Annotated in this window: 112 protein-coding genes, 1 other RNA gene and 2 pseudogenes (1 of these 115 running past the window's edge); 53 read left to right on the top strand and 62 right to left on the bottom strand. The window is 52.7% G+C overall.

Annotated features, from left to right (window positions below; all coding sequences use genetic code 11):
• Window positions 1-19: the final stretch of an RDD family protein gene (locus MK323_06560; protein ID MCH2481820.1), read on the top strand. Its footprint begins 416 nt before the window's first position; only the last 19 of its 435 coding nucleotides appear in the window; its start codon lies off the left edge, out of view; its stop codon occupies window positions 17-19.
• A gap of 61 nt (window positions 20-80) precedes the next feature.
• Here MK323_06560 and gshB read toward each other — a convergent pair whose 3' ends face one another.
• From gshB to MK323_06535, 5 genes are all read right to left on the bottom strand, one after another.
• On the bottom strand, window positions 81-986 hold the full coding sequence (gene gshB, locus MK323_06555; protein ID MCH2481819.1) for a glutathione synthase: 906 nt from the start codon (window positions 984-986) through the stop codon (window positions 81-83).
• Window positions 987-1037: 51 nt separating this feature from the next.
• Window positions 1038-2069: a betaine--homocysteine S-methyltransferase gene (gene bmt / locus MK323_06550; GenBank protein ID MCH2481818.1), complete on the bottom strand. Its 1032-nt coding sequence runs from the start codon at window positions 2067-2069 to the stop codon at window positions 1038-1040.
• Between the two features lie 188 nt (window positions 2070-2257).
• A complete protein-coding gene (locus MK323_06545; protein ID MCH2481817.1) occupies window positions 2258-3328 on the bottom strand; it encodes a homoserine O-succinyltransferase in 1071 nt (356 codons plus the stop codon).
• 3 nt (window positions 3329-3331) lie between these two features.
• Entirely contained in the window at window positions 3332-4162 is an 831-nt protein-coding gene (locus MK323_06540) for an ATPase (protein ID MCH2481816.1), read from the bottom strand.
• Between the two features lie 139 nt (window positions 4163-4301).
• Window positions 4302-5291, bottom strand: coding sequence for an acryloyl-CoA reductase (locus tag MK323_06535; GenBank protein MCH2481815.1), 990 nt, complete (start codon window positions 5289-5291; stop codon window positions 4302-4304).
• Window positions 5292-5442: 151 nt separating this feature from the next.
• Between MK323_06535 and MK323_06530 the strand changes: the two genes are divergently transcribed.
• Complete coding sequence (locus MK323_06530) at window positions 5443-5811, top strand: HIT domain-containing protein (protein ID MCH2481814.1); 369 nt, start codon at window positions 5443-5445, stop codon at window positions 5809-5811.
• 108 nt (window positions 5812-5919) lie between these two features.
• Here MK323_06530 and MK323_06525 read toward each other — a convergent pair whose 3' ends face one another.
• Together MK323_06525 and MK323_06520 are read right to left on the bottom strand one after the other, a co-directional pair.
• On the bottom strand, window positions 5920-7206 hold the full coding sequence (locus tag MK323_06525) for an O-acetylhomoserine aminocarboxypropyltransferase/cysteine synthase (protein MCH2481813.1): 1287 nt from the start codon (window positions 7204-7206) through the stop codon (window positions 5920-5922).
• Between the two features lie 9 nt (window positions 7207-7215).
• Window positions 7216-7686 (bottom strand): CoA-binding protein, encoded by a 471-nt coding sequence (locus MK323_06520; protein MCH2481812.1) that lies wholly within the window; start codon window positions 7684-7686, stop codon window positions 7216-7218.
• Between the two features lie 427 nt (window positions 7687-8113).
• Between MK323_06520 and MK323_06515 the strand changes: the two genes are divergently transcribed.
• Complete coding sequence (locus MK323_06515; protein ID MCH2481811.1) at window positions 8114-9259, top strand: MFS transporter; 1146 nt, start codon at window positions 8114-8116, stop codon at window positions 9257-9259.
• A gap of 61 nt (window positions 9260-9320) precedes the next feature.
• On the opposite strand, the gene MK323_06510 is transcribed toward MK323_06515, so the two are convergent.
• From MK323_06510 to MK323_06490, 5 genes are all read right to left on the bottom strand, one after another.
• Complete coding sequence (locus MK323_06510; GenBank protein MCH2481810.1) at window positions 9321-9968, bottom strand: CoA pyrophosphatase; 648 nt, start codon at window positions 9966-9968, stop codon at window positions 9321-9323.
• 39 nt (window positions 9969-10007) lie between these two features.
• Window positions 10008-10382, bottom strand: coding sequence for a nitrile hydratase accessory protein (locus MK323_06505; GenBank protein ID MCH2481809.1), 375 nt, complete (start codon window positions 10380-10382; stop codon window positions 10008-10010).
• Window positions 10379-11044, bottom strand: a complete 666-nt coding sequence (nthB, locus tag MK323_06500; GenBank protein MCH2481808.1) for a nitrile hydratase subunit beta — start codon at window positions 11042-11044, stop codon at window positions 10379-10381. Before nthB ends, MK323_06505 begins: the two co-directional genes overlap by 4 nt.
• Window positions 11045-11047: 3 nt before the next feature.
• Window positions 11048-11659, bottom strand: a complete 612-nt coding sequence (gene nthA, locus MK323_06495) for a nitrile hydratase subunit alpha (GenBank protein MCH2481807.1) — start codon at window positions 11657-11659, stop codon at window positions 11048-11050.
• A 248-nt stretch (window positions 11660-11907) separates the two neighbouring features.
• Window positions 11908-12111 (bottom strand): hypothetical protein, encoded by a 204-nt coding sequence (locus tag MK323_06490; GenBank protein MCH2481806.1) that lies wholly within the window; start codon window positions 12109-12111, stop codon window positions 11908-11910.
• A gap of 378 nt (window positions 12112-12489) precedes the next feature.
• On the opposite strand from MK323_06490, the gene MK323_06485 reads away from it, so the two are divergent.
• From MK323_06485 to MK323_06475, 3 genes are all read left to right on the top strand, one after another.
• Window positions 12490-13707: an aminotransferase class V-fold PLP-dependent enzyme gene (locus MK323_06485; protein ID MCH2481805.1), complete on the top strand. Its 1218-nt coding sequence runs from the start codon at window positions 12490-12492 to the stop codon at window positions 13705-13707.
• 73 nt (window positions 13708-13780) lie between these two features.
• Window positions 13781-15169 (top strand): pyridoxal-phosphate dependent enzyme, encoded by a 1389-nt coding sequence (locus tag MK323_06480; GenBank protein ID MCH2481804.1) that lies wholly within the window; start codon window positions 13781-13783, stop codon window positions 15167-15169.
• Between the two features lie 36 nt (window positions 15170-15205).
• On the top strand, window positions 15206-16348 hold the full coding sequence (locus MK323_06475; protein ID MCH2481803.1) for a PLP-dependent aspartate aminotransferase family protein: 1143 nt from the start codon (window positions 15206-15208) through the stop codon (window positions 16346-16348).
• A gap of 55 nt (window positions 16349-16403) precedes the next feature.
• Here MK323_06475 and MK323_06470 read toward each other — a convergent pair whose 3' ends face one another.
• Complete coding sequence (locus tag MK323_06470; GenBank protein MCH2481802.1) at window positions 16404-16940, bottom strand: DUF1285 domain-containing protein; 537 nt, start codon at window positions 16938-16940, stop codon at window positions 16404-16406.
• A 303-nt stretch (window positions 16941-17243) separates the two neighbouring features.
• Between MK323_06470 and MK323_06465 the strand changes: the two genes are divergently transcribed.
• Complete coding sequence (locus MK323_06465) at window positions 17244-18437, top strand: pyridoxal phosphate-dependent aminotransferase (GenBank protein MCH2481801.1); 1194 nt, start codon at window positions 17244-17246, stop codon at window positions 18435-18437.
• A gap of 1 nt (window position 18438) precedes the next feature.
• Here MK323_06465 and MK323_06460 read toward each other — a convergent pair whose 3' ends face one another.
• Window positions 18439-19191 (bottom strand): amino acid racemase, encoded by a 753-nt coding sequence (locus MK323_06460; GenBank protein MCH2481800.1) that lies wholly within the window; start codon window positions 19189-19191, stop codon window positions 18439-18441.
• Window positions 19192-19202: 11 nt separating this feature from the next.
• Window positions 19203-20222, bottom strand: coding sequence for a D-cysteine desulfhydrase (locus MK323_06455; protein ID MCH2481799.1), 1020 nt, complete (start codon window positions 20220-20222; stop codon window positions 19203-19205).
• A gap of 146 nt (window positions 20223-20368) precedes the next feature.
• Here MK323_06455 and MK323_06450 point away from each other — a divergent pair, with 146 nt between their 5' ends.
• Window positions 20369-20611, top strand: coding sequence for a hypothetical protein (locus MK323_06450; protein ID MCH2481798.1), 243 nt, complete (start codon window positions 20369-20371; stop codon window positions 20609-20611).
• Between the two features lie 236 nt (window positions 20612-20847).
• Here the strand turns inward: MK323_06450 and MK323_06445 are convergent, their stop codons facing one another.
• The 9 genes from MK323_06445 to ssb form a co-directional block, all read right to left on the bottom strand.
• The gene (locus MK323_06445) at window positions 20848-21786 is read right to left on the bottom strand and encodes an SDR family NAD(P)-dependent oxidoreductase (GenBank protein ID MCH2481797.1); all 939 of its coding nucleotides are present in this window, start codon (window positions 21784-21786) and stop codon (window positions 20848-20850) included.
• A gap of 56 nt (window positions 21787-21842) precedes the next feature.
• Entirely contained in the window at window positions 21843-23078 is a 1236-nt protein-coding gene (locus MK323_06440; protein MCH2481796.1) for an AMP-binding protein, read from the bottom strand.
• Between the two features lie 139 nt (window positions 23079-23217).
• Complete coding sequence (locus MK323_06435) at window positions 23218-24030, bottom strand: ABC transporter ATP-binding protein (protein MCH2481795.1); 813 nt, start codon at window positions 24028-24030, stop codon at window positions 23218-23220.
• Window positions 24031-24072: 42 nt separating this feature from the next.
• Window positions 24073-25386, bottom strand: coding sequence for an ABC transporter substrate-binding protein (locus tag MK323_06430; GenBank protein ID MCH2481794.1), 1314 nt, complete (start codon window positions 25384-25386; stop codon window positions 24073-24075).
• Window positions 25387-25507: 121 nt separating this feature from the next.
• Window positions 25508-26584, bottom strand: a complete 1077-nt coding sequence (locus MK323_06425) for a branched-chain amino acid ABC transporter permease (GenBank protein ID MCH2481793.1) — start codon at window positions 26582-26584, stop codon at window positions 25508-25510.
• A gap of 3 nt (window positions 26585-26587) precedes the next feature.
• A complete protein-coding gene (locus MK323_06420) occupies window positions 26588-27514 on the bottom strand; it encodes a branched-chain amino acid ABC transporter permease (GenBank protein ID MCH2481792.1) in 927 nt (308 codons plus the stop codon).
• A gap of 78 nt (window positions 27515-27592) precedes the next feature.
• A complete protein-coding gene (locus MK323_06415; GenBank protein MCH2481791.1) occupies window positions 27593-28402 on the bottom strand; it encodes an ABC transporter ATP-binding protein in 810 nt (269 codons plus the stop codon).
• Window positions 28402-30348 (bottom strand): AMP-binding protein, encoded by a 1947-nt coding sequence (locus MK323_06410; protein ID MCH2481790.1) that lies wholly within the window; start codon window positions 30346-30348, stop codon window positions 28402-28404. Before MK323_06410 ends, MK323_06415 begins: the two co-directional genes overlap by 1 nt.
• Before the next feature lie 330 nt (window positions 30349-30678).
• Complete coding sequence (gene ssb / locus MK323_06405; GenBank protein ID MCH2481789.1) at window positions 30679-31131, bottom strand: single-stranded DNA-binding protein; 453 nt, start codon at window positions 31129-31131, stop codon at window positions 30679-30681.
• Between the two features lie 281 nt (window positions 31132-31412).
• Between ssb and MK323_06400 the strand changes: the two are divergent.
• From MK323_06400 to MK323_06390, 3 genes and pseudogenes are all read left to right on the top strand, one after another.
• Window positions 31413-31694 (top strand): annotated as a pseudogene (locus MK323_06400) (ATP-binding cassette domain-containing protein).
• Between the two features lie 41 nt (window positions 31695-31735).
• The gene (locus MK323_06395; protein MCH2481788.1) at window positions 31736-32026 is read left to right on the top strand and encodes a hypothetical protein; all 291 of its coding nucleotides are present in this window, start codon (window positions 31736-31738) and stop codon (window positions 32024-32026) included.
• Between the two features lie 72 nt (window positions 32027-32098).
• Window positions 32099-32275 (top strand): hypothetical protein, encoded by a 177-nt coding sequence (locus MK323_06390; GenBank protein ID MCH2481787.1) that lies wholly within the window; start codon window positions 32099-32101, stop codon window positions 32273-32275.
• A gap of 17 nt (window positions 32276-32292) precedes the next feature.
• On the opposite strand, the gene MK323_06385 is transcribed toward MK323_06390, so the two are convergent.
• Complete coding sequence (locus tag MK323_06385) at window positions 32293-33657, bottom strand: MFS transporter (GenBank protein MCH2481786.1); 1365 nt, start codon at window positions 33655-33657, stop codon at window positions 32293-32295.
• 231 nt (window positions 33658-33888) lie between these two features.
• Here MK323_06385 and uvrA point away from each other — a divergent pair, with 231 nt between their 5' ends.
• The 4 genes from uvrA to lpdA all read left to right on the top strand — a co-directional run bounded on the left by uvrA (window position 33889) and on the right by lpdA (window position 42816).
• Window positions 33889-36744 (top strand): excinuclease ABC subunit UvrA, encoded by a 2856-nt coding sequence (gene uvrA / locus MK323_06380; protein ID MCH2481785.1) that lies wholly within the window; start codon window positions 33889-33891, stop codon window positions 36742-36744.
• A 271-nt stretch (window positions 36745-37015) separates the two neighbouring features.
• On the top strand, window positions 37016-39688 hold the full coding sequence (gene aceE / locus MK323_06375) for a pyruvate dehydrogenase (acetyl-transferring), homodimeric type (protein MCH2481784.1): 2673 nt from the start codon (window positions 37016-37018) through the stop codon (window positions 39686-39688).
• A 28-nt stretch (window positions 39689-39716) separates the two neighbouring features.
• Window positions 39717-41036: a 2-oxo acid dehydrogenase subunit E2 gene (locus MK323_06370; protein ID MCH2481783.1), complete on the top strand. Its 1320-nt coding sequence runs from the start codon at window positions 39717-39719 to the stop codon at window positions 41034-41036.
• Between the two features lie 13 nt (window positions 41037-41049).
• Window positions 41050-42816, top strand: a complete 1767-nt coding sequence (gene lpdA / locus MK323_06365) for a dihydrolipoyl dehydrogenase (GenBank protein MCH2481782.1) — start codon at window positions 41050-41052, stop codon at window positions 42814-42816.
• Between the two features lie 43 nt (window positions 42817-42859).
• On the opposite strand, the gene mce is transcribed toward lpdA, so the two are convergent.
• The 4 genes from mce to mobA form a co-directional block, all read right to left on the bottom strand.
• Window positions 42860-43264 (bottom strand): methylmalonyl-CoA epimerase, encoded by a 405-nt coding sequence (gene mce, locus MK323_06360; GenBank protein MCH2481781.1) that lies wholly within the window; start codon window positions 43262-43264, stop codon window positions 42860-42862.
• A complete protein-coding gene (meaB, locus tag MK323_06355; protein MCH2481780.1) occupies window positions 43261-44262 on the bottom strand; it encodes a methylmalonyl Co-A mutase-associated GTPase MeaB in 1002 nt (333 codons plus the stop codon). The genes mce and meaB overlap by 4 nt, the downstream gene beginning before the upstream one ends.
• Window positions 44259-46244 carry an acetyl/propionyl/methylcrotonyl-CoA carboxylase subunit alpha gene (locus tag MK323_06350; protein ID MCH2481779.1) on the bottom strand — a complete coding sequence of 662 codons (1986 nt, stop codon included), beginning with the start codon at window positions 46242-46244 and terminating at the stop codon, window positions 44259-44261. The genes meaB and MK323_06350 overlap by 4 nt, the downstream gene beginning before the upstream one ends.
• 193 nt (window positions 46245-46437) lie before the next feature.
• Window positions 46438-47037 carry a molybdenum cofactor guanylyltransferase gene (gene mobA, locus MK323_06345; protein MCH2481778.1) on the bottom strand — a complete coding sequence of 200 codons (600 nt, stop codon included), beginning with the start codon at window positions 47035-47037 and terminating at the stop codon, window positions 46438-46440.
• A gap of 63 nt (window positions 47038-47100) precedes the next feature.
• On the opposite strand from mobA, the gene bamC reads away from it, so the two are divergent.
• A complete protein-coding gene (gene bamC / locus MK323_06340; GenBank protein MCH2481777.1) occupies window positions 47101-48288 on the top strand; it encodes an outer membrane protein assembly factor BamC in 1188 nt (395 codons plus the stop codon).
• Window positions 48289-48317: 29 nt separating this feature from the next.
• Here bamC and MK323_06335 read toward each other — a convergent pair whose 3' ends face one another.
• On the bottom strand, window positions 48318-48647 hold the full coding sequence (locus tag MK323_06335) for a hypothetical protein (protein ID MCH2481776.1): 330 nt from the start codon (window positions 48645-48647) through the stop codon (window positions 48318-48320).
• 616 nt (window positions 48648-49263) lie between these two features.
• Here MK323_06335 and MK323_06330 point away from each other — a divergent pair.
• Window positions 49264-50085 carry a porin gene (locus MK323_06330; GenBank protein ID MCH2481775.1) on the top strand — a complete coding sequence of 274 codons (822 nt, stop codon included), beginning with the start codon at window positions 49264-49266 and terminating at the stop codon, window positions 50083-50085.
• Between the two features lie 124 nt (window positions 50086-50209).
• Here MK323_06330 and MK323_06325 read toward each other — a convergent pair whose 3' ends face one another.
• A complete protein-coding gene (locus MK323_06325) occupies window positions 50210-51793 on the bottom strand; it encodes a sulfotransferase (GenBank protein ID MCH2481774.1) in 1584 nt (527 codons plus the stop codon).
• Between the two features lie 240 nt (window positions 51794-52033).
• On the opposite strand from MK323_06325, the gene MK323_06320 reads away from it, so the two are divergent.
• From MK323_06320 to MK323_06270, 11 genes are all read left to right on the top strand, one after another.
• On the top strand, window positions 52034-52828 hold the full coding sequence (locus tag MK323_06320; protein MCH2481773.1) for a hypothetical protein: 795 nt from the start codon (window positions 52034-52036) through the stop codon (window positions 52826-52828).
• A 170-nt stretch (window positions 52829-52998) separates the two neighbouring features.
• Window positions 52999-54330, top strand: coding sequence for an aspartate aminotransferase family protein (locus MK323_06315; GenBank protein ID MCH2481772.1), 1332 nt, complete (start codon window positions 52999-53001; stop codon window positions 54328-54330).
• On the top strand, window positions 54330-55229 hold the full coding sequence (locus MK323_06310; protein ID MCH2481771.1) for a TauD/TfdA family dioxygenase: 900 nt from the start codon (window positions 54330-54332) through the stop codon (window positions 55227-55229). Before MK323_06315 ends, MK323_06310 begins: the two co-directional genes overlap by 1 nt.
• Window positions 55230-55255: 26 nt before the next feature.
• Window positions 55256-55726: an L-2-amino-thiazoline-4-carboxylic acid hydrolase gene (locus tag MK323_06305; protein MCH2481770.1), complete on the top strand. Its 471-nt coding sequence runs from the start codon at window positions 55256-55258 to the stop codon at window positions 55724-55726.
• Between the two features lie 122 nt (window positions 55727-55848).
• On the top strand, window positions 55849-57228 hold the full coding sequence (locus MK323_06300) for a glutamine synthetase family protein (GenBank protein MCH2481769.1): 1380 nt from the start codon (window positions 55849-55851) through the stop codon (window positions 57226-57228).
• 133 nt (window positions 57229-57361) lie between these two features.
• Window positions 57362-58732 carry an aspartate aminotransferase family protein gene (locus tag MK323_06295; protein MCH2481768.1) on the top strand — a complete coding sequence of 457 codons (1371 nt, stop codon included), beginning with the start codon at window positions 57362-57364 and terminating at the stop codon, window positions 58730-58732.
• Between the two features lie 46 nt (window positions 58733-58778).
• Complete coding sequence (locus tag MK323_06290; protein MCH2481767.1) at window positions 58779-59912, top strand: extracellular solute-binding protein; 1134 nt, start codon at window positions 58779-58781, stop codon at window positions 59910-59912.
• A 130-nt stretch (window positions 59913-60042) separates the two neighbouring features.
• Entirely contained in the window at window positions 60043-60960 is a 918-nt protein-coding gene (locus MK323_06285; GenBank protein ID MCH2481766.1) for an ABC transporter permease, read from the top strand.
• Complete coding sequence (locus MK323_06280; protein ID MCH2481765.1) at window positions 60957-61772, top strand: ABC transporter permease; 816 nt, start codon at window positions 60957-60959, stop codon at window positions 61770-61772. Before MK323_06285 ends, MK323_06280 begins: the two co-directional genes overlap by 4 nt.
• A 1-nt stretch (window position 61773) precedes the next feature.
• On the top strand, window positions 61774-62871 hold the full coding sequence (locus tag MK323_06275; GenBank protein MCH2481764.1) for an ABC transporter ATP-binding protein: 1098 nt from the start codon (window positions 61774-61776) through the stop codon (window positions 62869-62871).
• Window positions 62872-63022: 151 nt separating this feature from the next.
• On the top strand, window positions 63023-63553 hold the full coding sequence (locus MK323_06270; protein ID MCH2481763.1) for a thermonuclease family protein: 531 nt from the start codon (window positions 63023-63025) through the stop codon (window positions 63551-63553).
• Between the two features lie 225 nt (window positions 63554-63778).
• Here the strand turns inward: MK323_06270 and MK323_06265 are convergent, their stop codons facing one another.
• Window positions 63779-64243 (bottom strand): rhodanese-like domain-containing protein, encoded by a 465-nt coding sequence (locus tag MK323_06265; protein MCH2481762.1) that lies wholly within the window; start codon window positions 64241-64243, stop codon window positions 63779-63781.
• Window positions 64244-64412: 169 nt separating this feature from the next.
• On the opposite strand from MK323_06265, the gene MK323_06260 reads away from it, so the two are divergent.
• On the top strand, window positions 64413-64868 hold the full coding sequence (locus tag MK323_06260) for an Lrp/AsnC family transcriptional regulator (GenBank protein ID MCH2481761.1): 456 nt from the start codon (window positions 64413-64415) through the stop codon (window positions 64866-64868).
• A 113-nt stretch (window positions 64869-64981) separates the two neighbouring features.
• Here MK323_06260 and MK323_06255 read toward each other — a convergent pair whose 3' ends face one another.
• Window positions 64982-66157 carry an O-succinylhomoserine sulfhydrylase gene (locus MK323_06255; protein ID MCH2481760.1) on the bottom strand — a complete coding sequence of 392 codons (1176 nt, stop codon included), beginning with the start codon at window positions 66155-66157 and terminating at the stop codon, window positions 64982-64984.
• A 175-nt stretch (window positions 66158-66332) separates the two neighbouring features.
• Window positions 66333-66782 (bottom strand): PaaI family thioesterase, encoded by a 450-nt coding sequence (locus tag MK323_06250; GenBank protein ID MCH2481759.1) that lies wholly within the window; start codon window positions 66780-66782, stop codon window positions 66333-66335.
• Between the two features lie 64 nt (window positions 66783-66846).
• Between MK323_06250 and MK323_06245 the strand changes: the two genes are divergently transcribed.
• Window positions 66847-67653 carry an enoyl-CoA hydratase gene (locus MK323_06245; GenBank protein MCH2481758.1) on the top strand — a complete coding sequence of 269 codons (807 nt, stop codon included), beginning with the start codon at window positions 66847-66849 and terminating at the stop codon, window positions 67651-67653.
• 15 nt (window positions 67654-67668) lie between these two features.
• Here the strand turns inward: MK323_06245 and MK323_06240 are convergent, their stop codons facing one another.
• Window positions 67669-68841 (bottom strand): CoA transferase, encoded by a 1173-nt coding sequence (locus MK323_06240; GenBank protein MCH2481757.1) that lies wholly within the window; start codon window positions 68839-68841, stop codon window positions 67669-67671.
• Between the two features lie 57 nt (window positions 68842-68898).
• Window positions 68899-70089 carry an acyl-CoA/acyl-ACP dehydrogenase gene (locus MK323_06235; protein MCH2481756.1) on the bottom strand — a complete coding sequence of 397 codons (1191 nt, stop codon included), beginning with the start codon at window positions 70087-70089 and terminating at the stop codon, window positions 68899-68901.
• Between the two features lie 255 nt (window positions 70090-70344).
• Between MK323_06235 and MK323_06230 the strand changes: the two genes are divergently transcribed.
• The 4 genes from MK323_06230 (at window position 70345) to MK323_06215 (ending at window position 73554) form a co-directional block, all read left to right on the top strand.
• Window positions 70345-70947 (top strand): hypothetical protein, encoded by a 603-nt coding sequence (locus MK323_06230; protein ID MCH2481755.1) that lies wholly within the window; start codon window positions 70345-70347, stop codon window positions 70945-70947.
• Window positions 70948-71065: 118 nt separating this feature from the next.
• On the top strand, window positions 71066-71305 hold the full coding sequence (locus tag MK323_06225) for a hypothetical protein (protein MCH2481754.1): 240 nt from the start codon (window positions 71066-71068) through the stop codon (window positions 71303-71305).
• Between the two features lie 40 nt (window positions 71306-71345).
• A complete protein-coding gene (locus tag MK323_06220; protein ID MCH2481753.1) occupies window positions 71346-73067 on the top strand; it encodes an amidohydrolase family protein in 1722 nt (573 codons plus the stop codon).
• Between the two features lie 58 nt (window positions 73068-73125).
• The gene (locus MK323_06215) at window positions 73126-73554 is read left to right on the top strand and encodes a cupin domain-containing protein (GenBank protein ID MCH2481752.1); all 429 of its coding nucleotides are present in this window, start codon (window positions 73126-73128) and stop codon (window positions 73552-73554) included.
• Window positions 73555-73609: 55 nt separating this feature from the next.
• On the opposite strand, the gene MK323_06210 is transcribed toward MK323_06215, so the two are convergent.
• The 4 genes from MK323_06210 to MK323_06195 all read right to left on the bottom strand — a co-directional run bounded on the left by MK323_06210 (window position 73610) and on the right by MK323_06195 (window position 76763).
• A complete protein-coding gene (locus tag MK323_06210) occupies window positions 73610-74296 on the bottom strand; it encodes an ABC transporter permease (protein MCH2481751.1) in 687 nt (228 codons plus the stop codon).
• 76 nt (window positions 74297-74372) lie between these two features.
• Complete coding sequence (locus MK323_06205) at window positions 74373-75062, bottom strand: ABC transporter permease subunit (GenBank protein ID MCH2481750.1); 690 nt, start codon at window positions 75060-75062, stop codon at window positions 74373-74375.
• 68 nt (window positions 75063-75130) lie between these two features.
• On the bottom strand, window positions 75131-75910 hold the full coding sequence (locus tag MK323_06200) for a transporter substrate-binding domain-containing protein (GenBank protein MCH2481749.1): 780 nt from the start codon (window positions 75908-75910) through the stop codon (window positions 75131-75133).
• A gap of 73 nt (window positions 75911-75983) precedes the next feature.
• Window positions 75984-76763: an ATP-binding cassette domain-containing protein gene (locus MK323_06195; protein MCH2481748.1), complete on the bottom strand. Its 780-nt coding sequence runs from the start codon at window positions 76761-76763 to the stop codon at window positions 75984-75986.
• A gap of 332 nt (window positions 76764-77095) precedes the next feature.
• Here MK323_06195 and MK323_06190 point away from each other — a divergent pair, with 332 nt between their 5' ends.
• The 6 genes from MK323_06190 (at window position 77096) to MK323_06165 (ending at window position 82447) form a co-directional block, all read left to right on the top strand.
• On the top strand, window positions 77096-77950 hold the full coding sequence (locus MK323_06190; protein MCH2481747.1) for a MaoC family dehydratase N-terminal domain-containing protein: 855 nt from the start codon (window positions 77096-77098) through the stop codon (window positions 77948-77950).
• A 16-nt stretch (window positions 77951-77966) separates the two neighbouring features.
• The gene (locus tag MK323_06185; GenBank protein MCH2481746.1) at window positions 77967-78788 is read left to right on the top strand and encodes an SDR family oxidoreductase; all 822 of its coding nucleotides are present in this window, start codon (window positions 77967-77969) and stop codon (window positions 78786-78788) included.
• Between the two features lie 24 nt (window positions 78789-78812).
• On the top strand, window positions 78813-80348 hold the full coding sequence (locus MK323_06180) for an AMP-binding protein (protein MCH2481745.1): 1536 nt from the start codon (window positions 78813-78815) through the stop codon (window positions 80346-80348).
• A gap of 54 nt (window positions 80349-80402) precedes the next feature.
• Complete coding sequence (locus MK323_06175; protein MCH2481744.1) at window positions 80403-81308, top strand: alpha/beta fold hydrolase; 906 nt, start codon at window positions 80403-80405, stop codon at window positions 81306-81308.
• Window positions 81309-81436: 128 nt separating this feature from the next.
• Window positions 81437-81799 carry a nuclear transport factor 2 family protein gene (locus tag MK323_06170; GenBank protein MCH2481743.1) on the top strand — a complete coding sequence of 121 codons (363 nt, stop codon included), beginning with the start codon at window positions 81437-81439 and terminating at the stop codon, window positions 81797-81799.
• Between the two features lie 36 nt (window positions 81800-81835).
• Window positions 81836-82447: a DsbA family protein gene (locus MK323_06165; GenBank protein ID MCH2481742.1), complete on the top strand. Its 612-nt coding sequence runs from the start codon at window positions 81836-81838 to the stop codon at window positions 82445-82447.
• 62 nt (window positions 82448-82509) lie between these two features.
• Here MK323_06165 and MK323_06160 read toward each other — a convergent pair whose 3' ends face one another.
• Window positions 82510-82746, bottom strand: coding sequence for an accessory factor UbiK family protein (locus MK323_06160; protein MCH2481741.1), 237 nt, complete (start codon window positions 82744-82746; stop codon window positions 82510-82512).
• A 291-nt stretch (window positions 82747-83037) separates the two neighbouring features.
• Here MK323_06160 and MK323_06155 point away from each other — a divergent pair, with 291 nt between their 5' ends.
• Together MK323_06155 and MK323_06150 are read left to right on the top strand one after the other, a co-directional pair.
• Window positions 83038-83376, top strand: a complete 339-nt coding sequence (locus tag MK323_06155) for a P-II family nitrogen regulator (GenBank protein ID MCH2481740.1) — start codon at window positions 83038-83040, stop codon at window positions 83374-83376.
• 34 nt (window positions 83377-83410) lie between these two features.
• Window positions 83411-83767: pseudogene (locus tag MK323_06150) on the top strand (ammonium transporter).
• Between the two features lie 57 nt (window positions 83768-83824).
• Here the strand turns inward: MK323_06150 and MK323_06145 are convergent.
• Window positions 83825-85186, bottom strand: coding sequence for a peptidylprolyl isomerase (locus MK323_06145; protein MCH2481739.1), 1362 nt, complete (start codon window positions 85184-85186; stop codon window positions 83825-83827).
• Between the two features lie 6 nt (window positions 85187-85192).
• Complete coding sequence (gene lptD, locus MK323_06140; protein MCH2481738.1) at window positions 85193-87802, bottom strand: LPS assembly protein LptD; 2610 nt, start codon at window positions 87800-87802, stop codon at window positions 85193-85195.
• 147 nt (window positions 87803-87949) lie between these two features.
• Between lptD and MK323_06135 the strand changes: the two genes are divergently transcribed.
• The gene (locus MK323_06135; GenBank protein MCH2481737.1) at window positions 87950-88651 is read left to right on the top strand and encodes a nucleotidyltransferase family protein; all 702 of its coding nucleotides are present in this window, start codon (window positions 87950-87952) and stop codon (window positions 88649-88651) included.
• Between the two features lie 79 nt (window positions 88652-88730).
• Here the strand turns inward: MK323_06135 and lipB are convergent, their stop codons facing one another.
• From lipB to MK323_06085, 10 genes are all read right to left on the bottom strand, one after another.
• The gene (lipB, locus tag MK323_06130; protein MCH2481736.1) at window positions 88731-89378 is read right to left on the bottom strand and encodes a lipoyl(octanoyl) transferase LipB; all 648 of its coding nucleotides are present in this window, start codon (window positions 89376-89378) and stop codon (window positions 88731-88733) included.
• Between the two features lie 35 nt (window positions 89379-89413).
• The gene (locus MK323_06125) at window positions 89414-89704 is read right to left on the bottom strand and encodes a DUF493 domain-containing protein (GenBank protein ID MCH2481735.1); all 291 of its coding nucleotides are present in this window, start codon (window positions 89702-89704) and stop codon (window positions 89414-89416) included.
• Entirely contained in the window at window positions 89705-90880 is a 1176-nt protein-coding gene (locus MK323_06120; protein ID MCH2481734.1) for a D-alanyl-D-alanine carboxypeptidase, read from the bottom strand. It abuts the gene before it with no gap.
• An 11-nt stretch (window positions 90881-90891) separates the two neighbouring features.
• Entirely contained in the window at window positions 90892-91488 is a 597-nt protein-coding gene (locus tag MK323_06115; GenBank protein ID MCH2481733.1) for a septal ring lytic transglycosylase RlpA family protein, read from the bottom strand.
• 228 nt (window positions 91489-91716) lie between these two features.
• Window positions 91717-92751 carry a lytic murein transglycosylase B gene (mltB, locus tag MK323_06110; protein ID MCH2481732.1) on the bottom strand — a complete coding sequence of 345 codons (1035 nt, stop codon included), beginning with the start codon at window positions 92749-92751 and terminating at the stop codon, window positions 91717-91719.
• Entirely contained in the window at window positions 92748-93827 is a 1080-nt protein-coding gene (rodA, locus tag MK323_06105) for a rod shape-determining protein RodA (GenBank protein MCH2481731.1), read from the bottom strand. Before rodA ends, mltB begins: the two co-directional genes overlap by 4 nt.
• Window positions 93814-95694, bottom strand: coding sequence for a penicillin-binding protein 2 (gene mrdA / locus MK323_06100; protein MCH2481730.1), 1881 nt, complete (start codon window positions 95692-95694; stop codon window positions 93814-93816). The genes rodA and mrdA overlap by 14 nt, the downstream gene beginning before the upstream one ends.
• Window positions 95694-96188, bottom strand: a complete 495-nt coding sequence (gene mreD, locus MK323_06095; protein ID MCH2481729.1) for a rod shape-determining protein MreD — start codon at window positions 96186-96188, stop codon at window positions 95694-95696. The genes mrdA and mreD overlap by 1 nt, the downstream gene beginning before the upstream one ends.
• Window positions 96181-97053 carry a rod shape-determining protein MreC gene (gene mreC, locus MK323_06090; GenBank protein ID MCH2481728.1) on the bottom strand — a complete coding sequence of 291 codons (873 nt, stop codon included), beginning with the start codon at window positions 97051-97053 and terminating at the stop codon, window positions 96181-96183. The genes mreD and mreC overlap by 8 nt, the downstream gene beginning before the upstream one ends.
• A gap of 81 nt (window positions 97054-97134) precedes the next feature.
• Window positions 97135-98175 (bottom strand): rod shape-determining protein, encoded by a 1041-nt coding sequence (locus MK323_06085; GenBank protein MCH2481727.1) that lies wholly within the window; start codon window positions 98173-98175, stop codon window positions 97135-97137.
• A 128-nt stretch (window positions 98176-98303) separates the two neighbouring features.
• Here MK323_06085 and gatC point away from each other — a divergent pair, with 128 nt between their 5' ends.
• The 4 genes from gatC (at window position 98304) to MK323_06065 (ending at window position 102182) form a co-directional block, all read left to right on the top strand.
• The gene (gene gatC, locus MK323_06080; protein MCH2481726.1) at window positions 98304-98591 is read left to right on the top strand and encodes an Asp-tRNA(Asn)/Glu-tRNA(Gln) amidotransferase subunit GatC; all 288 of its coding nucleotides are present in this window, start codon (window positions 98304-98306) and stop codon (window positions 98589-98591) included.
• A 65-nt stretch (window positions 98592-98656) separates the two neighbouring features.
• Complete coding sequence (gene gatA / locus MK323_06075; protein MCH2481725.1) at window positions 98657-100114, top strand: Asp-tRNA(Asn)/Glu-tRNA(Gln) amidotransferase subunit GatA; 1458 nt, start codon at window positions 98657-98659, stop codon at window positions 100112-100114.
• The gene (gatB, locus tag MK323_06070; GenBank protein MCH2481724.1) at window positions 100111-101547 is read left to right on the top strand and encodes an Asp-tRNA(Asn)/Glu-tRNA(Gln) amidotransferase subunit GatB; all 1437 of its coding nucleotides are present in this window, start codon (window positions 100111-100113) and stop codon (window positions 101545-101547) included. Before gatA ends, gatB begins: the two co-directional genes overlap by 4 nt.
• A 56-nt stretch (window positions 101548-101603) precedes the next feature.
• A complete protein-coding gene (locus MK323_06065) occupies window positions 101604-102182 on the top strand; it encodes a hypothetical protein (protein ID MCH2481723.1) in 579 nt (192 codons plus the stop codon).
• A 17-nt stretch (window positions 102183-102199) separates the two neighbouring features.
• On the opposite strand, the gene tsaB is transcribed toward MK323_06065, so the two are convergent.
• The 7 genes from tsaB to hrcA form a co-directional block, all read right to left on the bottom strand.
• Window positions 102200-102865: a tRNA (adenosine(37)-N6)-threonylcarbamoyltransferase complex dimerization subunit type 1 TsaB gene (tsaB, locus tag MK323_06060; GenBank protein ID MCH2481722.1), complete on the bottom strand. Its 666-nt coding sequence runs from the start codon at window positions 102863-102865 to the stop codon at window positions 102200-102202.
• Between the two features lie 16 nt (window positions 102866-102881).
• The gene (gene rfbD / locus MK323_06055; protein ID MCH2481721.1) at window positions 102882-103739 is read right to left on the bottom strand and encodes a dTDP-4-dehydrorhamnose reductase; all 858 of its coding nucleotides are present in this window, start codon (window positions 103737-103739) and stop codon (window positions 102882-102884) included.
• 14 nt (window positions 103740-103753) lie between these two features.
• On the bottom strand, window positions 103754-104296 hold the full coding sequence (gene rfbC, locus MK323_06050; protein ID MCH2481720.1) for a dTDP-4-dehydrorhamnose 3,5-epimerase: 543 nt from the start codon (window positions 104294-104296) through the stop codon (window positions 103754-103756).
• Window positions 104297-104411: 115 nt separating this feature from the next.
• Window positions 104412-105536, bottom strand: coding sequence for a molecular chaperone DnaJ (gene dnaJ, locus MK323_06045; GenBank protein MCH2481719.1), 1125 nt, complete (start codon window positions 105534-105536; stop codon window positions 104412-104414).
• Between the two features lie 112 nt (window positions 105537-105648).
• Complete coding sequence (dnaK, locus tag MK323_06040) at window positions 105649-107589, bottom strand: molecular chaperone DnaK (GenBank protein MCH2481718.1); 1941 nt, start codon at window positions 107587-107589, stop codon at window positions 105649-105651.
• A 71-nt stretch (window positions 107590-107660) separates the two neighbouring features.
• Complete coding sequence (gene grpE / locus MK323_06035) at window positions 107661-108386, bottom strand: nucleotide exchange factor GrpE (protein ID MCH2481717.1); 726 nt, start codon at window positions 108384-108386, stop codon at window positions 107661-107663.
• 128 nt (window positions 108387-108514) lie between these two features.
• Window positions 108515-109564: a heat-inducible transcriptional repressor HrcA gene (hrcA, locus tag MK323_06030; GenBank protein ID MCH2481716.1), complete on the bottom strand. Its 1050-nt coding sequence runs from the start codon at window positions 109562-109564 to the stop codon at window positions 108515-108517.
• Between the two features lie 180 nt (window positions 109565-109744).
• Between hrcA and MK323_06025 the strand changes: the two genes are divergently transcribed.
• The 3 genes from MK323_06025 (at window position 109745) to MK323_06015 (ending at window position 112864) form a co-directional block, all read left to right on the top strand.
• On the top strand, window positions 109745-110605 hold the full coding sequence (locus tag MK323_06025) for an NAD(+)/NADH kinase (GenBank protein ID MCH2481715.1): 861 nt from the start codon (window positions 109745-109747) through the stop codon (window positions 110603-110605).
• An 18-nt stretch (window positions 110606-110623) separates the two neighbouring features.
• Window positions 110624-112303 carry a DNA repair protein RecN gene (gene recN, locus MK323_06020; GenBank protein ID MCH2481714.1) on the top strand — a complete coding sequence of 560 codons (1680 nt, stop codon included), beginning with the start codon at window positions 110624-110626 and terminating at the stop codon, window positions 112301-112303.
• A gap of 123 nt (window positions 112304-112426) precedes the next feature.
• Window positions 112427-112864 (top strand): outer membrane protein assembly factor BamE, encoded by a 438-nt coding sequence (locus MK323_06015; protein ID MCH2481713.1) that lies wholly within the window; start codon window positions 112427-112429, stop codon window positions 112862-112864.
• On the opposite strand, the gene MK323_06010 is transcribed toward MK323_06015, so the two are convergent.
• A complete protein-coding gene (locus MK323_06010; GenBank protein MCH2481712.1) occupies window positions 112852-113151 on the bottom strand; it encodes an RnfH family protein in 300 nt (99 codons plus the stop codon). The genes MK323_06015 and MK323_06010 overlap by 13 nt on opposite strands.
• Window positions 113132-113662, bottom strand: coding sequence for a type II toxin-antitoxin system RatA family toxin (locus tag MK323_06005; GenBank protein MCH2481711.1), 531 nt, complete (start codon window positions 113660-113662; stop codon window positions 113132-113134). Before MK323_06005 ends, MK323_06010 begins: the two co-directional genes overlap by 20 nt.
• Here MK323_06005 and smpB point away from each other — a divergent pair.
• From smpB to MK323_05990, 3 genes are all read left to right on the top strand, one after another.
• Window positions 113661-114131 (top strand): SsrA-binding protein SmpB, encoded by a 471-nt coding sequence (smpB, locus tag MK323_06000; protein MCH2481710.1) that lies wholly within the window; start codon window positions 113661-113663, stop codon window positions 114129-114131. The two genes, MK323_06005 and smpB, sit on opposite strands and share 2 nt — an antisense overlap.
• A 56-nt stretch (window positions 114132-114187) precedes the next feature.
• Window positions 114188-114543: a transfer-messenger RNA gene (ssrA, locus tag MK323_05995) on the top strand.
• Window positions 114544-114821: 278 nt separating this feature from the next.
• A partial coding sequence (locus MK323_05990; GenBank protein MCH2481709.1) for an integrase arm-type DNA-binding domain-containing protein occupies window positions 114822-115343 on the top strand: 522 nt, incomplete at its 3' end.

The following is a 115343-nucleotide window of genomic DNA, read 5'->3' as shown; positions in this document are numbered from 1 at the left end:
ACTCCCACGGCGTTCCTGATTGGTACCAGACAGCTGTAACTACCGGCAGTTTTTAAATACGATTCAATCTGACCGCGGGTTTATTCCAGACTTGCCATAATTTCTTTGTGGTAACTTCGATTGTCGTGTCGACTCATCTCCTGAAGTCCGGTCGGACTGGTGATGTTGATTTCGATCAGCATGCCGCCGATCACATCAATTCCTGCAAAAACCACACCCCGCGAAACAAGATCTGCCTTTAACCCGGCACAAATCTCCCGGTCACGGTCAAGGAGTTTGCTGGCCAGTGCCTCGCCACCCTGATCCAGATTATTCAGTTCCACCCCCTCAGCGTGCAGGCGAAGAATTGCACCCAGGGGCTCACCGTTCAGCAGCAGAATTCGCTTATCCCCCTCCTTCGCTGCATCAAGATACTGCTGAACAATCACCCAGTGAGAATCACCATGGGTTACGAGTCTGATCTGAGACTCGAGATCAGCCTGTTCGGCATCCACAAAAATGATGCCCGCACCTCCATGACCATCAATTGGTTTTAAAGTGGTGCGACCGTGCTGGTGTACAAAGTCAATGATCTGCGCCGAGTGCCTGGCAACCATGGTTGCCGGTGTGAACTGCGGATATTGCAGTGCGGCAAGTTTTTCGTTCCAGTCACGTATGGTCGACGGTCGATTGACCACCTTGACATGTGCTGGCAACAGGTCCAGCAGCATTGTCATATAAAAATAGGCGCGGTCTACCGGGGGATCGGTGCGGATCCACACAGCATCCATGTCTGCCAGCAGGACGGGTTCTGCTGATTCAGGTTGGAAAGGAACCTGTGGGTCATCCTGCACATTAACCCGCTGCGCTGTCGCGATAACTGACGAATCTTTTACGTACAAGTCACCGGCATCAAGATAGTAGACCTGATGTCCCCGCTCGCACGCTGCGAGCATCAAGAAGTAACTGGTGTCCTTGTAGGCCTTGACCCTCTCCAGCGGATCCATGATAAAAGCATGCTTCATAAGACAAGCATAACCGCTTTAACTGTCGATCGGCTAGCGGTCCCGGCGGCGTCTTCCCTTACGTACCCGCCCCGTTTCGGGCCTGTCGTGCATATCTAAACAACGCGCCCGTGTGCCCTCGGTTATAGGCCCGAGCTCCCCCACCACAGTATCGATATCCGGCACATCGCTTTTCTGGTGGCTTTCAAGCGCGAGTCGCATGGCCTTCAGGTGATCCGGTGTTGTACCACAACAGCCGCCAATAATTCGCGCGCCTGCGTTCAACGACAGGCGTGCATATTCAGCCATCAACTCGGGAGTTCCACTGTACTGGATTCGACCATCAACGTATGCCGGTATTCCACAGTTTGACTTCGCCACCAGGATGTCTCTTTCATCGAGCTGTTTGACCATTGCCAGTAATGCACCCAATAGATCAGCAGCCCCGATACCGCAGTTTGCGCCAAACGCCACCAGTCGGGGTACCATTTCGCGATAAAGACCAACAAGTTCCATCGGCGAAACCCCCATCATGGTGCTGCCATTGGTATCGAATGTCATGGTTGCTACAACCGGCAGTCCGGTCGTTGCTGCTCCCTGCCCTGCGGCACGCATTTCCTCTTTGGAGGACAGCGTCTCGAGCCAGAGCACATCGACACCTCCAGATGCCAGTGCTTGTGCCTGCTCTGTAAATGCTTCGGTGGCATCTTCGAGTGAAAGATTGCCAACCGGCTGGAGAATTTCGCCGGTGGGTCCGATCGAGCCAGCGACCACAACCGGATGGTCTGCCCGGTCCGCTTCCTCGCGTGCAATCGCTGCAGCGGCATCATTCAGTTCAGTGACACGATCTTGTGCGCCGTGCAACTGGAGACGATAACGAGTAGCGCCAAAACTGTTTGTTAGAACAATGTCAGCCCCGGCGCTGATAAACCTTCGGTGCAGATCTGCAACTCGGTCAACATGATCTGTGTTCCACAACTCCGGTGCATCACCGGACTCAAGTCCCATATCAAAATAATTGGTTCCGGTTGCACCGTCGGCGAGCAACCAGTCTTGCTGCTGAAGAAGCTGTTGGATCTGGGTCACGGATTAATACCTTTGTCGTTAAAGCGCGCAGCAGACATAAAAAAGCCCGCGCCGGCTGTTGCTAGAGCGGGTTTGTGACAACACTCTCGCTTTAGCAAATTTATTGAGCGCCCGCAAGCTGACCATCAAATCGGCGCCTTAGATCAACTAGGCTAACGCCCTCAGCCCGGTGTGTCAATTCCTTCAGGTTATCTGTAGCCGGTCAGGTAAGCCAGCGGATTGGCCGGATCAACGCCATCCATAAAAGGTTTCCTGCGCTCCTGATGAGTGATCTGGTAAACAGTTCCCAGCCAGTTATTGACAACCACCTTCCCCGTGTCTCCCCAAGTGTTATGAACCTGGATATCTGTCTCAGGAAACTGATCTACTAAACTCGGTTTGTCGGAGGACTTCATTGCTTTGTCCTGAAAACGTTGTAGAACTTTTTTTGCGTCTTCCAGAAAATAGCTGTCCGGGTAAGACGGGTAATCTTTGATTTCACCAATCAGATAACGGACGACTTCGCGTTTATACTCCTTGAGCAGGCTGTTATGGTCATATTCTGGATGCCCCTGGAAATAGACAAACCTGAAACCATCTTCGCTGGTTGCCAGATGGACACCGGCCTCGCCACTTTCCATCAGGATTTTGAGGTTGGCCGAGTTCATCTGCTCCGGATAAATTTCGTTCCAGCGCGAGTGGGGTACATCGAAGCGGGTATTGGCCCCCTGTACCAGTGGATGACCAGGTTTTGTCTGGTGACTGAATACACCCCAGCGTTTTGCCGGCAGCGGCTGACGCTCAATGCCATGAAAATGCAATAGTGCTGCATGGGTCGCCAGGCAGGCACACAGTGTGGACGTGACATTTATTCTGGCCCAGTCGAGCAGACTACACAGTGGCTCCCAAAATGCCTCGTCAACCAGCCTGGGATAGACTGGATTTGCACCACTGAGAATCAGCGCATCCAGACCTGACGCTTCGATATCTTCTGTCTGAAAATAGTACTGATCGATGTGTCGTCTGGCCTTGTCTCCACGGGGGATTGTGCGGGCGGTAAACGGATAAATATAAAACTGGGCGATGCGGTTACAGCCGCCTACAAGCCGAAGAAACTGCCGTTCCGTAGGCTCCAGGGCAGCGTCCGGCATCATGTTGAAAAGACCGATATGCAGTTCGCGTATCGACTGTTCCTGAGCTCGACGCGGCGTCAGTACCTCTCCGCCTTCGGCGCGGTACCGACTGAAACTGGGCAGTTGTGTATTCGCAACTAATGGCATTATTCAACCACGGCCATTGGCAACGAGTTCGAGAAAGTCATCCTCACCCTTGATATCATCAACCCGATCCGCCTCGACCACTACGCCGTATTCTTGCGCAATAGCCTCGTACAACGGCAGTCGATGCTCTACTAGCAGTGGGAACATCCAGCGGAAATAATTTCCAGGGTCAATCTGTTCCGGTCCATCGAGACTGTTTTCAGCCAGGTACAACGGCAGGACATGATCCAAAAATCTTTCCTGGTAATACATCGGCTTCGGGGCCATCAGTGACCGCTCAACAATCTGATTGAGTAATGCCACAGAGGGCTTTAGATACAAGATCAACGTCTCTTCAGCCAACTGGCGGATCACATCAGGCTCATCGAGTTCACACAGACTGCCACCGGCATCATTGATGAAATGCGGATAGCCATAGGTCTGAGATGACTTTTGGATGAAGTCACGTACATCGTACATCGCTGCAATTTCGGCTGACCGGTGGAGTACCTGACGTCGCTTAAACTCGGTCACAGACAATCCGCCCAATTCTGGATCACCGATCATACCGAGAAAGCTGGCGACCGGCGTGAGGTTATTGATCGTAATGTTGTGGCAGATATAAATTGAATCCGAACGCAGCAAGTCTGCCAGAAACGGCACTTTCATCGCCTCCCGCTTGATGTTGTCCAAAATAGGCTCATCCAGATAACGGGTGCCGATTCGGTAATCTCCTGAATAATGGAACCAGGTATCTCGAGGCAGCTTACTCGCGAGTGTGGTTTTACCCGACCCCGACATCCCCAACAATGTGATGGCCTTGGAAGGCCATGCCTTAAACGCCGTTGCGCTCATGTGCCGTTTGATCTGTACCACACTCTATCTCCTTACTGAAACCATTTATCCCACGAACCCACAGCCCGATGGGAGCAGGACCGCCTTTGAAGTACTGTCAATGTCCTTGTCTGCCCACGGGTGAACAGTTCAGGACCGTCTAGTCGCTGATTCGCACCACTGTTCTACCCGTAACGCGACCATCGATATAGGGGCTGAACGCCTCTGGCAGCATGTCAAAATCGATAGTCCGGCCCGAGATCATGTCAAGGTGTGCCGGCTTGAGGTCGGTAGCTAACCGACTCCACGCCCGATTGCGCAATTCGTTCGACATTTCGATCGAGTTTATACCCAGTAGGGAAACACCTCGCAATATCATAGGAAGCACAGTTGTCTCCAGTTTGATTCCTCCGACATTACCGATTGAAGCAATGCTCCCCCACGGCTTCACGGTCCGCGTCAGCCAGCCCAGGACTTCTCCTCCAACATTATCTACAGCACCTCCCCACAAAGCTTTTTCCAGAGGTCGGCTCCCCATCTCCAGTGAACCACGGTCAACAAAATCACTGGCACCCAGCTCGCGCAAATAGTCGTGCTGGTCGGATTTACCGGTCAGGGCGACCACGTCATATCCCTTGCTGGCCAGCATTTCAATGGCAATACTGCCCACACCTCCGGTAGCACCGGTCACAATCATGGCCCCATTAGCGGGATCCTGTCCGTTTTCTTCAAGACGAATTATGGCCAGCGCCGCCGTAAAACCCGCTGTCCCCAGGGCCATCGATTCATGGAGTGTCAGCCCGTCTGGAAGCGGGACGATACTGTCTGAGGGTATACGGGCGTACTCTGAATAACCTCCATCGACTGTCTCCGACAACAGGGCACCACACACCAGCACCTGGTCGCCTACGCTGAAGCGATCGCTTTCAGAACTCGTCACGACGCCGGCTAGATCGATGCCCCCGTTGAGAGCGTCTGCCCGCAGTATTCGAGCTGTTCCGGTGGCTGCGAGCGCATCTTTATAATTGATGTCTGAATAGTGAACCTTAATGACCACATTACCTTCAGTCAGGTCATCTATCTCGAGTTGTTCGAACCCGACCCGAACATCTTTCCCCTCCTGGTGTATCCTGAACGCCTTAAAGGACATAGTATTCTCCGCTGTTTGTTGATTTACCTGGATCGAAGTTTAACTGGGATCGAATACGTTTTCGAACATGGGCCGGCCATATAAGTTCAGACCATAAACCAGCATTCATTCTATTTTGACCACATCAACCGCGTCGAGGAATCTACAGAACATGACCAAAGACACTCTTTTCAGCCGAATTGCGAAAGGGGAACTACCTGCTGACATCGTTTTCCAGGATGACCGTGTAACGGCTTTTCGGGACATCCATCCGCAGGCACCCACACACATTCTGATCATTCCAAACAAGATCATACCGACCGTTAACGACGTCACCGAATCTGATGAAGCGACGCTGGGACATATGTTTGTCGTTGCCAGAGATCTCGCCCGGAGCGAAGGTGTCGCCGACGATGGCTACCGCTTGCTGGTGAACTGTGGTGACCATGCCAACCAGGAGGTTCTGCATCTGCACATGCACCTGGTGGGTGGTGCCCCACTGGGTCGCATGCTGTCACAGCGAACCCGCAATCCGACGTAGCCCACAAACAGAATACCCTGCAACTTAAGCTTCAGAACAACCCTAGTTTGCTCGACGGACTGCAATCCCGCAGTCAAACCAAGCGCAGGAACATCTAAGCGAGTGACTTCAGCTCTGGGATTTTATTAAGGCCTGGTCTATATCCCACAGGATATCGTCAAGCGTTTCCAGGCCAACCGACAGGCGAATCATGTCGGAGCTCACACCCGCTGTGATCTGCTCCTCTTCGGTCAGTTGGCGATGGGTGGTGGATGCAGGATGAATCACCAGTGTTTTTGCATCACCCACATTGGCCAGGTGACTCAGAAACTCTACACCCTCGATGAACTTTATCCCGGCCTCCTGTCCCCCGTGGATACCGAAGGCAAGCAGACTGCCGGGCCCTTTAGGCAGATAGGTCTTTGCAAGCTCATGATAGGGGCTCTCTTTCAGGCCGGCATACTTTACCCAGGCAACTGCAGAGTGGCTCTGCAGATACTCGGCTACCGCCAGCGCATTGGCACAATGCCGGTCCATCCGCAAAGGCAGGGTCTCAAGCCCCTGTAGAAACAAGAAAGAATTAAACGGACTCAGAGTTGGCCCCAGGGTGCGCAATGTCTCCATTCTTGCTTTCATGGTAAAGCCAAAATCACCAAAGGTTTCGTAGAAGCGGATGCCATGATAACCCTTGGAAGGTTCTGTCATTCCGGGAAAGTTACCGTTATCCCACGGGAATTTTCCGGATTCGATTAGGGCTCCGCCAATAGACGTACCGTGACCACCGATCCACTTGGTCACGGAGTGCACCACGATATCTGCGCCGTGCTCGAACGGCCGACACAGGTAAGGCGTGGCAAAAGTGCTATCGATGACCAGCGGCAATCCCGCATCGTGTGCGACAGCAGCCACTGCGCTGATATCGAGCACATTGTTCAGCGGATTTCCAATGGTCTCAGCATAAACTGCCTTAGTCTTGGAGGTAATGGCCTTCGCAAAATTCTGCGGATCATCGGGGTCAACAAAATGCGTATTAATGCCCATCCGGCGAAACGTATAGTCAAACTGCGCGTACGTGCCCCCATACAGGGTACTCGAAGACACCAGTTCGTCCCCGGCCTCGAGCAGTGTCAACAGCGCCACCATCTGAGCAGCCATACCGGACCCTACGACCACACCGGCGCGACCACCTTCTAGTGTAGCCAGGCGCTCCTCGAGTACGGCACTGGTCGGATTCATCATCCGAGAATAAACATTGCCGAACGTCTGTAGATTGAACAGGCTCGCAGCATGATCAGTATCGTCAAAAACATACGACGTCGTCTGGTAGATGGGCACCGCCCTTGAACCTGTCGCGCTGTCCGGCAACTGACCCGCATGCAGGCACAACGTCTCGAACCCAAATTCCCGATCAGCCATTGCTTTGCCTCAGTACACCAACCAACGCGGGCGCTTGCTTGAAATAATGCCAGTCGTGATACCAAAAAGATTCAGCCCGCCCATCAGGCGGGCATGCTCTATCTTCATGCACCGATCCATGACCACTTCCAGACCGCTGTCTCTCGCAATAGATGCAGCTTCTTCGTTCACAACACCTAACTGAAGCCAGAAAACCTTGGCGCCAATCGCGACAGCACTTGTGGCCAGTGGTGGGGTAACGTCGGACCGCTGGAAAACGTCGACAACATCGACGGGGTCCGGTATATCCTCGAGTGCTGGGTAGCATTTTTGTCCCAGTATCTCTTTATAGTTCGGATTAACCGGTATGATCCGGTAACCATGATCCTGCAGATACTTGGCAGCAAAAAAACTCGGTCTCCACCAGTTTGCTGACAGACCGACCACGGCAATCGCCGTGTTCTGATTGAGAATTCTTCGAAGATCGCTGATATCCGTCATTATGTTTCACCAGTCACGTTACCGGCACTCCCCGGCCATCAGGGTAGAAGACGGTATTCTTAGTCGAGGATTTTACCCGGAATTATATTCCCCGGTTCGGGCTAATTTTTTGACCATTGGACAAAGCTGCCAGCAAGCCTCAACCCGATTGCTGATCATTGACTGCCATCCTTCAACAGTTCGGTCAGAACAAGTGAACCTAGAGCATTCAGATCGTCACTTTTACTTATCAGAGATAATTACACCATCTGCCATCTATCTCCGATAGAATGCCGGCGCTTTCCTTCTTAAGCGAGTAAATACTCTGAACCAAGCCAGCGCTACCCGATCAATACATCCAGGTTGGCTAATAGTTGTTGTCTGTTGTGCCGTCGGTATCCTGTGCTACGGTGTCCGTCATTCATTTTCAGCGTTTTTTCATTCAATTCTGAATGAGTTTGGCTGGGGGCGCGGCGACACCGCAATGATGCTCTCACTGCATCTGTTCAGTTATGGCGTGTTTGCGCCCATTGTTGGCGCCCTGACAGACCGCTGGAATCCCAAACGGGTTATGCTGGCTGGCGTGATCATTGTGGGTGCCACTGCGGCACTTTGCAGTCTGGGATCCGCACTCTGGCATTTCTACCTACTGTTTGGGGTACTCACCCCGATCGGACTGGCCTGCTGCGGGTCTCCCGTCATGAACCCGACCATCGCTAATTGGTTTTCAGACCACAGAGGTCTGGCATTGGGGCTGGCACAGATGGGTGGCGGCCTGAGCTTTGTTTATGTGATCGCAGTCGAATACACCATAGAGCTATTCAACTGGCGGTTTGCTTATGTACTGATGGGCGCTGCCGTTGTTTGTATTCTGATACCACTCATTGCGGCCTTTTATCATTTCCATCCGTCACAAAAAGGTGTGTCTGCCTTCCGCTCAAGATCCAACCGAGAACGCTCACCGAACCGGCCAAGACATGGTCAAAGCGAAAGACCTGAGTGGAATCTGCGACAAGCCTTAGCCAGCTACCGGCTCTGGCTACTGGTTATCTCGAACATGTGTTTCTGGGGCAGCGGCTGCTACCTGGTGATAGCGCATCAGATTAAATTCGCTCTGGACATGGGCTACACCGGAATTCTTGCGACTTCGGTTTTTGCGATGTTTGGCATTTTTATGGTGGTTGGGCAGGTCAGTTCCGCCGTCTCGGACATTGTGGGACGCGAACTGACCGTGTTGGTTGCAACAATACTCGTGGTCTTGGCGATCTTACTGTTAAGCAGTGTGTCCGACGATGAGAGCGCCTGGAAACTGTACGTTTATGCCATTACTTTTGGATTCGGTGCGGGCCTTTACTCTCCAACAATATTTGTCGGGGCCGCCGATATTTTTCATGGACGCCATTTCGGCACCCTAAACGGAATTATTCTCGCGGGCCTGGGCTTTGGCGGCGCCTTTGGGCCATCACTCGGTGGTTATCTGCATGACATTTTTGGCAGCTATCGCTATGCGTTCTTCTTCGCCATTGCCAGTTTTACGGTCGCTGGTATCTCATTTATCGTGGCCGCCCCCAGACACTACCGGCAGTGCCACTGACTTTTCTGACAACTGTGGATACACCTGCGCAACAAATCCAGCGTAGAACAGGCCGACTTCTTCAACGCCAGGCAAAGATTGGCTGTTCGTAGTGTGATACCCGGGTCGTTCGTCCGCGAAGTGCAACTTCTCCAAACTGAAAGGCAATTGCCGCGGTCGGTGTGAATACTTCATCTCGCAGTGACTTAAACAGGATGGACAGAACCGGGCTTTCACTTTCGGGAATATGATGCAACCGCGGTACACCGGGCTGCAAAAGGTCGCTGGCTGGTACGTAAAAAACCGCTTCGACCTCTTGAGGGTCCGACCTGATCTCTTCTGAGTGCTCGAGCCAGATCACAACAGGCGTGATTCTAAAGCCTGACCGGGTCGCAAAATCATCCAACTGCCCGATAACGTTTTCCTCACGAGCAGTTAACCCCAGTTCCTCTTCGAGTTCTCTGAGTGCAGCAGTCTGGACGTCCTCACCCTCATCCAGCCGACCACCGGGCAGTGCGTACTGACCGCTATGTCGAGCTAAGCCGCTCGCCCGGCGGGTCAACAAGAAACAAGCATCGTCAGTAGATGGATGCTTGACCACGACCACAGCAACAGCTGCTAGGCGCAGCGTCTGGTCATCAACCCCCAGTCGATCGAATGCATTCAGATTCTGCTGACAGTGCTCACGCAGCCGTGCGTCAAATGTGAGATCAATATCATCAGCAGCCACCGTGGAACTCCCGCGAGTACCAGCATCTCTCAATCACGTTCAAATATCTGCTGGCTCTCGACCCGCCGAGAGTTCGATCGGCTGGCCATGTGGCGTATTGAGGTAAGCACGACGCCACTGCTCCACTCGCGACCTTACAGCTTTACTATCCAACACGGATTTCTCAAGCAGTAGCTTCTCGAGTGCAGCGAGCCAGTAGTGATAATAGGTATCTCCCAGATCCTGATCGCCGCTTTCCCTGGCCTGACTGATCTGGGCAGCCAGCGCCGCGGTCCATTCTGACCATTGGAACAAGCCTTGTTCTGACAACCGTAGCACAAGAGCAAACGCCTGCGCTTCCCACGGTTCTGCAAATACCGGCGCCTGATCACCGCCCCTAGGATCTTCTGGCCCCATGGCAACCGAAGTATTCATACTGAGTTGAGGTAAGGTTCCCACAAATCGATGCTCACCCGAAACCCGTTCTTGTCACCTTGACCCCACAACTCTGCTGCCGAAAAACTCACGCTGTAGAGGTGCTGTCCTTCACGCACCCCCAACGCCTGACTATCCGGGTACACATGCGCGCCATGGTGATCGTCCACGACACCCTGCTTACCCCGTGCATATCGCGGTAAACGGGTATGCCCCTCGGGATTAATGTTCAGGACCTGCACGGAATCGCCAATCAGAAACCGTGGTGCCTGGTCGACCTCCATGTTCACCGGTCCCCCTTTAAGCATCGCTGTTTCGACATCGGCAGCCTGTAAAACTGCAGCTGTTGAGAAAGACTCTGAGAGATTTACGGTTCCACTGTCCAACTCCGACTGAGTGACCAGACCTTTTTCCACGAGCAAGGTAATAAGGCCATTGAACCAGTTCTTGTAATAACTGTTCCGCATATAGTCCGCCGGATGCTGACGTTCTCTGGAATGGCGCGACTCATCAAGGTTCCAGTGACGCAGAAACCCGGTAGCCAAGTTCAGGGCAAATACCCGCCGCTCCCACTCACCGTGAAATACGGGTTCACCCTGCTCGGGCTCTGGATCTATGGGTCCGAGTCCGTGCATACCCCCCAGGTCATGTCCGCCGTTCATCGTTCAGGTGTCCTTTGGTGGGTGGACTGTTTCCACACCGATCATGGAATTACGGCTGACCAGAGACATCAGTGCATCCTGGGTCCAGTCGGCCGTTCCGGCAGGCCGTTCCGGCAGGACCATATACCGCATCTCGGATGTCGAATCCCAAACCTTAACCTCGACATCAGGCCCGATCTCGGTACCGAATTCCGCCAATACGCCTCGGGGATCTATCACCGCACGGGCACGGTAAGGCGCCGACTTGTACCAGACCGGTGGGAGTCCCAGCACCGTCCAGGGATAACAGGAGCACAGGGTACACACCACCAGGTTGTGAACCGTGGGTGTGTTCTCAATCACTTTCATGTGCTCCCCCTGCCGACCAGTAAATCCAATAGACCCGATCGCCGCTGTGGCATCCTTAAGCAACCAGTCTCTGAACTCCGGTTCAGTCCAGGCCCGGGCCACGACCTGGGCGCCGTTTTTGGGTCCAACCCGGTTTTCGTAGGTGTCAATTAGAGCATCCAGGGCGGCAGGGTCAACCAAACCTTTCTCTACCAACAGGGATTCAAGGGCTTTGACTTTCAGTTCGAATTCAGATGGCGGTTCGGTATGGTGGTTATGGTCACTCATGGCTTCTCCTTACTGGAACACAGCAACTGCGAGCGCGAATTACCGCAACATACACATTTTTTCGCAAGCTTCGGCACGCAGGTGGCTTGTGGAATCAGAGCGATCATCTTAACTCAGTCTGGCCAATTTGTATCGGCCAGACGCAGTGAAATAGCACCTTCAGGTTGACCTTGCTCCTGACCGTGGTGCTGGGATCTGGGCCAGAACTGCACCCGTGGCGACAAGCACTGCGCCCGTCACTTGGCTCATCAGAAAAGTGCCGCCAGAATCAGGCACAATTCAGCGCCAAACATGGTCAATACAGTGCGGGGATAGGCTGTAATGACCAGTAAGCGATTCGCCGACACTCTCAAATACCACGTCCACAGAATTACCACACCCAACATCGATAGTTCGCCACCCTGAAAACCAACTTGAGTCTGAGTGCTGGGCCAGGCAACAGCGCGACCCACCTGGCGGGTCAGTTCTCCGACTGGGCAACCGTGTTCAGGGCACGTACCCAGCCAGCAAGTGTTACAGCACAAGGCCGTTGAGTGCCGCAGATCCCGAATCTGAATATAGAAATTTATTTCATTTTAGTCGGTAATTTAGAGATTTATTTTCTAGTTTTGGCGCAGCATTTTAGGCAAAATATGTCGCTTCGACGGTCAATAGAAAAATTAAGCTATTTCGTTGCACACACTTAAGACGGCGCGGATTAGGTCCCTCAACACGTCTGGCTGGCAGCTAAAACGGCTAGCGGGTACAGCAGGGGGTCAGTGCTTTAGCGACTTCGGCCGTGAATGCCCCTGGGGGTACAAGCCAACCCAAAAAACACTACGGGTTCACTGATGAAAGACAACTATTATTTTGACAACGCGGCAACAACACTGCCCAAGCCAGAACCTGTTTACCAGTTCATGGACAAGTTTTTCAGAAGCCATGGGGTCAATCCTGGTCGGTCCGGCCATGAACTTGCCATCGAAGCAGAAACCATGATCATTCAGACTCGGCGTATGCTGGGCGAATTCTTCAGCTTTGGTGGTGATTCGAACCGAGTGACTTTTTCTCTCAACGCCACAGACTCAATGAACCTTGCGTTGCTCGGACTCCTCAATCCTGGGGATCACATGATCATCACACGGATCGAGCATAACGCTGTACTGCGACCCGCCAATCACCTCGAACGCGACGGAGGTGTGAGCGTTAGCCGCATCTCTGCCGACGGACAAGGCTATATCGATCCGGAGGACGTCCGCAAGGCAATTACGCCTAAGACCCGCGTCGTGGTCGCTAATCATGCGTCCAACGTCATCGGGTCTTTGCAGAACATCGATGCTATCGGTAAAGCAGTCAAAGACACTCAGGCCATATTCATCGTAGACACCTGCCAGACAGCCGGCGTTGTCGCTATTGACATGGACGCCTGGGAAATCGACATACTGGTTTTTACGGGTCACAAGGGGCTCTTTGGTCCCATGGGCATTGGTGGGATGATCGTACGCGAGGGTGTTGAAATTCGACCCGTCAAAACCGGCGGCACAGGAGTCAATTCCATCTCGGATTTCCATCCGGACGAATACCCCCATCGAGTCGAGGCAGGCACACCCCCGATCCCTGGTATTGCGGGGCTTAATGCAGCACAGAAATGGTTTGCTGAACTGGGCCGAAGCAGTACGGGAAACGGCGCCGACCTGACTTCACACAAAGCAGCCTGCCATGCTGCGCAGGATCATATCCATACGCTGGAGAATCGGATGACCCATCGACTGATTGAGGCCTTCCAAGACACTCCGGGTGTTGTCGTTTACGGACCCACCGGGAAGCAGCCCAGGGTCGCAACACTTTCGATCAATATTGGTGATCTACCGGCAGAACAGGTCGGGACAATGCTAGACGCTGATTATAGACTTTGCGTGCGTGCAGGACTTCATTGTGCCCCTGTGGTTCACCGGGATCAGGGCACACTGGAGCGTAACGGCACTGTGCGTATCGCACCTGGTTATTTCACCGACGATGAGGACATTGAACAGGCGATCAAAGCTGTCTCGGAACTGGCGACACTATAAAATCGACCTAAAGCATGGCAATGGAAACTGCTTACGCCGAAGTATCCTGAAAATACAGGTAAAGGTCAGCCACATGAATTACTGTGATAGCGTTCTCGATCTGGTTGGTGACACACCGCTGGTCAAGCTCAACAATATCGTTGAACCCGGTATGGCAACCGTCCTTGCCAAGATGGAAAACCTGAACCCAACGGGTTCGGTCAAGGATCGAATGGCCATTCATATGGTCGAACGAGCCGAACAGGAAGGTTTGCTGAAACCCGGCGCTACGCTCGTAGAAAGTACATCGGGCAATACTGGCTTAGGTCTTGCGATGGCGGCCGCCGCGAAAGGCTATCGCTGCATTGTTACGATACCGGACAAAATGAGTCAGGAAAAGATCGACATGCTCAAGGCCTATGGCGCAGAAGTCATTGTCACACCCACAGAACTGGACCACCATCATCCTGACAGTTACGTGGAAGTTGCCAAACGAATCGCGGAGCAAACACCGAATGCCCTTTACATAGATCAGTACAACAATATGTCGAACCCGGAAGCCCATTATTTGACCACGGGGCCAGAAATCTGGGAGGCGACAGACGGGCTGATCGATTGTTTCGTCACGGGCCTGGGTACCGGCGGTACGATCTCAGGTGCCGGCAGGTACCTCAAGGAAAAAGCCATGGCAGCCGGACGGGAAGTCCGGGTAGTTGGACCAGATCCCTATGGCAGTATCTACCATGATGCTTTCTACAAAGGGGAATGGGAAGACCCAGGGATGTACCGCGTTGAAGGGATCGGCCACGATTTCATGGTCAGCACACTGGATTTTTCTGTCATCGACGAGGTGGTGAACGTCACTGACCGAGACTCTTTCTTTATGGCACGCAACCTGGCCAGGCACGAAGGTATATTTGCTGGCGGCTCTACAGGCACCGTATTTCATGGTGCGCTTCAGGAAGCACGCAATCTTGGCCCTGGAAAAATTGTCGTTGCTGTTGTCTGCGATTCAGGTGACCGCTACATCAGCAAAACATTTAACGACGAGTGGATGCGGGATATGGGGTATTTTGCGCCACAGAGAAAGCTCGGTACGGTACAAGATATCCTCGAATTCAAAAAGCAGCAGGTGGTTCTGGCTGACCCAAACGATTCCCTCCAGTCAATCATAAGTCAGATGGCTACGCTTGGAATTTCTCAGATGCCCATGACCGTTGGCCAGGGGGGCCTCAGAATGATCGAAGAACTGGACATTCTTCGGGCAGTAGCGGGCGGTGAGCACTCGTTAGAGGATGTTGCACGCGATATCGCCCGACCTCTAGAAGGTCAGGTTGAGCCTTCACAGACCCTGGACCAGATCCAACAGATATTTGAAGAAAACAACGTCGCGATCGTCGTTGAGGATGGCCAGGTCGTCGGTGTGGTCAATAAAATCGACCTGCTTGAATACTATACCCAGAAAAACAGAGAAGCCGCCTGAGGCACACGCAACTCACCACCAACCGGAGATGCACTGTTGAAATTTGATACTAAAGTTGTTCGCGCTGGCATCACACCTGACCCCACAACAGGTTCTATCCTGCCGCCAATATATGAAACCGCCACCTACGTGCTCGAAGAAGTTGGTAGAGACAAAGGCTTCGACTACACCCGCTCTTCAAATCCTACTCGACAGGTACTGGAAGCAAACCTTGCGGCTATAGAAAACGGACAATACGCAATCAGTTTTGCCAGCGGAATGTCTGCCGTGGATGCTGCGTTCAAGCTGCTCAGCTCAGGTGAGCATGTCATCTGTGGGGATGACGTGTACGGTGGTGTAACGCGGCACCTGGACAACGTCCTTAACCGGTACGGCCTGTCAACGACCTATGTCAATTCAGTTGATGCGGATGCCGTCAGCAGTGCTATCCAACCAGCAACCAGGATGATCTGGATTGAAACACCGACGAACCCCCTGTTGCGCATTACTGACCTGGAAGCCATGGTGAGAATTGCAAAGGAACACGAGATTCTCCTGGCTGTTGATTCAACTTTTGCAACGCCGGTGTTTCTGCGCCCTCTTGAGTTCGGCGTCGATATCGTGATGCACAGTACAACCAAGTATCTCTCTGGTCACAACCAGATTATCGGTGGTGTACTGGCTACAAATCGAAAAGATATCTTTGATGAGATGAAATATATTCAGAAGACCATCGGTGCTGTATCGAGTCCTTTCGACTGCTGGTTGAATCTAAGTGGGCTCAAGACACTGCACCTGCGCATGAAGCGCCATGAGGAGTCGGCTATGCGTGTTGCCGGCTTCCTCGAATCTCATAATAAAATCGACTGGGTTTTATATCCCGGGTTGCCGTCCCACCCCCAGCATGATATTGCCAAGGCCCAGATGTCCGGATTCAGTGGGATGATTGCTTTCGAACTCAAGGATGGTGCTGAAGCCGGGCGGCAATTGATGAATACTGTGAAGCTGTGCGGACTCGCTGAAAGTCTGGGCAGTGTAGAAACCATGATCACACACCCGGCGACGATGACCCACGCCGACGTTCCTGCTGAGGATCGACGGAAACGGGGCTTGACTGACGGCCTCGTCCGACTTTCGGTCGGAATCGAAGACGTTGACGACATCATAGAGGACCTCGAGCAGGGACTGGCGCAGACCTGACACCGGGCACTGATCGAGACTCCGCTGTCTCATGGTCCCAGTACCTGCTCTTTAATCAGGTCGCTTCAGCTAGAGCAAAGAAGTGCCCACAGCTCCAGACGCCGAACTCGGTGGAACTGGCGTCGTTCTCCATCAGTGCAAGGTCGGCCATCTGATAAAACACTGGTCGTGAGATCAGTGCCTCGAGCTGATCCCTGACCCGGATGTAAGGCGACGGCTCCTCAGTCAATGGATCAATCACGACCCGTATGGGGTGCCGAGGACCCGCTGCGACCACATCGTCGACATTGGTACGAAACAGCAGACGCTGTGATTCACCTTCGCCTTCCCGATCCATCTCAACTGCTACAAATGGCGCATCATCCACCTGAATTTTGAGTTTTTCGACCGGTGTCACCAGGAAAAACTCATCGCCATCGCGACGCATTACAGACGAGAACAGCTTGACCAAACGCGCTCGATGGATCGGCGAACCCTGGTAGTACCATATACCATCTCGCGAAATTCGCAAATCGATGTCTGCAACGTGTGAAGGATGCCAATCATGAACCCGACGGGCCCCTTGATCTAATTTGTCCGCTAAACTCCGCAGCGATCTCTCTGCCGATTCATCTGTCACTGCATCAACTCCTGATTTTGATCACTGAATGAAAAATAATAATGTGGCGGCCCGGTAACACACGATCCATCACAGAACTGGTATGTTACGACGTCAGTAAACATAGATAAATGCCCAACCTATCTGAAGATTCTGCACCGCACGACGACCAGACCGCACCTGAAGTGATGACGAAAATTCCCTGTCAGGCTGTCTTGCAAGGATGCGGATAACCGAAGTACGATTCCGGTCACTGATCATTCTTTTGACCTAGACCCAATAATTCAGGTATCAACAGTGCCCGTAGATCAAGACCTGCCGTTTTCTTCTCTTATCCACCGGGTTGGTGGCAAAAGTGCTGATGTCTGGGCAATTCATTACGAAGCCAAGACAAGGCAACAGCATGATCATGACGTCATTATCCTCAGCGTAGGTGAAGAATCAGACGAATACACCCCCGGTGAGATCCAGCAAGCTGCTATTGAGTCAATTGAGTCGGGTCGCCACCATTACACCTCGGCGCTGGGTGACGAGCGCCTCAGGCACAGCATTGCAGAAAGACACCAGTTACGCACCGGCCAGCGGGTCAGTGCCGATAATGTCTGCGTATTCTCGGGTGCTCAGAATGCCCTTTTTGCCACGTCTTTATGCCTGCTGGAACACGGCACTGAAGTCATCGTTCCAGAACTGTATTACGCGACCTATCCCGCTTCAGTAAAACTCGGTGGCGCAACAATGATCCCTCTTCCCACAGATGTGTCCAATGGGTTTCAGATTGATATTGATGCCCTGGAAAAAGCCATCACACCGAGAACCCGAGCCATACTCCTCAATTCTCCCAATAATCCAACAGGTGCTGTCTATAGTCGAAAACTGCTTATGCGGATTGTCGAATTGTGCCGAAAAAACAGTATCTGGATCATCAGCGATGAAGTGTACGCTGAGATCGCTCCACAAGATTTCGTCAGTATCAGCAGCCTAGAGGACGCTGACGACATCACAGTGACCATTTCCAGTGTTTCGAAATCGCACCGTATGACAGGCTGGCGATGCGGTTGGACAGTGTCTCCCAAAACCCTGAACGATCAGTTCTACAATCTGAACATCTGTATGGCGTACGGCCTGCCCGCTTTTATTCAGGACGCTGCGGCGTACGCACTGGAACAGGATGAACATACCGCCATCGTCGTTCGCGATAAACTGATGCGGAATCGGGATGTTATCAAAGAAACCTTGTCGCACATTCACGGTACCAGCCTGTATGCGGAAGGTGGCGGAATGTTTGCCGTCCTGGACGTCCGCCCGCTGGGCCAGTCTTCCTCTGACTTTGCCTGGGGCCTGTTGAACGAGCAGAAAGTTAGTCTGCTGCCCTGTGATGGATTCGGCAGCAGCGGTCAGGGTCTACTCCGTATCAGCCTGTGTCTGGATGAAAGCACCCTGCGCACTGCTGCGCAGAAAATTCTTGCTTATGTTGAAACGGTCGCCACCTGATTCACTGAATAACCTGAACTGATTCGCGCGCGGGTGATTGTGCTAACTGTCCTACGCACGCTACGATTGCTTCTGTCAGCACATCCAGTGCATCAACCAGCGGCACGTCGATGATCAGGTGATCCTGGCCCATTACCGAAAGGTCAGTACAGGCCACTGCGATCCCCTGTGCACCGCTTTCAACCAGCCCGTTTGCGATATCGCTGAACCGTTGATGATCTGCCGTTGACACCTGTCCACTTTTTACTTTTTTGATCAAAACCATCACGGCATCCTGGTCTGCCGCCACCGGTAATACAACATCGAGCCCACATGCCTCGAGTGCCTGCCCGTACAACTCCGTTTTCAGTACGGCACTCGATGCGATAACGCCCACTGTTTTTGGTTCTGACGGCAGTTCAGTCAGCCGGTGAGCCGTCATCTGAATCATATCTAAAACCGGTATCGCAACAGCACCTCGAATGTGATCAAGGTAGGCATGGGCCGTGTTACAGGGAATGGCCAGCAGATCTGCGCCAGCGCGTTCTAGATTTTGGGCCATTTGCACGAGCACCGGCGCCGGACTCTCACCATGGCCCTCGACCAGCACAGCAATTCGGGACGGCACCTTGGGGTTATTGTCCACCAGAAGATGGATATGGTCGGCATCATCTTTTGCCGGTGTCGCACAGATAACGCGTTTCATCAGATCGACAGTTGCATCAGGGCCCATGCCGCCGATAACCCCCACAACCGGATGATCGTTAGCTGACATCGGACCCGGCATCAGGCTGCGGCGTCACCTGCAACGGTTTGGAAACGTGTGATGTAGCCGAAAAGGCCAGCTGACCCGCCCGTATGCACAAACACTACATTCTGGCCGCGCCGGTATACACCTTTTCGAACCAGATCGATCAACCCCGCCATGCCCTTCCCGGAATAGACGGGATCCAGGAGGATACCCTCGAGCCGGGCCAGCATCCGGATGGCTTCGATCGTACCCAGCGTCGGTATACCGTAGCCCTCTCCCACATAGTCAGCGTTCGCAACAACATGCTTGCGGGTAACGGCACTCGAACAGCCGGCCAGTTCAGCTGTCGCTGCCGCAAGTCGAAAAACATTCTCTTCCTGGTTCTTTCGGTCAGCACGAACGCTGATACCCAGAACAGGAACACCGCTATTTATTCCAGCCAATCCTGCCACCAGCCCTGCCTGTGTACCCGTACTGCCCGTTGCGTGTATCACCTCGTCAATTCTGAGGTTCTGGTCATTTGCCTGGGTCACCAGTTCAAGCGCAGCATTGACGTAGCCCAGAGCACCTGTTGGATTGGAACCGCCTCCAGGAATGGTATAGGGACGCCTCCCCTGGGCTCGAAAGTTCTCAGCTGAAGCTGCCATGGCCGCTTCCATATCGGTACCACCTGGATGGTGTTCCAGGCTCGCGCCATGAAGCAAATCCAGAAAGACATTGCCGTTGTGCTGATAGTTCGGGTCCTGAATACCGGTTCTATCCTCCAGGAGAATGTGACAGTCGACCCCCATGCGAGCAGCAAATGCAGCAGTTTGCCGGGCGTGATTTGACTGGGTCGCGCCCTGGGTCAGAACGATGTCTGCACCTTCTTCTTGTGCCTGTGCCATCAGAAACTCAAGCTTTCGTGTTTTATTGCCGCCCGTGGACATCCCGGTACAGTCGTCACGCTTGATCCAGATTTCCGGTCCGCCGAGTTCGCGACTTAGGTTTTCCAGCAGTTCAAGCGGTGTCGGCAAATGTCCGAACCGGAGTCGGGGGAAACGTGCAAGATTCATAACTAATGCCCGGAATATCGAAACCCCGGCACCGCCTGCCGTGGGAAAAAAAAGTTTGGCATGTTAGAAGTTTAAGGCGAATTGCCTTCAGGAGACAGTTTTTAGCATGCCGCTCGGCAATTTCTGTCATTAAACTGAGTGCACCAATGAAAAAGGGGGCTCGAAAGCCCCCTTTATCAACAACAATTTATTGGATGTCAGGTTGCCCGTCTACCAAAGGCCCACCAGATTATACCCAAGGCCACAAGACCGACGAGGCCCTGACCACCAAGCTGGTTAACAAATTCAATTACATTGGCCGTTACATCGACGGGAAGGAACGGAATATTGTCAAACAAAATGCCGAGTACCACGCCGAGGGCGATTATGGAAATACCAAGTTCCGCTAATGACGTGACCCAACCGCGAACAGAATTAATCCAATGCATTTACTAAACCCCTCTAGGTAGGAAAGGATGTCCAGAATATACTAATGTACTTAAGCAGTCAAATAAGGTTATTCAAAGCATAAGTATTTCTTATTAACAGCATAAAATACAAAACATGCCTACGGGCCTGGTCAGTGGACGAAATCATCCTAATAGTGACCTAATATCATTAACTTAAACGATTTTTGGGTTCGCAGTTACGGATTCACACACATCTCATCGAGCTGACTGACAATGTCCTCGCTACGCGTCCACAGCGCCGACGCGAGCGCATCATCCTGACCGAAACGGCTGGGGATGGCTTCATTGCTGTCGGCAAAATAACGGCCAGTCATACCTGCGACCGCCGGATGGGTGGCAACATAGCACTGGGTCGCGGCGCCCTGAGCCACGTTCTTCAGACACAACGGGGAGGCCACACGTGCACTAACGCGCAGTAGCGGATTCATATGACGCGTCAACCGTGTCGCAATGACACCCGGATGTACGGCATTTGCGGTCTGCCGCGGCCCAGGTAACCGGGTTGATAGGTGTCGTGCAAATAACAGATTGCACAACTTCGACTGACCATAAGCGTTCCATGGCACGTAGATATTCTCTCCGGAGAGATTGTTGAACTGAATGCCATCGTGGTAAGTCCGTTTATGGGCAACACTGGACAGCATCACAACGCGGCCATGATCCGTCAGCAGAGCAATCAGACCTGTAACCAGAATGAAGTGTCCGACATGATTGGTCAAAAACTGAAGTTCCAGGTCGAATTTCTGCTGCAGTTTCGGCAGTGCCATGATTCCAGCATTGGCGATAATGCCATCGAGCCTGTGATCACTCGACCTGATCTCATCGACTGCACGATTGATGCTACCTGGATCCGACAATTCACAGGCCAGTGGAACGGTGTCTCCCGCCACCTGCGCACAGACCTCGCGGGCATTCTCAAGCGTTCGCGCCAACGCAATCACGCGGGCACCTCTTAAAGTCAACACGCGGAGCGTCTCCCTGCCCAGTCCCGTAGAACACCCCGTCACAAGATAGGTTTTACCGGAGAGATCGAGTCCGTCGGTCACCTCCTCGGCAGTTGAGCGATAGCCGAATCCGGAAGGACCGGCACTCTGATTAAGCGGAAACAGCGACACCGTATGATGGAATGGGTCAGTGAATACTGTAATTCAGCCGACGGACCGAAGATCACTCAGTCCAGAGGCCTGGAGTCCTCAATCACAACACCGTCATTTGGCAACGCCCCAACCGGGCATAACTCGATGTCTGCGCGTAACTTACAGACCTCCCGAACACTCTGTGCGATCGACTGTTCTATCGATTCCGGATCGTTCTCGACTTCACACTTTAGGGTCATCACATCCTGGTTATCGACGCGACCGATTACCAAACGAGCCCGAAGCAATTCGTCATGACGCGAGACCACCGATGCCACCTGAGACGGGTGGACAAACATTCCTCGAACCTTGGCGGTCTGGTCTGCTCGGCCCATCCAGCCCTTAATCCGCCGGTTTGTTCGTCCGCACGGACTGTTGCCCGACATAAAGGCAGACAGGTCGCCCGTGGCAAACCGGATCAGTGGATATTCTGGAGACAGTGTGGTCACGACAATTTCGCCCACTTCACCTTCTGTTACCGGTTCTCCAGTACCCGGCCGTACGATTTCCACAATCACTTTTTCCTCAAGGATCATACCCTCTTTTGCCGAGGATTCGTATGCGACCATCCCAAGATCTGCGGTGCCATAAAACTGGACCACATCGACGCCAGAATCACTGAGTTCAGTGCGTAGGCTGCCCGGCAGTGCCTCCCCACCCACGAGTCCCAACGACAACGTGTCCACCCGGATTTTCATCTCCGCAGCTTTGTCCAGGATGATTTTCAAGAAAGACGGTGTCCCGCAATAAGCCCGGGGTTGTAGTCGTGCCATCACCTGAACCTGCAGTTCAGTCTGACCGATTCCTCCCGGAAACACAGGACAGCCAAGCGCTCGTGCCGCACTGTCGACCATCAGACCCGCCGGGGTAAAGTGATACGAGAATGTGTTGTGAATCAGGTCACCAGTCCGTATGCCGGCAGCGTGTAACCCGCGGGCAAAATTCCAGTAATCGTCTCGGGCAGCACCGGGTTCGAATATTCCACCCGGTGAGGCAAACACATTATAAAAGCTGTCCATCCTGACTGTGGCGTACCCACCCAGCGGCGGCAATTCGCCCTGACGTTCGGCGATGTCTGACTTCCGAGTGAGGGGAATCATCGACAGGGTATCTCTATCATTGATATCCGCAATATCAACGTCAGCCAATATCGCAGCATAGGCCGGCGCATGATCCCGCGCGTTGTGCAACTGCTTTTTCAGCTCATCAAACTGCTGTTTCTCGCGAAGTACCGAATCACGGGTCTCTAGGGCATCGTAAAAATCAGGCATTGAGGTCACCTTACTAGATCGTTGCAATCGTAACACCCGCCGAGATTCGGTCGAGTCAAGCAAGTACAGGCTGGATAGGCACCTTCAATTGGGCCTTTGTGACACATTAGTTATTCAACAAATAATTTGGTATCGCCGATCAACTCAACCAACGCTTGCGCCGGCGATATTGTTTCATGTTTCTGAAATTATGCTGGTCACGACCACTGGCTCCAAGATAGAACTCTTTGATATCCTCATTACCCAACAATGTCTGTGCGTCGCCATCCATCACCACCCGACCGTTCTCCAGAATATAGCCATAGCGGCTGTAGCGCAGAGCCATGTTGGTGTTCTGTTCCGCCAATAGGAATGTGACCTTTTCGTCCTCGTTCAACCGCTTAACGATCTCAAAGATTTCTTCGACCAGTTGCGGCGCCAATCCCATTGACGGCTCATCCAGTAACATCAGTTTAGGTCTTGCCATGAGCGCACGACCAATCGCGACCATCTGTTGTTCGCCGCCGGATATGTAACCGGCAAGTGATTTAAGGCGATCTTTCAAGCGTGGAAAATAATTGTAAACGAGCTCCAAGTCATCTGCCACGCCTTTACGGTCACCACCACGGGTATAAGCGCCGGTCAACAAATTTTCTTCTACGGTCAGATGCTCAAAACAGTGCCGGCCTTCCATCACCTGGATAACGCCGCGTTTCACCAGTTCACTGGGCGTGAGCCCATCTATCCGGGCCCCTTGATAATCAATAGCTCCTTTGGTGACGACACCGCGTTCACTGCCCAGCAGGTTTGAAATGGACTTCAGTGTGGTTGTCTTACCGGCGCCGTTGGCCCCGAGGAGGGCGACAATGCCCTCCTCGGGGACTTCGAGTGAAACACCTTTGAGTACCAGTATGACGTGATCGTAGATCACCTCAACATTGTTGACACTCAAAAAATGTTCATTGCTACTCACAACAGTTACCTTATCTGCAACAAATACCGCTATAAACAGCTATCAACCGCAGTCACGTGGTGTGATGTTGTTTTCCGCTGCGTACTTCGCTGCGTCAGCTTCCATCATCGGCCGGACAACATCCCGCATGACAGGTATCCAGTCACTGATGACCGTCCACGATTTAGCACTTGCATCCCAGCGCTGAAACAAGACCGGATGACCGCCTTCATGGTCTTCACAAGTCACCTTGATCTCAGCAAAACCGGGCAAACCCAAACGCTCCCAATCAGCCGCTGTCACGTGCATGTTTTCAAGTCCCCAGCGGACCTGTTCGCCACTCGGCACTTTCACACCAAAGTGTTTCTGTGCATTACTGACAGCTTCCATGGCAAAAATGTGATTCAGCAATCCGCGGATATAGAGAACCTCGTAAATCCGACCTACATCTCCTGCACCTTTGCCTTTGTCATACACGTACTTCTTGATATCTTCGTGCAGAGGTGTTTCGGCACCGGATGCATGAAACGTCGCTGATCGATAGCCATTTGCTGCGGCGCCAGCCGGCAGTACATCGTTTTCGGAACCCGACCACCAGTTGCCAATAAACCGATCCATGGGATAGTTGATGGCCGCGGCTTCCTTGATCGCGGTCGAATTCATAATGCCCCAACCCGACATAAACACATAATCCGGTTGCTTTTTACGGATCTGCAGCCACGTGGCTTTCTGCTCCTGACCCGGGTGGTCAACCGCCAGCAACATCAACTCATATCCATATTTTTCAGCCAGCACCTTCAACGTCGGATTGGCTTCCTTACCATAGGCCGAGTTATGAAAAACATGGGCGATTGTCTTGCCCTTTAACTTGTCCATCCCACCCATTTCCGCACCAATATAGCTGATCACTGCTGTGGCCTGTGACCAGTAAGTGGTCGGAAAGTTGAAGTACCAGGGAAATACAGTACCCACAGCACCTGAAGTACGCCCGTATCCCATTGACAACAGTGGCAGCTTGTCGACCGCAGTTTTGGGGATCAGCTGGTAGGTCACACCGGTCGAGTTTGGAATCACAACCGCCGGTCGATTGCTTTTTAGTTTCTCGTAGCACTCGACAGCCACCTTGGTGTTGTAGCCCATCTCACACTCTTCGTACACAATCGGTACGCCACCAATCCCGCCATCGCGCTCATTCAGCAATGTGAGATAGTCGGCAAAACCATTGGCGAACGGCACGCCATTCGGTGCATAGGGACCTGTTCGGTACGTCAGTCCCATTTGGTAAATCTGTTCTGCTGCCGACGCCGTATTCACAACAAACGGGCTCGTGATGAGTGCTACTAAGAGCCCACTAACCATCAGATTTTTGATACGCATATCAACCTCCATCATGTTTAACAACTGATAACTTCTACTATTACCCATTAACTCTACTTATACCAATCACTTCTACCTATCACTAATTACTCCAGAACACCATCTCGAAACATCATCGGCCTCAATGTGGAAACGGCCATAAGCGCAGCTTTTCTTTCGCAATCTGCCAAAGCCGCGCTATACCATGAGGCTCAACAATCAAAAAGAAAATAATCAGTCCACCAAAGAATATAAACTCAAAATGCTTGGCGGTCACGGCCTCAAATCCGAGCCCATAGACCATCACGTTGGTCAGGACGATTGGCATCAGCACGATAAATGCTGCGCCGATGAACGACCCTAGCATACTGCCCAAGCCACCAATGATGACCATAAACAGTACCTGAAATGATTGATTAATATCAAATGCTTCGGCGGTTTCAACGCTACCCAGCCATAAGGCCAATGCCAACGCCCCCGCGATGCCCACATAAAACGAACTGACAGAGAACGCGAGCAGTTTGGTCTGGAACGGCCGAAAGCCAATCAGTTCGGCGGCAATATCCATATCCCGAATGGCCATCCAGGCTCGGCCTACCGGGCCACGCACTATGTTCGTTGCCGCAAGCGCCAATATGACAACCACAGCAAGACAGAATAGGTAACGATGATGCGGCTGTGCCGCTGCACTAGTTACCAATACGCCAAAAACCTCTCGCGGCGGCATCGTGAGTGTGCCTGAAGGCGTGTAGTTCTGAAACCAGGCGATCTTGTTGAACAGCCAGTTGAGGAAAAACTGTGCCGCAAGCGTTGCGACCGCCAGATAGAACCCCTTGATACGCAAAGACGGCACACCGAAAATCAGGCCGACACCGGCTGTGACCACACCAGAAAGCAGTAGTACCACAACTAGGTTCATTTCAGGAAAAGCTGTCGAGAACTTATAACAGGCGACGGCACCCACGGCCATAAATCCTCCAGTACCCAGGGACAGCTGACCGCAGTAACCCGTGAGCAGATTCAGACCAATTGCCGCAATCGAATAAATTAACACCGGCACCAAAATCGCCTGGAACAAATACTCGCTACCAAAAAATGGCACCACTATAGCCAGAAACGCCACAAAGGCAATGACAACCCAGCGATCCTGGGCAATCGGAAACACAGCCGAATCTGATTGGTATGTCGGTTTGAACTGTCCTGTTTCTCGATAAATCATGGTCTACACCCGTTCAATGATCTTCTCACCAAATAGCCCCTGTGGTCTGAAGAGCAGGAATACCAACGCAAGCACATAAGCGAACCAGGTTTCGATCGCGCCATTGACGAGCGGCCCCCAATACACTTCAGCAACTTTTTCACCGACGCCAATGATCAATCCACCAACAATTGCACCCGGCACAGATGTGAAGCCACCCAGGATCAATACCGGTAACGCGCGCAAAGCAATCAGAGACAGGCTGAACTGCACACCGGACTTCGATCCCCACATGATTCCCGCCACTAGGGCGACAATGCCGGCAACCGACCAGACAATGACCCAAATCGATTTTAAGGGAATACCCACCGACAGTGCTGCCTGGTGATCATCAGCGACCGCTCTCAGTGCTCGGCCTGTTCTTGTTTTCTGGAAAAACACAGCCAAACTGAGGACCAGCACGCCAGCAATACCAGCGGCCCACAGATCAAATATCTGGATCATCATATCGAGAAAAAAGAAACTTCCTGTCGGTATGCCGATATCCAGCAGCTTGACGTCACTGCCCCACATCAGATCGCCGAACCCTTCCAAAACAAAAGCAATGCCTATGGTCGACATGAACATAATGATGTGATCCTGATTGACCATTGGCCGAAGCACGACCCGCTCAACCAGAAAAGCCAGGCCCACCATGACCACACCCGTTAGGACAATGGCGACGAAGGCCGGCATTCCGGGCAAAGCCTTATCCAGAGCGAAAGGCACTGTCCCTGTCATAAGGCCAACGAGTGTCATTGCAGCAAACAGCGCAAATACGCCTTGTGCAAAATTAAACACCGAAGACGCTTTAAAGATCAGCACAAATCCCAATGCCACGAGGGAATACATGACCCCTGTCATCATCCCGCCAATCACCACTTCAAAAAAGAAAGCGGGAGAGTCTGCCATATCAAGAAACGGCGCAACGAAGACGGCATTCAAAACGTTCATTTCTTTATTCCTTAATCCGCTGCACTTGTATGATACTTAATCAGTCGAAACGCCCAAGTAGGCATCAATGACTGTCTGGTTACTCTTGATCTCATCCGGGGTGCCTTCAGCAATCTTCTTACCGTAGTCCAGTACCACCACCCGGTCGGAGATATCCATAACCACACCCATGTCATGCTCAATCAGCGTTATTGTGGTGCCGAATTCATCGTTCACGTCAAGGACAAAGCGGCACATGTCCTGTTTTTCTTCAAGATTCATCCCGGCCATGGGTTCGTCCAATAACAACAGATCGGGCTCTGCTGCGAGTGCCCGACCCAATTCCACACGCTTTTGAAGCCCATAAGGCAATCTACCCACCGGTGTTTTGCGAATCGACTGGATCTCCAGAAAATCGATGACGTGTTCGGCATGCTCACGATGGGCAATCTCTTCCTTTTGCGTCGGCCCGTAGTAGATCGCCGCCGAGAGGATGTTCGTCGCCCAGCGACTCATCTTGAGATTACGACCCGTCATGATGTTGTCCAGCGTGCTCATACCCTTGAACAAGGCCACATTCTGAAAGGTACGTGCGATACCTTGCGCTGCAGCCACATGGGGTCGCATACGACTCCGGGTTTCGCCCTTAAACGTGATTGAGCCCGAATCCGGGTGGTAAAACCCGTTGACCACGTTGAGCATCGTCGTTTTGCCTGCGCCGTTCGGTCCAATGATAGCCAAGATCTCCCGCTCTTTAACCTCAAAACTGACACCAGTTAACGCCTCCACCGCACCAAAGGTCACGGTGACCTCGTCGGCTTTCAGAACAACATCGCCAACCGTACGTGTTTCCATGACTGCGGCCATCAGGCTGGTGCCTCTGCAGTAGGCATGTCGTAGATTTTTATATCTGCTTCAATCGAGCCTTTTTGGCCATCTTCAAACGTGACTTCGGTTTCGACATGCACATTGTTTCGATTTGAATACAACGCATCGACCAGCGTTGAATATTTTTCAGCCACGAATTTTCGCCGAACCTTTCGAGTTCGGGTCAACTCACCATCATCCGCATCCAGTTCTTTGTGGAGCAAGACAAAACGCTGTATCTGGGAAGTGTTGAATTGATCTTCGTTGGCCAGTTCCTGATTGACCGACGCGACACAATCCTGAATCAAACTAGACACCCGATCATTTGTGGCCAGTTCGTGGTAACTCGCGTAGGTCACATCGTTCTTCTCCGCCCAGTTGCTGATGGCCTCAAGGTCAATATTGATAAAAGCAGACACAAAGTCTTGCTGGTGACCGAAGGTCACTGCTTCTTTTATCTGGGGGAAAAACTTGAGCTTGTTCTCCAGATATTTTGGTGCGTACATAGAACCATCATTGAGCTTACCCACATCCGCAGCTCGATCAATGATCTTCAGATACCCTTCCTTGTCGAAGTAACCAGCATCACCGGTGCGTACCCAACCATCTGCGGTCTTGGTCTCTGCAGTTGCTTCAGGATTCTTGTAGTACTCCAAGAAAACACCCGGGCTACGGTATAAGACTTCCCCACCGTCGCTGATTTCAATCTCGACATCAGGTGCTGGTACACCAACCGAATCTGAACGCACTTCACCATCCGGCTGGATTGTTACGAGGACGGATGCCTCGGTCTGACCGTATAGCTGCTTCAGATTAATACCGAGTGACCGATAGAAATCAAACAACTCTGGGCTGATAGATTCCCCGGCGGTATAAGCCATCCGGATACGGGTAAATCCTAACATGTCCTTCAGTGGACCATAGACCAGCAATCGGCCCAGCATGTAGAGCAATCTATCGCTTGCCGATACGCTTTCACCATCCAGAATTCGTGTGCCTGTACGTTTCGCCACCGCCATAAAGTAGTGGAACATCCTGCGCTTAATAGCACCGGCATCCTCCATCCGAATCATGACGCTGGTGAGCAAGTTCTCAAAGATTCGCGGTGGTGCAAAAAAATAACTCGGGCCGATCTCGCGCATATCGTTCAGCACCGTTTCACCACTTTCAGGACAGTTGACACAATACCCAACAATGTACGACTCACTATAAGAGAAGAGATTGTCACCGACCCAAGCCATTGGCAGATAGGCCAGTACGTTTCCGTCTGCTGTGAGCTGATCCCAGTTCGCAGCATTGGTCGCAGTCTTGATCAGGCTCTCGTGACTCAGAACAACCCCTTTGGGATCTCCCGTTGTACCCGAGGTATAGAGAATGCAGGCAACATCACCGCTCTTGCCTTTGTCTATTTCATCCGAAAAGAACGCCGTATTCTTGCTTTCGAAATCTTTACCCTTTTGCTGAACCGTTTCAAGATCAATCAGAAAATCCTGCGAATAGTTCCGCATACCTCGTGGATTACAGTAAATGATGAACTCCAGTTTCGGGCATCGGTCCATGATTTCGAGCAGCTTGTCGACCTGTTCCTGGTCTTCTACAACTGCAAAACGTACCTCAGCGTGTTCAACCACGAACTGAAGTTCATCCGCTACCGAATCCTGGTACATGGGCACAGGGATGCCACCCAGACACTGGGCTGCGCTCATTGACCAGTAAAGCCGTGGTCGGTTGTCACCGATCAGTGCAAGCTTGTCACCTCGCTTAAAACCCACCGCTGCCAGTCCACACGCGAGTACCCGCACCTGTTCACTGACCTCGCGCCAGGTCCATGTCTGCCAGATGCCAAGGTACTTCTCGCGTATCGCTGGCTTTTCACCATTACGCTGAGCCTGGTCAAGCAGGCAGCGTGGAAACGTCTCGGCAGACGAATAGGTGGTATTAACCATGTCGTTCAATGGGTTTCATGAGGAAGTTTTTAACACAGCGTACAGCGACTGGCTCTATCACAGTCGTCGACTTGATCTCCTCCGGTTTTAACTTTCTTTTCGACAGATTCCAGCGATACAAACTGCTCGACACTTAATCCATCTCGGGGCGAACTATAAACACTGTGCTAAGAATTTTGCAACGCGACCCAGCATTAATCATATGAAAATTTACCAGTGGCACCCTTGACCCTACTGAACTACAAATCAAGTATTCAGATATATCTAGAAATTCTGGAATTTAAATCTCAAAACGCCCAATTAATTTCAGTTTGAAACTGTTTTGGTTCCCTAAAACGGGATATCGTCATCAAATTCCGAGTCACTGAAGCCCGATGAACCGCTGCTGCCAGGCGCCGGCGCAGTACCCGAATCGTCCGGCGGTCCGTCAGACATACTGCCGCCACCGCGTGAACCCAGCATCTGCATCTCGTTCGCCACGATTTCGGTCGTCCAGCGCTCGTTGCCGTCTTTATCCTCCCACTTTCGGGTCTGGATTCGTCCCTCAATGAACACCTGTGAACCCTTTTTAAGATATTCACCGGCAATTTCTGCCAGGCGATTAAAAAACACCACGCGATGCCATTCGGTTCGCTCCTGGCGCTCACCCGACTGCCGGTCTTTCCAGCTGTCGGTTGTTGCAACAGTTACATTGGCGATCGCGCTGCCACTGGCTGAATAACGGACTTCTGGATCCCGTCCCAGATTACCCACGATGATTGCTTTATTTACTCCTCTGGCCATAGCGCTCTCCAGCTTCGTCTTTTTGGTTGATCTCAGTGCTTCCTGGTCATTTTGCCAGCCCAAAACCACTGAACCTATTGCAAACCTCCAAATCTGAGTATAACGCTGATTCCAATCGATTAAAGTGCGTTAACGCACAGATTACAGTCACCATATATTCGAGTACAGTGTTGAGTCCATGGAAATTACGCCCGCTGCCCTAGAATCTGCTCAAACAACTGGATCCTTTTTAAACCGGGCTACTTGAGTCGTGAATGTTGGCACTGAGGAGGACCGTCGAATTGAGTACTGAAGTAGCAGTTGACGTTAGAGCCGTCAAAAAGGTTTTTGGCGCCCAAACCGACCAACCTGTCACAGCATTAGATCAGGTTTCAGTCTCGATCAACCAGAACGAGTTTTTACACTCCTTGGACCATCTGGTTGTGGTAAGACAACGCTATTGCGGCTAGTAGCCGGTTTCGACCACCCCACTGAGGGCCGCAATCCTGCTCGATGGTGATGACATCAGCCCGCTTCCTCCACATCAGCGACCTGTAAATACAGTTTTTAAAAACTATGCGCTGCACTGGCTATCTTCCGCAGCCTGGGTGCAACCATAGAAGAAGTGGATCTCGGCTGGACTCACGATGCACTCGATACCGGTCTCACCTATCTGGAACACCTATTTGGTGCATCACTGTCGGTACTACTAGAGACTCACGGCGATCAGTTAACCACCTATGCTCGGACATTTGCCGAAAAGGGACGAGACTCTGAAGCGGTAGATTTTGTACCCACACTGGAAGTTGCAAACAGTATGTATGCCACCCTGGGACCTATCCTGGAAAAACACAACGTACTTATTTGTCCGACCACTGCCTTGCCTGCAGTACCCGCCGATTTTGACCAGTCATAGGATTCAGTATGCATAAATGGTAAGCAAGTTAACCCCATGCTTGGGTGGGTTATGACTTCACCATTTAACACCATGAGCCGCTGTCCAGTTCTGACCTTGCCGAGCGGTAGAGCCTCAAACGGTATACCCACGAGCATTCAGGTGGTCGGCAGAACCTACTGTGACAAGGACGTGTTCAGGGCTGCTGTGGCATTTGAGGAGGCAGCCGGGCGATGGTTTGAAATTTCAGCCAAACGGCCACCTCTTTAGCTGCGTTAACAGGCTAACTAGTCAACAGCTACTACGCCATCTATTTCTCGTAGGGCATCCTCGTCAACCTCTGCTGGGTCGACCTTCAGATAGACCAGATCTCGTCCCGGAAGGATTACGGCTTCGCGTACCCCTGGCGCCTGACTCAATCGCTGCAGGACATCGCTCTGTTCCTGATCAGCGGTATCTGCCAGACGCAGCGTCAAACTTTCCAGCAACACCGGGGCCGAAGTACTTAAAGCCAACACCAGCCATACGAACACAGCACACGCAGCAAACCCATAGACACCGGCCACACCCCACGTACCATACATAAGTCCACCAACAACGCCGCCTGCAAACACCCCCAAAAACTGGAACGTATTGTAGATACCCAGTGCGGTCCCTTTGCTTGCCGCCGGGGCGAGCCGTGACATCAGCGACGGCAACATGGCCTCGAGTAGGTTAAAACCCACAAAGAACAACCAGACGCCGGCGATGAGAAACGCAACCTGATCCGTCCCGATGATCAGGATCAGTTGTGCAGCGAGCAGCAGTGCTATTGCGAGACGGAACACAGCAAATGTTCTGTGCCGTCGCATCCCATAAATCAGCAACGGCACCATGCCGAACACTGAACACACCAAGACTGGCACATAAAACTGCCAGTGACTCGCTGAAACCAGATCTAGGATGTCACGCAAGCCGACAGGCACAGCAATGAAAAGTGCCATCAGTGTCATGTGCAAAACAAATATCCCCAGATTCAAACCCTGCAACTGGCGGTTAAACAACACAGCACTGATCTGGCTGCGAACGGGTTGGATCTCGACAGATGCCGAAACACGAGTCGCAGTCGGTACCGTCAGCCATACGACTAACACGGCTGCAGCCGCAAGACAGGCGGTGATCCAGAATAATCCGGAAAGACCGTGCCACTGAACCAGCGAGGAACCCAACATCAGCGCAAGTAGAAATGAGAAGCCGATACTCACACCGACCACGGCCATCGCTTTGGTTCGCGTTTGCTCTCTGGTCAGATCCGACAACGTGGCCAACACAACTGCCGATATAGCGCCGGTGCCCTGAATCGCGCGACCCAAAATAATGCCCTCGATACTGCTGGACAGCGCCGCGACGACACTGCCGAATACAAACAGCAACAACCCTATACTCAGCATCCGCTTTCGCCCATAGCGATCCGACAGCATCCCGAATGGCACCTGCAGCACAGCCTGCGTCAGTCCATAGGCGCCCAATGCAATACCCACCGTTAACGGCGTCGCGCCCTCAAGTCCCGGGGCGTAAAGCACAAATACCGGCAGGATCAGGAATAACCCAAACATCCTCAATCCCATAAGCGACGAAAGCGCCACCACCGAGCGCCTTTCCAACGCATTCATCGCGGTACTTTTATCTCGCTTCAGAGATCAATCTCCCAATTTTTTAAGCCGTTTAGGCCCAGGACCACCGTTTAGCTGCCACAAACACTGCACCCATGGCCCAAATTGCCAACCTTTTTTTTCGATTTACTCCGATCAACTGAGTAGAAAACAGAAATACTGGAAAAAGCTTTGAAAGCCAAGGCGTACGAGTCGTAATATTAACAGTTTGGCTTTTCACCGGTCCGAGGCATGCGAGCAATCCAGATTCGGGGTGCCCGAACACACAATCTCAGGAATATCGATCTGGATCTACCGAGAGACCAGCTGATCGTAATCACCGGACTGTCCGGGTCGGGAAAATCCTCTCTTGCATTCGATACGCTGTATGCCGAAGGGCAGCGGCGCTATGTAGAGTCACTGTCGACCTATGCCCGGCAGTTCCTGTCACGGATGGAAAAACCTGATGTCGATCTGATTGAGGGGCTGTCACCGACAATCAGTATTGAACAGAAATCCTCTTCCCACAACCCACGCTCTACGGTAGGTACTGTCACCGAGATCTACGACTATCTACGCCTGCTTTTTGCCCGGGTCGGGATACCTTACTGCCCGGAACATGACACCGTACTCAACGCGAGTACGGTCAGTGAAATGGTTGACCGTGTGATGTCTTTAAAAGCCGGTTCACGACTCCTGCTGATGGCCCCGGTCATACAGGATCGCAAGGGAGAAAACCAGCAACTGTTCAACACGCTCCAGAGTCAGGGATTTGTACGCGTCAGGATTGATGGTGTTGTGTATGAAATGGATGAGATTCCATCACTGGATAAGAAACGGAAACACACCATTGAGGTTGTGGTCGACCGCGTTGTTGTGGGACCGCAGTCGGCACAGCGTCTTGCGGAATCATTCGAAACCGCTCTTGCCCTGACCGATGGGCTGGCTCTGGTACAGGTTCTGCCCGATGACGAATATACCGAGGGGGAGTCGCATTTGTTCTCTGCCCTTTTTGCCTGTCCTCATTGTGGCTACAGTCTGAGTGAACTCGAACCGCGATTATTTTCTTTCAACAATCCAGCCGGTGCCTGTCCCGATTGTGACGGCCTGGGTGTCCGCCAGTTCTTCGACCCTGACCGGGTAGTGCACGACAAGTCCCTCAGTCTTGCGGCAGGAGCAATTGCTGGTTGGGACCGGCGTAATGCGTTTTATTTCAACCTGATCAACTGCCTGGCAGACCACTACGGTTTTAATACTGAAACACCGTATTCAAAGCTACCCAAAAGAACACGCGACGTCCTTTTGTATGGCAGTGGTTCTGAAAAAATTCCATTCACCTATCTTCGTGCTCACGGCCGCCGGCCAAGGCGACGTAATCATGCATTCGAAGGTGTCCTGCCGAACATGGAGCGACGCTACAAAGATTCAGAATCCAGTCTGATTCGGGAAGAACTCAGCCGCTACATCAATACCCAGTCTTGCAAGACCTGCGACGGCAGCAGATTGCGAGAAAGCGCCCGGCATGTTTTCGTTGGCGACCATGCGATTCATCAGATTACAGCTCTAACGGTTGAACAGTCGCTGGAATTGTTTCAACTCCTCAAACTGCCGGGACGCCACGGAGACATCGCGGCACGCATTATCCGAGAGATCTTGGAGCGGCTGCGCTTCCTTTTTAATGTCGGTCTTGAGTATTTAACGCTTGACCGAACAGCTGAAACACTGTCCGGCGGAGAAGCCCAGCGGATTCGGCTAGCGTCTCAGATCGGATCTGGGCTTGTCGGTGTGACCTACATCCTGGATGAACCCTCGATCGGCCTGCATCAGCGCGACAATGCGCGGCTTCTCGAAACCCTTTACCGGCTGCGTGACCTGGGGAACACCATTATTGTTGTCGAGCATGACGAAGAAGCCATTCGCAGTGCGGACTATGTCGTCGACCTGGGCCCCGGTGCCGGCATTCACGGTGGAGAAATTGTCGTTCAAGGAAAACCTGACGAGATCATCGCCAGCACGGCTTCCCTAACCGGACGCTACCTCTCAGGTGACCTGCAGATCGAAATACCGAAAAAGCGTGTTAAAACAGATCCCCAAAAAATACTGGTAATCAATGGGGCCCAAGGAAATAACCTGCAGGCCATTGATGTGGAAATACCCGTTGGCCTTTTCACCTGTGTTACGGGTGTCTCAGGATCCGGGAAATCCACACTGATCAATAACACGCTTTATCCAGCGCTGGCCAGCAAACTTCACCACGGGCGCCATCAGGCAGCACCGCACCGCAGCATCAAAGGTCTTGAAAATTTCGATAAAGTCATCGACATCGACCAGAGCCCTATAGGTAGGACACCACGTTCTAATCCTGCGACCTACACTGGGCTGTTTACGCCAATCCGGGAACTTTATGCTGCGGTGCCAGAGTCACGTGCGCGGGGCTACAAGCCTGGACGCTTCTCGTTCAATGTCCGCGGTGGGCGTTGTGAAGCCTGCCAGGGCGACGGACTGATCAAGGTGGAGATGCATTTTCTACCCGACATCTATGTGTCTTGTGATCTGTGTAAAGGGGGACGGTACAACCGGGAAACACTCGACATTCGATACAAAGGCAAAACCATCAGTGAAGTACTGGCAATGACTGTCGCCGAGGCCTGCGATTTTTTCTCGGCTGTACCCATCATCAAGCGCAAACTCGACACGCTGATGGACGTTGGTCTGAGCTATCTCTCCCTGGGCCAGAGTGCGACCACTCTTTCAGGCGGTGAAGCCCAGCGCATCAAGCTCGCTCGTGAACTCTCAAAACGGGATACCGGTCGCACACTTTATATACTGGATGAGCCCACAACTGGACTCCACTTTCACGATATTCGCCAGTTGCTACAGGTACTGCACCGACTTCGGGATGGCGGGAATACCGTGATCGTAATTGAACACAATCTGGACGTTGTTAAGACGGCCGACTGGATAATTGACCTGGGTCCTGAAGGGGGTCATCGGGGCGGTCAATTGGTGGCCTGTGGCACACCGGAAACAGTGGCCGGGGTAAAGGAGTCCTATACCGGGTGTTTTCTGGCCAAGATTCTGCAACCTGCTGCATCAAAAAAAAGCTGATCGCCTGATCCCCGCGACAGTTTTTTCAAAGGGGCCCACTGGCAAAAGGCCAATTACAGGCCGATTCACCGCGCAGACTGTCACGCATGCCAAAACGATGGGTCATACCAGTTTCAGCGCAGAAAATGATCAGGATTTCGGATGTGCTATGATCTAAATAATTGATGATAAGGAGATTTCCGTGGTGCTTCGACCTACCAAATCCACTTATCACAGGGCCAGGAGAACAACCCTCTGATCTCTTACCACGCCTGACGCACCACCTTTTCTCATGGTAGACAACACGCGCCACGAAGACATCGACGCCGAAGAAACCCAAGAATGGCGTGATGCCCTGACCTCAGTTCTAGAGCGCGAAGGGGATGTCCGTGCGCACTATCTGCTCGAAGAACTGATCGACCTGGCCCGCCGGTCGGGCGTGTACATACCCTATAGATCGACTACAGCCTATCTCAACACGATCTCTGCCGCCCACGAAGAACGCAGCCCTGGAGATGCTTCGATTGAATGGCGGGTTAGATCGCTGATCCGTTGGAATGCGTTGGCCATGGTCGTAAACGCCAATCGTGAAAGTTCTGAACTCGGCGGTCATATCGCAACTTTCGCGTCATCAGCCACGCTATACGATGTGGGCTTCAACCACTTCTGGCGGGCCCCCACTGAACAACATGGCGGGGATCTCATCTTCTTTCAGGGTCATTCGGCACCCGGGATCTATGCGCGGGCATTTCTGGAAGGTCGCATCACCGAGACGCAGATCAAACACTTCCGGCAGGAGGTCGACGGGCAGGGGCTGTCCTCCTATCCGCATCCATGGTTGATGCCCGACTTCTGGCAGTTCCCGACAGTGTCCATGGGCCTGGGACCAATCCAGGCAATCTATCAGGCACGATTCATGCGGTACCTGCAGCACCGCAAAGCCATACCGACACAGGACCGCAAGGTATGGGCATTTATTGGTGATGGCGAGATGGATGAGCCCGAATCAATGGGCGCCATCGGTGTCGCAGGTCGTGACCAACTGGACAACCTAATTTTTGTGGTCAACTGCAACCTGCAAAGACTCGACGGACCGGTGCGGGGCAATTCCAAGATCATCCAGGAACTTGAAGGAGAATTTCGCGGCGCCGGCTGGAATGTCATCAAGCTGATCTGGGGTTCGTACTGGGACCCGCTTTTGATGCGGGATACAAAAGGATTACTGAAACAGCGAATGGAAGAAGCGATTGATGGTGAATATCAGGCATTTAAGTCGAAAGACGGTGCATTTGTGCGCGAACGATTCTTCGGTAAGTACCCCGAACTGGCTGAGATGGTTGCCAACATGACCGACGAAGACATATGGCGACTCAATCGAGGTGGCCACGATCCACACAAGGTATACGCCGCATACGCTGCTGCCGTCGCGCACAAGGGCCAGCCTACTGTGATTCTCGCGAAAACGGTGAAGGGCTATGGCATGGGCGAATCCGGCGAAGGTCAGAATACGACCCACCAGCAAAAGAAAATGGCCGATGCATCGCTGATCGCCTTCCGTGACCGGTTTCGGATACCACTGACGGATGAAGAAGTAATTCAGGCACCTTTCTATCACCCGGGTGATGACAGCCCGGAGATCCAGTATCTGAAAGCACGCCGGGAAGCACTGGGCGGCTACCTACCGGCCCGACAGGACCAGTCGGACCCACTCCCAATTCCGCAATTGACAGCATTCCAGAACCAACTAGACGGTACGGGCGATCGTGAAATTTCGACCACAATGGCATTTGTACGCATCCTGTCGACGCTGGTACGCGATCCTGGCATTGGCGACAAAGTGGTGCCCATCGTGCCTGACGAGTCCCGAACCTTTGGCATGGAGGGTATGTGTCGCCAGCTGGGTATTTATTCAGTCAAAGGTCAACTGTATGAGCCCGAAGACGTCGATCAATTGATGTACTATCGTGAAGACCAGCAAGGCCAGGTACTACAGGAAGGGATCACCGAAGCAGGAGCGATGTCATCATGGATTGCCGCGGCAACAGCTTACGCCAATCACGGCACGGCCCTTATTCCCTTTTATATTTTCTATTCCATGTTCGGAATGCAGCGAATCGGCGATCTGGCCTGGGCTGCAGGAGACATTCAGGCCCGTGGCTTTCTGATTGGTGGCACTGCCGGGCGTACGACCTTGGCCGGCGAAGGTCTACAACACCAGGACGGTCACAGCCTGCTGCACGCCTCTACCATCCCTAACTGTATCGCTTACGATCCGGCATACGCTTATGAACTTGCCGTCATAATTCAGGACGGCCTGCAACGCATGTTCGTCAACCGGGAGAATATCTACTATTACATCACTGTCATGAACGAAAACTACCCCCAACCCGCGCTGCCCAATGAAGCGCAGGCTGGGATATTGAAAGGCATGTACCGCTTACGTAGTGCACGACGCAGCCGTAAGGCAGCGCCTAGAGTTCAGCTGTTGGGCAGTGGTGCCATTCTGGGGGAATCGCTGGCCGCGGCAGATCTTTTGGAGGAGGACTTCGACATACAAGCCGATGTGTGGAGTGTGACCAGTTTCAATGAACTCAGCCGAGAAGGTCGAACCACGGCACGCTGGAACACGCTCCATCCGGAGGAAGAACAGAAAACCAACTACGTAACGCAGTGCCTGAAGGAAGAAAAAGGCCCGGTTATCGCTGCCACAGACTATGTCGCCAACTATGCTGATCAGATCCGAGCATTTGTCCCTCAACACTATGTGGTCCTGGGTACAGATGGTTTTGGTCGAAGCGGCACACGAGCCCAGTTGCGTGAATTTTTTGAAGTCGATCGTTACTACATCGCTGTTGCTGCGATTAAGGCGCTCGCTGATGACAACACAGTCCCCTCTTCCACGGTATCCGACGCCCTGTCACGATATGGCATAAACAGCAACAAACCCAACCCCGTCCATTCATGACACCGCCTCGAAACCGTTACAGCAACACATGACCGATCTAAAAGAAATTGGCCTCCCTGACATCGGCGATTTCGAGTCTGTCGATGTCATAGAAATTCTGGTCGCCCCTGGTGATGAGATCAAAACGGAAGATCCTCTAATCACGCTCGAAAGCGACAAAGCGACCATGGATTTACCCGCCCCGTTCGGTGGCATCATCAGAGAAGTCACAGTCAAGGTCGGCGATAAAATTGCCCAAGGCGCTGTTATCGCACTGGTAGATGCCGAATCCGGTACCGCGGCATCCACACCGGAACAATCGATATCCGCACAAACACCAGGCCCAGATCCGGGCGCCACTGATTCGACGGATCCCCAGACCGCACAAGCTGTCGCTGAACAAGTTGTCCATAGATCCCCAGCGACCCTGCCGCCACCGGTAGAACGCAGCGGCGATGCCTTACCCCACGCAAGTCCTGCTGCCCGTCGATTTGCACGTGAACTGGGTGCAGACCTGCATGCGGTGCGGGGCTCAGGACCCAAGGGTCGAATTCTCAGACAAGATATTCAAAACCATGTTAAAAACGCCCTGTCGGGCGCCCCCGCTCAGACCGCACGTGACGAGTCAACGTCCAGTATCCCGGCCATCCCGCGGATCGACTACAGTCGTTGGGGTGAGATCGATGTGCAACCGTTGTCCAGGATCCAGAAACGCTCCGGTCCGCACCTGCATCGGGCCTGGCTGAATATTCCACATGTCACACACTTTGATGAGGCCGATATCACAGAACTTGAGGCGTTTCGTCAATCACTCAATGCGGACACACAAGAATCGGCGGCATCTATTACTTGGCTGGCGTTTACGCTGAAAGCGCTGGCCGGGGCGGTCCGGCGGTTTCCAAAGTTCAATTCATCACTGGCTGACGATGGTGAGCACCTGGTCTTCCGCAAGTACTGCAATATCGGTATTGCCGTAGACACACCCGACGGTCTGATAGTTCCGGTGATTCGGGACATCCCACTCAAGGGACTGATTCAGCTGGCGACCGAGATGAACGAACTGAGTAGGAAGGCACGGTCGGGCGCATTGAAGCCCGAAGACTTGCAGGCTGGATGTATCACCATTTCAAATCTCGGCGGTATCGGTGGTGTCGCTTTTACCCCCATCATCAATGCACCAGAAGTCGCAATTTTAGGGGTTGCGCGGGCCCGGATGACCCCTGTCTGGGATGGACAGGAATTCAGGCCCCGTCTGATGCTGCCCTTGTCGTTGTCGTATGACCACCGGGTTATCGACGGTGCCGAAGCCGCACGCTTCACAGTGTTTATCCGCGAACTGCTGGAAGACACCCGGCGACTGCTCCTTTAAGCAGACTCCAAGTATGAGTGGCATGCAGCAAGATCAAGTTGTGAAGGTGCCCGATGTCGGAGATATCACCGATATCCAGGTGATCGAAATTCTGGTTGTCCCTGGTGATCAACTGGATATAGAAACACCGCTGCTGACGCTGGAGAGTGACAAAGCAACGATGGATGTTCCCTCTCCAATTGCCGGCACCGTGACCGAAGTGCTGGTTGCCGTGGGAGAGAGCGTCTCTACGGATTCGCCGATCGTGCGTGTACGCGGCCCGGAAAAATCCACACGACCTGCCGACAGCCCACCAACCGCGGCCGTTGACGAGGATCGTTCAGTCGCGCAGGATTCTGAACCCGCTACCGTGCGCGTCTCTTCCAGCGAAGCTGAAATTCGAACACAGTTGGTGGTTCTGGGTGCCGGTCCCGGGGGTTATACCGCCGCATTTCGTGCCGCTGATCTAGGACTCGACACTGTTCTGGTCGACTCCTCACCCACACTCGGAGGCGTTTGCCTCAACGTGGGCTGCATACCATCCAAAGCCCTGCTGCACGCCGCACGCGTGATCGAAGAAACGACAGAGATGGCGACGGCCGGCCTCGATTTCGGTTCACCAACCATTCACCGCGAAAAACTAGTTGCCTGGAAAAACAGCGTTGTAGAAAAACTGACCGATGGCCTCAACACACTTTCTCAGAAACGAAAAGTGACCGTAATAAACGGGCACGGTGGTTTCACAGCAGCCGACCATATCTGTGTTACCTGCGAAAACGGTAAAACCGACATCGCATTCGAACAGGCAATCATCGCCGCCGGCTCCGAACCTATACGACTGCCGGACCTGCCGGACGACCCCCGGATCATCGACTCAACGGGTGCACTGGCACTGGAGAATATACCCAACCGCCTGCTGATCATCGGTGGTGGCATCATTGGGCTGGAGATGGCGACCGTTTATCAGGCATTGGGTAGTCTTGTCACGGTTGCCGAGATGGCGGATCAGTTGATGCCCGGCGTCGATCCTGATCTTGTGCGGCCACTCAACCTGCGACTCAAAAAACGCTGCCAGAATCTGTTTGTGAATACCCGGGTTAGCCATATCAGCGCAGCAGGCGTTGGGCTTGACGTCACTTTTGAACGCGAAGACACCACCCATGCAGAACAGTTCGACCAGGTGCTAGTCGCGGTTGGCCGTCAGCCCAACGGCCACCTAATCGGTGCAGAAAATGCCGGCATAACCGTCGATGACTCGGGTTTCATCGCGGTCGACCGAAGACAGAAAACAAATGTCGATCATATCTTTGCCTGTGGCGATATCGTCGGCCCGCCGATGCTGGCCCATAAGGCAACACATGAAGGCAAAGTAGCAGCAGAAGTGGCCGCCGGCCTGCCCAGTGCGTTCGATGCCAGACTGATTCCTTCTGTTGCCTATACTGATCCCGAAATCGCCTGGGTTGGATTGACCGAAACCGATGCTAACTCTCAAGGAATCGAATACAAGACAAGTATCTTCCCCTGGGCGGCCAGCGGCCGGGCACTCGGATTGGGTCGACCCGAAGGGCTGACCAAACTTCTTTTTGAGCCTCGTACTCGAAGACTTCTGGGCGCCGGTATTGTGGGTGTTAATGCCGGTGACCTGATCGCCGAAGCTTGTCTTGCCATCGAGATGCAGTGTGAAGCACAGGATATCGCTCTGACCATCCACCCACATCCTACTCTGTCTGAGACGCTGGCTTTTGCGGCAGAGGTATTTGAAGGCACCATCACCGATCTCTATCTGCCTCGGAAAAACTGAACAGGCACTTGCATCAGGTGACAGCGCAAGCGGCTGCCACAGTTCAGGCTTGTTCGAGTTCGATCAACGTTCCACAGAAGTCGGCCGGGTGTAAAAACAGTACTGGCTTTCCGTGTGCACCGATGCTCGGTTCACCCTCGCCCAGCACCCGTGCACCACTGCGGCACAGTTGATCCCGGGCAACCGTGATATCCGCAACCTCGTAACAGATATGATGTACGCCCCCTTGGGGATGGCGCTCTAGATATCGGCTTACGGGCGACGCTTCCCCCAACGGATGCAGGAGTTCAATCTTGGTGTTTTCTAGCTCTACAAAAACCGTGGTGACCCCGTGCTCGGGCAATGGCATCGGCTCAGATACTTGGGCGCCGAGCACATCCCGGTAGAGCTCGACTCCTTTTTGAAGATCCGGCACCACGATGGCAACATGATTGAGCTTGCCGATCATGACTGAGTACCTGCCCTGCGCTGGGCAATTTCATCTACGAGTTGTCTGGCGGCGACTGTTGCCACCACTCTGCCGGCTTTCACGTCTTTTTCCAAAATCTTCAATCGGGTCGCTATCACCGGATCCTGGCGACATAGATCGATCAGCCCGTCGCGAAGCTCCTGGCGTAACCAGTCCCCCGACTGCTCGGTACGATGTTCTTCAGTCAACCCGGGTTCCATGTATTGGACCTGAAATTTGTCCAGAATATCCAGTGTCTCGGAAATCCCCTTATCCCTTAATGCAGACACAGCCAGCACGGGCACTTGCCAACCGCTAATACGTGGCTGCATCAGTCGGACCGCGTGAGTGTAACTGCTGACGGTGCGCCGGGCCGCGTTCTGCAGATCATCATCCGCCTTATTGACCAGTATGAGATCCACCAACTCCATCACGCCACGCTTTATACCCTGTAGTTCATCACCGGAAGCCGGCAGGATGAGTAGCAGGAAGAAATCTGTCATCTGAGCAACACGAAGTTCGGACTGACCAACACCCACGGTTTCAACAATGACATAGTCATACCCCGCAGCCTCACACAAATAGATACTCTCTCGAGTACGGCGGGCAACGCCGCCTGGACTGCCGCCGGAGGGCGATGGACGGACAAAAGCCTCGGGGTGACTTGACAGTTTCTCCATTCGAGTTTTATCGCCCAATATGGACCCGCCGCTCACCACTGATGTGGGATCTACGGTCAGAACGGCAACCCGATGCCCCGCTTTAATCGCCTTAAGCCCAAGCGCTTCGATAAATGTCGACTTTCCAACTCCCGGTACGCCGGTGATGCCGATTCGAAACGACATTCCGACATCGGGTAACAGGGCTGTCAGCAGCGATTCAGCCTGGTCGCGGTGGGACGGGCGGGTTGATTCCAGCAGCGTGATCGAACGGGCCAGTGCACGGCGATCACGCGTGCGTATTCCGTCTTTTAATTCATCTAACTCGGCGTCAGTCATCGCGTCTGGGCCTGAAACTCAATAACCGGCTGATCAAGTTCGAGCGTATCACCGACGGCAGCATGGATCGTTTCGATAACACAATCACGTTCCGCCTTCAGGACGTTTTCCATTTTCATCGCCTCGATGACGGCCAGCGTCTGCCCCGCATGCACGGCGTCGCCTGCCTCGACGTCAATCGAAATCAGCAAACCGGGCATGGGTGACAGCAGTAGGTGACTCTGGTCCTTTGGGGTCCTGAGGAGCATGAAGTCATAGAGTTCACTCGTGCGCGGTTCCAGAACCAGTGCCGAAACCAAGGAACCAGCGTGTACTACGCTATAGCCGATGTCAGTAGGCTCAACTTGGGCATAGTAACGCTCACCATCGATACGGAACTCAGTCACCTTTTCCGCGCTTGTCCATGCCGTAGTCAACTTCAGCAAACGACCGTCAACCCTAACCGAATAGCCTTCGTCCTCAGGTTCAACACTGCACCAATACGCAACTCCTGCAGTGCGCACCACGTGGGTGTGTCTGGGGTTCGATGACGGTGGGCTGTCACGCTTCTGGAGTACTAGGCTGCGCTGATGCACAACCGCTATGAGTGCAATGATTCGCGACAATAGGGGTTCTGGGGGCGTCTGGGATACAAATCCCTCGGGATACTCCTCATCAATAAATGCAGTGGTGGTCTCCCCTGTCACAAATCGCTTGTGTCCCAGAAGTGATGCCAGGAATTGCACATTGGTCACCACCCCCCGGATATGGAATTGATCCAGGCTCTCACGCATCAGCGCTATGGCAGCATCCCGATCTGATCCATGACAAACCAGTTTTGCCACCATCGGGTCATAGTGAATACTGATCTCACTACCTTCGCTGACGCCACTATCGACTCGAACGCTGCCACTTTGTGACGGCTGACGATAGTGGATTAACCGCCCCGTAGAGGGCATAAAGCCTCGTGCGGGGTTCTCGGCATAGATCCTTGACTCAATGGCCCAGCCGTTCATCTGAACATCTGACTGGGTGAACGGCAATACTTCACCTGCGGCTATGCGCAACATCAACTCCACCAGGTCCAGGCCGGTGATCATTTCAGTGACCGGATGTTCGACCTGCAGGCGTGTATTCATCTCCAGAAAATAGAAGTTTCGGGACTGATCAACAATAAATTCAACGGTACCCACAGAATAATAATCAACCGCCTTTGCCAGCTCGACTGCCTGTTGGCCCATCGCTGCCCGCGTAGCAGAATCAATGAAGGTCGAGGGCGCTTCTTCTATAACCTTCTGATGCCGACGCTGGATCGAACATTCCCGTTCGTGGAGGTATACACAGTTGCCGTGATGATCTCCTACAACCTGTATTTCGATGTGACGGGGCTTGTCTATAAACTTTTCTATAAAGACACGATCGTCGCCGAAGCTGGACTGTGCCTCGTTCTGTGCGCGTTTGAAGCCCTCGCGGCATTCGGACGAATTGAATGCTACGCGCATCCCTTTACCGCCACCGCCGGCGCTCGCCTTCAGCATAACGGGATAACCAATTGTGTCCGCTTTTTCGAGTACATCGTCAACATCTTCCAGCACTTCGTCATAACCGGGTATGACACTGACGCCCGCCTTTCTGGCGAGAGCCTTCGCAGCAATCTTGTCGCCCATCACCTCGATCGCCCGCTGGCCCGGCCCGATAAATGCGATACCCGCAGCGTCTAGGGCTTTCAAGAAATTGCTGTTTTCGGATAGAAATCCGTATCCCGGGTGCACAGCGTCGGCCCTGGTTTGAAGGCAGGCGTCGACCAGTCGATCAATTGAAAGGTAACTCTGCGCAGATAGCGCTGGACCAATGGCAACTGCCTCGTCGGCATAAGCCGTATGCATCGCATCCCGGTCGGCATCAGAAAACACCGCTACGCTAACGACACCCAGCTGGCGCAGTGACCTGATGATGCGGCAGGCGATTTCACCACGATTGGCGATTAATACTTTCTTAAACAAAACGATCTCGGGTCATTTCGACAGTAGGGTTAAGCGACAGGAACCAGCGCCCGCACATCAGGGGGAACTGGCGCTGTGCTGCGTTGCCGAATCACAGGGTTCAACGCTAGATTCAGCACTACAACCGTGAGGCCATTAAACCGCAAATCTCCGAGCGAGGCAAAATCAGACAGCTTATTCCAGCAATAACAAACTAAAGCTGTAGTCGTTTTTCAAGTTCTGCCAGTTCCTCGGGTGTATTGACATTCAGGAACATGTCCGGGTGGTCTGAGAAATCGACCGGCACCCAGGCATGCCGATCCAGCCAAAGGTCGATCTTCCGACCGCCAGAGTGCAGAAAATCCACCAGGTCTGGGGCCAGATTCCGGTGAATCAGGCTGAACACCGGCTGCAGACGATTGCCGTCATGAGCGACTGCAATACCGCTGTCTTCGACCGGTACTGCGCCAGACAAGCGGACAACCAGATCGTCTGCAAGCAAAGGTGAGTCACACGGTACCGTAACCAGCCAGGGCGTTGCAGTCTGGGTCAAACCTGCGGAGATGCCTGCCAGAGGCCCGAGAAAACCATCATCGGCATCCCGGATTACCTCAAATCCCAGTTCGGCATAGCGCTCGATATTCCGATTAGCACTGATCAGTACCGACGCGGTCTGCTGGACCAGCCGCTCAACCACCCAGTGCGCCATGGGTTGTCCGGCAAGCTCGATCAGGCCCTTGTCTCGGCCCGCCATCCGACGGGCCCGCCCGCCAGCGAGCACCAATCCAGTGACCTTTTCGTTGCGCAGTATCATTGCCAGTGGTAGATGCTACCGATGTTCTGTGGGGTACAATCCCTATTATCGCCGAAAATAATTTTGACCAAGCCCGTTGTGATGATAAGACCCATCAGCCCTCAACAACCCATCGTTCTAACCCAGACCTGGGGAATTCTTAAAAACACCCTGATCTGGTTGTCCTGCGTCGTTGTGGTCACGGGTTGCAGCGTCACTGAGAACATAGTTTCTCGATCAACTCCATCGAGTTCTGTCCAGTCACTGGAGGTGCCGCCGGACCTGACAGCACCGCAACAGACGACTGACACCTCGTTATTTGCAGCCACCCTTCAAAAGGCGAGCAAGGAAGAAAAAGCCCAGTATCAACAGTACCAGCAGTTCCAGCGGATGGCGGAGTATGAGGAGTTTCTGCAATGGCGAAAAGAACACGGAGGCGGTGAAGAACTCAGTATCACTGACTTTCGCGCTGCGCAGTCCGTTCTTCTGAAAGCTCGCCTTGCAGATAAGGGCGTCTTGGTTGTTACCGGCGATACCGGGGAGCGCATTGTACTGATTGCCGACACTTTCGATAACAGCTGGAATCGTGTGGATACAGCCGTCAAAAACATCGGTCTTCGAATTATCGAAGGTAACCGCAATACTGGTTATTTCAGAGTGTTCCACGACATCGAGCCACAAACGAAGAACCCCGCCAGTTTCCTTAAACGGCTGTTGTGGATTAATGATCCGTTGATCTATACCCTGTGGGTGACCGCTGAAGACGACACGGTGAGGGCGACACTATTTGACGACGACCAACTGCCGGTCGCCTCAGATGCCGCAAATGCTGTTATGGAACGGCTGGGGGTTCAGTTGCTCACTTTCGCAAGCAAGTACCAACTCCTCAAAGAAAGTGATTCAAACTCGGGAGCGCTGTCGCTGCAGCAAGCTGCCGACGGTCGACTTCAATTGATGGTTGCTGGCACAGCTCAAGGTCTCTGGTCAAGCGTTGACCGCGCACTGAGTGACGCAGGATTTACTATCACCGATAAGTCAATCGAGAATCACACGTTTCAGGTACGCTATGACGCAATTGAAGAACCGAAAAAGAAAAACGTGCTACAAAAACTGCGTTTCTGGAAAAAGGACAAGCAGCAACGGACCGAAACAGTACAGGTTCGCTTAGTCACCGCAGGTGGAAACACAGTAATTGAAGTCCTAACCTTGGAAGGAGATCCTACGGAAAATAGCGATCACATTCTCACGCTACTGTTTGATCGCCTCAAATAATGACCTTGACACCCTGGCAATCGTAGCGTTCAGGAGCCCTGAGCCTGAGATTCCTTTTTTGCCTTCCACTTCTGGTAGGCCTTGAATTCCTGCCAGCGCTTCCATTCGAGGTACGCGGCATAATCCGGGTCATACACCTGAGGACCGGACGGTTTGCTAGAGTCACTTGAGTCACCCGAACCAAACAACCGAATCGATCGCAAGCGATAGGGTGGCTCGCCCCGTGGCGCCTTAACATAACCTGGGGGCACCTTGTTTTTTATCGCCTGGGTATGCGCTTTATCCTTTCCTGGCAGGACCGACGCACACCCGGTCAGCATAAAAGCTAAAGCAACAATAATATGGAAACACTTAGTCATCTTAGGAACTCATGTGGAAAACAACTCATCAGTTGTGCGAAGGCCGCCTTGGGGTTGCTGTCGCAGTTTGCCCAGACAAGTCCTCGGTGGCCGACTGCCTAGCAGCAACTAGTTGCAATCAATTGTATCGCAGCCTTTGCGGCAGCGCATCGAGCCTTCAGCCCTACAGCCGGATGTCACAATGGCCCTGCCACACAAAACACCGACGGCAACCCTTTCGGATTCTGTACTTTAAGTCTCGCGTATATACCGGAGTAGCAAAGAGGCATCGAAGAAGTCTGGGGATATTGGCTGAGGCGGGAAGTGCTGACAGTCTTTGAGCCCGAGCCCACCATCCAACGGCCGATGACAGATAAAAAAAGAGTTTAGGGCGCCAGAAAGTCAGCAAAGTGCAAAACAGCATTGTTTTTGTTTAAGATTCTCTGGTACGGGAGACGCCACCACACTCGCTACAATGAGTCCACTGAATGGTCTAGATTCAATTGTTGTGTAATTACAACACCTACTTGTCGTTTTTAGTCAACAAGCCTTGTGTTTTCACCAAATTTGCCACACACTAGCATCGCTTGTACGAGCAAACGTTGTTTAACCTTATACGTATAGAGGAACACATTTTATGAACAAGAAATTACTAGCCGCTGCAGTCGCCAGTACCTTCGCCATCCCCGGCGTCGTTGCTGCTGACGCAAGCTTTTACGGCGCACTTAAGCCCCGTATCCAAGTTCAAGACTCCAACATTACCTTTAAAGACGGTGCGTCGCGCATCGGTTGGAAGTCCAGTAAGGACATGGGCAACGGCAACAGCGTATCCGGCAAAGTTGAGTTGGGTCTCGACATGTCAGACGGCCACATCAATACAGGCAACACCTCGCGTGTCACCACCGTTGCATTTAGCGGTGACTGGGGTTCGGTCTCCATGGGTTCTCAGTGGTCCATCATGACGGGCCCTGACTGGGTCACCTGCGTGAACTCAGGTTCGTCCTGTGCCGGTCACGTTGGCTACCAGGGCCGTGTTGCTGATTCTCTGGTCATTAAAGGTCCGGCCATTGGCCCGCTGGCCCTGTCTATACAGATGGAAGCCGATGGCTCTGACCTCGCCGCTTGGGGCGTTGGCACCGGCATAGACCTGGGTACCATCAACATCCAGGCTGCGTACCGTAACACAGACTCCAACGCCGCCACTGAAGTTGCTGCATCAACCACCATTGCGGGTATGACCTTAGCTGCTGGTTTTAGTAGCCAAGACGTTGGCGATAGTGGCAACTCGATCTTTGCCAATATCCAGGGTCTGAAGCTCCAGTACGACGAAACTGCTGGTGATGCTGACCTGTCAGCCAACTACGACGTCGACCTTGGTGGCGCAACCATGCGAGTGGGTGTCATCGACAACGAAGGCTCAGATACAGCGATCTTTGTCCAGTGGATGTACAGCCTGTAAACAGGAGTTGATCCTGTAACAGGATCCCGGTTTATCCGGTCGGAAAAGGGCGCCAGTCGGCGCCCTTTTCTTTTGCTCTTTTCGGACCAGTTCCCATCTGGACTCATCCAGTATGACGAGCACCTCAATCTCGCTCGGCCAGCACTGTATGCAGAGGTCGGAGGTGTGTTTCGTACCGCTTCCAGCGCGAAACCGCGCTTTGGTACAAGGGTTGTCTCACCTGGACCGCACTGGGTGTGTTGACTGCCCGAATCGTTTCGTGGAACCGCAAACACCCCGGCTCGAATGGCAACCCACAATACTCGAGCAGCCGGTTGATCTCACGCTCATGATCAGCAACAAGGTCCTCATAGGAAATGCGATGCATACAGCCCGGAAACCTCGCTTCCCAATCCTGCATGAGTCGCTCATAAAGCCGGTAGTACTGACCCAGCTCCCTAAGATCTGATGCATAACCGTGGGCCGATGAGAAAAAATGCGTAAAGATCGACAGACACGTATCCATCGGATCACGGACACAGTGGATGATTCTTGCCTGAGGCATCACTGCGGCCAGCAGACCCACGCGCAGAAAATTGTGTGGCAGTTTGTCGGTAATCCGCGCGCTCTGGTCGGCATCTGTGCGTAAATTCTCGACATACACCTGCGCAGATTGGATAAGGACCTCGGCTGGAACGCTACTAATCGACTGTGGGAACGGTCGACCGGTTGTCTGTGCGACCTGGCTGTCAAACACCGACGAATGATATACCTCACCTGCACCGAAAACACTCGAGTGAGACGCCAGAATCTGTTCGACCAGACTGGTACCGGAACGCGGCATACCGATCACGAAAATCGGAGTTTCATCCTCAATAGCGTGCTTGGCTGTATCCTTCAGCCAGTCGGGCGTAAAAGCTTCGCGGTAGGTCTCAAAGTAGGCCGCTTCCTGGTCTATCGAAAACTGATAAAGGCTGCGGTGAAGCCGATTGGCTTCTTCATAGTAGGTAAACGACTCATCGTAACGCTCAAGATCCTCAAACACCTTACCCAGGGAAAATGCCAGCACAATGCGATCCATTCCCTGTGCGGAGGATTTTTCGTAACTTGCTTCCATCGACTCAATGTCAGACGAGTATTCATCGAACCTTTTCAGATAGGCCAACCCGCGGTGCGCCTCGGGATCATGCGGTGATTTTGTAATCACTCGACGAAAACACGCTTCCGCTTCGCCGCTCTGCCCCAGAGCCTGGTGAACCTCTCCCAATCTTTGCCGGGCAGCAATGTGATCCGGGTTCAGTTTGAGCGCCAGATTCAGTTCAGCACTCGCCAGTTCGAGTTTTGTCTGGTCATGGTAAAGACACCCCAGTTCATAGTGCCCATGCGGATCATTCGATTTGAGACCAATCCCCTTGAGCAGAACCTGCTCGGCTTCGTCGCGCCGGCCTGTGACTCGCAATACGTGACCGAGTTCAGTGTAGTTCGACACCTCGCCCGGTTCACACTGGACACACCGTTCAAGACAGTCGACGCCCTGCTCCACCCGCCCACTGTCACAATACAAGCGGCCCAGTAATCTAAGGGCCATTGCATGATTAGGCTTATGTGCTAAAACACGCTGCAGGATTTCTTCAGCTTGACCAAGATGACCCGCAGCCTGGTGACTTAAGGCCTGTTGAAGCTCCTCCAAATACGGGATGTTCCGCTCTTTCTTTGCGTTCCTGCTCATCAGGGCACGCACGGATGGGCGACGCGTTCGCGAATTTTTCCCTTTCCTTGCCATTGATTCAGGTTACCTGTGTCTTGTTCATCAGAAGCCGACACGATCCGGCTCGCCGACATTGTATCCAAGAGACGCCTGGTCACCGAACATTATGGATGTAGCTTGCACACCGCCCACAGCACCCTGACACTATAATAGTTTGATATAAACATCATATCGTCAATTGAACCCAGTCGAGACCCGCTCATGACCCGCACCCAAAACGCATTACCGCTTAAAGTCTACTGGCAGCCAGGCTGTTCCAGCTGCCTCAAGACCAAGGAATTTCTGCTTGACCACGGTGTAACGTTTGAGTCCATCAACGTACTTGAAGACCCCGATGGTTTTAAAGAACTTGAAATCCTGGGCCTGAGACTCGTACCCATAGTCGCACGCGGCTCAGACTGGGCCAATGGTGCTGTCTTCCGAGATGTGGCTCGGGTCGCAGGATTCGACTGGCAACCGCACGCCCTGTTAGACCCCGACATCCTGATCGACCGCCTCAACACAATCCTGACTGCGGCTCAGCGTTTTCTGAGCCAGATCCCAGAGAATCAGCTGGATTCGATGCTGCCAGATCGGCCACGTTCTTACCGGCAGCTTGCTTACCACATTTTCCAGATTCCCAAAGTGTTTCTGGATCGGGTCGAACATGACACGCCGTACACTTACGAAGCACTGGTCAGTAACTTGCCGACGGATTTGGTATCGCGTCAGGACCTTCTGGAGTTCGCACACGCTGTGACTGATCGGATAAATTTGTGGTGGACACAAGCAGGACAGACAATCGATTTCGCTCAACCGGGTAAGGTCTATTATGGTGAGGTCACGCTGCATGAAGTACTCGAGCGAACGGCCTGGCATTCAGGTCAACATACCCGCCAACTGATGCTGACCCTGGAATCTATCGGCATAGAGCCGGATCAACCACTTGGTTCAGCTGATTTCAGTGGATTACCTATGCCCAAGAATATCTGGGACAACGAAAAAACGTGGCGCTAGCGCCCTAACGTTTATTTAGCACTGGCCGACTCCAGAAATTTCAACGGCAACGCGTTGACCGCTGTGGGCTCTGCCCACTGTGTCCAGTGTCCAACATCCTCTAGCAACCCAGACAATATGCTGCCGCGGGATGCTAACCTGACTTATACCAACTGCAATCGAACGAAACGATGACCCACGTTTTCCACCGCAATACGCATGCCGATCTGCCGGTTGCGGTCTCAGGTGACGGCGCCTACATCGTCGATCAGACAGGCAAAAGCTACCTCGATGCATCTGGCGGTGCCGCTGTTTCCTGCCTGGGCCACAGTCACCCGGATGTCATTCGTGCCATAAAAGATCAACTGGATGCCATTCCCTTTGCCCACACGGCATTTTTCACCAGCGAGCCGCTGGAACAACTGGCGGCTCATCTCACTACTCGGGCGCCGGGTCCACTTGATAGAGTGTATGTGGTCAGCGGAGGCTCTGAAGCCATGGAAGCCGCTCTGAAGATGGGAAGACAGTACTTTCTGGAGCGTAATGAACCGTCGAAGCGACTGTACATCGCTCGACGGCAGAGCTACCACGGCAACACTCTGGGCGCCCTGGCCACCGGTGGCAACCTGTGGCGGCGCCAACCCTATGACCCGCTACTGATGGAGACTCATCACATCGCTCCTTGCTATGCCTACCGGGAACAACGTACTGACGAGACTGCAGAGACGTATGCGCTGCGGGCTGCCGATGAACTTGAAAACAAGATCGTGGAACTCGGCGCTGAGAACGTCATTGGATTTGTCGCTGAACCCGTCGTCGGCGCCACGCTGGGCGCAGTACCGCCGGAACCCGGTTATTTTCGGCGCATTCGGGAAATCTGTGATCGACACGGTATTCTTTTGATACTCGATGAAGTGATGTGTGGAATGGGCCGGACCGGCACGCTGTTTGCCTGTGAGCAGGACGATATCTGTGGTGACCTTATCACCATTGCCAAAGGATTGGGTGGCGGTTATCAGCCGGTCGGCGCCGTCATGGTCAATGAACAAATCTATCAGACGATTCATCAGGGCACTGGCTTCTTCCAGCATGGCCATACTTATCTGGGCCATGCGGTTGCGTGTGCAGCGGCACTGGCAGTACAGCGCGTCATTGAACGCGAGAACCTTCTGCAACGTGTGCGGACAATGGGCACATTACTGATGGACTTGCTAGTCACACAATTTGGAGAGCACCCCTATGTCGGAGACATCCGCGGACGAGGCCTGTTTGTAGGTCTTGAATTTGTAGCCGATAAAAGCAGTAAGTCTCCATTCGAACCATCGCTTGAGGTGCACCATCGACTCAAATCTGCAGCAATGGACAACGGCCTGATCTGCTACCCGATGGGTGGCACTGTGGATGGCAGGCAGGGCAGTCATGTTCTGCTTGCGCCACCTTATAACGTGTCCGAAAATCAACTCTCTGACATCGTCGATCGACTGGCGGTTAGTCTGGACACAACACTGAAGACGCTTGACTGATGGCAAACTCGCTTACTCACAACTCGAACACCCTAAATTCGGGCTATAGAGACATAGAGGTTCGTCCGTTGAGTAGTGCGATTGGTGCCGAGATCCATGGTGTAGATATCGCCAACGGGCTTTCCACTACTGCATTCGAAGAAGTTCAGCGCGCTTTTTCTGATTTCGGTGTGATCTTTTTCCGCGATCAAGATCTTACTCCCGAGCAACACGTTGACTTTGCCCGGTGCTGGGGAAAGATCAATGTAAACCGATTTTTCAAGCCAGTGCCTTCCTATCCATTGATCGCCGAAGTACGCAAGGAGCCTGAACAAACGTCGAACATTGGTGGCCTGTGGCACACCGACCATTCTTACGATCAAATCCCGGCAACAGGTTCGATCCTCTACGCTCGCGAAGTACCAGACTCAGGCGGGGACACCGTGTTCGCCAGCATGTATGCAGCTTACGACACCCTCTCCGAAGGTCTCAAGCAGATGCTGAGCTCCCTTCGTGCGATCCATTCCAGCCGCGATGTATTCGGTCCCCAAGCCTATCAGGACTGGCGTGATGAATCGGACATTGGTGATCGAGTCGGTAACGCGGCTGCGGCCACTCAGGACGCCAATCACCCTGTAGTCATTCGCCATCCGCTGTCGGGCCGTCCGGCGCTTTATGTCAACCCGCAATTCACCCTGCGTTTTGACGGCTGGACAGAAGACGAGTCCAGGCCTCTTCTTGAATATCTTTACCAACATGGCTACCGACCGGAATTCACCTGCCGCTTTCGCTGGCAACCGCGATCACTCGCAATGTGGGATAACCGGGCCACCTGGCACCATGCCCTGAATGACTACCCCGGCGAACGAAGGCTGATGCACCGGATCACGCTAGAAGGTGTGGCTCTAGAACCCGTTTAACCTCAGGCTTTACCTGGAGACCTACAATGGACGATATCCCGATTATCATCAAACGTCAGCTACAAGCTGAAGTCATAGGCCCGGTATTCGATGAAATGAAGACACAACTGGGGCAACAGAAAGCCGAAGATATTCTGCGAGCTGCGATCGAGAAGGCAGCCATTACCGAAGGTCAGCACTATGCGCAGACCAAGACCTCGCCTGAGCGTTCACCGCTTCGTAACTTCATCGAACTATTCGAGCAGTGGAAAGCAGGTGGCGCACTCGAGATCGACGTCTTACACGAGTCCGATGACCAGTTCGACTTTAATGTGACTCGCTGCCGATATGCCGAGATGTACCAAGACATGGATCTGGGGCACATTGGTCACCTACTCTCTTGTCATCGTGACGGCACCTTCTGTCAGGGGTTCGATGATCGCATCACATTGCAAAGAGATCAGACTATTATGGGCGGTGCCTCTTGTTGTACCTTCCGCTACCGATATAAAACCTGACCCAGTTTTTGCAGTGCAGATACAGTAGTCATTTCGACTCATCTTATCGCGGCATAAGCTAATCTGTTCCCGGCAACAACCATCGATTACACTGCCCGTCGTGCACAACCTGCGTCACACAAATGACTTCTAAACCAAGCATCGTACCAACGCCCAAGGGCAATCCGGTCCGTTCAATCCAGCAGTGGATCCGGGACCACGATATTGATGAGATAGAAGCCGTTATCCCTGATATGACCGGGATCGCGCGCGGCAAGCTGATCTCCGCGAAAAAATACAGTGAAGAAGTGGGCCTGCGTATGCCTGAAGGTATTTTCCTCCAGACCGTAACCGGCGAATATCCCGAAGATCAGAGCGCAGTTGATCCGTCGGACGGAGACATCTTCCTAAAGCCGGATATTGAGAGTTTCAGGCTGGTGCCCTGGGCCCAGAATCCGACTGCGCTCATTGTTCACGATTGTTTTTACGCCGATGGCAAACCGGTTGAGATGTCACCGCGTTATGTGTTGCAAAAAATCGTGCAGGCTTATCATGAATTCGGCTGGACACCCATCGTGGCTCCTGAACTCGAGTTCTACCTGGTCAAACCGAATCATGATGCAGACTACCCTCTGGAACCACCGGTCGGACGCTCAGGCCGCGCAGAACCCGGCCGCCAGTCGTTCAGTATAGATGCGGTTAACGAATTCGATCCTATGTTTGAGGATTTATACGATCACTGTGAAGTCCTTGATATCGCGCTTGAGACACTCAATCATGAAGCAGGTGCGGCCCAGATGGAGATCAACCTGGCGCATGGTGATCCGGTCAAGATCTCGGACCAGGCATTTCTTTTCAAACGAGCCACTCGCGAAACAGCATTGCGGCACAACATGTATGCTACCTTCATGGCAAAGCCAATGGAAAAAGAACCTGGCAGTGCCATGCACATTCACCAAAGCATCGTCGACATCAGACATGGTAAAAACATATTTAGCGAAGACAACGGCCAGGCCAGCCCACTATTTTTTGCCCATATTGCAGGCTTACAGCGCTACCTTCCGGCTGCAATGTCGCTCCTTGCACCGAATGTCAACTCCTACCGGCGTCTGATTCGTGACCATGCTGCACCAATCAATGTACACTGGGGCTACGACAACCGTACGGTCGGTCTGAGAGTGCCGGATTCAACACCCGAGTCACGCCGCATCGAAAACCGGGTACCCGGAGCAGACGCCAACCCCTATCTGGCCGTCGCCGCCAGTCTTGCCTGCGGCCTGCTCGGAATGATGGACCAGCTCGAGCCGTCGGAACCTGTCACCGGCACTGCCTACAATATGCCGTATGACCTGCCACGAACGCTCGAGCAGGCACTACGTGCGCTGCAGGATTGCACACCGCTGCGAGAAATTCTCGGAGAACGTTTTGTCAGGGCCTTTAACGCGGTAAAAGAAAACGAGCACGGCACATTCCTCCAGGTAATTAGTTCCTGGGAGAGAGAACACTTACTGCTGAACGTCTGACCGTGCTTCAGCGAAACGAACTTAACTCTGATGTTCCACGCTGTGTGTTGTTCGACATAGTTTCCATGGCTGAGTTGCCACTGTAGAAATTTATATTTATAACCGCAGGCTAGATATTGACAGGAGCTATAAAGTGACCCAAACGCAGCAATCAACCGCCGACTGGCAGGCTCTCGACAGCGCCCACTTTCTACATCCGTTTACAAATCACAAAGAGTTGCACGCCAAGGGTGCCCGGATCATTGAAAGGGCAGATGGCGTCTATCTCTGGGATTCAGATGGCAACAAGATTCTGGATGCGATGGCCGGATTATGGTGTGTCAATGTGGGTTACGGGCGTCAGGAACTGGTCGATGCAGCCCGAAAACAGATGGAGATTCTCCCGTACTACAACACTTTTTTTCAGACAGCCACGCCACCCGTAATAGAACTGTCTCAACTCCTGTCCGAGGTCACGCCAGCAGGTCTCAACCATGCTTTTTTCACCAATTCAGGCTCCGAAGCAAACGATACCGTGGTCCGGATGGCCCGACATTACTGGGCCTCACTCGGACAACCCGATAAACAGGTCATCATCAGCCGAAAGAATGCGTATCATGGCAGCACGATGGCCGGTGCAAGTCTGGGCGGCATGCCGACAATGCATGCCCAGGGCGGCCTGCCGATCCCGGATATCACCCATATCGGTCAGCCTTACTGGTACCAGGACGGTGGCTCTGACTCCCCGGACCAACACGGCCTTAAAGTCGCTCAAGAACTGGAACAAAAAATCAATGAGCTGGGGGAACACCGTGTCGCTGCTTTTATAGCCGAACCCATTCAGGGCGCCGGCGGTGTCGTCATACCACCGGATACCTACTGGCCGGAAATCAGTGATATCTGCCGTCGCTATCAGATTTTACTGGTGGCTGATGAAGTCATCTGCGGATTCGGCAGAACCGGCAAATGGTTTGGCAGTGACTACTACAACATCCAGCCGGACCTGATGTCCATTGCCAAGGGACTGTCTTCTGGCTATCTGCCCATTGCAGCCGTGATGGTGGCCGACCACGTGTCCCGGGTTCTGATCGAAGAAGGTGGCGAATTCTTCCACGGCATGACCTATTCCGGTCACCCTGCAGCCTGTGCGGTTGCCTGCGCAAACGTGCGAATTCTTCGCGACGAGAAAATTATCGAGCGTGTGGACACAGTAACAGGTCCCTACCTGCAGGAAAAATGGAAAACACTGGCTGATCACCCGCTGGTCGGGGCAACCCGAGGCCTTGGTTTTCTTGGCGCGCTCGAACTCGTCAAGGACAAAGCTACCCGCAGACGCTATGATCCTGCGGGTGAAACCGGTACGCTCTGTCGTGAAGCCTGCCTACGTCTTGGATTGGTGATGCGGGCCGTCGGTGATACCATGATCATCTCTCCACCACTGATCATGTCAGAGGCGGAAATCGACGAAATGATGGGGAAGGTCACTCACGCGCTCGATGAGACCTATGCCACAGTAGGCAACTAAATCACAATTTCTTTAACCAAAGCTTTCTTAGATGGAGGAGCACAAAATGCAAAAAGACCAGATTATCGAGGAACTTGCGACTGGCAGAATGAGCCGGCGGCAGTTCAACCAGAAACTTATTGCACTTGGCGCCACGATGGTAACCCTACCCTTAGGATCGAAAATAGCCAGCGCCGCCAGTAACGATCACCCGACTGTGTTTACTTGGGAGGGCTGGGAAGTACCCGAGTTGCATCAATCCTATATCACAAAACACGGTCAATCTCCCAACTTTGCCATCTTTGGTGACGAAGAAGAGGCTTTTGCCAAGATGCGGGCTGGATTTAAGGTTGACCTTACGCAGCCGTGCTCGTACAAGGTTCCAATCTGGAAAGATGCAGGCATTCTTCAGCCCATGGATCCCAGCCGTCTTTCGAATTGGTCCGACATTATCCCAGCCCTAAAAACAATCCCCGGCACCTTCGACGGCGACAAACAATACTTTATCCCAACGGACTGGGGACTGACGTCGGTCCTATATAGGGCTGACCTCGCACCAGAATATGTCGGTAATGAGACGTGGGGTATGCTTTGGGATCCCAAGTACAAGGGCCGCCTGTCAATGGCGGACAGTCTGATTGATGGTGTCATGGTCGCTGCTATCTATATCGGAGCGAAAGATCCCTTCAACATGACCGATGCTGAAATGGAAAAAACCCGTGCTTCACTCAAAGAACAGCTGCCATTGATGCGTTATTACTGGACCAGTCCTGCCGACATAGAACAGGCGCTAGCCTCCGGAGAATTGGTCGCAGCATCTGCGTGGAATTCATCATACGCGGCGCTCAAAAAAGAGGGTTTAGATGTGCGCTATACCAGTCCAAAGGAAGGCGCAATGACTTGGGTCTGTGGCTTCTGCCTGATGACTGACCATGATCCGGCCAAATTGGACAAAATTTATGAGTACATCGATGCCTACGCTAGCGTGGAATCAGGTGTATTTGCACTCACCGAATACGGCTATGGCCACGGCAACATGAAGGCATTCGCGCAAGTCGAGAAAGATCAGCCTGGCCTGCTCAAGGAGCTAGGCTACTCCATTAATGTAAGCGAGACCTTAGATGCGGGAATCTTCCAAGCCCCAATGGGTAACGAACCTGCTCTACAGGCCATGTTCGAAGAGGTTAAAGCAGGCCTCTAAGTAACCATAGTGACGGACAGGGACAACCGATTGTCCCTGTCCGCATTTTTTGTAATTCAATGCGGCATCTGTCGATCTAGAATGGCAGCGTCTATTCAGTGTGTGATAGCGGCCGCACCTCGACTAGAGCATGAAGACCTCGAGCACTACTGCGCCCCATCACAATTCCGGATTCAGCCTAGCCCGGCTTTTTCAAACCAGCGAGGCAGTTCGTGGTTACACCCTGTTGTCGCCCACACTACTTGCGTTATTGCTGGGACTGGCGATGCCACTGGCGGTGTTGTTTACACTGAGCTTCTGGATCCAGGACTATCTGGATTTCATCCGAACTTTTTCACTGAAGAACTATATAGACTTCTTCCAGAAACCCATCTACGGAAAGATCCTGATCAAGTCTATTCGCATGTCGGGCCTGGTCACTCTGGCTACTGTACTCCTAGCCTACCCTATGGCCTATTTCATTGCCTTCAGAGTCAAGAACAATAAGCTGCTCTGGCTGATCCTGATCACTGTCCCGTTCTGGACCAGCTATCTGCTAAGGGTGTTTGCCTGGAAGATCATGCTGGGCTACAACGGCGTGATCAATTCTGGACTGAAAGCACTGGGATTTATATCAGAGCCCCTGGCCTTCCTGCTCTACAATCCGACCTCCGTTGTGATCACACTGGCTCATGCCTGGGCCGCATTTGCCATCCTGCCGATCTATGTGTCACTGGAGAAAATAGATCGTTCCCTACTCGAAGCGGCCCGCGATCTTGGCGAGAACGCTTGGATGACCTTTCTACGGGTCACTCTACCGTTATCGCTGCCTGGCGTAATTGCAGCAAGTCTGCTCGTATTCATACCAACAGTCGGTGACTATGTAACACCTTCTCTTGTCGGTGGGCCAAGCGGTATTATGATCGGTAACATTATCCAGTCGATGTTTGGTAAAGCCCTGAACTGGCCTTTAGGGGCGGCTATATCAGTCATATCGATGCTGACAGTCGCCCTAATGATCAGTCTATTTCTCTGGGGAACACAAAGTTTCCGAAGGCGAGTCGCATGAGTGACCAACGACCCTGGTGGCGTCCAGACGGCTTTTTACTTTACGCCATTATCTACCTGACATTTATCTACCTCCCAGTATTGTTCCTGCCGTTATTCTCCTTCAACAGTTCAAAGTACATCGCTTTTCCACTGAAAGGATTTACCCTGAAATGGTATCACCAGATGGTGAACAGTCCCAGTATGCTGGAAGCTCTACTCAACAGTATAAAGGTGGGCCTGATTGTTGCTATCGTCAGCACCATTCTCGGTTTACTGGCAGCTAAAGCGCTCACCCGCTACCGATTACCGGGGCGCGGACCAGTCATCAGTTTTATCATGATACCTCTCGTAATCCCCGAGATTATTCTGGCAATTTCACTGCTGATTCTCATCAGTCAAGTCGACATTCCCTTGTCACTATGGACAGTTGGTTTCTCACACTTGCTGCTATGCATACCGTTCGCGATGCTCGTCCTGATTTCGCGAATGGAGGGATTTGATAACAGCCTTGAAGAAGCGGCTTTGGATCTTGGAGAAAACGGTTGGATGACTTTCTGGCGCGTAACCTTCCCGATCGTTCTGCCAGGTATTGTCGCCAGCCTCTTGCTGACATTCACGATTTCCTTTGACGAATTTGTCCTCGCATTTTTTCTATCGAGCACCGACGCTACTCTTCCAATCTATATATGGAGTTCATTACGCTTCCCCACCAAGATACCAGCGGTGTTAGCGCTAGGGGCAAGTATATTTGTCATATCATTCTTCGTCGTCTCCTTTGCTGAATGGTTACGACGTCGCGGAGTAAAACTGGAAAGCACATCAGGAATCTGATATGGACGAATCCATTATTTCATTCAGCAACGTCAGCAAACGTTTTGGTACCGTCACTGCTGTGAACCAAGCCAGTTTCGATATCTACCGCGGCGAGTTTTTTTCTTTGTTGGGTCCTTCGGGCTGCGGCAAGACCACACTACTCAGAATAGTTGCCGGTTTTGAGACGCCAACTGAAGGCGAAATCCTAATAGATGGTCAACCAATGTCGACAACACCACCTAACAGACGCCCGGTTAATATGGTATTCCAGAATTATGCGATCTTTCCTCATCTCGATGTGCGCAGGAACATTGCGTTCGGTATGCGCAAGTCTGGACTGTCTAAAACAGACCTGAACAAACGGATTGACGAAGTGCTGGAATTGATCAAATTACCGGGATACGGATCCCGTGGCTCAGAAGAACTCTCAGGTGGTCAAAGGCAACGCGTTGCTCTCGCTCGGGCGCTGATTAAGCAACCCAAAGTTCTGCTGCTTGATGAGCCGCTCGGCGCACTCGATAAAAAACTACGGGAACAGATGCAGATAGAACTGCGACAGTTACAGCAACAACTCGGCATTACGTTTCTTTTTGTTACTCACGACCAGGAAGAGGCTTTGACACTGTCAGACCGCATCGCTGTCATGTCTGAAGGCGAGGTCATGGAAATTGCGTCACCAGCGGAGTTGTACGAGTCGCCAAGTTCCCGGTTCGTTGCCGACTTTATCGGCAACATGAATTTCTTTGAGGGGCAGGTGGTCGACTCTGAAGCCGGGAATACCACCGTAACGAGTAAACTTCTTGGCACGGTCACTGCCTCACAGGCGGAACATAAATTTTCCAACGGCGCGGCAGTGTGGATTGCAATTCGCCCGGAAAAACTTGTGCCACTATTTGAGAACCCTGTAAATGTTGCCGGGTATATTGAGGGTCGCATGGGGCCTTCGGCATACCTTGGTGACCGGAGTCATTTTTATGTCCATGTCGATCATCGAGACGATCCAGTCCTTGTGGCACTGCAGAATCTGGAACGTTCACTTGACGGTCTTTCTCGTCCAAATCAACCGGTCTGGCTGACCTGGTCTCCCGATGCTCTGGTGGTGCTGCCGCGCAACTGAATTGCCAGTCGGCTTCTACCTGGCCGAACTTGGGCGCAGTCGTTTCTGCCTGCGACATCACAGGACATTCGCTCGATTGACTAGATCACTGATGCGTCGATTGCCTGCATTCCGATGGGCCGGTTTAACAACAGTAGTTCTCTTTGTACTGATGACTGGAACAGGTCAAGCGGCAGAACCCGCCCATACTTTCCCCGACAACGGACTGCTTCGTGTCGGTGATCAGCTGATCTCGTTATACGGCGTCAGTCTCCCTGCGCCTGGTCAAGTGTGTGAGGGCGGTGATGTCCCGTGGCCGTGTGGAATAATCGCCTGGCAGACCCTTGACCAACAGCTCCTAAACACCGAGCTCAACTGTGTCTATCTGCCACTGCTGCGTTCCTCAAGGGGCACCACGCTGACTGCGGAATGCTGGATCGGTGAGCAAAATCTGAATCGCTGGCTGGTTGAAACCGGTTGGGCCTTAACCGTCGGCGATACCGAGAGTGCCTATCACGCAGACGAGCGCCTAGCCCAACAGAACAACGTCGGCCTATGGCGGGGTGGCTTTATTCCTCCTGACACGTGGCGCCCTGCCCGGCTAGAAGAGGATGCCGCCTGCAGTGTGTGCACGGCCCGACACAAAAGCATAATCCGCACACGCGAAAAAACACGAAAACTCGATGAAGTGGCCGCACCCTAACGGCGCAGCTACAAACACGCCATCGATGCTGAAAAGGTGACTGTCTGCTGACTGGACCCCGCACAATGACTACAACATCTTTCACTGAGCGCCCTTCCAGTACCTCTGATCGAAGGAGACTGCGGGGATGAACTGAAACCTGACCTTCGTATCTAGTATCGAATTGAGATCACACCTAGAAACAAAAGCGCTCCGGTCAGCAAGCTAAATCTAACGCAGTGCCCATCAAAACTGTTGCCAGGGAAGACCATCGAACCGCCAGCCGGAAACAGAGCGTCTTCGCCGCTTGTCATCAAGTGGTCCTTCGAACCCGGACTCAACGTTGTAAATGTTCTCAAGCCCGTCTGCCATCAGACGCTTGCCTGCCTCGAGAGAACGTTCCCCACAACGGCAGATCAAGAGGATCGGTGGCGAGTGCCCGCCGTCTGTCTTGTCTTCGCCATTTGAAATCAAAGATTTGATGTTTTCCGTAAACCTGGGATTGTCCACCCAATCAGGATCATCCTGCCAGGGTATGTGAATAGCCCCTTGCGGGTGGCCAATCATGACGTGTTCCATGGTTGACCGGGTATCGATCAGTTTGGCTGATGTCTCAGCCTGCATCAGGGACCAGGCCTGTCTCGCGCCGATAGAAATCGGCTCCGCGGCTGCCCGGGATGCTGCGCAAACTTGAGGGTTGCTTTTTTCCATCAATTCGATATGTAAACGGTGGAAACAGGACATACATAACGGCAGGAAGACTAACTTCTTGACTCCCTGATCGCAATATCAAAAAAGCAAATAATGCTAAATTTATGTTAAAATATAAAACTTAATTCTATATGATCTAATCATCACAATTATTAGGGAATAAATTCCTATGGATAACATAGACCGAAAAATTCTCTCCCTGCTTCAAAACGACGCCAGTCTCTCAATCAGTGAGATTGCCAGCCAAGTGAATCTGTCATCCACTCCCTGTTGGAAACGAATACGGCGGTTAGAAGATGAAGGCATTATCAGAAAAAGGGTCGCATTACTGGATAGCGACAAAATCGGCGGCGGAATTATGGTTTTTATATCAATCAAAACCAATGAACACAACCAAGACTGGTTCAACCAGTTTGTGACCACCGTGGACGAGATGTCGGAAGTCATGGGATTCTACCGGCTGGCAGGGGATGTGGACTATTTGATGAAAGTTGTGGTTCCCGATATTGCATCCTATAACGACTTCTATTTACGGCTTATTGATCGTCTGCCGCTGTCGAATGTCACGGCGGGGTTTGTAATGGAACAGATCAAAGACACGACAGAGTTGCCGCTACCTCATTGATCCTCAAGGGTTGCGATGTAGAAGTTGTGGTGTTCCCATAGAATAGGCTTGTTTGAGAATAAATAAGTTTGGTATATCGGTTCTCCGATCCACCTGAAACAAACCAGAATTCCCTAGTGGTCCGACAACCCAAGTGACAAATCATCGATGATATCTGTTGGGTTCTCTAACCCCACTGAAATCCGTAGCAGGTTATCGTGAATTCCTGCTGCGGCCCGCTGTGCATCAGTGATCCTGGCGTGGGTTGTTGTAGCTGGGTGAGTGATGGTTGTTTTAACATCGCCCAGATTTGCGGTAATAGATAGCCATTTAGTGCTATCAATCACTCGCCAGGCATGGTCTCTAGTACCACGCACCTCAAAAGAAAGAACACCGCCAAACGCCGACTGCTGTTTCTTAGCCAGATGGTGACCTGGATGCACCTTGAGTCCTGGGTAATACACTCGATCTACAGCAGGATGTTGTGTCAGCCATTGCGCAACTTTCATCGCATTTTCTGAATGGGCCTTCATTCTCAGCTGGAGCGTTTCCAACCCCTTGTGAAATACCCACGCATTAAACGGGCTCATCGCGGGACCTGCACTCCGAAGAGCCGAGAAAAACGATTCCTGGAGCTTTTTATTTGCTGTGACAAGCGCCCCACCAATACAACGACCTTGACCGTCAAGATACTTGGTCGCCGAATGAACGACTACATCTGCCCCTAACAATATCGGACATTGTAAAGCTGGTGTGCAGTAAGCATTGTCCACTACGAGTATCGAACCATTCTGATGCGCCAATTCAGCTAATGCTGCAATGTCGCCTATTTCCATTAACGGATTCGACGGGGTTTCAATGAACAACAATCGGGTTTGGTGCGTAAGGACTTCGGCCCATTGATCTAAATCAGTGATATCTACGAAGTCCATCGTGATACCGAATCGCGACAGAACGTTGGAAAACAGCGTCACTGTACTCCCAAATACACTCTTTGCGACTACAACATGGTCACCCGATTTCAACAATGCCAAAGCCAGAAGCAGAATCGCAGACATACCAGAGGCAGTTGCAAGGCAATAAGTTGCATTCTCCAACTGGGCGAGCCGCGTCTCGAATGCCCTGACAGTTGGGTTAGAAAAGCGTGAGTACACATTCCCTGACGCGTTGCCGGAGAATTTTTCTGCTGCGTCTGCTGCGCTAGAAAACACAAAACTCGAAGTAAGAAAAAGAGGGTCACTGTGCTCGTTTTCCCCGGTTCGAACCTGCCCTGCCCTGATTGCTGCCGTGGTGTCGTAGGAATGTTTCATTTAGCTTTTCCTGGTTCATCCCCGACCCAGGTCTCGGCAAATAAAAACCCGCAATGACCTGGGCCAGAGCGGGTTATCAATCTTAACTCGCTTTAGCCGTATTTTTTTGCGCCCGCAAGCTGATTGTCAAATCGGCGCCGTACTGATAACGCTTTAAGGCATCTGAATTTACGGGTCAATGGGTCTGCGTCTGTGGTCCAGGCTTGGCTGTTATCGGGGGTATCGAATAAGTTGAAGTGGCATGAGCGATCATACTCTCTTTTCCATCCACGTAGACCTCAATTTCCCCCACCGCAAGTCGTTTCCCGATCTTGATCACACTGGCTACTGCTAGCAGATCACCTGGTTCAGGTCGTCGTAGAAAATTAATATTAAGATTGGTAGTAACTGCGAGTTCGACAAGACCGATCTTAGTCAGAATAGCGACGTACAACGCATAATCGGCCAGACCCATAATCACTGGTCCAGAAATCGTTCCGCCAGGTCTAAGGAATGATTCTTTATAGGGTGCGTGTACGGCCGCAGTTCCCGATCCTAGTGAATCGACTCTGAAGCCATAATCAACAGCGAATGGCAACGATTCCAGCGTCAGCAATTCAATTTCTTGAACGGTGACAGCGGTCATTTTGGTTTACTTAAAACCCTTTAGAGAGTAACGTACGTTGCCGCAACAAAAGCGGATGAGCCAGATGAAACAATCACCTGAAAATTCTAAACAGACTGGTGTTGTATTGTTGACAGAAAATGGTGATGGCATCACCACAGTCACGCTCAATCGTCCAAACCAGTATAACGCCTTGTCAGAACAGGTGTTGACCGACATGCAGTTGCTACTCGACCAGCTAAGCGAAAGGCATGACGTCAAGGTGGTTGTTATCGCAAGCACCGGGGATGCTTTCTGTACCGGCCATGACCTTAAAGAAATGCGGGCGACACCAGACAAGGACTACTACCAGGATCTTTTCAGCCGCTGCAGCGAAATGATGATGACTATGGTCCGAATGCCGCAAACGGTCATCACCCGAGTCCATGGTACTGCGACCGCCGCCGGCTGCCAGTTGGTCGCAAACAGTGACCTCGCCGTTGCCTCGAGCACCGCACGATTCGCAGTCTCAGGAGTTAACCTTGGCCTGTTTTGTTCAACACCCGGTGTTGCGCTGAGCCGTAACTTGTCCCGGAAGCGGGCATATGAAATGTTGATGACTGGAGAATTCATCGATGCGCCGACCGCACTTGAATTTGGACTGGTCAATCGCGTTGTAGTACCCGAGGCACTGGACAAAACCGTGATGGCGCTTGCGCAAAACATCGCACGAAAACCGGCGCAAACACTTCGGCTCGGAAAGTCTTTGTTCTACCGGCAGCTTGAACATTCCCTAGAGCAAGCGTATCACGATGCGGGTGAGACCATGGCCTGCAATATGATGTTTGAAGATGCAGGCGAAGGCATCGATGCCTTCATCGAGAAACGCGAACCTGACTGGTCAAACTCCTAAAGGCGCAGCGGTACGCTAGAGGTCGAGGATCTCGTCCATCTCTGAGTCAGAAAAACCCGCCTCATCCAAAACTTGGCGGCTGTGCTCACCCAGTCTCGGCTGATGCAGTCGAACCGGTAGCGCTTGTCGGTTAAATCGAAACGCCGTGTCGAGTATCTCCAGACGCCCTTCGCTGGGATGTTCATAGGATCTAAAAAATCCAGTGGCTTTAAGATGAGGATCATCTCTCAAGTCATCGAGTCGGTTCACCGGTCCAGCCGGAATGTCGGCGTCTCCCAGTACATCCAGCCATTCCTTCGTGCTGCGAGTAGTGAGAACCTCTCCGGCCAGGCTGTAAAGCACGTCGATGTTGTTTGAGCGGTTTGACAGAGAATCGAATCGGGGATCTGTCACCAGTTCGGCCTTGTCTGCCAGAGACCAGAAGCGATGCCACTGGTCGTCGGTATACGCAAGCATACAGATATAACCATCGGAAGTGCGATGAGGCCTGCGGGATGGTGACAAGGCCCGTGGGTAACCTGCGCCCGTCGCCTTCGGGTCGAATATCGTGCCGTGCTGATGTTCGAGTAGTGTATAGGCCACCATACCCTCAAACATCGAAGTTTCCAGATAAACTCCCTTATCCGTGCGAAACCGTTGAAGCAACGCTGCGATCAACCCGGTACTGGCCAGTAGCGCTGCAGTTTTATCCGCAACGATGGTCGGCATCAGCTCCGGCTCACCATCTCGAGCCATGAAAGTACCTGCAATGCCAGATTCGCCCTGTATCACATCATCAAAAGCAGGTCGTCCTCCATAAGGTCCATCTTCCCAGTAACCATGCAAGCCGCCATAGACGATCTTGGAATTGCAAGCCATGACGGGATCTGGCGCAAATCCCAAAGCAGCCATTTTCTGCGGCCTGACGTTATGAACGATTGCGTCTGCGCTCTCGATCAGTCGCCACAATGCGCGCTTTGCCGGTTCTCGCTTGAGGTCCAGAATCACACTACGCTTATTCCGGTTACAACCCAGATAAAGTGAAGACATACCCGGACTTCGGCCTGGCCCCAGATGCCGGGTCAGATCACCATCGGGGTGTTCGATCTTGATGACATCAGCTCCAAAATCACCCAGCATCTGCGTCGTGTATGGCCCAAAAATGACCGTAGTCAAATCAAGAATACGAAGATCTGTCAGTGGCAACATCAGTTTACCTACCATGAAACCGGATGGTTGTGGGTTATGTGCAGTACTCAAGTGCCGTCAGTATGACCGGGGCAGTTCCAGTACACGCTCAGCGATATAGCACAAGATCAACTGTGAACTGACCGGTGCCAATCTCGGAATCATAGCCTCTCGGAGTAGCCGTTCAACATGATATTCCTTGGCATAACCCATACCGCCATGGGTCAAGACCGATTGTGTTGCGGCACGGTACCCTGCTTCTGCACCCAAATATTTGGCGGCATTTGCAAGCGCACCTGCGGGCTTTCCCGCATCATACAAATGAGCTGCCTCCATACAGACCAGAAACGCTGACTGCAGCTCCATCCAATTCTCAGCCAACGGGTGCTGAATCGCCTGGTTCTGCCCAATGGGTCGATCGAAAACGATTCGATTGCGGGCATAGTCCACAGCCCGGTTCAATGCCTGCACGCCGATACCCAGCGCTTCTGCACCGATCAGGATTCGTTCTGGGTTAAAACCATTAAGAATGTACTCAAAGCCCCGGTCTTCTTCTCCGATCAGATCCTTTCTCGGTACGGGTAACCCGTCGAAAAACACTAGGTTGGAATCCACCGCTGAGCGCCCCATCTTCGGAATTTCCCTGACCTCTACAAAACGTTTATCCAGGTCTGTAAAAAAAAGGGACAGGCCATCTGTTGCGCGCTGACACAATTCTTTTGGTGTAGTCCGTGCCAGCAGCATGATCTTATCGGCATGCTGTGCCGTAGACGTCCATATTTTCTGACCTGTAACGATATAGCCATCATCGTCGGGCTGGGCAAAAGTCTGGATACTGCCGGTCTCTAGTCCCGAATCAGGTTCAGTTACACCAAAACAGCATTTGCTCCGACCTTGAATGAGTTCTGGCAGCCATTCCCGTTTCTGGTCTTCCGTACCATGGACCACAATGGGATGCGGTCCGAATATGTTGATGTGGATTGCAGAGGCTGCCGACATTCCACCTGGTGAATTGGCCACCGTATGCATGATCAGCGCTGCTTCAAAAATACCCAGGCCTGCACCACCCACCTCTTCAGGCATAGCGATGCCGAGCCACCCTCCTTTGGCCATCTCGTCGTAAAACGCATGGGGAAACTCACCAGTACGATCCAGCTGCAACCAGTAGTCGTCGTCAAACTGAGCAACGACCGACCGTACACTGTTCAGAATCGTGGTCTGGGATGTATCGAGTTCAAGCGCGCTCGTCAAACAAACTGGTTCTGTCATTTCTGTCCCGGCCACATCCTGTGGCGAGTGGTAACACGGTATACCCCGACCGCTACACAAACCGGCTGGGGCTATACTGTGCCGGTGTGATCAAGGCAGTATAGGATGGTTTAGCCGAAAAACTGAAGCCCGGTGACATGACTGATGACAGAAAAACAGTTCTGATTGCAGGGGTCACTGGAATCTCCGACAGTTACGTTGCGTAAGGATTTTGCGGCACGTCCACAGTGGGAGGTGATTGGGCTCTCTCGGCGAATGCCCCAGTTTCCCATTGCGGACGACATTCGATTCGTGACAGCAGACATGCTGAAGCCGTCCGACCTGAGTGCTGTATCCGGCGAATTTGAAAGTCTCACACACCTGGTATACGCCGGCTACTCTCCGGCAGGGGGTGATGACTGGGCAGAACAGACCAGCATTAATGCGCAGATGTTTGAGAATCTCCTGGATAGCGTCTGCCGGGCTGCACCTGCGCTTAGACGGATTCTGCTCATGCAGGGCCAGAAATATTATGGCACTCATCTTGGCCCCTACAGAACACCCAGCCGGGAAGATGACGCACGCCACATGCCGCCGAATTTTTACTTTAAACAACAGGACTTGTTGGCGGCACGATCTGCCGAAGCGACGTGGGACTATTCGTGCCTTCGCCCACACATCATATGCGGACTCGGTATGCGTTCACCGATGAACCCACTCATGATCATCGGTGCCTATACCAGCCTTTCGAAAGCGCTGAGGCTACCGCTAAGGTTTCCTGGCAGCCCGGGGTGCCTATCGCAGCATCTACCAGGCCACCGATGCCAAACTGCTCGGACGTGCTGCAAACTGGGCGCTGACCAGTCCGCAGACCACTGACCAGGCCTACAACATAACCAACGGTGATTTTTTTCGCTGGGAACAGATCTGGGAGAAAGTGGCCGATCTGTTTGATTTACCACTGGGGCCACCACAGTCGATCTCCTTGCAACAGTTCATGGCAGATAAGACAAGTACCTGGCGGGAGTTGGCTGAAGTGCATGGTCTTGTGACACCCGATATTGAAAAGGCAGTCAACTGGTCCTTTGGCGATTACATATTTAATTGTGACTGGGATATCATGGCCAGCACCACCAAAGCCCGGCAGCATGGATTTGAATCATTTGAGGACAGCGAGCACATGTTTTCGCAAATACTGACTGAAATGGCACAGGCCAGGATGATCCCGCCGTTGTAGGCACTCGGTTTGAAAAAGCTCATGAAGGCGGACCCTGCACATGCATGACCTGGTGATTCGAAACGCAATTGTCGTGGATGGGCTCGGTAACGACCCTGTTGATGCTGATGTTGCAATCAGCAATGGGCGGGTCACAGCGATCGGACAGACCAAGGGTGGGGCAGTCCGGACGGTCGATGCGGCAGGGCTCACACTGGCACCGGGTATTGTAGACCTGCACACCCATTACGATGCCCAGATCACCTGGGACGCGACGCTCTCCCCGTCACCGTCGCTGGGCGTTACCAGTGTGGTCATCGGTAACTGCGGATTTGGGATCGTGCCTTCCCCACCGGCGGTGCGTGATCTTATTCTAAGAAACCTCTCCGTTGTGGAAGGTATGGACCTGGATTCTCTTCGCACCGGCGTCAACTGGACATTTGACAGCTTCGGCAGCTACATGGTTGCCCTGCGCTCAATCGCGCCTTACATCAACGTCGCAGTACTGGCCGGGCATTCCGTGATTCGCACATCGGTGATGGGCGAAGATGCCTCTAATCGAGCAGAGGCGACAACAGAAGAACTTTCGACCATGTGTTCTATGGTTAGAGAGGCTATGGACCAAGGGGCCGTGGGTTTCGCGAGTTCCTATTCACTGAACCATTCCGGCTATGCTGGTGTTCCCATGCCCTCAACCATTACCCCGTGGTCTGAATTCGATACCCTGGTCGGTTCGATGCCTCAGTATGACCACGGCATCGTTCAGCTCGCTTCGGGCATACGGACTGTGGATGAACTGGAAGAACTTTCAGTCAATCACAATAGAGCTGTGTTCCAGTCTACAGGAATGGCCATGTTCAACGAACAGGAACCCGATCGGGCGATTCAGATCTTTGAAGCCTGTAAAGCTGCCAATTCAAGAGGGCAACAGGTTTATGTCCAGATACCCTGCCAGCCTCTGTCGTTCGATTTCACGATGGCCAACGCCTATCCGTTTTACAGTCACGACGCCTTCGGAGAAATAAAAGCCTGCCCTCCAGATGAATTGAAGAAGATATTCTCTGATACCGATTTTCGTAACCGATTCCGAAACAGTCTGCAAAATCCTCGGCCGGGGATGATATTCCAAGGCAACTGGAATCGGGTCACGGTTGCTGTACCGGCCTTAGAGAAGAACAACCATTTTGCGAATCAGACCATTGAGTCGATTGCCCGCAATCAGGCAGCTGACCCCCTGGATGTGATCATGGACTTGAGCCTCGAAGAGGACCTCAAAACGACCTTTATTGGCCAGTTTCTGAACGTTGGCGATGACGGTGTCGCCGAGTTGCTGCGGCACGAATCAGGTGTCGTGTCACTCAGTGACGCAGGTGCACATCTGGTATTTATGTGTGACGCCGGATTTGGACTGCACTTCCTGAGCAAGTGGGTTCGAGAAAGGGGTGATTTTTCGTTGGCCCAGGGGATTCAGCGACTGACCAGTCATCCTGCGGATCTCTATGGTCTGATCGACAGAGGGCGAATTCAGCCCGGTGCGTACGCTGATATGATGTTATTTGATCCCGATAAGGTGGGTGTTACACCTGCTGAAAGAGTTTATGACCTGCCTGGCGGTGGCCCACGGACCATCCGCCGGCCCGTAGGACTACACAGCGTTTTTGTGAATGGTATAGAGGTATTTGATGGCAAGGACTATGTCGAGCACACCAGCGGCCCGGGGCATATTCTCGATCGCTTTCAACCTTCCCAAAACAATCACTCACCCGGCCTGCCAGCTGAGTAATTACTATCACAGGACTCCACCGTTCCTAAACCAACAAACCTCGACCATAAGGAGACCCATGACCGCACTGACCCCTAACGTCGCCGGACACCAAGACCTTAACCAGTTTGCGTCTCGCTTTGTCGATGTCGAGTCTTTGGCATGGCAGCCGTCTAAATTCGACGGCGTTGAATTCAAAACGCTGCTGATCGACCCGGACACCGGCATCCTCACAGCTCTGGTGCGGATGGCACCGGGCGCTATCCTGCCTGACCACGAACACGTTGAAATCGAACAGAGCTATGTTCTTTCCGGACGTCTGGTAGATGAAGATGGTGAAGTCACGTCCGGAAATTTTGTCTGGCGCCCCTCTGGAAGCCGCCATTCAGTCTATGCGCCGGACGGTGCGCTGGTACTTGCGATCTTCTTGAAACCCAATCGCTTCTATAACAGTGATGGCTCGCAGACCGATATGCTCGGCCGTGACTACGACACCACGTGGGGCTGAGCAGGTCACGGTATACCGTTATTTGTCAGTCAAAACCGGCCCTCTATTTTTTGGTTTATTCTTCTCGAGGACGCAGGTGACCCAGCCAGTATTTCTCCCAGATCCGAAAACCGCGACTGATGAAAAACACCAGCACCATATAGAACAGCATTGCGGTGATGAATCCTTCGTAGGCAAGATAATAGCGCCCGTTCAGCCAACGGCCCACGCCCAAGATGTCCTGAAGCGTGATCGTGCTGAGGACCACGGAACTGTGCAGCATAAAAATCACTTCATTCGAATATGCCGGCAGTGCTCGTCGGAAAGCGCTGGGCAGAACGATACGCCACATTAACTTTAATGGCGACATACCGCATGCCCGACCAGCTTCAACCTCACCATGGGGTGTGTTCTCAATTGCGCCACGGAGAAATTCGGTGGTATAGCCAGCCGTATTAAGACTGAATGTGATTAAAGCACACCACCAAGCACTGGACAGGATTGGTCTCCACAGAAAACTGTCGCGCACAAATTCAAACTGAGCAAGACCGTAGTAGATAAGATAGGTCTGCACCAGCAGCGGCGTGCCCCGGAAAAAATAAGTGAACGCCCAGATTGGTCCATTGAACCAACGCAAGCGGTACGCCCGAACGACAGCCAGCGGCACTGCCACCACACCACCAATCAGCAAAGACAGCGCTGTGATTTCAAGGGTAAGCAACGAGCCGTATAAAAACTTGTCGATATGATCAACGACGAGCATAAAGTCCAGCGGCGAATTATTCTCGCTGACATGGACCAGGTACTCCCAGAATGTTCGCTCAGGCTCGGTCATAAGGTTAATCCTGTCGAACTCCGGCACTGTAGCGCCTGTCTAACCAGCGCAGGCCGACATCCGAAAAAGCAGTGAGCACCAGATAGATAACCAGAACGGCAAACATGAATGCGAATGGTTCACGCACTGAACGGCCGGCAGTAGATGCATTCCACACTAGATCATGCAAGCCGATCACAGAAACCAGGGCAGTGGCCTTGATCAGTACCAGCCAGTTATTGGTAAAACTGGGTAGAGCATGACGTACCATTTGTGGCCAGGTGATACGGCGAAAGATAGTGAGCGGTGTCATGCCGCAGGAAATGCCCGCCTCAATCTGACCTCTTGGAATGGCGAGGATCGCGCCGCGGAAGGTCTCGGTCATATAGGCGCCAAATACAAAACCGATCGATCCGACACCTGCTGTAAACTGGTTAATTTCGATGTAGTCCCAAAGCCCCGTTACGGAACCGAGGTCGTTGAAAACCTGCTGTCCGCCGTAGAACAACAGCATCATCAGGACAAGATCGGGTACACCGCGGACTAGGGTGGTGTAGGCATTTGCCAGGCGTTGCGAAACAGGGTTTCGTGCCAGCTTGGCCGAGGCCCCGGCAAAGCCCAGCAATACCGATAATAACAGGGAACCAATTGCCAGCTGGACTGTCACCAGCGTACCCGACAACAGTAGTGCCCGGTACTCCCAGACCGACTCCATAATGCAATTTAGAAAAATAGGACGGGCCCATCAAGAGGCCCGTCCAGAATATCGTCAGCTCAAGAGAATTAGTCGGCGCCGTAAATATCGACTGCGAAGTACTTATCGTTCATAACCTTGTAAGTACCGTCTGCCCGTATGTCTTGGATGGTTTTGCTGAGTGCATCGCGCAGTGACGAGTCTTCCTTACGTACGGCAAAGCCAGCACCTACTCCTTGACACTGGACATCGTCAATCGCACCCCCCAGGAAATCAAAACCCTGGCCTGAATCAAGAGCTAGAAAACCCTCATAGGCCTGCAGTGAATCAGACAACTGGGCATCGAGCCGACCGGATGCAAGGTCTTGCCACACTTCCTCTTGAGTCGCGTACAAAACCAGTTCAGCACCGGGGTAGAGTTTCTCAGCAGAACACTGGTGCGTTGTGGCCCGCTGTACGCCCAGACGTTTGCCGTTGAGGCCAGCAGCAGTGCCTTCAAACCCTGGGTTCTTTTTGGCGACCAACTTGGCAGGTGTGTTGTAGTACTTGACGGTAAAGTCGATTTTTTTCTTGCGCTCTTCCGTAATCGACATGGATGCGATAATCGTATCGAATTTCTTTGCTAGCAGTGCAGGGATCATGCCGTCCCACTCCTGTTCGATCAACACACACTCTCGGTTCAGACGCTTGCATACTTCGTATGCAAAATCGATGTCGAAACCTTTGAGACTACCGTCAGCCTCTTTCCAGGAAAACGGCGGGTAGGCACCTTCAACGCCGACCCGAAGCGTATCGCCAGCCTGCACAGCACTCCCGACCAGCAACAACGTTGCTGCAACAAAAACGTGAATCAATTTGCTTAGTTTCATTACCTTATTCTCCTATCCTCGTGGTGGTTAGTCATCATACATTCTATAGAGATTAGTTCTGGTGACAACCGCTTCAGTGCAGCGCATTCGAAAGAAACTGCCTGAACCGTTCCGAGTCGGAGTTGCCAAACATTTCTTGTGGGGGGCCTTCTATCTCAATCAACCCTTCGTGGAGAAAAATAACCTTGTTTGAGACATCCCGGGCAAACCCAACTTCGTGCGTCACGACGATCATTGTTCGCCCTTCATCTGCCAGTGAACGTATTACCTTGAGCACTTCACCAACCAGTTCCGGATCGAGTGCGGAAGTTGGTTCGTCGAACAGCATCACTTCGGGTTCCATCGCAAGTGCACGGGCAATCGCTGTTCGCTGCTGCTGCCCGCCGGAAATGTGTGCCGGATAGTAGTCCTTTCGGTCATACATCCCCACCTTGTTCAATGTGGCTTCAGCCTGCTCACGAGCCTGAGACCTGGACATCTTCAGTACATGGACCAGCGCCTCAGTTACATTTTCCAGTACAGTCATGTGCGACCACAGATTGAAACTTTGGAAGACCATTCCCAGCCGAGACCTCATACGAATGACCTGCTGCATATCTTCGGGAATCGGGTTGTTTGACTTATCACGGGCCATACGTATGGTCTCACCGTGTATGGTCACCGTACCGGCATCGGGAATTTCCAGCAAGTTAATACAGCGCAGAAAGGTGCTCTTGCCGGAACCCGATGAACCCAACATGGAAATCACGTCACCGACTGCTGCCTCCAGGTGTACCCCCTTTAGCACTGGCTCAGTTCCAAACTGCTTGTGCAGATCAATTACCTTAAGCGCTGAAACTTTGTTGTTATCCAAGTGACTATGCTTCACAGTATTTGCGTGTTACAGATACGGTAACAGAGGTTGTTCAGAAAATGTAGTCCCGCATTGGGATGAAGAAAGTGCGTCTGACTCGATATCAGTTCTAATAAGTGCCGATTTAGGCAGCAACGGAGATGTGTTGAATTCCGAAATACATTTATTCCTGTGCATTTGCTTCAGATTACACCCCTCACATGATATATCTAAACAGGGCGAGGGTCGTCGACGCCTCCGGTATACCGCGTCCACTATACGCATCACCCGTATGTTGTTGATCGACAACACCGAGTTGAGGAATTTATTGCTGCGAATAGGAGAGCCCCAAGATGGCTATTGATTACAACCACCTGATGGCACTGGAATCGACTGGTAACGTAATCCGATACGGGGATCGTGAGACCATGCTCTACGCCCTGTCTGTCGGTATGGGTCGCGATCCATTGAATACTACCGAACTTGATTTTGTGTTTGAGAAGCATCCATTAAAAACAGTACCGACAATGGCATCAGTGCTTGCCCGGGTCCCGCTGCTGATGAATTGCGGCTTTGACTATACAAAGGTCTTGCATGCCGAACAGCATCTGCGACTTCATCAGCCACTGCCAGCAGAATCGGAATTGATTGCAGACGCCCGGGTGGTTGATGCATTCGACAAAGGCAAGGATAAAGGTGCACTGATCTATACCGAAACCACGGCCCGCTCGAAGTCTGACGGTTCGCTACTTTTTACCGCGACCAGCAGTATATTTGCGCGTGGAGATGGCGGATTTGGCGGTTCAACTGCGTCGTCACCTCAACCTCATGTGATCCCTGAGCGTAGACCTGATACAACCTGTGCCATCAAAACACGAGACGACCAGGCCCTGCTTTACCGTCTGAACGGCGACCGAAATCCACTGCATGCTGATCCGGAACTGGCCAACAACGTCGGCTTCCCGGTACCGATACTCCACGGTTTGTGTACCTACGGTACGGCGTGCCTGGCATTGCTCAAAACTATCTGTAATTACGATCACACATTGATCACAGGTTTTGACGTCCGCTTTTCCTCTCCTGTCTATCCCGGTGAGACCATCATCACGGATATATGGCGGGACGGTCATATCGTTTCGTTTGAGTGCCGGGTTGCTGAACGGAATGTAACCGTTATCCGCAATGGAAAATGTACATTGGCGAACTGAAATAACTGGAGACAACATGAACAAATTGGATGGAAAAGTCGCACTGGTTTCAGGATCCGGTCGTGGCATCGGCCGCTGCATCGCATTGAAACTCGCGAGCGAAGGCGCGCGGGTCGTGGTGAACGATCTGGATGAAGAACCTGCTCAGGAAACGCTTGAACTGCTGCGCTCCACTGGCACTGAGGCCATGAGTTGCACCGGCAGCGTCGTTGAACCCGGTTTTGCTGAGCGTTTCATCGCGACGGCCGTGGACACTTGGGGCGTACCGGACATCATCATCAACAACGCCGGCTACACGTGGGACAATGTTATACAGAAGATGACGGACGAACAGTTCCAGGCGGTCCTCGATGTTCACCTGACGGCCCCGTTCAGGATTTTGCGAGCTGCAGCCGGGCCCATTCGGGAAGCGGCCAAGCGTGAAAAGGCTGACAATCGTGAGATCTTCAGAAAGATTGTGAATATCTCATCCACGTCAGGTGTTTTCGGTAACGCTGGCCAGGCTAACTATTCATCTGCCAAGGCCGCAATCGTGGGCCTGACGCGGGCAATGTCACGAGAGTGGGGGCGCTACAAAGTCAATGTCAATGCTGTTGCCTTCGGTCTTGTACATACCCGTCTTACTCAGGCACTTGATACAGATGCCGCCAGCATCGATATAGAGGGCCACCAAATTCCGGTCGGCGTACAGCGGGCGGTGCTCGAGAATGCAGGTTCTAGAATGTCTCTTGGTCGCGGTGGGACACCTGAGGAGGCCGCCGGTGCGGTTTACCTGTTATGCATTCCTGAATCGAACTACATCACCGGGCAGTTGCTCATGTGCGATGGTGGCCGCTAGGCCAACAGGCGGTCAGATCCTGTTTTGTCTACACACACCACTCTCATACTCGGAGATACCACCTACCCCTGGATTGACATAGTCGACCGGGGTGCTCGTGCAGCAACCGGCCTGGCTGAGTTCGGCGTCAACAGAAACGATTCGATTGCGCTACTGTTGCGAAACGATCCTCCTTTCTTTGAAGTTACCACGGCCGCACAACGACTCGGGGCTTACAGCGTGCCGATCAACTGGCACTTCACAGCTGACGAGGTACTGCACGTACTGCGCGACAGCAACGCCAAGGCGCTGGTGGTGCATGCGGACCTGTTTCACGGGATACGGGACCGGCTGCCCGAGGAACTACTGGTGCTGGTGATCGAGACGCCTTCAACCATACAGGCAGCCTATGCAATCGACCCGATTCTCTGCCAAGTTCCAAACGACATGCATTCCTGGTCTGACTGGCTATCGAACCATCCGCCGAGAAATATACAGCCCGATTCGGTACCGACTGCAATGATGTACACCTCTGGAACGACGGGCCGACCCAAAGGTGTGCGGCGGGAAGCCGCCAGTGCTGAACAGGCCGATAAACTGCGAAGCACCGAACCACAGGTTCTAGGCAACCGTCCGGGAATGCGTGTGGTTATCTGCGGGCCGCTATATCACGCTGCGCCTATTCATTTTGCGCGAGTTGCTCTGGATACCGGAACGCTTATGGTGCTTCAACCCCGATTCGATGCACTGGAATTGCTCCAACTGATTCAGCGTCACCGCATCACCGGCATGTTCCTGGCACCGATCATGTTTGTCAGGCTGTTGAAACTACCTGAATCACAGCGACTTCAGTACGATATTTCAAGCCTGGAACACGTTATCCATGCAGGCGCAGTGTGTCCGCCCTCCATAAAACGCGCCATGATCGACTGGTGGGGACCAGTGATCCACGAGTTTTATGGCAGTACTGAAAGTGGTGTTATCACCCACTGCAACAGCGCACAATGGCTGAGCCATCCTGGCAGTGTTGGCCGAGCGGTGGGTAACACTACATTGCGTATTCTCAAACCCGATGGTGCTGAAGCGGCAACTCATGAGATAGGCGAGATATTTATGCTGCGCCACGACTATCCGGAATTTACCTATCACGGCGACCCGGAGAAACGTAATTCAATTGAACGAGATGGATTAATCACCAACGGCGACCTGGGCTACCTCGATGACGAAGGCTATCTCTACCTGTGTGATCGTGTGCGCGATTTGATCATCTCTGGTGGTGTCAACATTTATCCCGCAGAAATCGAGTCAGCCCTGCTGGCTTTCCCCGGCGTCCGTGATTGTGCGGTTTTGGGGATTCCCGACGACGAGTATGGTGAGCAGGTCGTTGCGCTCGTTGAACCGGCTGACGATCAGATCTGTGAAGAATCAGCACTGCGTGCTTACCTGAAAGAGCACCTCGCTGGATACAAAATACCCCGTATCATCGAATTCCGGCGCGACCTGCCGCGTGAGGACAGCGGCAAGATTTTCAAGCGCAAGCTGAGAGAACACTACTGGAAAGATACTGACCGTAACATCTGACCAACAAAACCTCTGCCATCAAGCTGTGGTGTTGTCTGAAAAGTCAGCGGACACATGAACTTCAGATCAGGAACAGCCCACAACGCCGGCACCGACATCTACTATGAAGTTCTCGGCAACCCGGCACATGAGACCCTGGTATTGATATCCGGACTTGGCAGCCAATTGGTCTACTGGACAGATGAACTGTGCCAGGTGTTTGCTGACCGGAAATTTCAGATCGTCAGATTTGACAATCGGGACGTTGGTTTAAGCTCAAAAACATCCGGACCCGCTCAACCTGTATCGGAAATTATGCGATCAGAGGTAGTTGACGCTCCCTATTCCCTGTCGGCTATGGCTGCAGATACAATCGGCGTCCTAGATGCCCTGGAGATCGAGACTGCCCACATGATGGGCGTGTCATTGGGCGGCATGATTGCCCAAACCCTGGCTATCGAATTTCCACAGCGGGTACGCTCTCTGATCTCCATCATGTCGGCCCCACGGCCACGGATGGCCATCTCTGATGAACAAATGTCGTCCGATGTGGTGAACAAATCTCTCACCATGGATCTGAACGACCCCGAAACCTACGTCGACCTTCAGATTGAAGGGTACCGAGCGACCAGCGGCCCCCATTTTGATGAAGCCTATATCAGGCTGATTCTCCAGCGTAGCTTTGACCGCTGCTACCATCCGTCTGGCTGGTCGTATCAGATGGCAGCAGCCCGCGCCAGTGGGGACCGACTGTCCCGTCTCTCACAGCTTAAGCTGCCCTCACTGATCATCCATGGTACTGCAGACCCGCTCATACCTGTTGCAGCCGGTCAAGCCACAGCGGCTGCTATTCCAAATGCCCGACTGATGATCATTGAGGACATGGGGCACTGCCTGCTTGCCCCGTACTGGGAACCCGTCGCTGATGCAGTTGCCGAACTGGCCACGAATGCACGTCATTTGCCACTTGCTGCGACCTAGCGGTACATCATAAGCTGACCCTGTGCCACTCTGTGTGGTACGTGTGGTGTACCAATTTATGTCACACTTGTGTCAGACCCGAAGGTATCGATTAGTAAACCAACTTCTGCTTAACCGAGAAAACAATAATGGATGAGATTATCGAACTAGAAAACCAGCGTATAGCGGCAATGATTGCGGGCGACGGGGCTGCGCTAGACGCGATCCTGGCTGATGATTTGATCTATACCCACTCAACTGCTCGGGTTGAAACTAAAGCCGAGTTTATCGGCAATCTAACTTCCGGCCGGATCCGGTATGTGTCCTTTGAACGAGATGACGTAAACATTCAAGACTACGGGGATACAGCAGTGGTCACAGGACACGCTAAGTTACATGTCACGGGCAGTGACCGCGACCTTAAGTTTCAAGTGCGGTTTCTCGATGTTTACTGCAAGCACAATGGCAGTTGGCAGATGGTTGCGTGGCAGTCGACCAAACTTCCGGATTAATGCACCATCAATCAACTCTACTTCATTGTCGATCCGATGTGCAGCTGGTGCTGGGGTTTTCGATCTGCATGGCAGGCATTCGTCAGAGAGTTACCATCATCGGTGACTGTCAAGGATTTGATGGGGGGGCTCGCGCCTGATTCGGATGAACCCATGGACACGAAAACACAAGCCTATGTTCAAAGCGCCTGGCGATCAGTCGCTGATCGGACCGGGGCTAAATTTAATCATCAGTTCTGGGTTGTGTGTCAGCCTCGCCGCTCAACCTATCCTGCATGCCGCGCGGTAATCACTGCCGGTCTCCAATTGAACGGTTCGCGAGAACGATATTATGAAGCACTACAGCGGGCCTACTTCCTGGACGCTAGAAATCCGTCAGATTACGATACATTAATTGATCTTGCCGGCGAAATTGGACTTGACCGGGTACAGTTCCAGGAAGATCTTGACAGTTCAACTGTGCAACAAGCTTTTAGAGAAGAGCTGGACCAAGTCCGTTCATTCGGGGTGTCAGGGTTCCCGACAGTAATCTGGCATCAAAAGGACGCGACTGATGGAAACCGCTTGGAACTGCTGAGCGCCGGTTACACCGATGCGGATACCCTTCGTGAACGATGGCACGCACTGGCCGATAAGCAGATGTGTTAATTTCAGGCAGCCCCTAACACGCCCCAAGGTAGCATACAACCAGGGGTGAGATACGGTGAGAACTAGTCCGAACGCGTACTGAGTGTCTGCTCGAGTTCAGTAATCCGAGCTTCCAGGGCCTCAAGCTTCTCTCGTGTTCGCTGCAGGACCTTTTCCTGGACATCGAGTTCTTCGCGACTGACCAGATCCATTTTTTCAAGAGCAGATTGCACCACAACTCGCGTGTTGCTGCGAACATCTTTGGCAATATTCTGGGGCAGCACATCAACAATAGCCTCGGCAATTTTTCGTAAAGGCATCACTGGGTCTTCTCCGGTCGCACATCAAGACAATGGGCAGCCGCAATAATCACGGTCCCCGATTGTACCAAATTCAGTTCTTCGTTTATCAGCGCACCGGTCCGGTGCAGGGCTGCCTCCAGATGCACCAGTCTGAATCAAAACAGCCCTATTCAACCTGCCAAATACGCCAATCCAGCCCGGAAATACCGACTTAACGACTCTGGCACGGAAATTGCTTGAGGTATAGATGTGAACAAAGGCCCATTCGTGCCAGCGACACATTTAAGGCGTTAAACACAGGAGATTGATATGAAACTGATCATGGCGATTATTAAACCCTTCCGCCTGGATGACGTCCGGGATGCTTTGTCCGAAATCGGAATAAAGGGCATGACCGTTACGGAAGTTAAAGGCTTTGGTAGACAAAAAGGGCACACGGAACTGTATCGCGGTGCAGAGTATGCCGTCGATTTCCTGCCCAAGATAAAACTCGAGGTGGCTGTCCCAACTGATCTGGTCTATCGGGTGATTGAGTCGATAACAACAGCGGCACAGACCGGCAAGATCGGAGATGGCAAGATTTTTGTTTCTGAGATTGAACAGGTGATTCGTATCCGTACTGGTGAAACAGGTCCTGAGGCGCTTTAGGGCATTTACGGACTCACTACAGAACCCCTCACCCCCCTCTCCGCTGCTGGCGACACTGATTGGGGCAGTCGGTGGAGCCATCGTCGTCTTTTCCGTGCTCGGATTGGACCGCCTCAGAATCGATGACCCGGTGGGTGCGATCTCAGTTCATGGTACCGTAGGGATCTGGGGTCTACTCGCCGTACCACTGACCAACTCGGAGATCAACTTGAACGCCCAACTGATCGGAATCGGTGTGATATTCGCTTTTGTATTCGTGGCCAGCCTCTTGACGTGGGGCGTGATTCGAATATTGGCCGGTCTGCGGGTGAGCGAAGATGACGAGTACCGCGGCGTGGATGTCAGTGAATGTGGCCTAGAAGCCTACCCGGAATTTACTGCTAACCGCTAATCGAAGACGAGAACTGGCTGTGATCCACCGGGCATTTCGAAGGAAATGTTCGGTGGGCTACAGGTCATCCAGTGCAACACGATACTCAATGTAGGCTATATCCCGGAGTTCGCCGAGCCATTCTTCATATTTCTCGTTGACTTTTCGCGTACGAACCTGCAGCCGGGCTTGACTGCGTTTGATTCGACTACTCATATTTCTCGTCCGTCGCGCATCCAGCTGTACGAGATGAAAACCGGCCCCAGTCTGAAACACTGTGCTTACCTCACCCACTGCCAGCTCGCTCGCAACCTTTTCAAATTCACCATCGCTATCACCTGGACTCAACCATCCGAGATCACCCCCTTTCGCACGGCTCTGTTGGTCCTGGGAATGGAGTTTGGCCATCTCTGAAAATGGTGCACCCGCGAGTATCCTCTGGCGGATACGCTCGAGTCGCACGCGTATTTGGGCTTCTCCGGAAACCACGTTCGGTACCAGAACTATGTGTCGGACCCGAGACTGCTCGACCAAGTTTTCCTCCCCACCTCGACGATTCAACAGCTGGACAATGTGAAACCCACGTGGACTCCGGATCACGCTGGACACCATGCCAACTTCAAGTTCAGACACAGCCTTAACAAACTGAGTCGGTAAGTCAGCGTTCAGTCGCCATCCCAACCGACCGCCTTCAGCACCATCTGGACTGTCAGAGTAAAGCATTGCGGCATCGCTGAAGGCCAGACCACCAGAAATCTCGTCCTGGATTACACGAGTCCTGTTTTCTCTCGATGCGATGTCTTCTTCCGTTGCATCGGCCGGTACGGCTATCAAAATGTGAGACAGATCGAGTTCTGTCGGCCGCTTGGATATGGTATCGGGATACTGGATCAGAAACTCGTCGATTTCTTGATCCGTCACAGTAATTTGCCGGGCCACCTCCTGATCGACCAGACGGCGGATGGCAATCTGGTCGCGGATGTCCTCAATATATTCCCCAAAACTCAGTCCGTCGCGTTCGATTTCTATCTGCAGCTGAGTTAGCGAGAGTTGGTTGTTCTGCGCAATATTATTGACCACACCCATGACCATCTCATCCGCGACCGTAATGTTGAGGAATTCGGCCCGCTGAATCTGAATCAAGTGGACAATCATTGATTCAAGGAGGTTTACCTTAAGGCCAGCTATCGGGGGTATAGGCTGGCCTTTGGCACGCAGCTCTCTCTGGGTTTGCATCACCTCGTGGCGCAGCTCGGATTCAGTAATAATGTCCTGGTTTACCACGGCAACAACTCGGTCGAGGCTGTCACTGCTGATTCCAAGATCAGAAACGGCGACAAGCAAAAACAGGCCGATAACAGCAAGTAGCTTCGGTCTGTCTGTATGCAAAGGCAGCATCAGCAACTGCATGAATCGAGTTCGTTTAGGCGATGTACCCATCGGTTTCTATAATGCTGGCGCTGAGGTAGAGAATCCTCTACTCAATCCCAACACCTCACCTGAAGAGATCGTGCCCAGCCCTTTGAGTCTGAGCGTGAACATGATGCGACTACCGCCACTTTCTTCTGAATTATCATCTTCCACAATAGGACGGTCTTCTAGCTCCAGCCGTATCGCCCAGCAACAGGCATCATAACCCAGACTGATACGGGTATATTGTCCGCCGTCTTCACTCTCGCCGAACAACCCGCTTGCCCCCAACTGCCAGCGGGGAGCCAGCGGCCAATTCAGTCCAATTTCTAAGTTGCGGTTGTCATCTCCCTCACTCTGATAGGCTAAATTGATCTGCCTCCGTGACCCCGGGGTATACGCTGAACCCACGCGCCACTCGTCGAACTCACTGTCGTCCCAGCTCCAGCTGGCGAAGCCACTCGCGTTCCACTGCTGCGTGATATTGAAATCGAGTTCTCCGAGCAGCGTTGAGTAATTGCTCGTCGCCGGTGCATCACCCGTATTCAGGGTCACCTGTCGGTCTGCCAGATAGATCTGCTGTGCCAGGGTCCACTTCATCAAACGGTCCCCAGATTCGCTAGCATAGGTATCACTTTCCAGCCCGAGGGTGAAGCCCTGAAAATCCTGAATCCTGTCTGCTCCCCAGAACCCGTCGCCCAGATAGGCATCAACAATATTGTTAAAACCTACTGATCCGGTATCAAACACGGGCAGGTCAGACTGATCCTTATAGGGCACATAGTGATAAGCCAGCCGAGGGACAAGGGTCTGAACATAATCGATACTCCGCCAGCTAATATCCCGCTCAAGGAACAGTTCAGATGCCACTTCGAACAAGAATATGCTTCTGGTCGGACTTGACGGCTTTCCAATCGGTTGTCCAGATACGTTGTAGGCAGTATAGGCATAGGTCAGCTTCGGTGTGATGGCGCCGTACTGCCGCTCCATGCTAAGTGAAACGGCCGGCTGCATGTCCAACCGCAGGCCCTGTGTCTTGTCATTGGATCCATGATCAAAATTCACCAGTTCCGAATCCACTTCTGGCCGTAAGCTAAAACGGGTGCTGTCATCGCGCAGATACCTGTCAGTCCGGTCTTCCGCACTGAGGTCGTATGTCTTGTCCCAAGTCACACTGAGACCGGGCAATCTCGCATAGGGCTCTTCGTCATCGGTCAACTCAGCATCAACACTCTGGTAGGCCGAGAAATCGAGGTTGGCATACAGTCCTTCTTCTTCAACAAAGATATCGTACGGATCCACCGCCAGATTGACTGTCTGCGGAATATGTGACGCACTGCTGACCTGAAGATTGTCTGCCAAATCATCCAGGTACCAGGGATCAGACACATAACCGAGATCAACATCCAGTCTAAAATCGGTATCCCAGCGCTGGGTATTCAGGCGATGGTCATAGCTCCAGCCATAGCGGCTGCTGCCAAATTTGCGATCTTCGGGTAGGTACTCAGCGCGCACTACACCGCTGTATTCACCGTCAGCTGTCGCCCCAAGGTAGCGGTACTCACCCGCAGTCTGTACACCGCGGTTGGCCATCACGCTCCACTCGAAAGTGGCATCCTGGTCGGGTGCAATGTTCCAGTAAAAAGGCAGTCGGAAATTGAATCCCCAGTCCTGCCCATAGCCGAACGTCGGAAAAAGAAAACCGGTTTTCCGCTGGTCGGTCAATGGAAAGCTGACTGTAGGAAAATACAGAATGGGCACATCAAAAAAACGTACTTTCAGGTGCTTGCCAATACCAATTCCGGTTGCATGATCTAGGATGATCTCACTCGCTTCCATCAGCACCGTATCATCACCGGCCACACAACTAGAATACACAACGTTTTCCAAACGCTCGCGATCGTGTCCCTCGAAATAGATCGTGTCGGCACGGCCCCGGTAACGCGCCTTCACTTGGACTCGCTCTTTTACATCCGGTTCCGTATCGGTTTGAGCTGCCGTCGAGTCCTCGTTGCCGACGCTGATCACTTCGCCGCTGGGCAGAGTGATCACATCGGGTGGGGTATAAGATCGTGGCCCTTTCACGCTTCCGACCTGACCGGCAACCGCGTAGGTAAATCCAGAAGGGTCATGGCTGACACCACCGGGATCAACCACTTTGCCTTTGGCGATCGCGCCGCGTCTGGCGATCTGAAACTGAACATTATCAGCACGTCCGATCCGTGTCTCGAGTTGCAGTTCCAAAGAATCAACCACCAGTCGGTCACCTGCGTGGGACTGCACCACGGCCTCACCCGTCTCGAGGGTAAACGTATTTTTATCAAAGACGATGTTCTCCGCATAGACCGACTGTGCGCCCTGTGTCACCGAAGCCCCGCCGGTCAAAACCAGTACATGCGGTTTAGGCATATCAATCTGGTCGGACTCGAGTTCCACCTGGAGACTGGTCGGGTCGCGACCAACATAGGGCAGTACAGCGGGTGGTACCCAGATCACGTCGACCGGGCAGATCGCCTCGTCAGCGAACGAAACCGGCAGATCCGCTCTTGTGGTCAGTGATACCAACAGTAGAAAGACCACAGTAACAACCTGTAGTCCCGTTCGGGGAACACGAAGATTAAATCGTCTGCTGTGATGTGATTCCATAGGTTTGAGCTGCCTGGACATCCGATACCTGACCCCGCACGAAACAACTTTAGCTTTGTTAAGCAATCGAGACCTCTACGTACGTTATTATAGGCAACACCCGGATCAGACCGAAGTCACATGCTTTCTGTGTAGCAGGTTACCCCGATGCCCTGGAAATACTCTCACGCAATGATTCTGGCAGCGGGTCGCGGAGAACGACTCAGACCGCTTACTGATCACCTGCCCAAACCCCTGATCAAGATCGGTGACCGCTGCCTGATCGAGCATCATTTAGTCGCTTTGGCACAGGCTGGAGTCGATCAGGTGGTGATCAACCTCGACCACCTCGGCGACATGATCGAATCTCATATCGGCGATGGCAAACGCTACGGATTGTCGGTTGTCTATTCTCACGAACCTGAAGGCGCCCTGGATACCGGTGGTGGGATACGACAGGCGCTGAGGCTGATAACAACCGACCCTTTCGTTGTTCTTAACAGTGACATCTGGACCGATCTGTACCTTGATTCACTCCCTGACGGTATCGACGGTCAAGGGCATTTACTGCTAGTCGACAACCCTGTCCACAATCCAGCTGGAGACTTTCACCTGTTGGGACAAAAAGTACTGAATCAACCTGTGGGCAACTCGGTGAGCCTGACATTTTCAGGAATCGGCATCTATCGTCACAGCCTGTTTAATGACAGCCCCCGGGGCCGGTTTCCACTCGCGGGGCTTTTAAGACAGGCTGCAGACGGGAATCAGCTGTCTGGCCAGCATTTTTCTGGCCAGTGGATAGATGTAGGCACAGTTGATCGACTGTCTGAAGCCAGGCGGATCGCCAACGCACAAAATAACCCGCGCTGACTGGGTTGACTTCCCGTACCACATAACGGTTAGATGGAGTCCGGCTGAATCCGCAGTCGCCTTACCAGATCCACTTTACCTAATTCTCTTTTACTGGCGGGTCTGCGACTGTGGAATCATAACCAAGACTCGACACAAATAGATCAGTCAGCTCGTCCTGAATGCTTGAGAGCGAAACAGAAATACCCTGTGACTTAAGCTGGGTTACCGCGAGACCCTGATAACCACATGGATCGATGAAACCAAAGGGCGATAGATCCATATCTACATTAAGGCTCAAACCGTGGTATGTGCATCCATTCCGGACTCTAAGACCTAATGCAGCAATTTTTTCACCATCGATATAAACACCCGGTGCACCAGGCCGAATGTCGCCGCTCAGCTCATGATTAGCCAGCAGCTGAACAATCACCTGCTCAACTCGAGCGACCAATCCCCGGACGCCCAGACCACATCGGCGCAGGTCAAGCAGCAGGTATGCAATCAGTTGGCCAGGACCGTGGTAGGTTATCTGCCCGCCACGATCACTATCAACCAGTTCCAGGTCCCGACCATCGCCCCAGGGTAAATCATGGCAACTCACTCCGCGCGTATAAACTGCGGGGTGCTGTACATACCAGATTTCATCGGCTGTGCCTCGCGTACGCGTACGGGTAAACCGCTGCATATCATCGAGCACAGAATGATACGACTTCAATCCAAGATCACGGACAACAAGAAAGTCCATGGGCTGTTCCACCACCTGAAAAGCACCCGGTTCAGTTAGAGGGTGACCAACACATCCACTTCGCTGTGTAGGTCCAGATAGATTGAATCAAGTTGCTCACGACTGATAGCTTCAATTGTGCATGTCACCGATACGTACCGACCTCCAGTGCTCTCCCGAGTAACCGTCTGGACAATGGGAACATCGCCCAGGTGTCGGCCGACAATTTTGTGAACCCGTGTTTCAAACAACGCATCATATTTACCCATGGCCTTAATCTCATACCGGCAGGGAAATTCCAGTAGATCCAGCCCTTGGCCGATATGATCACCACGTTGATCCTCCATTCAGCGAAGCCAGAGTTGAAGCGAGTCGGTCAATCCACCGAACCAGGATGCGGCAGGCGCTGGACCAAGCGCGATCAACTGCCGGGTGACCAGTACGGCATTCTTAAGCAGTATTGTCAGTGTACCGACTTCCTGCCCAATCTCTAACGGCGCGACCAGAGGCTCTGACAGCTGGACTTTTGCTTGTAGTGATGCACCTGAACCTTTGGGCAATAGAAGATCGATACCCTGACTGATTCCCACGGGGATAGACTCAACTTTGCTCTTGAATATATCGGCCTGCAGGATCGCTGCCTGATTTCCATACAAGTGGTGAAATTCATAAGCAGCAAAACCGTATTTCAACAACGAATAAACTGAATTAGCTCGACTGCGCTCACTGCTGGCGCCCATAACCGAGGCGATCAATCGCATGTTGTTCCGCTCAGCCGAGCCCACCAGACAGTACCCGGCAGACTTTGTGTGGCCCGTCTTAACGCCGTCTACCGTGTCATCTCGGGCCAACAGTGGATTGCGGTTCTTCTGCGTTATTCCATTCCAGGTAAATTCCGAAATGGCGTAGAAGCCGTAGTGCTCGGGCTGTTGCCGGATGATCGTACGCGTGACTTCACTAATATCATACGCCGTACTGAAGTGGTCAGGATGTGGAAGCCCGGTTGAATTAACAAAATGAGTATTCTTCAAACCCATCTGCACAGCGGCCTGATTCATCAGGTCGGCAAATCCTGCTTCACTCCCGGCAACATGCTCGGCAAGGGCGACTGCCGCATCATTTCCGGACTGGACGATCAGCCCCAATAACAAGTCCTCGACTCTGACCCGATCACCTGGTTCGATAAACATCCGGGACCCCATTGTTTTCCATGCCTTCTCGCTGACGGTGACCTCTTCGTCCAGTCTAACGATGCCTCTTTGGATCTCCTGAAATACCACATAAGCTGTCATCAGCTTGCTCAGACTTGCAGGCTCGATCCGTTTATCTTTTTTCTCAGAGGCAATGATTGTTCCCGTTCTAGAATCCATGAGCAGCCAGGATGACGCCTTAAGACTGGGCGGTTGTATGAGAGAACGGGCACTCTCGGCGAGATCAGATTCATAAGCCGACAGTAGTGTCGGAATAAATAGAAGCACAAAAAGCGGGGTCAGAAAATAAATCGTGCGTAATCTGTAACCCATAGTGTGCCTCGTCAGTCGTTCTCAATAATATGTGGTTCAACACCCGTAATGCGGGTAATCTGATCAATTATCTCACTCAACTTCAAGTCAGATCTCAAAGGGCCCACCCAAACCCGATAATACAGCGTGTTATCGACCCTTGTGGGGGAAACGTTCACCCGAGAGATACCCTGGTGAGTGAGTCTTTCACGCAGAGCATGCGCATTTCCCAGAAGTCGGAAACTACCGGCTTGAGCGTAGACCAGCCTGTTATTGCGCTGGGTTAGTGAAACATTAGCAACTGGGGCAGACGCTGAATGATCTTTTACCGCGGTCACCTCTACGCGAGCTGTGCCGGATGCCGTCATACCCAGCTTGCGCGCAGCCATATATGACAGATCAATCAAGCGTCCCCCCAGAAATGGTCCTCGATCATTAACCCGCAAGACCACATTGACACCATTGTCGAGATTCTTCACCTGCACATAGGTCGGCAATGGCAATGTTTTATGCGCAGCGGTCATCGCGTACATGTCATAGGTTTCACCACTGGACGTTCGACGACCGTGAAACTTTCGGCCATACCAGGAAGCTGTGCCATTTTCTTTGTAACCGCGTGCGCTTTTCATCGGTACATACCGAACACCATTCACCCGGTAGGGCGCATTGCCGATTTTACTTAACGGTTCTATCCTGGGAACTGCATCGGGCACAGAAGAGGGATCTGGTCCAGCGTAGGCTGGTGGTCCATCATCTTCAAAATATGCGCCACTGCGCGGCTTGTCACCCCAAAAACTGCAGCCAGTCAACCAAAGGGCGGCCATCGCCAGCAGAGAAAGCCGCAATACCACCGAAAATTAATCCTTAATCCTGGCTGCGATCTGCTCCGCAAGTTCAAATGCGGACATCGCATAATTCTGGCTCCGGTTGTAACGCGTGATGACAAAGAAGTTGTGATAGCCAAGCCGGTATTCAACCTTGCTCCCTTGATCAAACCGCATAACTCCGACATTCCAATTAAGGTCAACGCCAGGAACAAGTTTCACGCCAGCTTGGACCAGTGTGGCCAGCGGCGTGTTGGGCTTCAGGCCCCGAGTTACAAAGGACTCAAGCTGAACTGATAGTTCAACAGGAATCCGCAATGCTATGGGTTCACCTTTTCGCCATCGGTGGACCGCCAGATAATTGGCAACACTGCCGATGGCATCAGCGACGCTGTTTAGGAGATCTCTTCTATCGTCACCATCAAAATCTATCGCGTAACGCCGGTAACTGCTGGGCATGAACTGAGGAATACCCATCGCCCCGGCATAAGATCCTTTGACGACCAATGGATCGAGTTTGTTGTCGCGCACCAACACCATATAGTGTTCCAATTCGGACGAGAAGAACTTACTTCTGCGTGGGTACTCCAGTGCCAGTGTGGCGAGACTGTCCAACACCCTCAGATTCCCTGTAACTTCGCCATAGCGGGTTTCTATTCCAATAATGGCAACGATCACTTCGATCGGAATACCGAACCTGGCTTCAGCGCGGTCTAACAGGGCCCGATGCCGCTTCGCAAACTTAACACCGTTCCGTACAGATCCCTCATTCACAAACAGTCCTCGGTACCGGTGCCACGACAACCGCTCAGCCGGTCGGTTCATCGCTTTGATAATTTTTTTCTTGATTTGAGCGTGTTCAAACCAATCCAGGAGTTGAGTCCGATCCAAGTCGTGTTCCTGGACCAACCGATCGGCAAGTTCAATCAATTGAGGATACTTCTCGAGCGACACTGCCCGGGCCGTAGACCCCGGTAACAGACTCAGCAGGAGTACAACCAGCCCACTCAGGCAGGAGAAAGCCATTTTGGAGACGAACTCACTCGAAAACATGCTGTGTGTCTTCATGTCATTAACCCCCGACGCGTGTAGGCCCCCATCATAATTCCAAAGGCTGCCATCAGTGTGAGCATTGAAGTACCACCATAACTGACCAGCGGCAAGGGGACGCCAACCACCGGCAACATACCTGCGACCATTGCAGCGTTTACAAAGAAGTAAAAGAAAAACGTCAGCGCCAGGCCGCCGATCAGTAAACGTGAGAATACTTCTCTGACATGATAAGCCATGACCAGACACCGCCCTACTAGAAACACATACAGTGTGACCAGGGCAATGACCCCTACCAGACCGAACTCTTCTGCGAAAACAGCGAATATAAAGTCAGTACTTCTCTCCGGAATAAATTTCAGGTGCGACTGACTCCCAGCAAGCCATCCCTTTCCGGCCAAGCCAGCCGAACCGATCGCAATCATGGACTGAATAGCGTGATATCCGCTGCCAAGAGGGTCCGACCAGGGATCGAACATATTCAGAATTCGTTGTTGCTGATAGTGATGTAGTTGAGCCCAGAGGTACGGTGCCGCGGCGACCGCCGCCCCGATCAGCATCAGTAGATGCTGCCATCGGATTCCACCCAGGAAAAGAACAAGCAGACCGGACACGGTTAGCATTATGGCAGTACCGAGGTCAGGCTGAACGACAACAAGTAGTGAAGGTAAGGCAATGATCAGCAGTACGCCAAGCACATCAAGAAACCGGGGTGGCATAGCACGCCGTGTTAATAGCCACGCCACCGCCATCGGCACACCGAGTTTCATCAATTCGGAGGGTTGAAATCGAAAAACCCCCAAATCCAACCACCGCTGGGCGCCTTTACCCACATAACCGGCCACCAGAACCAGCACCAGGATAAGTAATCCGCCTATAAATATGTGTGGCGACAGACGCCGAACAACTTCCGGTGGAATCTGTGCTGCAGCGAACAGCACACCTAGCGAAAGCAACAGCCTGATCCCTTGTCGCCACATCAGATTCCAGTTTTCACCGCTGGCGCTGTAAATGAGTACCAGCCCTAATACACAAAGGGCCAGCACACCCAGCAGGAGTGGGCCATCCACATGCATTTTTCTACCCGAATACATTCGCTATTCCCGGAAGGGAGGCCCGTCTTAATCTATCGATGAAATAGTAGTCCATGATCTTGCGCGCAATGGGTGCCGCTACACGACTTCCACTTCCCCCGTTTTCAACCACCACGGCAATGGCGATTCGCGGCTGTTCGACCGGTGCAAAAGCAATAAACAGGGCGTGATCGCGTAACTCCTCAGGTAGTTCGTCGCTGCGATTATCCCAATCTTCAGGAATCGAGACGACTTGTGCAGTACCGGTCTTGCCGGCTATACGGTAAGGACTGTTCCTGCCACTGGCCCTGGCGGTACCTCTTGAACCGTGAAGTACCGATTCCATCCCTGCAATGACCCGATCCCAGGTACTCGAATCCTTGTTTTCGACACTTAATCCCCGCCGCTGCGCTGGATGGGTGATGGCTCCGGAACCAGGATTCTCAAGTCCGCGGAGCAACCGAGGCCTGATCGCACGCCCTCGATTGGCCAGCGTCGCAGTAGCATAGGCCAGCTGCAGCGGTGTAACCAGCAGATATCCCTGACCAATGCCGGTAATAATAGTCTCCCCTGGATACCAGGACTCCTGCCGGTTTTTCTTCTTCCATTCAGGGGTCGGAAGCAGCGCCGTCGGTTCATCCAGAAGATCAATCCCTGTCTGCCGTCCAAATCCGAATCGGCCGAAATAGTCTGCCATTTTTCTGATGCCGATCGAATGTGCGAGCTCATAAAAAAACACGTCGCACGACTGCTCAAGCGCATCGTGGAGATTTACGTATCCATGGCCTTTACGTCGCCAGCAACGATACTTACGACTGCTCCCAGGCAATGCGTAGCGACCCGTGCACAATACCTTCTCTTGAGACTTCAAGCCGTGCTCCAGGGCAGCCAGTGCCAACAGGGGCTTGATCGTTGATCCTGGTGCGTAACGACCATACAAAGCCCGATTCACGAGGGGTTTATCGACCGACCCACGTAAGTTTCCATAGGCCTCATGACTGATACCCTGTGCGAAAAGGTTTGGGTCATAGGTCGGCGTACTCACAAAAGCCAAAATGTCGCCAGTGGACGGTTCCAGGGCCACCACTGCACCACGACGTTCCCCCAGTGCTTCTATTGCGACTTTCTGAAGCTGTACGTCCAGTGTCAAGTAAACATTTGTTCCGGCTCTGGCAGCCACATGGCTGATTTGTCTGACCACCCGCCCATACGCATCGGTCTCTACCTGCTGAACACCAACTTGACCAAGCAGTTCTGTTTCATAAAAGGATTCGATGCCGATCTTACCGATGTAACTTGTTCCCTTGTAGGCCCGAGTATCGATCTTCTTAAGATCCTGCTCACTGACCCTACCCACATAGCCAACAACGTGTCCAGCCAAGTCTTTTTGAGGATAAACCCTACGCAGGCTCGCACTGAGTGTCACCCCTGGAAACTGGTGCTGTCGAACAGCAAAACGGGCAGCCTCGGCATCGGTAAGGCGGGATTTGAGAATTTGACTCTCAAATCTAGGTCTTTGTTTCACATTCCTTCGGAACCGCCGAATATTCTGATCGGTTAACTCGACCAGCATACCGATCTCACTGAGCATGCGATCCATATCGTTGACGTTCTCAGGTATGACTTCCAGCTCATAGACGGATTGGTTTTCTGCAAGCACCATGCCGTAGCGATCAAAGATCATCCCTCTAACTGGCGGTAAGGGGCGCAAATCAATCTGGTTGTCCAGAGACATCATGCGATATTGGTCGTGATGCGTAACCTGCAAGACAAAAAAACGACCCAGCAAAATAACCGTTAGCACGACCATCACGACAGCGGAGATCATCAGTCGGGTCTTGACAGTTCGCACGTCCTGGTCGCGATCGTTAATGATGTGTTTCTTCATCACGGCAGTCGGCCCCAGCGTCGGCAACGGCGAAGAAACCAGAACAGCAACGGCCAAACGGCAACACCAACTGCCAGCGCTGGCCAACTGAACATACCCCCCAACTGTCCGTCTACTAGGTACTCAATGACAACCAGTATGGCAGTTTCGATCACAAGCAAAATCAGTATAAAGGCGGTCTGCTGCCAGACCGGATAGGCTCTGAGCCTCAACGCCACGCGGCCCACCAGGAACGCAATCACCGTCTTGGTTAATGCATGACTGCCAACCAGACCGAAAGACAGGAGGTCGAGCCCCAATCCAACCAGCCAGGCGGCACCCACACCAACTCTTTGTGGTGCTGCCATACACCAGTAGATCAGAACCAAGGTAACCCAATCAGGCACATAGCCGCGCCACTGAGGTTCAACGGGAAACGAAACAAGCACATACGACGCCAAGAATGTCGCCGGAATAACCCAGACCCGTTGGCGGCTGGCGAACAGACTAGTCATTTTCGCTGTCCGCAGCTACCGGGAGCGCTGGATCCAATTCAGCGGGCGATTCAGCGCTATCATGCCAGACAAGCACGACCTGACGCCCTTTATTAAGGCGCGCGCTGGGCATCGCCTGGACAGCCATGAACGCCTCATCGACGTAGCGCTTAATTTCGCTGATATGCGCGACAGGGTACCTCGAAGGGTAGATACCACCCAGACCAGATGTCACCAGCAAGTCACCAATACGAATATCTGCATTACGATCGACATAGAGCAACCGCAGCTTCCTCGATCCCCCTGCTCCAAAAGCTATTGCCCGCAAACCTGTGCGTACAGTCTGAACCGGAACACCTTGTGCTGGATCTGTGAGCAGCGTCACAGCGCTACGAAACGAGCCCACCCGCGTGACTTGGCCAACCACCCCACCCTCGTCTATCACCGGCAGACCGACTATGACCCCGTCAGCCGCACCTCGGTTGATCAGCACAGAGTGCGAGGAACCATGAAGGTTAACCTTGACCAGTTCGGCAAGTTGAATCTTGCTCGCGAGTCGAGCGCCTGCATGCAGCAGATTTCTCAGCCGTTTGTTTTCAGACTCGAGAGCCTTGAGTTGCTGAAGACGTGTCTGAAGTACGAGCTGCTTCCGACTCAGTTCAGCCAATTCCAGTCTAAGTTTATCCTTTGAGTCCAGACTTCCCTCGAACCATCGATATACGGTCGAAGGAGATGCTGCGATCAGATGAACGGGCACACTGAGAACAGAAAGCACCCGCGCAATCTGACGAACGTTCTCACTGTAGAAGTGACCTGTCATCAGAACGATAGACAACAGCACAAAAAACAACAACGCGTGTACAGATTCGTAGCGGCGAAGTTTCACTCGACGGGCTACCGGCGATCCCTTATTTGGTAGCTCCTGCCATCAGTTCTCACCTTATCACAGTGATTAAAAGCAGCCATGCTACTCCCGCGTGAAAACATCCCCCAACACTGCCATGTCTTCGAGTGCGCGACCACAGCCTCTTGCGACACAGGTCAAGGGATCGTCAGCAATAACCACGGCCAAACCGGTTTCCTGCATCAGCCGTCGGTCCATATCCCTGATCAGTGCTCCACCACCGGCAATCACCATACCGCGTTCACCAATATCGGCAGCCAGTTCAGGTGGTGTATTCTCGAGCGTTTCCCGAATTACACGGACGATCTGAGTCAAGGCGTCACTGATCGCATCGTAGACCTCGTCACTGCCGATCAACAGACTGCGCGACATTCCTTCGGCCACATCACGACCCTTGATTTCCATTTCACGGTGATCAGAGTCGATCCAAGCCGTTCCAATCGCCTTCTTCACTCGCTCCGCCGTTGCTTCGCCAATCAGCAATCCATGCCTACGGCGGACATAATTGATAATCGCATCATCAAAAGTGTCACCAGCAACGCGTAGAGAAGTGGCAAAAACGATCCCGCCAAGTGACAACACAGCGACTTCAGTGGTCCCACCTCCGATATCGAGTACCAAAGAACCGGTCGGCTCGGCAACGGGCAACGCAGCACCTATCGCCATGGCCATCGGCTCTTCAATCAAATACACCTCGCGAGCACCGGCTGTCACGGCGGATTCTCGGATCGCCCGACGTTCAACCTGATTAGACCCGCCGGGTACGCAGATCACAATTCGGGGACTGGAGAAAAAACGGTTCTGCTGAACCTTTCTGATAAAATATTTCAGCATGATCTCCGTGATCGTAAAATCTGCGATGACACCATCTTTTAAGGGCCGTATTGCCTGAATATTGCCGGGCGTTCGGCCCAACATCAGTTTTGCCTCCTGCCCAACGGCCAGTACCGATTTTTCTGGTGTGATAGAACCGGTTCGTATCGCAACCACCGAAGGTTCATTGAGGATTACACCACGCTCTCGCACATACACAAGCGTATTGGCTGTCCCCAGGTCGATTGCCAAGTCGTTGGAAAATAGGCCAAAAAAACTCTTGAATAACATGCGTCTGCCGAGTAAACGATAAAGATATGAAGCGAGATTAAGCCGCATACTGTAGCACAGGGTACCCCTGCCGGTTCAACCAGAGCAGGGTATAATTGGCCTCTAACAATGAATGTCCCCACCTGGTCGTGTCAATTTCCAAATCAGACGTAGAGCGTGTCGCACGACTCGCCCGTATCCGTATTGAACCGCACGAGGCTGAACGCTACAGCATCGATCTATCCAACATCCTCACCCTGGTGGAACAGATGAACAAGATCGATACTGAAGGAATCCAGCCAATGGCCCACCCTCAGGATATCCAATTGCGACTTCGGGACGACGAGGTGAAAGAAGTAAATGAACGGGACCGGTTTCAGGCCATCGCACCAGCCGTGAAACAGGGTTTATACCTGGTGCCAAAAGTGATCGCTTAGCGCCGGTACACCAAGGCTTTGGATCATCTCCTCCAGAATCCGTTGTTCTCAGGAAACCTCTAACGATGCCGCACCGGCAAAGCCTGACCTCCCTGAGCAGTATGTTAGTAACTGGTGAGATCAGCAGCACGGAGATCACTGCTCACTTTCTGGACCGGATAGAGCAGAACCGGCAGCTGAACGCGTTTGTGAGTGTCGATCGGGAACAGGCCCTGGCACGCGCCCAACAAGCTGATCACACAAGGCGAGATGAGCATAACGCGGATCTCAAGGGCCTGCCTGTTGCACTGAAAGATATATTCTGTACCCAAGATTTACTCACAAGTTGTGGATCCAGAATATTGTCCAATTTCGTATCACCCTACGATGCAACCGTCGTTGAGCGTCTCGATAAAGACGGCTTCATCGTGCTAGGAAAAACCAACATGGATGAATTTGCCATGGGTTCTTCCAATGAGTCGTCGTATTTCGGACCGGTACTCAACCCGTGGAACACAGCGCAGGTACCTGGCGGCAGTTCAGGTGGCTCGGCAGCAGCAGTGTCTGCCAGACTGGCACCAGCCGCCATCGGTACAGACACCGGGGGTTCAATCCGGCAGCCAGCCGCATTCTGCGGCCTGACGGGACTTAAACCATCGTACGGACGAATTTCCCGTTATGGCATGGTGGCCTATGCCTCATCACTGGATCAGGCCGGACCAATTACCCAGTCGGCCGAAGATGCAGCCCTGCTGCTGCAGACTATGGCCGGATTCGACAGCCGGGATTCGACTTCCCTAGACACCGCTGTTCCAGATTATCTTTCCACGCTGAACACTGGACTCGAAAACGTCAGGCTGGGGATTCCCAAAGAGTTTCTTGATCCCTCGATCGACGCCGAGGTGCTGTCTGCCATAGAAACAGCCTTACAGGAATTCGAAAAACTCGGCGCAAAGCTGGTTGATATTGAGTTACCCAACAGTGGCGCCGGCATTGCTGCGTTTTACGTCATTGCGCCCGCTGAAGCTTCTTCGAACCTGTCAAGATTTGACGGTGTACGCTACGGACATCGAACCCCGGAGTTTGATGATTTACTTGATATGTACGAAAAAAGCCGCGCAGAGGGCTTTGGTGATGAGGTTAAACGCAGAATTCTTATCGGTACTTACGCGCTGTCGGCTGGCTATTACGATGCCTATTACCTCAAGGCCCAGAAAGTCCGTCGAATCATCGCCAATGATTTTAATCAGGCGTTCAAACAGTGTGACCTCATCGCGGGGCCAACGACTCCCTCAACTGCTTTCGCACTGGGTGAGAACCTTGATGACCCGGTCTCGATGTACCTTAACGATGTGTTTACTGTGCCGGCTAACCTGGCCGGTCTGCCCGCGATTTCTCTACCAGCGGGATTCGATCAATCAGGACTTCCAATCGGCTTACAACTGACCGGGCCATACCTCAAGGAGGCCAATATCCTTTCTGCGGCGCACGCCTATCAGAAGGTCACTGACTGGCACCAGCGCATTCCGGGAGATTACGAGTGACACGCTGGGAAAGCGTCATTGGGCTGGAGGTGCACGTCCAGCTTCAGACTCAAAGCAAGATATTTTCAGGCGCCTCCACTCACTACGGTGCCGATCCCAATACCCAGGCCTGTGCAGTTGACATCGCCCTGCCGGGTATCCTGCCGGTGATGAACCGTACTGCAGTCCTGATGGCGGCAACTTTTGGACTGGCAATCGGTGCAACAATCAACCGTCGATCAGTATTTGCTCGAAAAAATTATTTCTATCCAGACCTGCCCAAAGGTTACCAAATCAGCCAGTATGAAATACCCATTGTATCCGGCGGCAAAATCAATATCGGTGAAGGTGACGCACTAAGAGAGATCCGGATTACTCGAGCACATCTTGAAGAGGATGCGGGAAAATCACTGCACGATGGTTTCGGGGAGATGTCAGGTATCGATCTTAATAGGGCAGGCATCCCCCTGCTTGAAGTTGTATCCGAACCCGACATGCGCTCACCAGCCGAGGCTATTGCCTATCTGAAAAAAATTCACTCACTTGTTCGCTATCTGAAAATCTGTGATGGCAACATGCAGGAAGGCTCATTCCGCTGCGACGCAAACATTTCCGTCAGAGTTGAAGGTGATACAGAACTCGGTACCCGAGCTGAATTAAAGAACATCAACTCCTTTCGCTTTATAGAGCGGGCACTCAATCATGAAATTCAGCGTCAGATCGATCTGATCGAGGATGGGGGGCAGGTTGTTCAGGAGACCAGACTTTATGATCCGCAGATGGATCAGACCCGCCCTATGCGGAGAAAAGAGGAAGCACATGATTACCGTTATTTCCCTGACCCGGACCTACCGCCACTGCTGATAGAAGATGCCGAACTGGAGAATCTGAGATCGTCACTGCCGGAACTTCCAGATGCCCGATGTGACCGTTTTGTTGGAACTTACCAGTTGGGAAGGTCAGATATTCAACAACTGACTGCCGATCGTGGGATTGCTGATTACTTTGAGGAGACGGTCAGAGCGGCCGCGGGTAACAGCAAAAGTGCCGCCAACTGGGTTACTGGAGACCTGATGGCCGCGTTGAATCGAGATGGTCTTCCGATCGAACAGAGTCAGGTATCTCCGACCGCACTCGGCAGATTGATCTGCAGGATTGATGATCAGTCCATATCAGGAAAAATAGCAAAGGACATATTTTCCGACTTATGGGAAAACGGTGGTGATGTAGACCAAATCATAGAAGCCCGTGGCCTGAAACAGATATCCGACAGTGCCGAGTTGGAACAGGTTATCGAAAAGATACTATCGAAGTTCAGGGAACAGGCCGACCAAGTCAGGCAGGGGCAAGAAAAAGTTCTGGGATTTCTGGTAGGCCAGGTCATGAAGGAAACGGGTGGCAAAGCCAACCCGAAAGCGGTAAATGAAATTCTGTCCAACAAACTCTCGCCTTAATGCCTTCTGAACACAGGATATGTCTGTACCACTGAGACTAAACACACATTGAACTGATGATTAAGCCCCGGCACTTGCGTTACAGTACGATCCTTCAAATCACCCAGCAGAAAATCGTGCCAACCAAAATAAAAAAAGCGCTCTTCGGCTGTACACTCCTGGCCATTACAGGTCTACTGGCAAGTTGCGGGGGCAGCTCCAGCGGAGGCATTTACAACCAGGCCTTCAATGTGTCGGGTCAGTGGTCAGGTAGTATTGAAGATGCCACCAACCCAGATCGAAGTCTCAGCCTCACACTCTCGGACAACGCAGGAACCGTTACGGGCACCCTCATCGTAACCGATCATAGCTGCTTTACGAGCGCTGACCTCACAGGCACTTCTGTTCAGGCCTCTGCAAACAGCAGTGGAGACAACACGCTCACAGGTGATCAGGAAAACAGCAATGAGGGTACCGCTAGCTTGAGCATAACTACAACAGAAACTGTCGACACGACAGAGACTACCTTTACCGTGACCTTTACTCTTTCAGGTAACTCGGAATCACTGAGCGGCCAATACTCAGGAACGTGGCCAAGTAGCGGAAGTGGGTGTCGCAGCGGGTTTCAGGGTACGATATCAATTACTCTCGACTGACTGACTAGAAAGGAGATTTATCCGGTAACCTTATTCCGGACGTAGGTCAGCTCAGCTGTCGATGGGGTCGCTGAACCTGCGCACAGTAACCGTTGGGCAACCTCGATCAGATCCCGGGCGCTGGGATAACGGTCCTGGTGCCATATCGTCCGTCCATTCCGACTCAGTATCTCCGCGTAACGGTCCCAGCCACTGCCCACACCGATTTCTTCAACCCCTGGCCCATCGACAGCCTCCGGATCGGTCACCTGGGGCATCTGCTGCCAGCGCCAACCGGTTGCTTCCTGAGGATCGCGAACCAGGCACGCCCAATAAACCTGACCCATCCGTGCATCGATCGCCGGCAGTACGGCCGTACAGCCATCAACCACACGGCTGACACCCTGAGCAAGGCCCATCAGGGAGGAAACTGCCACCAGCGGCAGATCAAGACCCAGGGCAATTCCCTGCGCAACGCCTGCACCAATCCGAATACCGGTAAAAGAGCCTGGGCCCGAATCAAACACGATGGCTTCCAACTCGGCCCGCACAACGCCTGCCTCACTCAGAACCGATTCCACCATCGGCAGAATGCGCTCTGAATGCCCCTTCGGATCGATCTGGAAACGCTCAATAATCTGGTCATCATCTGCGTAGGCTGCTGAGCACGCCTCTGTTGCTGTCTCAATCGCCAGTACCTTCATCGCTGTCGGTCTGGCCCTACAGACTGGTGATACACCGGGCCAGTGCGTCACGCCAACTCGGCAGCGTCAATCCAAATACCCGCTCCAGTTTGGAACAATCCAGCACGGTATAGGCTGGCCTCGGGGCCGGTGTGGGGTACTCTTCAGTGCTGATGGGTTGCACGACCACATCCAGTTGTGCTGTCAATCGAAATATTTCCTGAGCCAAACCATACCAGCTGGTGGTGCCGGTATTGGTCACGTGGTACAGCCCAAAACAGTCCTCGCGACTGCTGTTCAACACTTCAATAATGCGCCGTGTTGCACGGGCTAGATCCTGGGCATATGTAGGCGAGCCAATCTGGTCTGCCACCACGCGAATCGGCTGACCGGTATTGGCCAGCTTCAGCATTGTTTTCACAAAATTATGTCCAACTGCTGAATACAACCAGGCCGTGCGCAGTATCACGTGCCGTTGGGTCGCGCCGGCCACCGCTATTTCTCCGGCCAGTTTGGAATGACCGTATACCCCAGCTGGAGCCACTGCTGTAGTCTCAGTGTAGGGCACCGATGCCGTGCCATCAAAAACATAGTCCGTTGAATAATGTATCAACACAGCACCGACTTCGTCGCACGCACAAGCCAATGATCCCGGTGCGCGGGCATTGATAATATGGGCAAGTTCTGGTTCCGTTTCAGCCCGGTCAACGGCCGTATAAGCGGCGGCATTGATTACGATCGAAGGCTGATAGGTCTGTACGTGATCACGAACGCTCTCTGGCGCCGTCAGGTCGAGTTCCGGCTGATCAATAAACCGGGTTTCGTAACAATCTGATAGGACTTCAGCGAGCGCAGATCCCAGTTGACCTATCCTGCCGAAGACCAGTATCTTCACTGCGCAGATACACCTTAGACCGCGAGATCGCCGATTTCGCTGAGCAACGGAGCCTGGGCATCTTTTTCCGATAGGATGGGCGTAGACACCGGCCAGTCGATTCCGATTTCAGGGTCATCCCAGCGAACACCGGCATCGTTGTCAGCACAATAGGGTGTCGTACACTTATAGAACATCTCCGCGACATCACTCAACACACAGAAGCCGTGGGCATAGCCCGGCGGGATGTATAACTGTTTCTTGTTCTCGGCCGACAAGACAATTCCAAACCACATACCGAAAGCCGGAGAGCACCGACGGATATCTACAGCCACGTCGAAGACATCACCGACAATAACCCGAGCCAGCTTTCCCTGCCAGTTGGGATACTGATAATGAAGACCGCGCAGCACACCCCGGGTTGATCGAGACTGGTTGTCCTGCACGAACACAGAAAGCAGCCCTGCCTCGGCGAAGTCGTGGCTGTTGAAGCTTTCCATGAAAAAGCCGCGGTCATCGTCAAACACTGTGGGCTCCACAACGACAACGCCATCCAGTGGTGTCGGGGTAACAACAATCATCGGGCATGCTCTAACAGATCAACGGAACTGCATTATACGCAGCGTGAACGATCTCCGTGGCAGGACAAAATAGGAAACGCGGGTTCTAACAGCGCGGCGACTCTGTCCAGCGTCAAGACACAATATCCCCGAAAAAGGACTTCAGCCGATCTGACCACGAATTTTCGCGTGGGCGATGCCGCTCCCCCCCTTCCTGGGTCAGTCGGTCAAACTCCATCAGCAGATCTTTTTGCTTGCGGTTGAGGTTAACCGGCGTTTCGATCTTGATCTTGCAGAAAAGATCTCCCTGTGCTTTGCTGCGCACATTACGCACCCCCTTGCCGCGAAGACGAAAGATCCGCTCTGACTGACTTTCCGATGGAATCTTGAGGTTGGCCCGTCCTTGAAGCGTCGGAATTTCAATGTCGCCTCCCAACGCTGCTGCAGCAATACTGATGGGCATCTCACAGTAAAGGTTGTCTCCATCCCGGGTAAAGATCGGGTGCTCTTTCAGACGGACCTGAACGTAAAGGTCACCTGGCGCTGCACCTGTCGTGCCTGCCTCTCCCTCGCCTGACAGACGGATCTGATCACCATCGTCTACACCGGCCGGGATCTTGACCTGCAGCGTCTTAGTTTTCTGAACACGGCCACCCCCATTACAGTCACTACAGGGCGAAGTAATCACAGTACCTTTGCCCCGGCACTGGGGACAGGTCTGCTGAATTGAGAAAAATCCCTGCTGCATGCGCACTTGTCCCTGACCACCGCAAGTGGAACAGGCACCGGGCGACGTGCCAGGCCTCGCACCAGATCCGCTGCAGGTCTTACAGCTGACCAGTGTGGGCACACGAATACGGGTTTCAGTACCTCTTACGGCATCTTCTAGGGAAAGATCCAGGGAATACTGCAGATCACTGCCTCGATTCGAGCTTCTCCTACCACCGGAACCGCCGAAGATATCACCAAAAATATCACCAAAAACATCACCAAACCCTGCAGCGCCGGGTCCGCCACCCATACCCGAGGAACTGTCCACGCCGGCGTGCCCAAACTGATCGAATGCGGATCTTTTCTGGGGATCAGACAGAACTTCGTAGGCTTCTTTTGCTTCTTTGAACTTCTTCTCAGCCTCCTGGTCACCCGGATTGCGATCCGGATGAAACTTCATAGCGAGTCTTCGATAAGCCTTTTTCAGGTCGGCATCAGAACTGTTTTTTTCGGTGCCTAAAACTTGGTAGTAGTCGCGCTTATCCATTATTCCGTATGCTTAGACCAGAGTATTTTGCAACAAACGAAAGCCGGTCCTGATGCCGGCTTCCGAACAGTTGTAGCTGTTATAGCCGTTTTCACGGCGCCTGATAAAGTGATCAGTTATTGTCTTTGTCCTTTACCTCTTCGAATTCGGCGTCGACGACGTCGTCGCCAGCAGGACCTGGTGACCCCTCACTGGCATCGGGGCCGGCCGGGCCGGTCGTTGAGTCATGAGCATCCTGCTCCTGATACATCTGTTCTGCCAGCTTGTGACTGGCTTCCATCAGAACCGTTGTTTTTTCTTTGATCTGCTCGACGTCATCACCTTCTATCGCCTCTTCTAGTGACTTGATCGCCGACTCAATGTTTTCCTTGTCGGTTGTTTCAACCTTATCACCGGCTTCAGTAAGCGTCTTGCGAACAGTGTGAACCATCGCCTCCGCGTGATTGCGTGCATCTACCCGCTCGCGAGTCTGTCGATCCTCTTCGGCATGTGCTTCTGCATCCTGAACCATGCGTTCAACTTCTTCGTCAGATAGACCGGAACCTGCCTTGATGACGATTTTGTTTTCCTTGCCGGTCGCCTTGTCTTTGGCTGAGACATTGAGAATGCCATTGGCATCAATATCAAACGTGACATCAATCTGTGGCAAACCGCGCGGTGCCTGTGGGATATTCGTCAGATCGAACCGACCGAGTGACTTGTTGTGCTGGGCTATTTCCCGCTCACCCTGCAGAACATGGACCGTTACTGCTGTCTGGTTATCATCAGCGGTTGAAAACACCTGATTTGCCTTGGTCGGTATGGTGGTGTTTTTGTCGATCAGCTTTGTCAGCACCCCGCCGAGGGTCTCGATTCCCAAGGACAACGGTGTGACATCCAGCAACAGCACATCCTTGACATCACCGCCCAGTACACCGCCCTGGATCGCGGCACCCACCGCGACGGCCTCGTCGGCATTCACATCCCGCCGGGGTTCGCGTCCAAAGAAATCCTTAACCGCTTCCTGAACTTTTGGCATTCGAATCTGACCACCGACAAGAATAATGTCATCGATGTCTGAGGCGCTAAGACCGGCATCCTGTAAAGCAGTCTTACACGGCTCGATCGTGCGAAGGATCAACTCTTCCACCATCGCCTCAAGCTTCGCCCGACTGAGCTTCATGTTCAGGTGCTTGGGTCCACTTTGATCCGCCGTGATATAGGGCAAGTTAACTTCGGTCTGTGTACTTGAAGACAGCTCAACTTTGGCTTTCTCGGCACCCTCTTTGAGGCGCTGCATAGCAAGTGGGTCGCCACGCAGATCCATCCCGTTGTCTTTCTTAAACTCGTCAGCGAGATAGTCAATCAGTCGGCGATCAAAATCTTCCCCGCCGAGAAAGGTGTCACCGTTGGTCGCCAGAACCTCGAACTGGTGCTCACCGTCGACATCTGCGATCTCGATGATGGATATATCAAATGTCCCGCCGCCTAGATCGTACACCGCGATCTTACGATCTCCCCGCTGCTTTTCCATTCCATAAGCCAATGCAGCAGCGGTCGGCTCGTTGATGATCCGCTTGACATCAAGGCCGGCAATCCTGCCAGCATCCTTCGTGGCCTGACGTTGTGAATCATTGAAATAGGCCGGTACTGTAATAACCGCTTCCGTGACTTCAACACCAAGATACTCCTCGGCGGTCTGCTTCATTTTCTGCAGCACGCGGGCAGAGATCTCCTGCGGAGCCAGTCGTTTGCCGGCAACCTCCACCCAGGCATCGCCATTATCGGCCTTGACGATCGAATACGGCATCAAGTCGATATCCCGTTGTACCAGTTGATCGTCGAATTTGCGTCCGACCAGGCGTTTGACGGCAAAAACCGTGTTGTGGGGGTTAGTAACGGCCTGTCTCTTGGCAGACTGCCCAACCAGCACTTCACCGTCCTCCGTAAAGGCCACAACAGATGGTGTGGTCCGGTCGCCTTCACTGTTTTCGATGACCTTGGCCGTACCGCCATCCATGACTGCGACACAGGAGTTGGTTGTGCCCAGGTCAATTCCGATAATATTTGTCATGCTATGTTCCTTGAAAATCTTCTTGCGAGCTTGGATCGATGTTTCAAAAATGGGGGTAGTCGGTCAGTTTTTCAACCTTTTTCAGCAGTTTTCCCGGGTGATTTTGCCACCATCACCATCGCAGGCCGTAAAAGTCGATTGTTGAGCGAGTAGCCTTTCTGAATGACTTTGCTCACGCAATTGGGCGAAATGTCCTGTGACTCCTCCATGCTCACGGCCTGGTGCTGGTCCGGGTCGAGTTTATCGCCTATTTCGGGTTCAACTGTTTCAACCGAAAACTTCGCAAAAACGTTCTCCAGTTGCCTCAGAATCAGTTCCAGCCCCTCGTTGACACCGCTGTTGTCCGCCTGCGGACCCGACTGCTGATCAACAGTCAAAGCCATTTCCAGGCTGTCTTTCACAGTCAGGAGCTCCCGGACAAACTCCTCTAGGGCGAATTTACGCGCATTGGCGACCTCAGTCTCAGTCCGTTTGCGAATGTTGTCGACTTCCGCCTTAGCCCGCAGATAACTGTCTTGATATTCGGTAACCTGATCAAGCAGAGCGGTAATCTGGTCGGCAGACTCTGCATCATCTTCCGCAGCTAATTCCGAGCTGTCCTCCGCTGGCGTACTCTGGGCATCAGCCTCGGCAGCAGGTTCTGGTGTCGTTTGGGCCCTACCGCAGGAGACGGCGCTGAGGTCGGAGTCATCCGCGGTTACATCTGTCTGAGATTTGTCCAGTTCCAGCTCATCAGCGACCTCACTGGAGGCTATTTCATCGTTCTTCTGGGGTTTGTCTTTGCCGGTTCTAGTCATGATGAAGTGTGTCTCGCGCTTTTGCACCTGGTAACAGTATTGGATCTCTGGCTAAAACTGGGGCAATATTCTCGTTTTTCAAGGGCATGCCAAGCATGCGTTGCCCTTGAATCGGTTCGGATCAACCGCTAGTGAAGAGACTTAAGGGCAGTGCCCAGGAATCGGGCCGTGATATCAACGACGGGAATCACATCCTCATAAGACATACGCGTGGGACCCACCACACCCAGCACGCCAATACAGCGGCCATCTGATTCATAAGGTGCCGTGACAACACTGCAATCCGTCAATGCGTTGTACCCTGATTCTTCTCCAATAAAAATAGATATCCCCCGTGCGTTCATGCTCTTATCGAGCAACTGGAGCAGATCCTGCTTCGCTTTGAACGCATCGAAGATTTCCCGGAGTTTTTCAACTTGGTCGAAGTCCGGCACGCTCATAAGATTGGTTTCACCGCTAACCACTACGCTGTCCGACGCGGTCTGATCGGTGAACAGTTCCTTGGCCATGTTGACTGCCGTACGCATAATTCGATTCATCGAGATACTGTCATGTTCCATATCCTGAACCAATCGTCTGCGCACCTCATTGAGCGAGCGGCCGGAATAACGTTCGTTAAAAAAGTTCGCTGCCTCTATAAGTTCACTGGGAGTATATTTTCGATCGACAAAGAGCACACGATTCTGAACACGGCCGTCCTGGGTAACGAGAATCGCCAGGATTCTGTCCTCAGCCAGCGGTAGAAACTCAATCTGGCGCAGATTGGCGTGCTCACCCCCGGGCAGCAGAACCACACCGGCAAACTGAGTAATCTGGGAGAGCAGCTCCGATGCCATCGACATCAACTCGTCAGGGTCCCGGGCGGACGCGAGTCCGGAGTTGATTTCGTTGATCGAAGCCGCATCCAACGGCTTTACTTTGAGCATGGTATCGACAAAGATCCGGTAACCCAACTGTGTCGGCACCCGTCCAGACGAAGTATGTGGCGAGCGGATCAGTCCAAGATCCTCAAGATCGGCCATTACATTGCGTATTGTCGCGGCACTAAGTTCAAGTCCGGACTCTCGTGAAAGGGTCCTCGAACCGACAGGTTCCCCATCATTTATGTAGCGCCTAACGAGTTCGCGCAGCAATATTTCAGCCCTGTCGCTCAGTTGAATTTCTGGTACGGCTGTCATGTTAAATCGTTGAGTTTAGGCAGCGAGTGAACTTGGATGTAAAATCGGGTTTGTCAGACTGATTTATGGCCTACGCCTGAATCATACCATTGCCAGTACCATACGCAATTACTGAACAAAAATGGACCAGCCCATCACATTTCTTCGATCCACTCATTTACGGAAAAAAGGCCATCTGGCATGCGAATTTCGTCCGTAGGACTATTCGGTCGCTATAAGGATCCTGGAGTCAGCACTACGCTGGATGCTTTGCGAAAACACCTGGAAGATCGGGACATTTCGGTCTACATCGGAGACACGACTGCAGACAATGTCTCCGGCACACGAATTGAAGATTCCGGTCTGCCGGTGGGTGAGACGATAGACCTTGCGGTTGTCGTTGGAGGTGACGGTACCATGCTCCACGTCGCACGCAGTCTGGGCTCATATGCGCTGCCGATGATCGGTGTCAATCTGGGGCGACTTGGGTTTCTAACAGATCTCTCTGCAGACCGGATGCGCGAGGGCATGGACGAACTTCTCCGCGGCGAGTTCACCGTAGAAGAACGAATCATGCTGCAGGTTCAGATTTCAAACGGTAGCGAAAACCTGAACGATAGTATTGCACTGAATGATGTCACCTTAAGCAAGGGCAACACCGGTCGCATGATCGAGTTCGATACCCACGTCAACTCTGAACCTCTTGGACGAACCCGGGGCGATGGTGTGATTATTTCAACACCGACGGGCTCGACTGCCTATGCACTTTCAGCTGGTGGCCCAATACTGCATCCGTTACTGCCGGCAATCGTTTTTGCCCCCATCTGCCCGCATACACTTGGACACCGGCCCATGGTGCTTGACGACAGCAGCATTATTGAGCTGGAGATACTTGATCTGGCCGGCGCAGATGGCAATATCTTTATCGATGGCCTTAAGCAACTTCCGGTCACGGGCAACGAGATCATTCGAATCAGCCGTGCAGAAACTGTGACCCGCATGGTCCGGATCAACAGCCACAACCATTTCACCGCGCTTCGTTCCAAACTTGGCTGGGGATGATCAGCTGCATTCAGCGTAATGATCACCTGGATCGACGTTCGAGATTTTCTAATCGTCAAACACGTCGAAATCTCATTTGACGGTGGCCTCACTGTTATTACTGGCGAAACCGGCGCAGGGAAATCGATCATTGTTGATGCGCTCACCATACTGCTCGGTGACCGCACTTCCGGAGACATCATCCGACCGGGCTCGGAGCAATGCGAAGTGCAGGCCGGCTTTGACCTCAGTAACAATCCTGCCGCGCAGCTATGGCTCAAGGGTCAGGAGATTGATATTGATGGTTCTGAGTGCACACTGAGACGAATCGTATCTCACAAAAAATCATCCCGAGGTTTTATCCAGGGTCGTCCGGTTCCGATCAGTTCATTGCGCGAACTTGGTCAGCTGCTGGTGGACGTTCACGGACAGCACGAATACCACCAGCTGCTCAAGAAATCAGTTCAACGCAAAACATTGGATGCGTTTGCCGGCACTCTCGATGATGTTCACGCTCTGGAAAATTGCTTCAACCGACTGAGCGTCGCTATAGCCCATCTGGAAGAACTGCGCGCCAAGGCAGATGACTCGGCGCAACGAGAAGACTATTTGCGTCATCAAATCGATGACCTGACTGCACTTGCGCCCGAGCCGGATGAGTACGATTCACTGGACAGGACTCATTCACGACTGTCACACACTCGGGAACTGGCGGAAGGCACGTGGCAGACTCTGCATGAGCTGGAGGAAGGAGAAGACGGCACAGTATCAGTGCTCCTTGGGCGTGCATCGGATCGTTTAAAAGAACTCAGCAAATTTGATACCCGCCTGGGCAACAGCGTATCCCAGTTACAGGACGTCACTGCGCTTTTGAGCGATGCCGTAAGCGACATTCGCCGCTGTCATGTTGACTACGAACTTGACCCTGAAGAATTTCAGCGCCTAGACAGCCGGCTGACCGTGCTTCACGACGCGGCAAGAAAATACAAGGTACGGCCAGACCAGCTGCGCGACCTGCTCGAACGACTGTCGGGGGAACTCGAGTCAATCACCACGGAGGAACAGCGAATATCAGAAGTCGAGCAGCAGATCTCAGCGCTGACAACCGACTATGACACCCTCGCCAATCGTATCAGCCAGCGGCGTGCGCAATCGGCCGGAAAACTCGCGGATTCTGTAACTCACCAGTTGGCCGATCTGGGCTTGGAACAGGCTAAATTTACCGTTGATCTCAGCCCTCTAGAGGCAGCAGACCGTACCCGCTACGGCGCAGAAAATGTGAACTTTGCGGTCAGGACCATCCCCGACATGCCCTTTGCACCTCTGGACCAGGTTGCATCCGGCGGCGAGTTATCCCGGATCAGTCTCGCCATTCAGGTGGTCACAGCTCAGATCGACTCTGTACCCAGCTGTATTTACGATGAAGTCGATATCGGTATCGGCGGGAGGATTGCCGAGATCGTCGGCAGCAAACTACGTCTGCTGGGTTCGGAACGACAGATCTTGTGCATTACTCATCTACCGCAAGTGGCCGTGCAGGGCCATGAGCACCTTCACGTCACCAAGACCGATGACGCGGAGGTCGAGATTTTTCCACTGGACCGGGCACTCCGAACAAACGAAATCGCACGTATGCTCGGCGGTATTGAGATAACCCAGCAAACCCTTGCCCATGCCGAAGAAATGCTGCAGCGGGTAACCGACTCATCAGTGCGCTGAAGTGAACTCGATCGAGAATAAGGAACAGCCCGCTGGCGGTACAATCTCTACGTGTGAGACCATAGGGTACATCGGGTCTCGACCCGATTATCATCACCGTTTTATCGCCTGAGCCAGAACAGCATGAATTTCCGACTCGTAATTCTTTTATCTGTTGTGACCTTATTGCTGTCAGGCTGCGTTCGAACCTATCGTATCGATATACAGCAGGGCAACATTGTCACCCCCGAACAGATTGAGCAGCTCAAGCCCGGGATGGAAAAGGCGGAAGTCCGATATCTTCTCGGTGCCCCCCTGGTGGAAGATCCATTTCACACAGAGCGGTGGGATTATTTCTACAGTTTTCGCTCCGGCGAAACGCGTCAGGTCGAGCAACAACGTCTGACCGTATTCTTCGACAACGGGCAGCTGATAAAGATTGAACAAGGTTTCGAATCCGAACCACGGATCCGCAGTTCAAGTGAAAGTCGTGTTCAGGCGCAAACAAAACCCACTAAGCCTGGTTTTCTCAAGCGCACCTGGCGCAAACTGTGGCCTCTGGGTAAGACTCAGTCCAACTGAGGCGTTTTGAGTTTTGCACGCCAGCGCCGGGCATCGACGGGAGACATCGTCAGAGGCCGATAGATCTCGACACGATCTCCCGCCTTAAGGATGTAATCAAGCGTCACTCGTCGAGCAAAGATCCCCACAGCCAGTGTTTCAAGATCGAGCTCGGGTTCGTCGCTGAGGATATTCGAGCGCACGATGGCATCACGGACGGAACTGCCGTCCGGTACGCTGACCTGAATCAGCACCTGCTGCTCAGGTCGAGCATACACCACTTCAATCTCAAGCAAATCTGCGCTCACCGTACACCTGCTCGGCCCGTTCAGCAAACGCATCGATCAGATCACCACAAATCTGAGTGAACACTGGTGCCATCGTCTTCTCGATCAGTCGGGTGCTGAATGCAAAGTCGAGCATCAGACTTACCCGGCACGCCACTTTATCGAGCGAGTCAAACAACCATTTCCCCTCCAGTGCACTAAATGGGCCTTCAACCAAAGTCATATGAATCTGCCGGTTTGGGGTCAGTTCATTTCGCGTCGTAAATGACGATTTCATGCCTTTGTAGGAAACATCGATACGGGCAATAGCGCAGGCTTCATCACGTTCAAGCACAGCTGAGCAGCTGCACCAGGGCAGAAATTCGTGGTAAGCCTCCACATTATTCGCCAGATCGTACATTTCAGCGCTGCTGTAAGGCAGAATGAGGGAACGGTTGACCGTATGCACGTTTAACATCAAGCCCGGTTGAAATATCGCCCCGATTATACTGTTGCGCTCGATCGCCGCGATAACGTGAAAACGCTGTCTCATGCCTAAAGCCAAAGAGAAAGACAATACTATCGCTCGTAATAAGCGGGCCAGGCATGACTATTTCATAGAAGAAGAATATGAGGCCGGCATCGCACTCGAAGGTTGGGAAGTCAAGAGTCTGCGTGAAGGCCGGGCTCAGCTGCAGGAAAGCTATGTGATCCTGAGACAGGGTGAGGTATTCCTGTTCGGGGCACATTTTTCACCTTTGAATAGTGCATCAACCCATGTCACTGCGGACCCCACTCGGACCCGTAAACTACTTTTACATGCCAAAGAGATCGGCCGCCTGCGCGGTGCAGTTGAACGGCGCGGCTACACACTGATACCGCTGTCACTGTACTGGAAACGCGGCCGAGCAAAGCTGAAGATCGCCCTGGCTAAAGGCAAGAAACAGTATGATAAACGGGCCACAATTCGGGAACGGGAGTGGAACCGGCAGCAGCATCGCCTGCTGAAAGAGACCCGCTGAACCCAACCGTTCGGTGGTAAAATGGCTGGCTGGCTGAGAACCAGTCGGCGAATACCGGGGGCGACCTGGTTTCGACGTGGATCACAAAGCCATCGGAGCATGCCGAGGTGCAGTTCTCCTCGTAAATCCAACTGCAAACTTTATAGTTGCCAACGACGACAACTACGCCCTAGCAGCTTAATCCCTGCTAGCCTCTCCCCCGGCTCGCCCATGGGTTGGTATCCGAGGGGTCAAATCACATGGGCTCGCGTGATGGGGTGCTCGTGACCCGCCACGCTAAACTTAAGCGGGCTCGCCGGCCGTAACCCTGTCTGTCGGGGTACGTACGGTCAAATCAAAGACAGACTAAGCATGTAGTCGCCGGTGCGTGGCGGATTGACGGACGCGGGTTCGATTCCCGCCGCCTCCACCAAATTTCCATCCAAGGAAATCCAATATAGTCCAGAATCCCGCGGAAACGCGGGATTTTTTGTTGTATAATCATCCGATACCGTTTCACCGAATCTACCTGCATCCGGGGGCAACTGGGGGCCACTTTGGGGGCAACTCTGGTCCGGGAAGCCAATTCGACGTGCAGTTGCCCCCAGGCATCTGGCAGTAATTTGGCTGTTGTGCTGCCAGACACCTAGGGCATAACCCCTTTTGGGGGACCTGTGAACGATTCTGACCAGAAATTCAAGGGACATATTGGTGCCACTGACAAATACCGCCATACGAAACGCCAAACCGAGGGTGAAGCGATACCGTCTTTTCGACAGCCAGGGACTATATATAGAGGTAGCCCCCAGCGGCGGGAAATGGTGGCCGCTTAAATACCGGATCCTGGGCAAAGAGAAGCGCCTTTCTCTTGGGGTCTACCCGGAGGTCAGCCTCAAGGATGCGCGGGAAAAACGGGATCAGGCCCGAAGGTCGCTGTCGGAGGGTGCCGACCCAATCGAGGCCAGGAAGCTCCAAAGCATAGCTGACGGCACAAGTTTCGAGGCTGTTGCCCGGGAGTGGTTCATCAAGTTCGCACCTGGCTGGTCCGAGAGTCACGCTAATCGCATTCTCCGTCGTCTCGAGAATGATGTATTTCCCTGGCTGGGCTCTCGTTCTATTGATCAGATCGATCCGCCGGAATTACTCAAGGTGGTCCGCCGTATAGAAAGCAGGGGTGCACTCGAAACAGCCCACCGGGCCATACGGAACTGTGGCCAGGTTTTTCGATATGCG

It is taken from the genome of Gammaproteobacteria bacterium (assembly GCA_022450155.1).
GTDB lineage: Bacteria > Pseudomonadota > Gammaproteobacteria > Arenicellales > UBA868 > REDSEA-S09-B13.
This window is presented reverse-complemented; position numbering and strand designations above follow the sequence as displayed.

Coding starts and splice junctions, on each gene's coding strand:
- MK323_06415 (MCH2481791.1), bottom strand. CDS start 28,402: ATGGCCGCAGTCATGGAAACACGTACGGTTGGCGATGTTGTTCTGAAA.
- MK323_06485 (MCH2481805.1), top strand. CDS start 12,490: ATGAAAGACAACTATTATTTTGACAACGCGGCAACAACACTGCCCAAG.
- MK323_06335 (MCH2481776.1), bottom strand. CDS start 48,647: ATGACTAAGTGTTTCCATATTATTGTTGCTTTAGCTTTTATGCTGACC.
- MK323_06455 (MCH2481799.1), bottom strand. CDS start 20,222: ATGAATCTTGCACGTTTCCCCCGACTCCGGTTCGGACATTTGCCGACA.
- MK323_06275 (MCH2481764.1), top strand. CDS start 61,774: ATGGACGAATCCATTATTTCATTCAGCAACGTCAGCAAACGTTTTGGT.
- MK323_06430 (MCH2481794.1), bottom strand. CDS start 25,386: ATGCGTATCAAAAATCTGATGGTTAGTGGGCTCTTAGTAGCACTCATC.
- nthB (MCH2481808.1), bottom strand. CDS start 11,044: ATGAACGGCGGACATGACCTGGGGGGTATGCACGGACTCGGACCCATA.
- gshB (MCH2481819.1), bottom strand. CDS start 986: ATGGATCCGCTGGAGAGGGTCAAGGCCTACAAGGACACCAGTTACTTC.
- MK323_06315 (MCH2481772.1), top strand. CDS start 52,999: ATGACCCACGTTTTCCACCGCAATACGCATGCCGATCTGCCGGTTGCG.
- ssb (MCH2481789.1), bottom strand. CDS start 31,131: ATGGCCAGAGGAGTAAATAAAGCAATCATCGTGGGTAATCTGGGACGG.
- MK323_06220 (MCH2481753.1), top strand. CDS start 71,346: ATGCATGACCTGGTGATTCGAAACGCAATTGTCGTGGATGGGCTCGGT.
- lipB (MCH2481736.1), bottom strand. CDS start 89,378: ATGGACTTTCTTGTTGTCCGTGATCTTGGATTGAAGTCGTATCATTCT.
- MK323_06280 (MCH2481765.1), top strand. CDS start 60,957: ATGAGTGACCAACGACCCTGGTGGCGTCCAGACGGCTTTTTACTTTAC.
- MK323_06530 (MCH2481814.1), top strand. CDS start 5,443: ATGACCAAAGACACTCTTTTCAGCCGAATTGCGAAAGGGGAACTACCT.
- MK323_06210 (MCH2481751.1), bottom strand. CDS start 74,296: ATGCTCGTCGTTGATCATATCGACAAGTTTTTATACGGCTCGTTGCTT.
- MK323_06225 (MCH2481754.1), top strand. CDS start 71,066: ATGGCAGATAAGACAAGTACCTGGCGGGAGTTGGCTGAAGTGCATGGT.
- MK323_06410 (MCH2481790.1), bottom strand. CDS start 30,348: ATGGTTAATACCACCTATTCGTCTGCCGAGACGTTTCCACGCTGCCTG.
- MK323_06230 (MCH2481755.1), top strand. CDS start 70,345: ATGCCCCAGTTTCCCATTGCGGACGACATTCGATTCGTGACAGCAGAC.
- MK323_06200 (MCH2481749.1), bottom strand. CDS start 75,910: ATGAAACTAAGCAAATTGATTCACGTTTTTGTTGCAGCAACGTTGTTG.
- dnaJ (MCH2481719.1), bottom strand. CDS start 105,536: ATGGATAAGCGCGACTACTACCAAGTTTTAGGCACCGAAAAAAACAGT.
- smpB (MCH2481710.1), top strand. CDS start 113,661: ATGCCTAAAGCCAAAGAGAAAGACAATACTATCGCTCGTAATAAGCGG.
- MK323_06440 (MCH2481796.1), bottom strand. CDS start 23,078: ATGCCTGATTTTTACGATGCCCTAGAGACCCGTGATTCGGTACTTCGC.
- mltB (MCH2481732.1), bottom strand. CDS start 92,751: ATGAAGACACACAGCATGTTTTCGAGTGAGTTCGTCTCCAAAATGGCT.
- MK323_06120 (MCH2481734.1), bottom strand. CDS start 90,880: ATGGGTTACAGATTACGCACGATTTATTTTCTGACCCCGCTTTTTGTG.
- MK323_06305 (MCH2481770.1), top strand. CDS start 55,256: ATGGACGATATCCCGATTATCATCAAACGTCAGCTACAAGCTGAAGTC.
- MK323_06330 (MCH2481775.1), top strand. CDS start 49,264: ATGAACAAGAAATTACTAGCCGCTGCAGTCGCCAGTACCTTCGCCATC.
- uvrA (MCH2481785.1), top strand. CDS start 33,889: ATGCGAGCAATCCAGATTCGGGGTGCCCGAACACACAATCTCAGGAAT.
- rodA (MCH2481731.1), bottom strand. CDS start 93,827: ATGTATTCGGGTAGAAAAATGCATGTGGATGGCCCACTCCTGCTGGGT.
- dnaK (MCH2481718.1), bottom strand. CDS start 107,589: ATGACAAATATTATCGGAATTGACCTGGGCACAACCAACTCCTGTGTC.
- MK323_06115 (MCH2481733.1), bottom strand. CDS start 91,488: ATGAAAAGCGCACGCGGTTACAAAGAAAATGGCACAGCTTCCTGGTAT.
- MK323_06215 (MCH2481752.1), top strand. CDS start 73,126: ATGACCGCACTGACCCCTAACGTCGCCGGACACCAAGACCTTAACCAG.
- lpdA (MCH2481782.1), top strand. CDS start 41,050: ATGAGTGGCATGCAGCAAGATCAAGTTGTGAAGGTGCCCGATGTCGGA.
- MK323_06285 (MCH2481766.1), top strand. CDS start 60,043: ATGAAGACCTCGAGCACTACTGCGCCCCATCACAATTCCGGATTCAGC.
- MK323_06125 (MCH2481735.1), bottom strand. CDS start 89,704: ATGGAGGATCAACGTGGTGATCATATCGGCCAAGGGCTGGATCTACTG.
- MK323_06545 (MCH2481817.1), bottom strand. CDS start 3,328: ATGCCATTAGTTGCGAATACACAACTGCCCAGTTTCAGTCGGTACCGC.
- mrdA (MCH2481730.1), bottom strand. CDS start 95,694: ATGAAGAAACACATCATTAACGATCGCGACCAGGACGTGCGAACTGTC.
- MK323_06250 (MCH2481759.1), bottom strand. CDS start 66,782: ATGACCGCTGTCACCGTTCAAGAAATTGAATTGCTGACGCTGGAATCG.
- meaB (MCH2481780.1), bottom strand. CDS start 44,262: ATGACTGACGCCGAGTTAGATGAATTAAAAGACGGAATACGCACGCGT.
- MK323_06255 (MCH2481760.1), bottom strand. CDS start 66,157: ATGAAACATTCCTACGACACCACGGCAGCAATCAGGGCAGGGCAGGTT.
- MK323_06160 (MCH2481741.1), bottom strand. CDS start 82,746: ATGCCTTTACGAAAAATTGCCGAGGCTATTGTTGATGTGCTGCCCCAG.
- MK323_06505 (MCH2481809.1), bottom strand. CDS start 10,382: ATGAATACTTCGGTTGCCATGGGGCCAGAAGATCCTAGGGGCGGTGAT.
- MK323_06525 (MCH2481813.1), bottom strand. CDS start 7,206: ATGGCTGATCGGGAATTTGGGTTCGAGACGTTGTGCCTGCATGCGGGT.
- recN (MCH2481714.1), top strand. CDS start 110,624: ATGATCACCTGGATCGACGTTCGAGATTTTCTAATCGTCAAACACGTC.
- MK323_06240 (MCH2481757.1), bottom strand. CDS start 68,841: ATGTTGCCACTGACAGATCTTCGTATTCTTGATTTGACTACGGTCATT.
- mobA (MCH2481778.1), bottom strand. CDS start 47,037: ATGATACTGCGCAACGAAAAGGTCACTGGATTGGTGCTCGCTGGCGGG.
- MK323_06205 (MCH2481750.1), bottom strand. CDS start 75,062: ATGGAGTCGGTCTGGGAGTACCGGGCACTACTGTTGTCGGGTACGCTG.
- MK323_06320 (MCH2481773.1), top strand. CDS start 52,034: ATGACCCGCACCCAAAACGCATTACCGCTTAAAGTCTACTGGCAGCCA.
- MK323_06540 (MCH2481816.1), bottom strand. CDS start 4,162: ATGAGCGCAACGGCGTTTAAGGCATGGCCTTCCAAGGCCATCACATTG.
- MK323_06185 (MCH2481746.1), top strand. CDS start 77,967: ATGAACAAATTGGATGGAAAAGTCGCACTGGTTTCAGGATCCGGTCGT.
- gatA (MCH2481725.1), top strand. CDS start 98,657: ATGCCGCACCGGCAAAGCCTGACCTCCCTGAGCAGTATGTTAGTAACT.
- mce (MCH2481781.1), bottom strand. CDS start 43,264: ATGATCGGCAAGCTCAATCATGTTGCCATCGTGGTGCCGGATCTTCAA.
- MK323_06155 (MCH2481740.1), top strand. CDS start 83,038: ATGAAACTGATCATGGCGATTATTAAACCCTTCCGCCTGGATGACGTC.
- grpE (MCH2481717.1), bottom strand. CDS start 108,386: ATGACTAGAACCGGCAAAGACAAACCCCAGAAGAACGATGAAATAGCC.
- MK323_06385 (MCH2481786.1), bottom strand. CDS start 33,657: ATGAATGCGTTGGAAAGGCGCTCGGTGGTGGCGCTTTCGTCGCTTATG.
- MK323_06135 (MCH2481737.1), top strand. CDS start 87,950: ATGCCCTGGAAATACTCTCACGCAATGATTCTGGCAGCGGGTCGCGGA.
- MK323_06015 (MCH2481713.1), top strand. CDS start 112,427: ATGAATTTCCGACTCGTAATTCTTTTATCTGTTGTGACCTTATTGCTG.
- MK323_06325 (MCH2481774.1), bottom strand. CDS start 51,793: ATGAGCAGGAACGCAAAGAAAGAGCGGAACATCCCGTATTTGGAGGAG.
- MK323_06290 (MCH2481767.1), top strand. CDS start 58,779: ATGCAAAAAGACCAGATTATCGAGGAACTTGCGACTGGCAGAATGAGC.
- MK323_06300 (MCH2481769.1), top strand. CDS start 55,849: ATGACTTCTAAACCAAGCATCGTACCAACGCCCAAGGGCAATCCGGTC.
- MK323_06480 (MCH2481804.1), top strand. CDS start 13,781: ATGAATTACTGTGATAGCGTTCTCGATCTGGTTGGTGACACACCGCTG.
- MK323_06005 (MCH2481711.1), bottom strand. CDS start 113,662: ATGAGACAGCGTTTTCACGTTATCGCGGCGATCGAGCGCAACAGTATA.
- MK323_06145 (MCH2481739.1), bottom strand. CDS start 85,186: ATGGGTACATCGCCTAAACGAACTCGATTCATGCAGTTGCTGATGCTG.
- MK323_06190 (MCH2481747.1), top strand. CDS start 77,096: ATGGCTATTGATTACAACCACCTGATGGCACTGGAATCGACTGGTAAC.
- tsaB (MCH2481722.1), bottom strand. CDS start 102,865: ATGAAGGTACTGGCGATTGAGACAGCAACAGAGGCGTGCTCAGCAGCC.
- MK323_06025 (MCH2481715.1), top strand. CDS start 109,745: ATGCGAATTTCGTCCGTAGGACTATTCGGTCGCTATAAGGATCCTGGA.
- MK323_06520 (MCH2481812.1), bottom strand. CDS start 7,686: ATGACGGATATCAGCGATCTTCGAAGAATTCTCAATCAGAACACGGCG.
- MK323_06420 (MCH2481792.1), bottom strand. CDS start 27,514: ATGGCAGACTCTCCCGCTTTCTTTTTTGAAGTGGTGATTGGCGGGATG.
- nthA (MCH2481807.1), bottom strand. CDS start 11,659: ATGAGTGACCATAACCACCATACCGAACCGCCATCTGAATTCGAACTG.
- MK323_06265 (MCH2481762.1), bottom strand. CDS start 64,243: ATGGAAAAAAGCAACCCTCAAGTTTGCGCAGCATCCCGGGCAGCCGCG.
- MK323_06390 (MCH2481787.1), top strand. CDS start 32,099: ATGAGCCGCTGTCCAGTTCTGACCTTGCCGAGCGGTAGAGCCTCAAAC.
- MK323_06260 (MCH2481761.1), top strand. CDS start 64,413: ATGGATAACATAGACCGAAAAATTCTCTCCCTGCTTCAAAACGACGCC.
- lptD (MCH2481738.1), bottom strand. CDS start 87,802: ATGGAATCACATCACAGCAGACGATTTAATCTTCGTGTTCCCCGAACG.
- MK323_06460 (MCH2481800.1), bottom strand. CDS start 19,191: ATGTCAGCTAACGATCATCCGGTTGTGGGGGTTATCGGCGGCATGGGC.
- MK323_06450 (MCH2481798.1), top strand. CDS start 20,369: ATGAAAAAGGGGGCTCGAAAGCCCCCTTTATCAACAACAATTTATTGG.
- MK323_06065 (MCH2481723.1), top strand. CDS start 101,604: ATGATTAAGCCCCGGCACTTGCGTTACAGTACGATCCTTCAAATCACC.
- MK323_06085 (MCH2481727.1), bottom strand. CDS start 98,175: ATGTTATTCAAGAGTTTTTTTGGCCTATTTTCCAACGACTTGGCAATC.
- MK323_06235 (MCH2481756.1), bottom strand. CDS start 70,089: ATGACAGAACCAGTTTGTTTGACGAGCGCGCTTGAACTCGATACATCC.
- hrcA (MCH2481716.1), bottom strand. CDS start 109,564: ATGACAGCCGTACCAGAAATTCAACTGAGCGACAGGGCTGAAATATTG.
- MK323_06245 (MCH2481758.1), top strand. CDS start 66,847: ATGAAACAATCACCTGAAAATTCTAAACAGACTGGTGTTGTATTGTTG.
- aceE (MCH2481784.1), top strand. CDS start 37,016: ATGGTAGACAACACGCGCCACGAAGACATCGACGCCGAAGAAACCCAA.
- MK323_06425 (MCH2481793.1), bottom strand. CDS start 26,584: ATGATTTATCGAGAAACAGGACAGTTCAAACCGACATACCAATCAGAT.
- MK323_06270 (MCH2481763.1), top strand. CDS start 63,023: ATGACTGGAACAGGTCAAGCGGCAGAACCCGCCCATACTTTCCCCGAC.
- MK323_06535 (MCH2481815.1), bottom strand. CDS start 5,291: ATGTCCTTTAAGGCGTTCAGGATACACCAGGAGGGGAAAGATGTTCGG.
- MK323_06165 (MCH2481742.1), top strand. CDS start 81,836: ATGTGCAGCTGGTGCTGGGGTTTTCGATCTGCATGGCAGGCATTCGTC.
- mreD (MCH2481729.1), bottom strand. CDS start 96,188: ATGACTAGTCTGTTCGCCAGCCGCCAACGGGTCTGGGTTATTCCGGCG.
- MK323_06170 (MCH2481743.1), top strand. CDS start 81,437: ATGGATGAGATTATCGAACTAGAAAACCAGCGTATAGCGGCAATGATT.
- MK323_06175 (MCH2481744.1), top strand. CDS start 80,403: ATGAACTTCAGATCAGGAACAGCCCACAACGCCGGCACCGACATCTAC.
- MK323_06310 (MCH2481771.1), top strand. CDS start 54,330: ATGGCAAACTCGCTTACTCACAACTCGAACACCCTAAATTCGGGCTAT.
- MK323_06370 (MCH2481783.1), top strand. CDS start 39,717: ATGACCGATCTAAAAGAAATTGGCCTCCCTGACATCGGCGATTTCGAG.